A 112,653-nucleotide genomic window follows, 5' to 3' on the forward strand; every position below is an offset into this window, starting at 1 on the left:
TCCGTCAGTTCATGTGGACGACGCTGCTGCCGCTTTTCCTTTAGAGCGCGTTTCGATCTGATTGGATCAGATCGGCGCTCTAAGTTATTATATTTCAAGCATAATCTTATCGATCCTCGTTTCACTCCGGCCGGATTATGCTCTAAGCGCATCACTCGCAAGCCCGAAAACAAAAGCGCCCGGACATTGCCGGGCGCTTTTGTTTTAGACGGATCGAAAAGCTATCGCTTACTTGCCCTTGGCGCGTTCGATAGCTTCCACGATGAACTTGCGTGCGTAATCCTCGTCACCCCAGTCACCGATCTTGACCCACTTGCCGGGCTCCAGATCCTTGTAGTGCTCGAAGAAGTGCGCGATCTGCTTCAGAGTGATCTCCGGCATATCGGTATAGTCGTGGATCTTCTCGTAGCGACGCGTCAGGTGCGGCGACGGAACGGCGATGATCTTTTCATCCTTGCCGGAATTGTCTTCCATGACCAGAACGCCGATCGGGCGAACGTTGATCACGCAGCCAGGAACCAGCGGACGGGTGTTGCAGACGAGAACGTCAATCGGATCGCCATCTTCCGAAAGCGTATGCGGCACGAAACCGTAATTGCCCGGATAGGTCATTGGCGTGTAGAGGAAGCGGTCGACGATGAGGGCGCCGGCCTTCTTGTCCATCTCGTACTTGATCGGCTGGCCGCCGACAGGCACTTCAATGATGACGTTGACGTCTTCAGGAGGATTGGAGCCGATGGAGATGGCATCAATATTCATGATGTGTCCTTTCGTGTCGGGCTCTGATAACGGGTTTCATGGTTGCACGCAAGAAAAACGAAAGTTCTAGAAAACGCGGCGAATTGTCGTTCTCGCAACGCAATTGAACGTGATCAGGCCGTTAACATGCTGTGAGGGTTAGGCGCCGAGCTCGTTCAGTCTTTGAACGGCGGTCGGTGGCATGGGTGGTGGATTGGGATCGCGGCTGGCGGCGACCAGAAATTCGTCACAGGCCGTTTCGGTGGATTCGATAAGTCGCTTCAGGAATTCTTCCTTCGGAAGCCCTGCCGGAATTGGCGGCAGAATACGGGCGCGAATGATTCCGGGATAACGGAGGAATTTGCGGCGCGGCCAGTAAAGGCCTGCATTGTGCGCAATCGGCAAAACCGGCAGATTGAGCGCCTCATAGAGATGAACGATGCCATATTTATAGTGCGGCGGAGCACCCGGCGCCCGGCGCGTTCCTTCCGGATAGATCAGAATCTGGCGGCCTTCCGCAATCGCCTTTTCCGCTCCCTTAGTGATCGAATGCAGCGCCTTGACGCGGGAACCGCGGTCCACCGGGATCATCTGCATCTTCGCGATATACCAGCCGAAAAGCGGAATGCGCATCAGTTCCCGCTTCAGGATCAGCACGGGATCGTCAAGATAGGGAAGGAAAGCATAGGTATCCCAGGCAGACTGGTGCTTTGGCGCGCAGATATAGGCGCCTTCGGGGATGTTCTCCAATCCTTCGACCACATAGTCGGTCCCGGCGATATGCTTCTGGAGCCAGAGATTGACCCTTGCCCACAGCTTCGGCACGATCCACGCCTTCTTGCGGGGCAACAGGAAATAAAAGGGCGTATAGACGATCATCTGAACAAGTGTGCAGATATAGAACGCCGCATTGAACAAGATTGAGCGCAGATAGAGAAGCATCAGTCGGTGGAGACCCTGGCTAAAGCATTTTCGCTCCCGGCTGGCGGTAAACGATCACGCGCGAATTCTGGACTTTCTGCAGAAAGTGACGGCACCGATATATCAGGAAGATCGGCCATTTCCATCAGGAAATCGCAATTCTGCGGCCAGATCAGCTCTCGGTCGTTGCATTTTGCCCTGACTGCGTTCCAAACAGTTCGGTCGCACCCACACGGACAGCAGCGCCCAGATATTTCACATATTCGATGAAGAGCACGCGCAATGTGTCACTTTCGGCAACCCAGCTATGTTCGCGTCGCTCCCCATTCACGACCGGATAGGGAATGAATTCCACATCCTTCATGCGATAGGACATTTCCAAGGTGCTGCGCGGAATATGGTAGTTATTGGTGACCAGGATCACGCGGCGATAATTGTTGGTACGAATCCAGCGTTCGCTTTCGGTCGCATTGCCGATGGTATTGAGTGCCGACCGGTCAAGATCGACACAGCAATCGAAGAGGCTCTGATCCGCATGGGTCGCGCGCTGCAGCGCCTTTTCATTGGTCGCCGGATGAACACCGCTGATCAGAAGCCGCTTCCCTCGTTTGTCTTTCAAAAGATCGACGGCCGCCTGGATTCTTGACTGTCCACCAGTCAGAACGATGATCGCATCGGCAGGCTCCTCGATAGCCGGAGGTTGCATGCTGGTGACTTTTTCACCAAACGCGACGAAGCCGACGAGAAACGCCAGAAGAATAACAAAGAGAACGATGGAAACGGGTTGGAAACGTCTGAACATGCGCATCATGACAGACCATAAGAAATTACCGGACGCAACTGTAAAGGACTGCAGGGAAACGCCGCTCCGATTGCGGCGCCAGACCACATCCCCCGTAGAAAGCCCGTTTGCTGTCTGCCTCTGTGCCACTGCATCGTCACTCGACCGGTGCCCGCCCGATAGCGCTTGCGGGATTCGCGTACCATCTCTTCTTCCATCATAGCCAGCATTGCGGCGAGAAGTCGGAGAAGCGGGCGAAAATCTTGTCCTGAAAGCGCCTGTATCGGAAAAGGTCTTCATTCGGAGCGCACTCCCGGACCATCCATGGTTGCAAGCTGGCGGATCACCGTCAGGCGGCTGGTCAGCATGGTGAGGAAACTGACCAGAATAATGATGACGGCAGCTCCGATGTAGCCGCTGCGCCCGATGGCGAAATTACCGAACATGGCAGCAGCCTGGTCGCCTTCGGGGGTCGCCATATGGCTCGATGCCCACCACGAGAAGATCAGAAATACGAACATTGCCGCCGCTCCGCCGCATAGCGCGCCCTTCAATGCGGTGCGGAAGAAGTGCCATTCGAACTCACGTGCCACGAATTTCGATTCAGCGCCGATAAAATGCAGCACCTCGATAATATGGCCGTTGCCTGACATTGCGCCGCGTGTGGCAAAGATCACGGTCAAAACCGTCGCAGCAATCACGAGCGAGAGAACGGCAGTTCCAACCAGCACCGTCGTGTGAGCCATGGAGACAAGCCTGTCGACCCAGGTGCGATGATCGTCAAAGCTAGCCGCCGGAATGGCACGTGTAATTTCAGCACGCATGGTTTCAAAGTCAGGCGGAGCATTCTCGTCGATCGTGACAACGACAAGACGCGGTACGGGCAGTTCATCGATATTGAGGCCACTGCCGAGCCACGGTTCGAGCAAGCGCGCTGTCGCATCCTTGTCGATGATGCTGGTGCCTTTGACGCCGGCAAAGCCGCGCGCGATCTCGCTCGCCTGAGCCAGAGCCTTTTCCATGTCCTGCCCGTCGACCGGTCGGATCTGGATCGTGGCTTCGCGCGCGATCTGGCTCTGCCAGGCAGCAGCCGAGGCGCGAACGAGCGTCACACCGCCCATCGTCAGACATGCTAGAAAGGTCATGATGGCGATCACGATAACGAGCGCGGTGCCTGTCACGCTGCCGTCGGGCACAATGGGACTCGGTCCCTGACGCTTCCGACGCTTGCCTATGCGAACGAGCAGCATGTCCTGAAGGTCTTCGAAACGGACCCGTATATCATCCAATGCGCGTTGCCAGGTGTTCCTTGCATCAATCATAGATGTCGAGCCGCCCATGTTCGAGGATCATGCGCCGCGCATCGACCTGCTCCATCAGGGAAAGGTCGTGGGTCGCGATAATCACGGCCGTGCCTGAACGGTTCAGCTCCGTGAAAAGGCGCAGGAGACGCTTCGCAAGCGGCGGATCGACATTGCCGGTCGGTTCGTCAGCCAGAAGCAGTTCCGGCTGATCGATGAGCGCGCGAGCAATGGCTGCGCGCTGCTTCTCACCGCCCGAAAGGACCGGCGGCAGCACATTCATTCGGTCTCCGAGCCCAACCCAATGCAGAAGCTCCTCCACTTCGTGACGGTAGGTTGCCTCTTCCTTTCCGCGCACACGCAGCGGCAGCGCCACATTCTCATAGGTGGTCATATGGTCGAGCAGGCGAAAATCCTGAAACACAATGCCAATGCGGCGGCGCAGAAGCGGAATTTCCGCATGATTGAGCCGCGCAACATCCTTGCCAAAAATATTGATAAGGCCGCGCGTCGGCTTCAGCGCCATGAAGAGAAGGCGCATGAGCGAGGTTTTCCCTGCCCCCGACGGGCCGGTCAGAAACTGGAATGAACGCGGCGGAATATGGAAACTGACATCGCGCAGGATCTCAGGACCCATTCCATATCGCAGGCCGACATTCTCGAAACGTATCACCGGGCTGTTTCTCTTCAATTGTCCGCGCGCTGAGGGGCGCACGGATGACATCGATATCAGATCGACCTTTATCCTCTATGGTTAATGTTGCGTTAATTCAGCCCGCGTGAGCTTTAAAAAATGCGTTAACGTGGCTGCGGCCATGAAACATTAACCATTATGAGCCAGTGTGTGGCACCAGTCGAAGGGCGAAAAACGCAAAGGAAGATGACGGCATGATGGCGAAACAACCATCGAAAGCGCAGATGTCGCGCGTGCCTTTGCGCGAAAACCATCGCGCAGCATGGTTTACTTCCGATGCCGGACCGGTCGAGGATGCTGAATTCGAAACCATTGTCCCGGCCTCGCCGTCGCCAGAATCCTTCTCACACAGCATTCCGCAGAAGCCGTTTGCGCCAAGCAAGCTTATGTCCGAAACAAGTCTCCCCAGCGGATGGCCCGGTTTCGGCTATTGGGTTTTCGTCGCTCTTTGCGCGACGACCGCCTTCTGGATAGCGGGCGGATATACACTGCTTGCCGACAAGCCTCCTTCCGTCAGGCAGCCGACCCTGCCACTCATTTCGGCACTTCAGCTAACCGATCTCAAAACCAGCGTTGGAGTACATGATAAAGGCGATGTTCTCAGTGTCGGCGGACGCATACGGAACACCACATCCGAAGAACGCGCCACGCCGCCGTTGATCGTCATGATCACCTACAGCGACGGCAGCAAGCGCGAACGGCGCCTGGCTCCAGGAGAAGCAATGCTGAAACCAGGTGCACATATCGACTTCGAAACAATGCTTCCTGCGCTGCGCGGCACCATCGAGAAAGTCGATGTGCGACTGGCCGCCCCGGCCTGAAGCAGTCCGGCTACTGCCAGCAACCGAGGTTACGCCCTTTGAGATTGTGCGAGTCGATCTCGACCACAAGGCGCGGGTCCTCGCGCAAAAGGACCAATGTCGTGCGCTGCTTGAGATCGATCTTCTCCCAGCCCGCGCATTCCGTCGGCATTGGCGTGCTGTCGATCTTCACCTTTTCGGTCCATGCAGTCGCCGTGCAGCCGGACAAGGCTGCAACAATCGGAACGACTTTGACGGCCTCCAAAACGAGCCTTTGCGTTTTCGTCCCACGATGAGTGTTCAAGGCTGACAACTCCAATCTGCCCCGCGAAATCCCGGCTAAACACTCTTGTATCAGCCAGCGTCGCCCGTTCGACATCTGCGCTTATAACGTGCCGCCGCCCTGCTCCGCAATATGGCTGAGCGGGATCGACGGCTTTAAAAGGTCCGACCGACCAATTCTTACTGTCCACTAGGAACCAATTTAGAAGAGATATAAAAGCAATATCGAATATATGAAGAATAGCTTTTTTATTTACTGAAATGACAGGAAAAATCCACAGAGAACAAAAACCGTCAATAAAGTTAAACATGATTGTCCGAAGAAAAAGACGATTATATGCTTCTTGCTATATGATTCGCATATGACATTTTCACTACACCAACCCTGGGGACTTCCATGCTGAACAAATTGTCGGCTGAATTTTTCGGAACATTCTGGCTTGTTTTCGGCGGTTGCGGCAGCGCAATTCTCGCCGCAGCCTTCCCTGAACTGGGCATCGGCTTTCTCGGCGTCGCCCTCGCCTTCGGTTTGACTGTCCTTACCATGGCCTATGCTGTAGGCGGCATTTCCGGCGGTCATTTCAACCCCGCCGTTTCCTTGGGCCTCATGGTAGCTGGTCGCCTTCCGGCCAAAGACCTGATCCCATACTGGGTTGCACAGGTTCTGGGCGCCATTGCAGCTGCAGCCGTGCTCTTCCTCATCGCATCAGGCAAGGAAGGCTTCTCCGCCGGTGGTCTCGCTTCGAACGGCTATGGCGAACTTTCGCCGGGCGGCTACAGCATGATGGCGGGCCTGCTCATCGAGATAATCCTGACGGCCTTCTTCCTCATCATCATTCTGGGCTCTACCTCGTCGCTGGCTCCGGCTGGCTTTGCCCCGATTGCCATCGGTCTCGGCCTGACCCTGATCCATCTGATTTCGATCCCGGTCACCAATACATCGGTCAACCCGGCCCGTTCGACCGGCGTCGCTCTCTTCGCCGACACGGCAGCACTCAGCCAACTCTGGCTGTTCTGGGTCGCACCGCTTGTCGGCGCGGCTATCGGAGCGATTATCTGGAAAGGCCTGCTCGGCAAGGACTGATCCAGAACGACAGCAATGAAAGGCTGGTTTGAACCGGCCTTTTTGTTTGTGAAGCTGTACCGTCACTGTCTGATACAGCACTCACAAAACCGTTCACAAAAAGTGGTTCCGATCATGGGAAGGATGCTGTAAGTAACATCTATCTTCTTGTTGTTGCGCATTATCCCAAGCAAAGCCGCTTCGCACTTTTGCTGGAAATGCTTTAGATGTTATGAGCAATGTCCCCCTCCACTGATGCTTCTTCTGCGGATCGTTACGCAGCATTCCGGCACTCTGCCTTCAAAAAATACTGGGGCGCCCGTTTCCTGAGCGCATTTGCGGTGCAAATCGTGAGTGTGTCGGTGGGCTGGCAGATCTATGATCTCACCCGTGACGCCTTCAATCTGGGCATGGTCGGACTGGTGCAATTCCTGCCGGCCCTGTTGCTGGTTCTGGTAACCGGCGCTGCTGCCGACCGTTTCGGCAGGCGCTTCATCATGGGCCTGTCGCTCATTCTGGAAAGCGTGGTGACGGCGTTGTTGCTCTGCCTGACCCTTGCAGGTCTGTTCGAGCCCTTGACCGTCTTTGCAGCACTAACTCTTTTTGGTGTCGCACGCGCGTTTCTCGGCCCATCTTCCGCATCGCTGGTCGTCAATCTTGTACCCACGGAGGATTTCGCGAACGCCGTTTCATGGAATTCATCGGCATGGCAGGTAGCGACAATCGTGGGACCGGTTGCAGGTGGCCTGCTCTATGGCATTTCTCCGGTCGCGGCCTATTCCATCGCGACGCTGTTCCTGCTGATCGGCTCCTTCCTGATCTTCTCCATTCCAAAGCCCAAACAGCACACGCTTACCGAGCAGCGCTCGCTGACGAGCATGCTGGCTGGCTTCCGCTACATCTGGAAGGAAAAGATTGTCCTCGGCGCGATTTCGCTCGACCTTTTCGCCGTGCTCCTCGGCGGAACGGTGGCTCTGCTGCCAATCTATGCGCGAGACATTCTCGATCTCGGCCCTTGGGGGCTTGGGCTGCTGCGCTCAGCTCCAGGCATCGGGGCTGTCCTGACTGCCGTCTGGCTTGCCGGACATCCGATCCGCGACCATGCAGGCCGCGTGATGTTCATCTTCGTTGGCCTCTTCGGCCTCTTCAATATTATTTTCGGCGTCTCGACACTGACTTGGCTGTCCGTTGTTGCCCTGGCATTTGCGGGTGCGGCTGACATGATCAGCGTCTATATCCGCGAAACGCTGATGCAGCTTTGGACGCCTGATCACGTGCGCGGTCGCGTCAATGCCGTCAACATGGTCTTTGTCGGAGCATCGAACGAGCTTGGCGAATTCCGTGCCGGTCTGATGGCCGCAGCCATCGGCGCTGTTCCGGCCGTCGTCATTGGCGGATTGGGATCAATCGCCGTTGCGGTCGCTTGGGCGGCCATGTTCCCGCAATTGCGCAAGGCCCGTCACTTGCAAGGACGAGTCTGATCGTTCGAGCTATAGGAGGTCATCAGGAAGCAGATGTGCTACGGCTCGCCTTGTCCATGCGCTCCTGAATGGCATTCCGGTCATCCTGCCGGATGCCGACGAGTTCCGCCACGCGCCACATCACGTCGGCCTCGACTTCGCTCACCTTGCCATCGGCATAGACCATTTCCCACATCAGGCCGATCAGGTCGAGACGTGCCTGATAGTCAAGCTGTCGCTTCAGAACCGATGTGAAATCCGATAAATCTATCGCTTCCTGATCGGCTTTTTCCGCGGCAAGGATCAGCCGTTTCAGGCTATCGCCCTTCAGCCCGTATTTCTGCGACAGCATTGAAGAGAGCTTTTTACGCTCGCTTTCACGCGTTTCACCATCGGCATCCATGATGTGATAAAGCAGTGCAGCGGCAGCCAGTCGTGGATCGTCATTGGAGAATTTTTCATTCCGGTCACGAAAACCGCTGGCCGGGAGTTCTTTTAAAAAATCCAAAAGACGATCGAACATTCACCCTCGCTGCCACATTCACTGCTTGCCGACCGTAAACGCGATTCCGGCATATTTAGTTAGCAACATCGAAGGTAACGGGCTGAATGCGCCACGCAAGGCGGTAAACTGTCTTACACCGCCGTTTACCGCCCGAGAGATGCGCTGCGTTGTTTTTCGGCAACGATTCGCGGAAAGCCTGATCAGAAAAGCTTCAATCCACTCTGCACCTTCTGCGAAGATTTGCTTTCGTCGACACCCGGATCGTCCACCACGAGATGCGCGCGACGGGGTTCCTCGTTCGCATCGTCGTCAGTCACGATAACATCGGCGACTGGCGGTTTCACTTCTTCCGCCTTCTTTACCGGAGTTGCTGGCGACACCTTCATGGGCTCAGCAGCGGGAATAATGACCTCGGCCTCCTCGATATCGCGAACAACCGGCTTGCTCTCGGCTCCCGCGGAAACATCCGCCATTTCGGCCTTGTCCCGCAGCTCTGCCAGAACAATCTGATTGACCGGCTTCGCCTCGACCGGGCCCTTGATTTCGGGCTTTTCCGCTTCAATCGCAGGAGCGAGCGCCACGACGGGAACTTTCCACTCGAAACTGTTGAGGCGTCCCGTGACTGGCGATACAGGTGACCATTGTTCGGAAACATAGCCATCGGCAGTCCATGCAGGATCGCGCGGCGCCTTGACCGCACGCGCCAGCCATTCACGAACCTTGCCCTGATCGCCGGTTTCGGCTTCTTCAATATCGGCAAGCAGCAGATAGGCGCTTTCGCGCGGCGAAGCGCGTAGAACCTGCTCGGCATTGTCGCGAGCAAGGCGATAATCGCCCGCCTCATAAGCAGCGCGCGCCAGTGCAAGACTGCCTTCGGCATTATTGGAGCGCAGCGATACGAGATGCTTTGCACGCTTCAGTCGATCCTGTGCCGTATCGCCGGATCGTGCATAGACATAGGTTGATGCAATGTCCGGATGCGGAAACCGCTTCCAGGCCGCTTCAAGAATTTTCGAGCCTTTCCGCACGTCGCCATCAGCGAAAAGGGCACGCGCAGCAACCATGGCGGCGGGCACCAGATCGGGCGCGAGCTTGTTTGCCTCCAGCGCCAGCGCCTTTGCCTGGGCATGATCGACATCGACGACTGCCATCGCCTTGGCAGTCAACAATGCAGCGCGTTCCTTCTTCACCACATCCTTGCTGTGGGCGAGAGCCTGCTTGCGCGCATCGACAAGCTTCAGCGCTCCATCCCAATCGCCCTCGGCACACAGCTGGCCCATCATGGCCGAAGAGGCCCATTCAAGCTGCGGTGCTTGGCTGACGGCTTCGGCAGCGTAATGGCGGGCGGCATCGCGAGCACCAACACGCTGGGCTTCAATGTAAAGCCCACGCAAGCCGAGCAACCTTGTCTCGGGATCCTCCACCATCGCCTCGAAGCCATTGCGGGCATCTTCCGTGCGGCCTTCCAGCATCGCGGTCTGCGCTTCGAGAAGCTTTATCAGCGGCTCCTGATCGGAACTCAGCAATTTCCCTGCCTGCTTCGTCATGCGGCGCGCCGCTTCCGCATCGCCTGCACCGGCCGCAATTAAACCGGTCGAAAGCGACTGATAGCCACGATCGCGCTTGCGCGCGCGAAAATGCCTGCGCAGCGTATAAGGTGACTGGATAATGCTCTTGATGAGCCACCACAGGATAAGAATGGCCGCGACAATGGCAACGATCCCCGCAACAGCGGTTATCAGAGGCACATTGTAGTGGTTGCCCGCGAAGGTGACATCAAGTTCGCCCGGACGGTCCGCAAGCCATGCAAAGCCGAAACCAAGCGCAGCAACAATGGCGAGATAGAACAGGACACGCAGCATTGGCCTGCCTCCTATTGACCGGAAGAGGCCGGAGCCCCGCCGGTTTCACCCGCCGAAACCTTCGGTTTCAGGCTATCCGCAACAAGGCGCTGCACAAGCGCATCAGCATCCCGTCGCGCCCGCACCTGATCGGCAAATTCCTGTGAGGTGGCCTTGGCATCGGCAGGCAACTGCTCCCATTCGCTAAGCGCACGCTCCAGATCGCCGGATTGGAGGGCAGCTTCCATACGGGCCGTGATCGGTCCGACACCGGTGCCGCTAACATTGCCAGCAACCGGGCGCACGTTTACCAATCCTCTGGCGCTGGCGACAAGCTGATCCCAAATTCCGGCATCGGGAGGCAGTTTGTTCTCCGTCGCGATGATCCGGTTTGCAACGGCACCAAACCAGGCATTCAGGTCGGCAACAGTCGGGACGCCCTTGTCGGCGAGGGTACGGAGCTGTTCGATGGATGCCTCGTCGGGCACCACCGACGCATAAGTATCCAGTTCCGCCTTGAACGAACCGCCGCGATCAATCGCGGTTTTCAGCGCATTCGCCGCTATAAGCGCCGTTGCATCGGGCTGGCGTGAAGTCTGGGTGACCTTTTCCTGCAAGGAGGTCAGTTTCGATTCGAGGGATGAAATCGTGCCGCTGTTTCCCGAAACTCCGGCGGTCGCCTCATCCGCCCGGTTCTGCGCCGCTGAAAGCTTGCTCTCCAGCGCATCCAGCCGCTCTGTCAGAGCGGTGGTATCCACTGCCGCGTCCTGAGCGGCTTCTTTCGGCAAGGCCGCAAATTGCTGCTGAAGATCGGCGAAGGAACCTGCGACCGCCTCTGACTTGATCTCGGCGGCCTGTACGTTCTTTTCCAGCGCTGCAAGCTGCGCGCGGCTCGCATCATCAAGCGGCGCAGGCGTTGGATTGCTCCGCAGATCGGCAATCTGCTGTTCCATATGCGCGAGCTGTTCCGCCGTCACTCTTGTACCCGGAGAGGGAATAACATTGCCCCATTGCAGCGCCAGCAAACCGCCAAGTCCTATAACACCACCGGCAACACCGGCCAGAAGATGTGACACGGTCGCACCGCTCTTTTGCGCAGGCTGCTGGGTTTCAGGTTTCACGCCTGACGTAAAAGGCGGCCTGGCATATGTCGAGTTTTCCGGCGTTTCGGTTTTCACGGTCTTTTCGGCAGTCGCTGCTTCCGGTCTAGGCGATGTGGACTTCGGGGTTTCCGGCTTTGGGTTCTCAGGTTTTGAAAAGCTTCCTACCGGCTCCGCATCGGGCGTCGCTTTCGCCGGTTCGTCAACCCGCTTCACATCCGATGGATCGAGATTGATCGTCACGGGATTGCGGGCCGATTTGGAATGTCGCGGAGTGCCGGGTTTCGCCATGGATCCTCTCGTAAACGCCGATTGGTTGCCTCAGACTCTAACAGATAAAATCGCCAGATGAAGGAAGGTTGCGCCGAAATGAGTCAAAGTTTGGCAAATAGCCGGAAAAGTCCGCCTTCATCCGGGTGGTCTGCAACAAGGGCATTTGCCCGCCAGAGCGGCGGCAACCGGTCGGCCACGCGGACAGAAATGCACAAAAACCGCGTTTTCTCGTCAAAAGGCAGCGTGATTTCACGCATCGCTTCAACAAAGCTCGTCGCAGCAACGCCGGAATAAAGCATGACCGCGACAAAAGGCGCGCCATGAAGCACGTCCAGAAGTGCTGGCGCAGAATAAGGAATCACCTCCGTGTCATAGACATCGGCGACGTGCATATCGAGCTTAGCGGCCCGCATCTCGTCTTCGAACACCGGCTGGCGCACGCGTCCAGCGAGATAAAGAACACGGGATTGTTGGGGAAGATTGCGCCGCATCGTCGCCGCAAGACGAACCGCATCGCCGCCACCATCGATCACCTGACCGAACCCGGCCTTCCGCGCCGCCTGCGCTGTTCCCTGACCCACGGCAAAAAGCGGTAAATCAAGAAACGGCTTCAGCCGTTCCGTGTTCATGTGGTGAAACGCATTTGCGCTCGTCACCGTCAAAGCCGAAAATGGGCCATCGGGCAGAACAAAGGAGAGCGCAACGGTCCGGCTCAGCGGAAGCAGAACCGGCTCATAGCCCCTCGACGCCAGTTTTGCGGCGGTCCCGGAGCTAGCTGGCTGTGGCCGCGTTACCAGAACGCGACCAAGCGATGCAATTTGCGCTGGCCCCGCCAAATCTACTCCCAGCCCTCGAAGAATTGGGGACCGGCCTTCGCGCGCAGATGTTCTGCGGCTTCCGTACCAAGTGCGGCAGCATTCGATGCCGGACCTTCGGTCCTTATCTCGTGCGCTTCAGACCCGTCCGGCTTCAAAATCATGCCGTGAAAGGAAACCGTGTCACCGTTCACTGTTGCAAGACCAGCGATCGGCGTACGGCAGGAGCCGTCTAGCGCGGCCAGAAATGCCCGTTCACAGGCAAGGGCGATACCTGTTTCGCGATGCGCAAGGGGCGCGAGCAGCGCATCGATGCGTGTATCGCCGATACGCGTTTCAATCCCGATGGCGCCCTGCCCCGGCGCAGGCGGAAAGCTTTCCGGATCGGCCAGGTCGGTAATGACATCGCCAAGCCCCAGACGTCGCAATCCCGCACAGGCGAGAAACGTCCCGTCAACTTCTCCGGCTTCCAGCTTGCGCAGGCGGGTATCGACATTGCCCCGAAAAATCACCACTTGAATGTCGGGGCGAAGGCGGCGGATCAAAGCCTGACGGCGCAATGATGACGAACCGACCGTCGCGCCCTGCGGCAGATCGACAAGGCGCGAAGCCGTACGACCGATAAAGGCATCACGCGGATCTTCGCGCTCAAGGAAAATGGAAAGATGAAGACCATCGGGCAGAACCGTCGGCATATCCTTGGTGGAATGGACCGCGAGATCGATTCGTCCCTCCGTCAATGCCTGTTCGATCTCTTCGGTAAAAAGCCCCTTGCCGCCGATTTCGGAAAGTGCGCGATCCTGAATGCGGTCGCCCGCCGTCGACATGGGAATGATTTCGATGGCTTCTTCCGGCAGACCATGCGCCTCCATCAGGTGGCGACGCGTCTCGTAAGCCTGGGCGAGAGCAAGCTTGCTGCCCCGCGTGCCTATCTTCAACGTGCCATTCTTCAAGGATGCTGTTTGCATATTGCGCCGTCCATGGTACCGGATTTTCAACGAATTATGAGACAGGCAGGGTCTAACCGCAAATGCGCATTCTTGGAATAGAAACAAGTTGCGACGAAACAGCCGCCGCAATCGTCGAACGTGACGATCTGGGCCGAGGACGGATTCTGTCCAATGTGGTTCTGAGCCAGATCGCCGAGCATGAACCTTATGGCGGCGTGGTGCCCGAGATTGCCGCACGCGCCCATGTCGAAGCGCTGGACCGGCTGATTGCACGCGCGCTGGACGATGCTGACATGAAACTTGCCGACGTCGATGCGGTGGCAGCCACGGCAGGGCCGGGGCTGATCGGCGGACTGATCGTCGGGCTGATGACCGCCAAGGCGCTGGCCATGGCCGCACAGAAGCCATTTTATGCCGTCAACCATCTGGAAGGCCACGCATTGACGGCGCGTCTGACCGAGGGCCTGCTATTTCCCTATCTGCTGCTGCTCGTTTCCGGCGGTCATACGCAGATGGTGCTGGTACGCGGCATTGGCGACTACGAACGGCTTGGCACAACAATCGACGATGCACTCGGCGAAGCTTTCGACAAGACGGCAAAGCTACTGGGCCTGCCTTATCCAGGTGGCCCGGCAGTCGAACGCATGGCGCATCAGGGCGATCCGAAGCGATTCGCATTGCCAAGACCGTTGAAAGGCGAAGCACGACTCGATTTTTCCTTTTCCGGCCTCAAGACGGCGGTACGCCAGACGGCAACAGAACTGGTTCCATTGTCGGATCAGGACGTGGCCGATATCTGCGCCTCTTTCCAGGCCGCAGTCGCCGACACGCTGTCCGATCGGGTGGGTCGGTCACTTGAACGTTTCAGAAACGAATTTCCCGATTGCGAAACACCGGCGCTTGTCGTTGCTGGCGGGGTCGCGGCCAACAAGACCTTGCGCGCAGCGCTCGAAACGCTTTGCGCCCGGCACGGTTTCAGCTTCGTCGCTCCGCCCCTCGATCTGTGCACCGACAATGCTGCGATGATTGCCTGGGCCGGTGCCGAACGTGCGGCGACCGACGCCCCCGATAGGCTTGATCTTGCACCGCGTTCGCGCTGGCCGCTTGACGAAAAGTCGGCTCCGCTGATCGGAACCGGACGACGTGGGGCCAAGGCATGAGCGGTCGGGATATGAGCGGAAAAACTAGCAAGATCGCCATTCTGGGTGGCGGCGCCTGGGGCACAGCCCTTGCGGCCATGGCATGCAGCAGCGGCCACGATACATGTCTGTATGCCCGTGACGAGGCGATGGTCGAAGCCATCAACCGGACACACCGCAATCCGCGCTATCTAGGCGAAATCGAGCTTCCCGCCGCCATTAATGCAAGCACAGACGCGGTCGCCGTAGTCGAGCGTGCGGATGCCGTTCTGGCCGTCATTCCCGCACAGGCGATGCGCGCCGGGCTTTCGCAACTGAGCAACCTTATTCCGCAAACCGCACCTGTCGTACTCTGCGCGAAAGGGATCGAACGCAGCACCGGACGATTGATGTCGGAAGTTGTGGCCGAAGTTCTGCCGAACCACCGGATCGCTGCACTATCCGGTCCAAGCTTTGCAACAGATGTTGCCCGAGGGCTTCCAACGGCCGTGACTATTGCCTGCGAGGACGCTGTAACCGCCGATCAGCTCGCAGCACTTCTGTCTGGTCCAGCTTTCCGCTGCTATTCGACAACCGATCTTAAAGGGGTCGAAATCGGCGGTGCCCTGAAAAATGTTCTCGCCATCGCCGCCGGTGCTGCCGTCGGGCGCGGTTTCGGCGCAAGCGCTCAGGCTGCTCTCGTCACGCGCGGGTTTGCGGAGCTGCGCCGCATCGGACAGGCCATGGGTGCCAGGCCCGAAACCATCATGGGGCTTTCCGGCCTCGGCGATCTGATGCTGACCTGCTCTTCGTCGCAATCGCGCAATTACTCCTACGGGCTGGCGCTCGGACGTGGCGAGGATCTGATCAATCGCCCGCTTGCCGAAGGTGTGGCGACCGCTCCGATTGCCGCCGAATTATGCCGCAAGCACGCCATCTCCGCACCCATCATCGATGCGACGGGTGCGCTGCTTGACGGCACCATCACCATTGACGAAGCCGTGACGGCTCTGCTCAACCGACCACTCAAGACCGAGGACTAGAGCGTGATCCCGAAAAGTGGGAACCGGTTTTCGGACAAGATCATGCTCGAATGGAAAGGATAATTGACAATGCTTTTTGCTCTTCTGTGCAACGACAAGCCGGACCATCTGCAAGTGCGCCTCGATACGCGCCCTGCACATCTCGACTATCTCAAGGGTCTTGGTGACAGGCTGAAGTTTGCAGGCCCTTTCCTCGGTGAAGATGGCAAGCCGAACGGCAGTCTGGTCGTTGTGGAAGCTGCCGACAAGGCCGCAGCGGAAAAGATCGCTGCCAATGATCCTTATGCATTGGCAGGCCTGTTCGAGAGCGTGACCGTGCGTCCGTGGAACTGGGCGATCAATAATCCCGCCAACGCTTGAGGCTCATGACTGATGGCTTACTGGCTGTTCAAATCCGAACCGTTCAAATGGTCGTGGGAAATGCAGAAAGCCCGTGGCGAAAAAGGCGAGCAGTGGGACGGTGTGCGCAATTATCTGGCGCGCAACAACATGCGCGCCATGAAACTGGGCGACAAAGGCTTCTTCTATCATTCCAATGAAGGGCTGGAAGTCGTCGGCATCGTCGAGGTCTGCGCCCTTTCACATCCTGACAGTACCACGGACGATCCGCGCTGGGACTGCGTGGACATCAGGGCCGTCCGCGACATGCCGAAGCCGGTCACGCTGAAAGACGTTAAGGCCAATCCAAAGCTGGAGAAGATGGCGCTCGTCACCTCAATGCGCCTTTCGGTTCAGCCGGTGACGGAAGACGAATGGATCGAAGTTTGCCGCATGGGCGGAATGGACGCAAAGAGCGCTTTGGCATGAGCATGTCTGTATCCCCAGAACGGCTCCCGCTTTGGGAAGACATACTCTGATGCTCAATCCGGCACATAAAAGCGCGCGCGATTTCATTCTGGCCAATACCAGTCTGCAAGCTCCGCCGCACGTGCCGGAAATTCTTTTGCATCTGGCCGATGAAGCGCACGACCTCTGGCACAAGACAGAGGAAGAACTCGCCACAATCGGCCTGCCACCGCCCTTCTGGGCTTTCGCCTGGGCTGGTGGTCAGGGTGTGGCACGCTATATCCTTGATCATCCCGAAACGGTGAAAGACAAGACGGTACTCGATTTTGCATCCGGTTCCGGCCTTGTCGCCATTGCCGCCATGCAGGCAGGGGCATCAAGCGTGCTGGCGTCGGACATCGACCCCTTCGCGCTTCCGGCCATCGAGATCAATGCATCAGCCAATGGCGTGTCGGTTTTCCCCTCTCTGAACGACTTCATCGAGAAGGACGATGGCTGGGACATAATTCTGGCAGGTGATGTCTTTTATGAAAAGACGCTCGCCGACCGGCTTATTCCATGGTTCATGAAGCTTGCCGAACGCGGCGCGAGCATCATCATCGGCGATCCGGGGCGCGCCTATCTGCCCAAGGACCGGCTGCAGCAGCTTGCCGTCTATACCGTGCCCGTCACCCGCGCCCTTGAAGACGCGGAAGTGAAGCGCACGACCGTATGGGCATTTATTTAAGCAAATTTCTTCGCACCCGCCGCGCAGATGACGACCACCACTGCCGTCGCAACCATCCCCATGCTGACTGGTTCCCCCGCAATACCGGCCGCCAGCATAAGGCCAAAAAAGGGCTGGAGAAGCTGCAACTGGCCCACCGTGGCCGCTCCACCCTGCGCAAGACCGCGATACCAGAAGAAAAAGCCGATCAGCATCGAAAACAGCGAGACATAGCCAAGGCTTATCCAGGCTGGCGTACCGATGCCTGTCCATGTCTCCGGGCGTGTCATGAGACTCAGTGGCAGCATGACCGGCAGCGAAAACACCAGCGCCCAGCAGATAACCTGCCAGCCGCCGAGCCTGCGCGAAAGTTGCGCGCCTTCGGCATAGCCCAGACCGCAGACGATAACGGCAGCGAGCATCAGCACGTCACCCAGAAGCGTGGATTGGCTTCCCTGTCCGTAGGCATAGGAAGCGACGATAAAGCTTCCAACCACTGAAAACAGCCAGAACATTGGGCGCGGATGCTCTCCGCCGCGCAGGACAGCGAAGATTGCCGTGGCGAGCGGAAGCAGTCCTATAAAGACAATCGCATGGGCAGACGTCATGTGCTGGAGGGCAAGCCCTGTCAGAAGCGGAAAGCCGACCACCACGCCGAGCGCCACCACAATCAGTGAGATTGCATCGTTACGACGGGGAAAAGGTTCCCGAAACGCCAGCAACAGCGCCAGTCCCAGCACACCGGCAATCGAAGCGCGCGCCATTGTCAGGAAGGTCGGATCGATATCGATCACCGCCAGCCGCGTTGCCGGTAGCGACCCGGAAAAAATCAATACGCCCAAGAACCCGTTAATCCATCCCGCGGTCTTATTCCCAACATTCTCACGCATTGTGTCTTTTCGGCTTTCTTTAAAATCGTATATGGGTTTGGAAGACAATGCCGCGAAACCGCCCGAATAATCAGAGACAGTTTCCGGACAATTCTGACAAACTGTACTGGTACAAGGAATGGTACAGATGATTTCGACGGGCCTGCTACGCAGCCTTGAAGCTGTAGAAGCCGCTTACGCAAGCGGCGAGATCGAGCGCGGCGATGAAAACGCCACCGCCGACAGGACCCCGCTCGTTGAAAAGGTGATGGGCATTATTCGCGGACGCATCACCGCGATGAGCCTCGCGCCGGGTGCACGACTGCCCTCTATCCGACGCCTTGCCGAAACGATGAACGTCTCGAAATCCACCGTCGTTGAAGCCTATGACAGGCTGGCGGCGGAGGGCATCATCCAGTCGCGGCGCGGAGCAGGCTTCTATGTCTCGGAGCGCGCACGTCAGCCGTTTTCACTCGCCACCAACACACCGCACAAGGAACGCCAGATCGATCCTTTCTGGGTCATGCGACAATCACTAGAGGCAGACGACGCCACACTCAAACCCGGATGCGGTTGGCTGCCCGACGCGTGGCTTCCGCAGGACGCGATCCGTCGGGCGATGCGCATGGTTGCCCGCGACGAGACAAGCAATCTAGCCACCTATGGCGAACCGCTCGGTTTCCGACCGCTACGCCAGCATCTTGCTCACCGGCTCGGCGAACAGGGTGTCGACGTCTCCAGCGGAGAAATACTTCTGGCCGATTCCGGCACCCAGGCCATAGATCTCATCTGCCGTTATCTTCTGCAGCCAGGCGATACCGTTTTGGTCGATGATCCGTGCTATTTCAATTTTCAGGCGGTGCTTCTGACGCATCGTGTAAAACTCGTCGGCGTGCCCTATACCCATACCGGCCCGGACCTCGAAGCCTTTGCAAGAGCGGCCAGCGAACACGCGCCGAAACTCTATATATCCAATGCCGGACTGCATAACCCGACCGGCGGCTCGATGACGCCAGCCACCGCTCACCGCCTGCTGAAGCTTGCCGAAGCGCATGGCGTCACGCTCGTTGAGGACAATATCTTCGGCGACTTCCATCCCTCGCCCGCGCCGCTTCTTGCCGAACTCGACGGGTTCGAGCGCGTCCTGCATATCGGCAGCTTCTCCAAGACGCTGTCCGCTGCCGCCCGCGTCGGCTATATTGCCGGGCGTCGCGACTGGATCGACGGGCTCACCGACCTGAAACTCGCCACCAGCTTCGGCGGCAATGCATTGTCACCGCAAATCGTGCATGCACTTCTGACCGACGGTACCTATCGCCGTCATATCGACAGCTTACGCGCCAAACTGGCCGATGCCATGACGCTGACCGCCAATCGCTTGAAAGCGGAAGGCCTCACGCTGTGGACCGAGCCGCAAGGCGGCATGTTCCTTTGGGCGGAATTGCCGGATGGGCTGGACTCCGGCCAGATTGCCCGGCATGCTCTGGAGAAGGGTGTGCTTCTGGCACCAGGCGATGTCTTCAGCCCATCACGCACAGCAATCGGTTTTCTGCGCTTCAATGTTGCGCAATCGCTGGAACCTTACATTTTCGCAGTGCTGCGCGATGCGATGAGAGAAGCCCGCGCCAAAATCGACGGCTAATAAACTCCCTCAACATTAGCGCTCTCGCATCGAAAACAATTTCAAGCAAAAGAGACACAGTCATCCGGACGGCTGCGGTTATACTCCTGCGACATGTCTTTGGAGGAGACATCGCGCATTTCATCGTCGGCTCGGTGTCGAAAGACATTGCGCCATGACGATCCAGCGCGGGAAGAACGGAGAGAGCAGGCTGGCGATGCGTTCACGCCTGCTGGGAGGGAGTATCATTGAATACGCACCAGTCCGGGGCGGATACGCTTTCGCGTCCCGAAGATGAAAAACTATCTGTAGCTGCCAATCTGGCATATGGCTTTCAGCACGTGCTGACCATGTATGGTGGTATCGTAGCAGTTCCGCTGATTATCGGCCAGGCGGCAGGTCTCAGCCCGACCGAAATCGGCCTGCTGATCACCGCATCGCTTTTTGCCGGCGGCGTCGCGACGGTCCTGCAAACCATTGGCATACCCTTTTTCGGCTGTCAGCTTCCTCTGGTTCAGGGCGTCTCTTTTTCGGGCGTCGCCACCATGGTGGCCATCGTCACGTCAAGCCAAACGGGTGAAGCAGGCTTGCAGGTCGTGCTGGGCGCCGTCATTGCAGCAGCCGTGATCGGCCTCGTCATCACACCGATATTCTCGCGTATCACGCGCTTCTTTCCACCGCTTGTCACCGGCATCGTCATCACCACCATCGGCCTGACACTGATGCCCGTCGCGGCGCGGTGGGCGATGGGCGGAGACAGCAATAGCCCCGAATTCGGCAGCATGGCCAATATCGGTCTTGCAGGCCTTACCCTGGTTATCGTCCTCATTCTCAGCAAGATGGGCAATGCCACGATTTCCCGGCTTTCGATCCTGCTCGCCATGGTCATCGGAACCTTTATTGCGTGGGCGCTCGGCATGACCGATTTTTCGCGGGTAGGCGAAGGTTCGATGGTGGCACTGCCGGAGGTCTTCCATTTCGGCATGCCGGTGTTCAGCCTTGCGGCAACGCTCTCGATGTTCATCGTGATCATGGTCACGCTCGTCGAGACTTCCGCCGATATTCTGGCTGTCGGTGAAATCCTCGGCACCAAAGTGGATTCTCGACGTCTCGCCAATGGCCTGCGCGCGGATATGCTTTCAAGCATCCTGTCGCCAATTGTCGGATCGTTCACGCAGAGCGCTTTCGCGCAGAATGTCGGACTTGTTGCGGTGACGGGTGTGAAAAGCCGCTACGTGGTGGCGACCGGCGGGCTGATCCTTATCACGCTCGGCCTCCTGCCGGTGATGGGTCGGGTGATTGCCTGTGTTCCTCCGGCCATTCTGGGCGGAGCGGGTATCGTCCTGTTCGGCACAGTGGCTGCAAGCGGCATCCGCACGCTCGCCAAAGTGGACTATGAGAACAATATCAATCTCATCATCGTGGCAACCTCGATCGGCTTCGGCATGATCCCGATCGCCGCGCCCCAGTTCTATCACCACTTTCCGACCTGGTTTGAGACCATCTTCCATTCCGGTATCAGTTCGGCAGCGCTGATGGCCATTGCACTCAACCTGATGTTCAATGAAATCAAACTCGGCAACAGCAACCAGATGTCAGTCTTCGCGGAAGGCACAGAACGCATCATCCGCCATCACAACATCTCGGAGCTGCATGACGGAGACTATTTCCTGAACGGCAAGCTCTATGACGCCGACGGCAATGAAGTCAGAATCGTTGCCGCTGCTGCACACTGAGAAGATTACCTTAAGACACGGATCATCGTCCGGTCCGTCAGATGAGGCAGGAGGCGCGCCATATCGGCGCGCCTCAATGCTATGCAGCCTTCGGTCGGCGTATAGCCGGGTCGCGCCAGATGAAAGAATATCGCGCTGCCGCATCCACGACGACGTGGCGCAATGTTCCAGTCCATGACAATGCAGATATCATAAAGGTCATCGCGCCGCCACATATCCTCGTGGCTTGCCGCATAAGGCAGCCTGACGGGGCGGTTGTAATTGGCGTCGGAAGGCGCATCGCACCAGCCGTCCAGACGGCGGACACGCCCGAGCGGCAACCGCGATGACGGCAACAGGCCCTTGTCTCCGCGCCGGTATCCATAGAGCAGCCGCATGGTCGCCAGAGGCGTCGCTCCGTCACCTTCACGCTTGAAAGCGGTGATTCCCCCCTTGCCAAGAGCGCATTCCAGCACCAGATTGCCGGCAACAAGCAAACCGCGAGTCTTGTGGCCCGGTTTGGCCCGCACATCAATGACGCCAATTCCCCGGCTAAATTCGTATCTGGCCAAGCCCCCGCCTCCGTGTCATGCATGTGTAAAACCGTTGTCGGCGAGAGCAAAAACCTGTTTCGCGTTTCGCCGCTTCAACTTGTCTCCATTAAATGTCATAAAACACCAAGAGCCATTTAAATCAAAGAGTAACGAGGACAGGCATGACAGGCCGTACGATACTGATTGTGGACGATGACGAAGATCTCCGTTCTATCCTCGTCGAACAGCTGGAGCTGTGCGAAGAATTCCAGATTCTGCAGGAAGACAATGCCACCAAGGGTATTCAGACTGCGCGAAACGGCATTGTAGATCTCCTGATCATGGATGTCGGCTTGCCGGATATGGATGGACGTGAAGCTGTAAAATTGCTGCGCAAGGGTGGTTTCAAGGCACCGATCATCATGCTCACCGGTCACGATACGGAATCAGATACGATTCTCGGCCTCGAATCGGGCGCCAATGATTACGTCACCAAGCCGTTCAAATTCGCCGTGCTTCTGGCTCGGGTGCGTGCACAGCTGCGCCAGCATGAGCAGAGCGAGGACGCGACCTTCATCGTCGGCCCCTATACGTTCAAGCCCGGCCAGAAGCTGCTCATCGACGAGAAGGGCAGCAAGATCCGTCTCACTGAAAAGGAAGCGGCGATCATCAAGTATCTCTATCGTGCTGGCGACAAGGTTATCGGTCGCGATGTGCTGCTTGAAGAAGTATGGGGCTATAATTCGGGCGTGACCACGCATACGCTGGAAACCCACGTCTATCGTTTGCGCCAGAAAATCGAAAAAGATCCGTCGAATGCGACGCTTCTGGTTACAGAAAGCGGGGGATACAAGCTTGTCCCATGATGGACAGCGCCCGATGCAGGTGTATTGACGATCCATGGCGCTTGATGACGATATTCGTATTCTCGGAACGGTAGGTCTGTTCGAGTCTTTCACGCCCGAACAGCTGCGGTTGCTTGCCTTCGGCGCGGAACGCCTGGTGCTCAGAGCCGGGCGCGAGCTTTTCCGTGAAGGGCAAAGCGCCGACTGCGCCTATATCGTCGTATCGGGCAACATCACCCTGTTTCACGAACAAGACGAAGGGCGGATTGCGATCCGCCCTGTCGGTCCCGGCGCCATGATTGGCGAAATGGCGTTGATCGCACAGACCTCGCGGCTTACCGGTGCGGTCGCCGAAGCGGAAACCGAGGTTATCCGCATAAGCCGCGCAATCTTCCGGCGCATTCTGGAAGAATACCCGGAAGTGGCGGCAGCGCTTCATTCGCATATCAGCCGCAATCTTCTGGAGCTGATCGGCGAAATCGAAAAAGTCGCACCGCGCCTTAATGGCGATTAAAGCGCGATCACCCTTTCCATTCCGATAGCATCGAGAAAAGCCTGATCGTGGCTCACGACGATCAATGCTCCTTCATAGGCATTGAGAGCGGTTTCCAGCGCCTCAATGGAATCAAGATCCAGATGATTTGTCGGTTCATCGAGGATCAGGAGTTCTGGAAGCTCTGTTCCACCAAGAACGCAGGCAAGTGCTGCCCGCAACAATTCGCCTCCGCTCAGACTACCGGCAAGCAGTGAAGCTCCCTCGCCGCGAAACGAAAAACGCGCCAGCGCAGCACGCGCATCATTGTCGTTCGACCCCGGATTGAGACGCCGGTAGTTTTCATAAAGCGTCTGGCCACGATCCATCAGGCTCTTCTGCTGGTCGAACATCGCCACACGCGCCGGGCGCACAACGGTTCCTGTTGCTGGTTGAAGCTCCCCTGTCATCAGCCGCAACAGGCTAGTCTTGCCTGCCCCGTTCGGCCCCGCGACAACCACCCGCTCGGCCCCCACGATCTTCAATGACAGGTCGCGGATTACCGGATAATCGGCTTGCGGCCCGCCCGAGACATCTCGCATATCGAGCATGACGCGACCGGAAGGCGGAACCGCACCAGCCACATTAAAATGCATCGGCTTTACCCGTTCGACCTTTGCCTCCGCCTCCCGCAACTGCTCGTTGACCCGATTGGACTGGCGCTCCGCCAGTGCATCGCCCCGGCCTTTCGACTGTTGCGCACGGTCTTCCCGGGCATCGAGCAATAACTTGCTCATCCCAGCATCGGCGCGCGACGTGCGGCCACGGGCATCGCTGCGCGCCTGTCTTTCAACGGCAGCCTGCGCCTTGTGTTCGGCCTGTTTGACTTCGCGCCGTGCCGTTGCGAGATCGCGCGCTGCTGTCTCACGCTCCTCGGTCTTTTTCCCGTGATAGAAATCCCAATTGCCACCGTAGAACCGCAGCCCGTCGGGCGATAATTCAGCTATCGCATCCATGAACTGCAACAGTTCACGGTCATGGCTGACCACCACGGCTGCACCGCGCCAGGCGGTCAGCAAATCGACGACTGCCAAACGACCGGCACGATCGAGATTATTGGTCGGTTCGTCCAATAAAATGAGATCAGGCCTGCGGAAGATGAGAGCCGCAAGCGCCGCGCGTGTCTGCTGGCCTCCGCTCAAGATTGAAAGGGAGGTATCGGGAGCCATATCAGGCAAACCAAGCTGCTGCAGCGCGTCGGTAAAGCGCTGCGGCAGAAACCAGTCTGCCTCATCCAGATCGCTGTCATTGGCCAAACCCTGTTCGACACGTGCCAGTCTGTCGCAATCTGTGCGCGCATCGAAAAGATCCGCCAGCGTCTGAGTACCATCGCCGCCGACGTTCTGCCGCAAAACACCGATGGTCCCGTTTACGGTCACATTTCCGCTTGTCGGAAGCAGCGCACCACTCATCATGCGCAACAGCGTTGATTTACCCACGCCATTGCGCCCGACCAGACCGATGCGGCCTTCGGCTATGCTGAAATTGATGGATTCGAAGAGAGTACGGCCATCAGCCGTAACGCAGGAAACATCCTGAAGTGTAAGAAGAGCAGACATCGCGAACCATGGAAACGTTGAAAACACTGGTCATTTGAAACAGTGCAATCCGATCCATCGTTCTTCTCTCCTCTTCTAAACCGGCTCTTATATAGGCCTTACGATCCGATCAATCCAGATCAAATGTCGCAATGACTGGCACATGGTCCGATGGGCGGTCCCAACCGCGCGCATCGCGAAGGATTTGCAGACCCTGCATATGCCCTTTAAGATCGGCAGAACCCCAGACGTGATCCAGCCTGCGGCCACGATCCGATTCGGCCCAATCCTTGGCGCGATAGCTCCACCAGGTGAAGATCTTCTGGTCAGCTGGAATAAGCTGCCGCATCAGGTCGCTCCAGCCGCCTTTCACACGCAGGTCTTCAAGCGTCTCGGTTTCGATCGGCGTATGGCTGACGATCTTGAGAAGCTGCTTGTGCGACCAGACATCGTTTTCGAGCGGCGCGATATTGAGATCGCCAACGAGAACGGAGGAATGGCCATCCTGCCGGTCAGCAACGATAGCGCGCATTTCTTCGAGAAAAGCCAGCTTATGCGCAAACTTCGGATTGATCTCGGGGTCCGGCTCATCACCACCCGCCGGAACGTAGAAATTATGAATGCGAAGCTTTTTGCCGCCAGCTTCGACCACCGCGCTCAGATGGCGGCAGTCACCCATGTCGCAGAAACCGATCTTTTCCACGCCCGTCAGAGGACGCCGCGATATTGTTGCAACGCCGTGATAGCCTTTCTGGCCGCTGATCGCGATGTGCTCATAACCGAGCGCGCGGAACCCCTTGGACGGGAACTGATCGTCCGGGCATTTGGTTTCCTGAAGACACAGAACATCCGGCTGATAATCGCGCAAAAACTGCTCGACTAGCGGCATACGCAGACGAACGGAATTGATGTTCCAGGTAGCAACGGAAAAGGCCATGAAGATAGGACTCGCAGCAACGAAAAAGATGCCGCGAACCTAATCATTTATCCGACAAATGCAAACCGGTTGCACATCACAAACTGACGATTACTGGCCTTTGCGTTTCATGGCGATGCGCTGATAGTCGATCTTGAACATATCGTCGGTGAACCGAACGCCGCTGCGCACGTTAAAGATCATCACCGTCGTGTCGAGCTTCTGTGCGTCAGTAATCGTCCACTGCTTCAGCTCATAGGATTTGGGGTCGAACATCATGGTGATTTTCGAATCGCCGAAGACCGACTTGTCGCCCAATACCAGCGTGGTCATGTCCGGCTCCTGCTTCACATTCTGAAGACGGCCACCGCCAAGATCGATCCGGTCTGCCAGAAGCAGCTTCAAGGGTGTTTTCGACAGCGGATAGAGATCCCAGGTATCGAGCTTGCGGTTGTTGATGACAACAGATTCGCCATCCGAAATCACACGGATCGGGGAATTATTGTAGTTGAAACGGATTTTGCCCGGACGTTCGATATAGAAAGTACCACCCGTCTGCTCGCCCTTGGGGCCGAACTGCACGAACTCGCCAGTCATTGTGCGAACCGATGAGAAATGATCGGCGATCTGCTGTGCCGCCGCGCCGCCGCCAGCACCCTGCGCAATCGCGGCGACGGGAGCTATAACCAGCGACGTCATGCCAAGTCCAAGCGCTCCCATTCCCAGCACGGCTGCAAGGCGACCAGCTTTCGCGAATGCGGAGAAACGGGAGAACATCATCGACAAACTTTCTCTTTTCATCATTCTGTTGAACTACGCCGCCAGTTGGGCGCGAGTATGGCGTCCCGCAGTCATACACCCGGCTTAGAAATCATCGTCACCGGTCGGGACGAGAATTTCACGCTTGCCCGCATGGTTGGCCGGACCGACAATGCCTTCATCCTCCATACGTTCGATGATCGAGGCAGCCCTGTTGTAGCCAATTCCAAGACGGCGCTGGATATAGGAGGTCGAAGCCTTCTTGTCACGCAGCACCACGGCGACGGCCTGATCGTACGGATCGTCGGAATCTTCCAGATTGCCGGTTCCAGCCGGGCCGTTACCGCTTTCGTCGTCTTCTTCATCCTCGGTGATCGCATCGAGATATTCCGGTACGCCCTGAAGCTTCAGGTGCTGCACGATGCGTTCCACCTCGTCGTCGCCGACGAATGGTCCGTGCACGCGCTGGATACGACCACCGCCAGCCATGAAGAGCATATCGCCCTGGCCGAGAAGCTGTTCGGCACCCTGCTCGCCCAGAATGGTGCGGCTGTCGATTTTCGACGTCACCTGGAAGGAAATACGGGTCGGGAAGTTGGCCTTGATCGTGCCGGTGATGACGTCCACCGATGGACGCTGCGTCGCCATGATGACATGGATACCGGCCGCACGCGCCATCTGCGCCAGACGCTGTACCGCGCCTTCGATATCCTTGCCTGCGACCATCATCAGGTCGGCCATTTCGTCGATGATGACGACGATATAGGGCATCGGCGCCAGATCGAGCTCTTCCGTCTCGTAGATCGCCTCACCGGTGTTACGGTCGAAGCCGGTCTGCACGGTGCGCGCGATCGGTTCACCTTTCTTCTGCGCCAGACCGACACGCTGGTTGAAGCCATCGATATTGCGCACGCCGACCTTCGACATCTTGCGATAGCGGTCTTCCATTTCACGCACGGTCCATTTGAGCGCGACGACAGCCTTCTTCGGATCGGTCACAACGGGCGTCAGCAGATGCGGAATACCGTCATAGACGGAGAGTTCCAGCATCTTCGGATCGATCATAATCAGGCGGCATTCCTGCGGCGTCATGCGATAAAGCAAGGACAGGATCATTGTGTTGATCGCCACCGACTTACCCGAACCGGTCGTACCGGCAACGAGAACATGTGGCATCTTCGCGATGTCGGCGATGACCGGCTCACCATTGATGGTCTTGCCGAGCGCAAGCGCCAGTTTCGCCTTGGACTGTTCGAAGTCGCGGCTCGCCAGCATTTCGCACAGATAAACCATTTCGCGCTTCGGGTTCGGCAGTTCGATACCGATGGCATTACGGCCCGGAATGACGGCCACACGTGCTGCAATCGCGCTCATAGAGCGGGCGATATCGTCGGCAAGGCCGATGACGCGCGAAGACTTGATACCCGGCGCAGGTTCCAGTTCGTAAAGCGTGACGACCGGGCCAGGCTTAACGTTGATGATTTCACCTCGCACACCGAAATCTTCCAGAACACCTTCCAGCAAACGGGCGTTCTGTTCCAGCGCATCCTTGGAAAGCGCAGGATCGCGCTGGACAAGCTTTGGCTCGGCGAGGAAATGCAGTGATGGCATTTCGAAAACGCCGTTGTCCTTGAGGAAGGACGGCTGTGCCTCGCGTTGGGCGCGTGGACCAGGTTTCGGCGACGGGGCGGCCTGCTCCACGCGGGCCTTGCGGCTCCGCGGCGGCGGCGCATCGTGCCATTCCTGACCGACGAGCGGCGCGCCGTCATCCATATCATCCATATCGAAAGGCGGTTCGTCCTCGGCAGCGGCAGGCGCACCGAAACCGGGTTCACGACGCGGCGCATTGCGTATTTCGGCGTTACGGCGCACCACGCGCATATCGTCGAAATCTTCCGCACGCGGGCGGCGACGGCCAAGCCCGGTCAGGCGCTTGAAATTCGCGGTCGAGGTCAGTGCCAGATGGGTGAGTGCTCCCATAAGCTGGAAACCACTACCGGCTGATGCTTCATCATCTTCGTCATCTGCTGAGAAATCATCTTCCTCCACACTACGACGAGCCGAGGGCTGCGCAGAATTGACGATCCCCGCACCGCGCCCAACGATACCGCTAGCGAAAAGGCAGAGCCAGAAAGCCGGGACTGCGAGGATAAGTGCAATACCCGATGCTATTGCACCTTGCGGAAAACTGCCGAGGAAGAGACCCGGAAACTTGAGGATCATGTCTCCGAAGACGCCACCAAGACCGATCGGCATCGGCCAGCTTTCGGGTACGGCGAAGCAGCTGGCGATGGCTGCGAACAGGAGTGCTGCGCCAAGCCATGCGAAACTGCGTTTGGCTATGCGTCCGATGCCGCCGCGCGTCATCATCAGAAGCGACCACACGGCAAGGGGAAGCAGAGCGGGAACACTCGCCAGGCCGAAAAACTGCATCGCGATGTCAGAGAACACCGCGCCGGGATAACCAAGCGCATTCGTTACCGGATTGTCGGTCGCATGACTGAAGCTCGGATCGGCAACATTCCAAGTCGCCAATGCGCCGACAGCCATGCCGGTGAGCGCCAGAAGGCCCAATCCGAACAGGATATAGAACTGCCTGCGGAAGAGATTGGCCAGTTTCAGCCTGTCTTCCGTAATCCGCTCGTCACGCAGCGGGTATGAGGGCGAATATCCTTGCCGCATATAGCCTGTCCCGAACCGAAAATATTTGCTGGGCCCCAAGCGGAAATGCTCCGGGCACATTGAATCGGTCCGATCCTAGTCGCTGGATGGTTAATTCCCCATTAACCATGCAGGGGGGCGCAAACAAATCCGTTGATGAAATGAAAAAGGCACGGTTTCCCGCGCCTTTTTCCTCTTGAGACAATCCCGCTCTATTGAACGGATTCGCCGTGCAAAGCGATATCGAGGCCTTCGATCTCGGCCTGCTTGCTGGGCCGCAGGCCCATGACAGCCTTGACCACGTAAAGAATGATCGCGGTAGCAATCGCCGTATAGACAATCGTGATGGCAGCGCCAAAGAACTGCTTGCCGATGGTTGCACCTTCCCCGGCCGGGTTGATTGCCGCATCGGCGAAGAGACCGGTCAGCACCGCACCAACGAAGCCGCCAACACCATGGACGCCAAACGCATCGAGCGAATCGTCATAACCAAGCGCATGCTTGATCTTCACGGCCGCCACATAGCAGACCACACCGGCGACGATGCCGATGATGAGCGCACCCATAGGGTTGACGAAGCCGGCGGCAGGCGTAACGGCGACAAGGCCTGCGACGGCGCCTGAAATGATGCCGAGTACGCTTGGCTTGCCAGCAATCGCCCATTCTACGAACATCCAGGCCAGAGCCGCACCGGCGGTCGCAACCTGCGTGTTGAGCATGGCGACACCAGCGAGCGCATTGGCACCAGCAGCGGAACCGGCGTTGAAGCCGAACCAGCCAACCCACAGAAGGGCAGCACCAATGACCGACAGCACGAGATTGTGCGGCGCCATATTGGTATGGCCGTATCCGTCACGCTTGCCGATGATGAGGGCTGCGACCAGACCGGCGACGCCAGCATTGATATGAACAACTGTCCCGCCAGCAAAATCGAGCACGCCATCCGACGCCATGAAGCCACCGCCCCAGACCCAATGCGCGACCGGGATGTAGACGATAAACAGCCAGAGGGTCAGGAAGACCAGCATGGAGGAAAACTTCATGCGCTCGGCAAACGAACCGGCGATGAGTGCGGGCGTGATGACGGCGAAAGTCATCTGGAAGGTGATGAACACATATTCGGGGATGGTTCCCGTCAGCGATTCCATCGTGACGCCGGAGAAGAAGGCCTTGGAAAGGCCGCCTATATAAGAATTGAGCGATCCACCGTCGGTAAAGGCCAGCGAATAGCCTGCAACCATCCACAGAATGGACATGAGGCAGGTGATGGCAAAGCTCTGCATTACCGTGGACAGCACGTTCTTCTTGCGCACCATGCCGCCATAGAACAGTGCGAGACCGGGTATGGTCATCATCAACACAAGCGCGGTTGAAGTCAGCATCCATGCCGTATCGCCCGTATCGAGGGTTGGTGTCGGTGCGGCGTCCTGTGCCATTGCCGTCCCGGCCATGGCGACGAGCGCAGGCAGGGTAGCCAGAAGGGCCGTTTGCTTGTTTCTTCCTGTTATGAGCATCGAATATCTCCGTCGAAGGGCGGCTTCAAACGCGGCTGCGCTGGAAAGACCGGTTCAAACAGAGAGAAACAAAAATCGTGCCAGTTGGCCCCGACAGGAAAATTTACTGCAAATTTTCTGATATTCGGTGCGCCGGATGCGGAAATTCCAGGCCATTGACGAGATGATGCCGCTGCAATTTCGAACCGAATGACACCTTAAGTGATTCATTCGATTCAGGTTTTGCGCCATGGGCATTCCGCCAACCAGCGGCGAAATGCCTTATTTTTAATCGAAGCACTAACCTGCGATTAAAAAATAATCATTTCTTTTCATCGTGGACGCGGATCAACCCTTCCTGCGCGACCGATGCAATCAGCACGCCGTCGCGCGTATAAAGCGCGCCCCGGTTAAAACCGCGCGCGCCGGAGGCACTCGGCGTATCCTGCGTGTAGAGCAGCCAGTCATCAAGCCTGCACGGACGATGAAACCACATGGCGTGATCAAGGCTCGCAACCTGCAGGTCACGGTCGAAAATCGTGCGGCCATGCGGATGCAGGGATGTATCGAGCAGGGTCATGTCGGAGAGATAGGCGAGAATGGCGGCCTGCAGCGCCCGGTCATCCGGCACGATGCCGCGCGCCCTGACCCAGACATGCTGTGCAGGCTCAAGCTTCTCGCGTGAGAAATAATGGGTCAGCGATACAGGCTTGATCTCGATTGGCCGTTCCCGCTCCCAGTATTTGCGCACATTAGGCGGCGCCATATGGAGATATTGCTCCTTGATGTCACGATCACCGACAAGCTGTTCGGGCATTGGCAGCCCTTCCGGCATAGGAAGCTGGTGATTAAGCCCACCCTCATCCACCTGAAACGAGGCCGAAAGGGAGAAAATAGCCTTGCCATGCTGCTTTGCCAAAACGCGCCGCGTACTGAAGCTCGACCCGTCACGGATACGATCCACCTCATAGACAATCGGGATCGCCGGGTCGCCGGGTCGCACGAAATAAGCATGCAGGGAGTGGACGTCCCGTTCAGGCTCGACGGTGCGCTGCGCCGCAATGAGCGCCTGTCCGATCACCTGTCCGCCGAAAACCCGCTGCCAGCCGACCTGCGGACTGTTACCGCGGAACAAATCCACCTCCAGCGTTTCCAGATCAAGGATGGAAAGGAGCTCACGCATTGCGTCGGTTTGAGCATCTGCGGACTTTTCTTGATCAGTCATGGACAGCCTGTCTCCTGCAACCATATATATGCTTTGGTTTCTTGTTTGAGCCGGAGCATTGGAACCTGTCAAGAAGCGCGCGGGAAAAGCTGTATTGGCAGAAGCCCGAATACCTCGCTTCGACAGCTCGCGTTTCGATATGCACCGCGGCAAAATATCGGGTTTCATACGCGACGATATATGCCAAAACACTGCGTGAAAGACGGATTCTGGAAAGGAACGACAATGGCTGGCCAGAAAAATGCGGAAGCCCCACGCAATAACGATGTGGTGATTGCAGGTGGCGGCTATGTCGGGCTCGTTACGGCGGTTGCGATCAAATCGGCGGCGCCGCACCTTTCCGTTACTGTCATCGACGGTGCGCCGGCTGGTGCCTGGAAGAACGACCCGCGTGCATCCTCGATTGCCGCTGCTGCATCGCGCATGCTGGACCAGCTCGGCTGCTGGCGGGAAATCCTCCCCGAAGCCCAGCCCATCACGGAAATGGTCATCACCGATTCGCGTACCTCCGATCCCGTGCGTCCGGTATTCCTCACTTTCGAAGGCGAAGTCGAACCCGGTGAACCCTTTGCCCATATGGTCGAAAACCGCGTCCTCAACACCGCCCTGCACAACAAGGCTGAAGCGCTCGGAATCACCTTCCTTGAAGCCACCAGCGTGGAGAATTTCAACACTCTCCCAGAAGGTGTGGCAGTCACTCTTTCCAATGGAAACGCGCTTGAAACACGCCTGCTGATCGCTGCCGATGGCGCACGCTCCCGCCTGCGCGATCTGGCTGGCATCAAGACGGTCAACTGGGATTACGGCCAGTCCGGCATCGTGTGCAATGTCGCCCATGAACTGCCGCATGACGGTCGCGCCGATGAACACTTTTTGCCAGCCGGTCCATTTGCGATCCTTCCGTTGAAGGGCAATCGCAGTTCCCTGGTCTGGACCGAGCGCACGTCGGATGCCGAACGCCTCATCCGCGAAGACGACTTGGTGTTCGAAGCGGAACTGGAACAGCGCTTCGGTCACCGTCTTGGTGCCCTGCATGTCGAAGGCCCGCGCCGCGCCTTCCCGCTCGGCCTGACGCTGGCGCGCGAATTCGTGAAACCGCGCTTCGTGCTGGTGGGCGACGCGGCGCACCGCATCCATCCGATTGCCGGTCAAGGCCTCAATCTCGGTTTCCGGGATGCTGCCGCAATTGCGGAAGTCGTGGTCGAAACAGACCGGCTCGGCCTCGACATCGGTTCGTTTGCCGCCCTGGAGCGCTACCAGTCCTGGCGTCGCTTCGACACCGTGCAGATGGGGGTGACGACAGATATCCTGACCAAGCTTTTTTCCAACGATAACCCTGCCATCCGTTCGATCCGCGATATTGGTCTGGGGCTCGTCGATCGGGTGCCGACACTGAAATCCTTCTTCATCAAGCAGGCCGCCGGTCTTTCGGGCGATATACCGCGTCTGTTGAAAGGACAGTCCATCTAGTTGGGGCTGATTGCTGGAAGCCGTGGTCAAGCGCCCTATATCGGTAGCGGAAATCCCAACCGAGAGGAGAGCTTCCCATGGACAGAAAAGCAACCGCCATCTGGCAAGGCACGCTGAAGGAAGGCAAAGGCACCCTCAACACGCAAAGCGGTGCGCTGAAAGACCTGCCTTATGATTTCAAGGCTCGTTTTCAGGACGAAAGCGGTCGCTCCGGCACCAATCCGGAAGAACTTCTGGGCGCTGCCCACGCAGGCTGCTTTGCCATGCAGCTTTCAGCACTCCTCACGGAGCACGGAACACCTCCGGAAAAACTGGAAGCAACGGCAGCAGTTACTGTCGGCCCCGCAGCCGGTGGCGGCTTTGAGATCAGCCGCAGCGCGCTGACACTCAACGCAACTATTCCAGGCATCTCGGTCGAAGATTTTGAGGCTCTCGCCAACAAGGCCAAGCAATCCTGCCCTCTCTCGAAAGCACTGGGTGCCATCGAGGTTACGCTGGATGCAAAGCTGGTCTGAGCGAGTTCAAGACACGGAAATGATGAGCGGGCGCAAGCCCGCTTTTTATTCGGGCAGGTGGCAGACTGCTTCGATATTGTGCCCATCCGGGTCGGTCACAAAGGCAGCGTAATAATCAGGATGGTAATCAGTACGCAGGCCCGGTTTACCGTTGTCGGCACCACCCGCGGCAATAGCCGCTTCATAAAAGCGGTCAACCTCGGAGCGGGTTCCCGCTGAAAAAGCGACGTGAAGCACGCCCTCCAGTTTCGCGCCCTTCTGCTTGCCGATCCAGAATTCCGGCTTGCCGTTGCGACCGTAACCCACCCAGTCACCGAACTCCATGGCCCGGCTTATGCCAAGCGGTGCCAATGCCGCATCATAGAAACCCCGCGATTTGGGCATGCTGGAAATGTTGAAACCGATATGATCGAGCATGATTGCCCTGTCTCCGATGGACTTATTCTCCAATCAGATATTGGCGCGGCTATAAAGATCAAGCCTTCTGCGATGGTAACCGGCGCTCAGATCAAAAAAAGGGGAAGGTTTGCACCTTCCCCTCATTCAAATTGATAGCGATGCTGCGATTACACGCGGCGCTCGACCATCATCTTCTTGATTTCCGCAATCGCCTTGGCAGGGTTCAAGCCCTTCGGGCAGGTCTGCGCGCAATTCATGATCGTGTGGCAGCGATAGAGCCGGAACGGGTCCTCGAGATTATCGAGGCGTTCGCCCTTGGCTTCGTCGCGGCTATCGATCAGCCAGCGATAGGCCTGAAGCAGCACGGCAGGGCCGAGATAACGGTCGCCGTTCCACCAGTAGCTCGGGCACGAGGTCGAGCAGCAGGCGCACAGAATGCACTCGTAGAGACCATCGAGTTTCTGACGGTCCTCATGGCTCTGCAGCCACTCCTTCTGCGGCTCCGGCGAAACCGTCTTGAGCCATGGCTCAATGGAACGATGCTGAGCGTAGAAATTGGTGAGGTCCGGCACAAGGTCTTTCACCACCGGCATATGCGGCAGCGGATAAACCTTGATGGCGCCCTTGATGTCGTCCATGCCCTTGGTGCAGGCAAGCGTGTTCGCGCCGTCGATATTCATGGCGCAGGAACCGCAAATGCCTTCACGGCAGGAACGGCGCAGCGTCAGCGTCGGATCGATCTTGTTCTTGATATAGAGCAGACCGTCCAGAACCATCGGACCGCAATCGTCGCGGTCGACATAATAAGTGTCGATGCTTGGATTGGCGTCGTCATCCGGCGACCAGCGATAGATACGGAATTCGGTGACCCGCTTCGCGCCATCGGGGCGCGGCCAGGTCTTGCCCTCTTGGGGGCGCGAATTCTTGGGAAGTGCGAGTTCAACCATTGCTCTTTCCCTTGATTAGTAAACGCGCTTTTTCGGCGCAATCTTGGCGAGGCTGATGCCGCCTTCCTCTTCCGTCGTCAACGGATCGAGATGGACAGGGCGGTAGTCAAGCTTGACCTTGCCATCCGGCGACAGCCAGGACAGGGTGTGCTTGCGCCACACGGCATCGTTGCGATCCGGGAAATCCTCATGCGCATGAGCGCCGCGGCTTTCCTGACGCGCTTCGGCGGAAACAACCGTCGTCAGCGCATTGGCCATCAGGTTTTCCAGCTCAAGCGTTTCAACGAGATCGGAATTCCAGATCATCGAACGGTCGGTGACCTTAATATCCGGCAGTTCATGCCAGAGCTTTTCCATGCGCTCGACACCCTGCTTGAGCGATTCCGACGTGCGGAACACGGCGGCATCTTCCTGCATTGTGCGCTGCATCTTCTCGCGCAGTTCTGCGGTCGGCTGGGAGCCGTTGGCAAAACGCAGGCGGTCGAAGCGTTCCATGATCTTGTCACAGGCGGCGAGGTCCAGGTCAGGGATCTTCGACTTGCGGTCGATGACCTGACCGGCGCGGATTGCAGCCGCACGGCCGAACACGACCAGATCGATCAGCGAGTTGGAACCAAGGCGGTTTGCACCATGCACCGAAGCGCAGCCTGCTTCGCCGACAGCCATCAGGCCCGGCTGTACGCGGTCCGGATCGGCCTCAGTCGGGTTCAGCACTTCGCCCCAATAGTTGGTCGGAATGCCGCCCATATTGTAGTGAACGGTCGGCAGAACCGGGATCGGTTCCTTGGTCACGTCAACGCCTGCGAAAATCTTGGCCGATTCCGAAATACCCGGCAGGCGTTCATGCAGAACAGCCGGATCAAGATGGTCGAGATGCAGGAAGATGTGATCCTTGGCCTTGCCGACGCCGCGACCGGCACGGATTTCCATGGTCATGCAGCGCGAGACGACGTCACGCGAGGCAAGATCCTTGGCAGAAGGCGCGTAACGCTCCATGAAGCGTTCGCCTTCGGAATTGACCAGATAGCCGCCTTCACCGCGTGCGCCTTCAGTAATCAGGCAGCCAGCGCCATAAATACCAGTCGGATGGAACTGCACGAATTCCATGTCCTGCAGTGGCAGGCCGGCACGTGCAACCATGCCGCCACCGTCGCCGGTGCAGGTATGGGCGGACGTTGCCGAGAAATAGGCGCGACCATAACCGCCCGTCGCCAGAACCACCATCTTGGCAGAGAAACGATGGATGGTGCCATCATCGAGGTTCCACGCCACGACGCCGGTGCAGACACCGTCAGTCATGATGAGATCAAGCGCGAAATATTCGATGAAGAACTGCGCATTGTTCTTGAGCGACTGGCCATAGAGCGTATGCAGGATCGCGTGGCCGGTACGGTCGGCAGCAGCGCAGGTGCGCTGAACCGGAGGACCGTCGCCGAAATTCTGCATATGGCCGCCGAACGGGCGCTGATAGATCTTGCCTTCTTCCGTACGCGAGAAAGGCACGCCGTAGTGTTCCAGTTCGTAGACGGCGGCAGGCGCTTCACGCGCCAGATATTCCATCGCATCGGTGTCGCCGAGCCAGTCCGATCCCTTGACGGTATCGTACATATGCCACTGCCAGCTATCCGGGCCCATATTCTTGAGCGAAGCGGCAATGCCGCCCTGTGCGGCAACCGTGTGCGAACGGGTTGGGAAAACCTTGGTGATACAGGCCGTCTTCAGGCCCTGCTCGGCCATGCCGAGCGTTGCGCGCAAGCCTGCGCCACCGGCTCCAACCACCACCACGTCGAACTTGTGATCGACATAGGTATATTTGCTTGCCACAGCGGCGTCAGCCGCGTTGTTTACTGCACTAGCCATCGGGCTATCAACCTCCGAAGCTCAGCTTGATGATCGCAAAGATGCAGGCAAAACCGACCACCGCCGTAAAAAAGGTGTTCAGCATCACCAGCACGACCTTCATGCCTTCGCTATGCGCATAATCTTCAATAATGACCTGCATACCCAGACGCATGTGATAGACGCCGGTCAGAATGAACAGCGCCATCACGATTGCCGTGAAGGGATGCGACAGAGCAGCCCGGACTTCCGCATAGCTTGCGCCATTGAGCGAAATGACCAGACCGATGAAAAACATGACCAGCGGCACAAGAGCGACTGCGCTCAGGCGCTGATACCAGAAATGACCGGTGCCTTCCTTGGCCGATCCCAGACCCCGAACCTTGCCGAGCGGAGTGCGCATATCATTGTTCATACCGTTCATGAAACCAGCTCCCCTTAGCGCACCGAATAGGCAACGACCCAGACGACGATCGTGGCGATGACGGAGAAAACGACGGTCGCCCATGCGATCTTCGAAGCTGTGTGCTTTTCAAGCCCCGCGCCCGTATCCCAGATCAGGTGACGAACGCCACCAGCCAGATGGTGCAGAAGTGCCCAGGTATAGCCGAACAGGATCAGGCGACCGATCCATGACGAGAACAATGCATCGACGATATTGAAGCACTCTTCGCTGACTGCAGCCGAAATCAGCCAGGCTGCCAGCAAAAGGGTGCCGACGTAAAGTGCACCGCCTGTGATGCGATGGACGATAGACATCGTCATCGTAATGACCGGCTTGTAGATGGACAGGTGCGGCGACAAAGGACGCTGACGCGTTACAGTCGGTTGTGTCATGGCTCTGTAGGCTTCCCTGACGTTTCTCTCCGGCCACACCCCGCAGACGAAGATCAGCGAAGCAGCCAGATGGCGGGTTCTCCCGAACCCTCGTTCGATGTCGTCCAAAGCGCAGGGAACCGGACTTTACGATCCCGCGCCGGTACGACCCAATAAAATATGGCTGGGCCGTGGCGTACGGCCCTATGTGGCGCTTTCTACTGCGCTTTTACCATCACGTCAAAGAAGCTTTTTCACGAAAAGACTAACAATTGGTCGCACCTGGGCGACACATTCGCGTGATTGCGGCATTCAAACGATTGAACACCGCAATCCGCAAAAACATGTGTAATTTCATCAACTTTTGAGAAATCGATTAATTGCCGAATCGAATCACATAGCTCGACCAATCGGCAGCCGTAGCGATCTGTTCATAGAGCTTGCGCCCGTCTTCCGGCACGCGCGGCGCGTTGAGCACCAGCTTGGACCAGCTGCGCTCCTCGGCCTTGTCGGCCAGCACGTCGATCAGCGCCTTGGCGATGCCCTTCCCACGATGATCGTGATGTACATAGATATGGTCCACCTGTCCTGCACGCAAGCCTGTCACGGGTTCGGGCAGATCGTAGAAGATCACGAAGCCGACCAGATTTCCGTCAACCCTGGCACCCAGTGTTTCAGCGGCACGATCCTGAAGCAGATGCTCGGCATAAAAATCGTCGGGACGGCGTGGAGCGCCGCGCTTCAGCGCCTGCGCATAGCTTGCCAGCAGCGGTGCGAATTCATGGGCATCACGCAGATGGAGGAGCGCAATATCGACGGCATGATCTTTGGTCATTGGACGTTCCTTGGCGTTTCCAGCTCTTCCGTCTGCGACCTGCGAAGCAGTAGCGCACGGGAAGACCGGTTCGATTTTAGCCAGCACGGATGACAAAGGTAAAGAAAGAGTTAAGATAGTCCTCATTCTCTTTGGGATCATGCGTGATAAGGCTCGATCAACGATGGCAAACCGCAAACGGATGATGCTTGGTCTGATTGTCGTCGGCATTCTTGCGCTGGCCGGTCCCGCGCTTGCCGAGGAAGCTGTGCGCTTCGTCGACGCATCGGGCAATCTTGTCATCCAGATGCCGGATAACGGCGCCAGGATCATCCGGGTCGGCACGGCACAGAAGTCATTTTTGTCTTCGCCGCAACGCATAAAAGTGATTACCGCGCCACGGGATCACGCCGTTGCCTATATCGTTGCCAAGCCCAACAGCAATTGCGAAAGCGCAGTCGTGCTGCGCGGGCGCTCTTTCATGTATGGAATCGACCGCGGGGAAACGCCGGTTCTCGACCATGCGGGCTGCGGCTATCATTAGGATTTGTTCAACGCCCGGCCTTTGCGCGGAATTCCACGATGTTTTCGTCCATCAAAATCGGCAGAGCGCTGCGGACGCAGTTACGTCCACCCTTCTTCGCTTCGTAAAGCGCCCCGTCGGCCCGCTTGTAGAGATCGGAAAACACATCATCGAATTCCATTTCCGCGATGCCGAAGCTCGCGGTGAATTCAATCCCGCCGTTCCTGCCGGAAATATGGACATCGCGGCAGACAAGCCGGGTCTTGTCCGCAAACCGCCATGCGGACTGGATCGTGTTGCCCGGCAGAATGATTGCGAATTCCTCACCGCCTATACGCGCGGCAATCCCGCCCTTGGCATTCGCTGCCTTGCGCAACTCGGCAGAGAAAGCAGCGATGACGCGATCTCCCAAAGCATGACCATGCGTATCATTGATTACCTTGAAGTGGTCGATGTCGCACAGAACAAGTGACAGGGCCTGCCGCATGCGTTTCGATTTTTCGATTGCAGCCTCGGCACGAAACTCTAAGCCGCGCCGGTTGAGCAGCCCCGATAGCTGGTCGGTTTCGGAGCGGATCAGCATATTGGCAATCAACTCCCGCATCAGGCTCAAGAGCAGAAGCAGTCCACCCGCAACAGAAAGAGCGGCACCGATCGACTGCGAGAACATCGCATAGGTCGTATCGATATAGTCTCTGGGTTCAGCTCCCGTCCCTCCCGACAGCATCGCGATGACCGGCTTGAACAGAAAATGGACCGCACTAAAGCCGAACAGCACCGCCATCAACGTATCGATGCCGTTGCGATCCACCCGCAGGATCAGCCAAACCGCAAGCAGCAGGACGAGGAAATAGGGTGCCTGATAAAGCACCATGGCGATCATCTGGCTGCGGGCAATGTCATATATGCCGTAGACCACAGCGAGCGACACAATTGTCAGTAAACCGAGCGCAATCCACGGCACCGGTCGGGCATACATTCGCGCCAGACCGACGACCAGACAGGCCAATGTCAGGTAATAGGTCGAAAAGGCGAGCATATAACCGAGGCGGGGATTGGGAATGGAAGGCATGGCAAGCTCTGTCAGGAAATAGAGCATTGCGAAAATGAAACCGAAGGCGAAGACAGGCGCTGCCGCATTATCCCGCGCATAAACGGCGATGCCGAGAAATGCGAAAGCAAACAGACCGGAAACGGTCATGTTGATCAGGAGGATAAAGTCGGCTCCATTCATCAATGCTCTTCCCCGTGCTGGCTGTCAAAGGCTTCCAAACGCTAAAGCGCCGTGCGTCCTTATGGACGCACAAAGGACGCTCTAAGCCATTGAACCTACGCATCGTGCTTTCTGAAAATCGATTCCGATTTTCAGGCCGATGCTGTAGCCACCCCATGCCTCCTTACAATCAAAGCGTGAAAAAGCTGCTAATATACAGCCAAAGAAAAACCGCCGGGATGAGCCGGCGGTTTGATCTTTCCAGAAGCGTTTTAAAAACACCTCATCTGGTGTGAAACCTTAGTTCCACTCGCGAATGTCGACGAAATGTCCGGCAATGGCAGCGGCGGCGGCCATGGCTGGCGACACAAGATGCGTGCGGCCCTTGAAGCCCTGACGGCCTTCAAAATTGCGGTTCGAGGTCGAAGCGCAACGTTCGCCCGGCTTCAGGCGGTCGTCGTTCATGGCAAGGCACATGGAACAGCCCGGCTCGCGCCAGTCAAAACCGGCTTCGATGAAGATCTTGTCGAGACCTTCAGCTTCCGCCTGTTCCTTCACCAGGCCAGAACCCGGCACGATCATGGCGTTTACGCCAACAGCAACCTTCTTGCCTTCGGCCATGCGCGCAGCGTCGCGCAGATCTTCGATACGGCCATTAGTGCAGGAGCCGATGAAGACGCGATCGATTTTGATATCGGTCATCTTGGTGCCCGGCTTCAGGCCCATATAGTCCAGAGCACGCCACTTCGATGCACGCTTGGTCTCGTCCTTGATCTCGTCCGGATTCGGAACGACGTCGGTGACGAAGACCACGTCTTCCGGCGAGGAACCCCAGGAAACAACCGGAGAAATCTTGGCAGCGTCGAGTTCGACGATCTTGTCGAAATGCGCACCTTCATCCGAATGCAGTGTCTTCCAGTAGGAAATCGCCTGTTCCAGTGCCTCGCCGTTCGGTGCACGAGGCTTGCCCTGCACATAGGCAAAAGTCGTTTCGTCCGGTGCGATCAGGCCTGCGCGAGCGCCACCTTCAATCGACATGTTACAGACCGTCATACGGCCTTCCATCGACAGCGAACGAATGGCATCGCCCGCATATTCGATCACATAGCCGGTGCCACCGGCGGTGCCGATTTCGCCGATGATGGCGAGCGTGATGTCCTTGGCGGTGACGCCCGGAGCCAGTTTACCATTCACACGCACCAGCATGTTCTTGGCCTTTTTCTGGATCAGGGTCTGGGTTGCCAGAACATGCTCCACCTCGGAGGTGCCGATACCGTGCGCCAGCGAGCCGAAAGCACCGTGCGTGGAAGTGTGGCTGTCGCCGCAAACGATCGTCATGCCCGGAAGGGTGAAGCCCTGCTCCGGTCCGACGATATGCACGACGCCCTGACGGCGATCACGTTCGGAATAATATTCAACGTTGAAATCCGCGGCATTCTTGGCCAGAGCCTCGACCTGAATGCGGCTTTCCTCGTTCTTGATACCGTTGATGCGGTCTGGCGAGGTCGGGACATTGTGGTCGACGACGGCCAGCGTCTTTTCAGGATGCCGCACCTTGCGGCCAGCCATGCGCAGGCCTTCAAAAGCCTGCGGGCTCGTCACTTCGTGCACAAGATGGCGATCAATATAAAGGAGGCAGGTTCCGTCTTCCTGCTGATCCACTACATGGTCGTCCCAGATCTTGTCATAAAGTGTACGCGGCGCGCTCATTGCGAGAGGTCCTTTGAATAGTTCTTAACTTTGGCTGTCATATGCACCCGCCGTCACAGTTCGTCAAGAAACTGAAACCGCAACAGGGTGTCGCAGTAACAATCTTGCGAGATATCGGCAGAATTATGCGTTATGTTACGCAGCCCTATGCATTTGGCAAATAAAAAAGGCGACCAAAGGCCGCCTTTTTCAAACAGAGTGCTGTGAAGCTTATTCAGCAGCAGCCTTGGCAGCCTCAGCCTTGGCGGCGGCAGCCTTGTCAGCTTCGCGCTCGGCCTTGGTACGGTTGTCTTTCTTTTCAGCAATACGGGCAGCCTTACCGGTAAGGCCACGAAGGTAGTAAAGCTTCGCGCGACGTACCTTGCCGCGGCGAACGAGTTCAACGCCTTCGACGATCGGCGAGTAAACCGGGAATACGCGCTCTACGCCTTCGCCGTAGGAAATCTTGCGAACGGTGAAGTTTTCGTTGAGGCCAGCGCCGGAACGGGCAATGCAGACGCCTTCATAGGCCTGCACGCGGGTACGCGTGCCTTCGGTAACGCGAACCTGAACGCGAACTGTGTCGCCCGGCTGGAAATCTGGAAGCTTGCGCTTTTCTTCAATCTTTGCTGCCTGTTCGGCTTCAAGCTGACGAATGATATCGGTCATCGTCTGACTCCTTCTGAATTCTTCTCAAACAGTCAGAGCGCTCTACACTTGCCGCCAAGCAACCCTTGGCCCTGCGGCTATGCCTTCAGTTTCAGGCAGGAGCGGTACACCATTTATTGGTTTACGGACGTCTCGGGCTTTGCCCGAACGAGGTATTTCACGTCGGGTTTCCCCGAACTGGCAGGCACATACAGCATCACGCAGGATTTGTCACGCCCTGTCAGAAATTTTCGTAGCCAGCCTCTCGATACTGTGCCACAAATATCGTCAACAATAAAAATATAAATCGTAAACAACTATAAAAGCTGCCGCTTAAATGGGAACACTATGACAATCAAGAATCCATCACCCTCGTTATACAACGAGGATCTGGCACCAGCCGAAGAGCGCAAATGGGGTGCTTTCAGCATTTTCAACGTCTGGACATCGGACGTTCATAGCCTCTGGGGCTATTATCTCGCCGCAAGCCTGTTTCTTCTGTGCGGCAGCTTCTTGAACTTTGTCATAGCCATCGGTGCGGGGTCACTGGTCATCTTCTTCCTGATGAGCCTGGTGGGTAATGCCGGCGTACGAACGGGCGTGCCTTTCCCGGTGCTGGCGCGGGCATCGTTCGGCACGTTCGGAGCCAATTTTCCAGCACTCGTGCGCGGCGTTGTCGCCTGTTTCTGGTATGGCGCACAGACGGCTGCCGCCTCCGGTGCACTCGTCGCATTGCTGATCCGCAACGAGAGTATGCTGTCCTTTCATCAGAACAGCCATCTTCTCGGCCACTCTACCCTTGAAGTCATCTGCTATGTCCTGGTTTGGGCGGCCCAACTTCTCATCATCCAGCGTGGCATGGAAACCGTACGCAAGTTTCAGGATTGGGCCGGCCCGGCCGTCTGGATCATGATGCTTATCCTGGCTGTTTATCTGGTCATTAAAGCCGGCACCTTCTCGTTCGGCAGTGAAATTCCGCGCGATGTACTGCTTGAGAAAACGAGAGATGCGGGTGTCATGGGCGAGCCAGGGTCCTTTGCAGCGCTCGCGGCTGTTGCAGCCACTTGGATCACCTATTTCGCAGCGCTCTATCTGAACTTCTGCGACTTCTCACGTTATGCCAAGGATGAAGCATCCCTGCGGCGCGGCAACCTGTGGGGTCTGCCGATCAATCTTCTGGCCTTCTGCCTCGTCGCCGGCGTCACAACCACTGCGGCCTTCACCGTCTATGACGAAGTCCTGCTTCATCCGGACCAGATTTCGGCAAAGTTCGATAGCTGGTTTCTCGCACTTCTGGCTGCGCTGACCTTTACCGTCGCAACACTCGGCATCAATGTGGTCGCAAATTTCGTTTCTGCGGCCTTCGACTTCTCCAACACATTCCCGCAGAAAGTCTCGTTCAAGCGGGGCGGAGTCATCGCAGCTCTGATCGCTCTGATCCTCTACCCGTTCGCGCCGTGGGAAACCGGTGCAGCGCATTTCGTCAACTTCCTCGGCTCCACCATGGGTCCGATCTTCGGAATCATGATGGTCGACTATTATCTATTGCGTCGCGGACAGTTGAATGTGGCTGATCTTTATCAGGAGAACGGTGAATTCCGGTTCCAGAACGGTTGGCACGTCAAGGCTTTCATCGCTTTTGCAATTGGTGCCTTGTTCTCATCCGTCCTGCCAATGGCCACCAATCTCCTGCCGGCATGGTGGGCAACCTATGGCTGGTTCTTCGGCGTCGGTATTGGCGGCGGCGTCTATTTTGTACTGCGCAGATCGCAGACAGAACTTCGCAAGCCCGCACATCAGCATTCTGCCTGATTATACGAAACGAAAATGCCCGGCATAAGCCGGGCATTTTTCATTTATACCAAGGCGTTGAGAAGCTAACGCATCACGCCTTGAAAAAGTTCAATCGCCACTCGGGCTTAACCAAAATCCAATGGGCTTTACCCGATGGACTTTGGCATTACCGGCCAATCCGGCCAAGATGCGTATCTTGAAAACCTGATCCATATTTGAGACCGAAACCCAAAGCGCGGTCGACACCAATATGCACGGCCCAGATCAGCGCCATGGCGATACAGATCTGCCAGTTCATCGCCCAGCCCAACACCGCCAGAAGCACAACACCGATCCAGCTATGGGCGATATTATAGACCACGGCGCCGGTGCGCGGCCCCTTCATATAGCCGAAGAACGAAAGATCGGGCGCCAGAATGAGTATTGCGAAAAGCCACCAGCTGGCACCGCTGACCCAATAGGCACCCAATGCCAGCAGAGCGAGAGACAGACTTTCGAGCCGCTGGATCAGGTTCATTTTCGTTTGCCCTCGCAATAGGCTTCCCAAAGATCGGGACGCCGTTCCCTCGTGATCCTCTCTGCCTGCTCATGCCGCCATTTATCGATGGCACCATGATTGCCGGAGGTCAGGATTTCGGGAATAGGCCGATCTTCCCAAACCTGCGGACGCGTATAATGCGGATGTTCAAGCAACCCAGTCTCAAAACTTTCCGTCTCGCCGGATTCTCGATTACCCATCACACCCGGTAGAAGCCGCACGATGGCGTCCAACAGAACGATTGCGGCAGTTTCTCCACCCGACAGGATGTAATCGCCGATCGATACTTCTTCGAGATTGCGCGCCTCAATGACACGCTCGTCTACGCCCTCGAAGCGGCCACAGAGAATGATAGCGCCCGGCCCGTCCGCCAGTTCGCGCACGCGCTTCTGCGTCAGCGGCTTTCCGCGCGGGCTCATCAGCAGCACCGGGCGGTGGCCGTTGGCAACCGAATCCAGAGCGCGGGCGATAACGTCCGGCTTCATCACCATGCCTGCTCCGCCGCCAGAGGGCGTATCGTCAACCATACGATGTTTGCCCTCGGCAAAGTCACGAATCTGCACCGCATCGAGCTGCCATTTGCCCTCGCCGAGCGCCTTGCCTGCAAGCGAAGTGCCAAGAGGGCCGGGAAACATTTCAGGATAAAGCGTCAGCACCGATGCATGAAAGAAGCTGGCCTCATCATCGGGCTTCGAAACTTCGGTCATGACTTCTTCGGCTTTTTCTTTTCGTTCTGCGGACGTTCGTCCTCATCGTCGGCGATCAATCCGGCGGCATAGGGCTCGACCAGCAAAGTGCCCTTGTCCAGATCGATTTCCGGTACTGCTGCTTCCGTGAAAGGAATAAGCATCGGGCGCTTGCCCTTTTCGCTGAGCTCGATGAGGTCACCGCCGCCGAAATCGAACAGGGCGCTCACCACGCCATAGGTCTTGCCTTCGGCATCCACCGCCAGCAGGCCTATCAGGTCGGTCTGGAAGAACTCGTCTTCATCCAGTTCGTCGTCCGGCAGTTGTGAACGATCGATGAAAAGTTCGACACCGTTCAGTGCCTCGGCGGCATTGCGGTCATTGATGCCTTTGAAACGCACGACCACGACAGTCTTTGCAGGGCGGGCTTCCAGAACCTCGTAGCTCTTGCCCTGTTCGTCATAGAGCAGGCCGTATTCGGCGATGGCCAGCGGATCGCCGGTAAAAGTCTTTACGCGCACTTCGCCGCGCGTGCCATGGGCGGCACCGATAACGGCGAGCTGGATCGGGTTTTCTGGACGCGGCATTGCCAACCTTGTTTCTGCTGCTTGGATAGGACTATTTTTCGTTCCATAGCCCTTTCGTCAGCTCAATTCACCTCAATTCGTAAGAATAGTGCTTTTCGCCTCGCGGACAACCAGCCGGTAACCTATCGCTGGCAAACTGCCCTTCCATCCAGAGTGAACGACCGGCTTGATTATGACGACGAACAGCGAATTTCTGATCCCTGCCCGCGCCGACCTTGCAGCGGCACGTGAAGAATGGCTGAAGACGCTGAAAGATGCGCGCCGCCTGTCGGAAAATACGCTTGAAGCCTACGAGCGCGATACGCGCCAGTTTCTCAATTTTCTGACCGGTCATCTGGGGGAACCGCCTTCACTAAAGGATGTCGGCAATCTGCGCATTGCCGATCTGCGTTCCTTTCTGGCCAGCCGTCGCAATGAAGGTGTTGGAGCCAGGACGCTGGGGCGCGGTCTTGCCGGGGTGCGCTCGCTTCTGCGCCATCTGGAAAAACGCGGTCTTGCCAATGCGGCAGGCGCAAGCGCCATGCGCGCGCCGCGCCAGCCGAAATCATTGCCGAAACCGCTGACCGCCGAAGATGCCCGGCGCGTGGTTGCAGCCGATGGTCAAATGGCAGAGGAACCATGGATCGCGGCGCGCAATGCCGCAGTCCTGACCTTGCTCTATGGTTGCGGCCTGCGCATATCGGAAGCGCTCGGCCTGATGGGCGATGCACTATCCGACGGCACTGCTCGTTCCATCACCATCACGGGCAAGGGCAACAAAGCGCGCCTTGTGCCGTTGCTGCCCATCGTGCATCGCGCCGTTGCGCAATATCGAGCGCTTTGTCCGTTCGATCTTTCCGCCGACAAGCCGCTTTTTCGTGGTGCCAAGGGCGGCGTGCTGCATGCTGCGATCATCCAGCGCGAAATGCAGAAACTACGTGCTGGTCTCGGCCTGCCGGACAGCGCGACGCCGCATGCGCTGCGCCATTCCTTCGCCACCCACCTTCTGGGGCGGGGCGGCGATCTCAGAACGATCCAGGAGTTGCTTGGCCATGCAAGCCTCTCGACCACACAGGTCTATACCGGCGTGGACACCGAGCGGCTCTTGGAAGTCTATGACAAAGCTCACCCCCGGGCTTAACCGGCTTGAGAAGTCGCTGGCATCGGCAAAAACCACCCCTATATTACTCTCATGAAAAAGCTGCTTCTCGTTCTTCTCTATGCCTGCCTGGCAGGCGCAACTTTCGCCCGCGCCGACGATGCGCCCGCTGCTTGCGCCGTGCACGGCGTCAATCTCATCGACGGGCTGGAGACCAAGGACCCGGCAAGCTGGAAGGAATTGCAGCGCGAAGCTGACGCTGTGCCCAATCGCAGAGGGCTTCTCTGGAAGATCGACAAAGACGGCGTCGCTCCGTCCTACCTCTTCGGCACGATCCATCTTTCCGATCCGCGCGTCCTGACATTGCCAAAAGCTGCCGACGAAGCCTATCGTTCAGCGAACACCGTCGTCATCGAAACGACGGATATTCTGGACTCGAAGGCTTTCCTGCGTCTCAAGCTCGAACAACCCGACCTGCTGCTCTTCACTGACGGCAGCACCCTGAAGTCGCATATTCCACCCGAGCGTCGCGAGGAAATCGAACAGAAGCTGGCAGAACGCGGTATCGTTCTCGATGCAGTTGCGAAAATGAAGCCGTGGGTGCTGACCAGCCTGCTCGCACTTCCAAAATGCGAGCGGGAGCGCAAAGGCGAAGGCGAGAAATCGCTTGATGAACGGCTGGCTCTCGATGCGCAGGCCGAGGGCCGCAATGTATTGGGGCTGGAAAGCGCTGCAGAGCAACTGGTGGCGATGAACCGGATGCCGCTTGACTTCCATCTCCGCAATCTCGTGGCTACCGTCGACTATGGTGATAAGGTCGAGGATGCCATGGAAACCACGACTGCGCTCTACCTCAAGGGCGAGATTGGTCTAATCATGCCGTCGCTCCGGAAAATCGTTCCAGACAGCCTTTCCGAAGAGGACTACGAGCTATTTCTGAAATATCTCATTTCTGACCGCAATCAGGTCATGGCGGATCGTGCCGTCCCGATCATCGACAAGGGAAACACCTTTATTGCTGCTGGTGCACTGCATCTGCCGGGCAAGGACGGTATAATCGAATTGCTACGTGCAAAAGGTTATCGGGTGACCCCGCTATAGAAGTATATGCCTGAATATTTCTAACCGGCTTTCAGATCGGTGATGCTGTTTTCAATTGCGGTAATATTGAGTTCGAGTTCGGCAATCTGTCTCAGTATGGATTTTCCCGGCAGCGCTTCTTCCCTGGCCGCTTCATCCAGAAGCTTGAACTGTTCATCGCGCAAAAGCGATGAGAGCTTTTCGAAGCGCTCGATGGTTTTCAGATTTTCTTTCGACGGCATTAAGTCGTTCCTCAAATTTCAGCGTCGTTTCTGACCGCTTGCAACAATAAGCTTTATCAGTGCTTTACAGTGATAAAGCCTGAATAGCCAGTTGATCGATCACAAATCCGATCAGCAGACCACTTCCATGATTGAATATACATATCGATATGCAGTTTCGCTCGGGTTAACGACACCTTCGCGGAACACCTCTGCCCAGCTACTAATCCCTTTTCCTTCTTATATTAGAGTTTTTGGAACTACTGGGACTTTCTCGCATTAATATACACCGGGTTTGTTATCGCAACGCAGGACAAAGCACATCAGAAGTGGTCGGAGCACGAATTGGCTCATAAATGACCGCTGATACCCGGCAACTGTCGCTTCCCAACTATCACCTTGATGATGGAAGGGACCACTGGAGGAACCCGTTATGGTTGATCCCCTTGATCCGCGAAACAGTGATCCCCGCACGACGACTGATCCGCGCCTGTCGGACCCGTCTGGCCAGTCGGGAATGCCGACGCCTCCACCCCAACGCGGCGGAAGCGGCTATCTGCTCGGCGCAGTGCTTTTGGCAGCGATCATTATCCTCGCTTACTTCTTCTACCGGAATGGCAGTGGAACGGATACTGCGGCTCCGCCTCCCCCGCCACCGGCGACGCAGAGCGAGCCTGCAACACCGGCTCCAGCTCCGGCTAACCCGCCAGCGCAGAATTAAACATCAAAAAAGCAACGGTGTTAGGCGTCAAGCACCGTTGCGTTGGCGTCTCGCATTCTAGCATTTAGGATGATGATCATTTTACGCATGACGGCGACAAGTGCGACCTTTCCGGGCTTTCCTTGCTGCTTGAGACGCGTGAAGAATGCCTTCATGTCGGGATCGAAACGAATGGCAGGCAGCGCTGCGACGTAAAGCGCGTCGCGCAGATGTCTTCTACCACCTGCAATCATGCGCTTGCCGCGCATCAGACCACTATCGCGATTAAGCGGCGCAACGCCAACCAGCTTGGCAATTTGTCCTTTGTCAGTATGCCCCAGTTCCGGCAGGTCGGCCAGGATGAAGCATGCCGTTCGTAGGCCGATCCCCTTGAGCGACATCAAAACCTCGGCCTTCCGGCCCAACTCTGCATCCGCTTTCAGGCAAGCCGTCATTTCATCCACGATAGCCTGACGCTGATCGAGCAGGAAACGCAGGCTTTCCTCGATCCAGACTTTCGTTCGCCCGGTCAACTTCTCCCGGCGATTTTTCTCCTGCACGATCATGTGCGACAATTGTCTGTAACGACTGACAAAATCCGCCAGAGCCCGCTCCTGAGAAGAGCGTTGTGGCAGAATTCTTGTTTCCATGCGCCTTGCATAATCGGCAAGAATGAAGGCGTCGATCCTGTCGGTCTTGGAGAGTTGGCCACAGGCACGTGCAAACTGCCTGATCTGCTTCGCATTGACCTTGGCGACAGGCAATCGCGCGGCCTGCAAGGCGGCAACGACAAGGCGCTCGTAACCGCCGGTCGGTTCGAGAACCAGACGTTCAATATCGTCCACAGTTGCGAGAAAGGCGAGAAAACTGGCAATGCCTGCTGCCGTATTTTGATAGGTCACTGTCTGGCCATCCGGCAGAACGCAGGCATCCAAAGACGATTTTGATATGTCGATGCCGACAAAACGGCTAGTATAAGACATGAGGCTGGTCTCCCTTATACACGAGCGCGAAGCTCCCTCAACGGTGCGACAAGACCTCAAAAGCTGCAAAGGGTTCTGCTTTTTTACGAACGAAAGTTCACGCCCCGATGGGCTCAACCGCTTTGCAGCAGCCATTGCGGTGTTGCATTCACCACAATGACATAGAGGCCGGAACGAAGTTTAACGTTCCGGCCTCAAATGTATAAGCCCCGCTTTTGCGGGGCTTTTTATAGTCACATGGTTGCAACCGATTACATATGGATCGGCTTGGCAAAGGTTGCCAGAGCGGATTCACGCACGGCTTCCGACATGGTCGGATGGGCGTGGCAGGTGCGGGCCAGGTCTTCAGACGAACCGCCGAACTCCATCAGAACAGCCAGTTCGTGGATCATTTCGCCGGCATTGTAGCCGAGGATATGCGCGCCCAGAACGCGGTCAGTCGCCTTGTCGGCAAGGATCTTCACGAAACCATCGGTGTGCAGCATGGCACGTGCACGACCATTGGCCGTGAACGGGAACTTGCCAACTTTGTATTCAATGCCAGCGGCCTTCAGTTCTTCCTCGGTCTTGCCGACGGAAGCGACTTCCGGCTGCGTGTAGACGACGCTCGGGATAACGTCGAAATTCACGTGACCGGCCTGGCCGGCGATGATTTCGGCAACAGCAATGCCTTCGTCTTCAGCCTTGTGCGCCAGCATCGGGCCCTGAACCACGTCGCCGATGGCATAGATGCCTTCGACATTGGTGCGCCAATGGTCGTCGATCGCAACGCGGCCGCGATCATCGACATTCACGCCGGCTTCCTGAAGGCCAAGGCCGTCCGTATAAGGACGACGACCAGTCGCGATCAGAACCGCATCGGCTTCAAGCGTTTCAGCCGCGCCACCCTTCACCGGTTCGAACGTCACCTTCGCGCCCTTGCCTGCCTTATCCACGCCGGTCACCTTTGCGCCGAGTTTGAAGGCAATACCCTGCTTTTCGAGCAGGCGCTGGAACTGCTTCGACACTTCGCCATCCATGGGTCCAAGCACCTTGTCGAGATATTCAACGACCGTGACCTTCGCACCAAGACGCGCCCAGACGGAACCGAGTTCCAGACCGATCACGCCGCCGCCGACAACGATCAGGCTGCCTGGAACCTTGTCGAAGGAAAGCGCGCCGGTTGAGGAAACGATGACCTTCTCGTCAATATCGACCTTCACGCCCGGAATGCCCGCGACATCGGAACCGGTGGCAATGATGATGTTCTTTGCCTCGATCTCCTCGACCTTGCCGTCTTCGGCGGTCACGGAAACCTTGCCCTTGCCGACGATCTTGCCAGTGCCGATGAAGGCCGTGATCTTGTTCTTCTTGAACAGGAATTCGACGCCCGTGACGTTGGCCTTCACGGTCGTGTCCTTGTGCGCCAGCATCTTTCCCAGATTGAGCTTCGGCGTCACTTCCACGCCGAGCGTATCGAAGGAGTGACCGGCTTCGGCAAATACCTCCGACGCATGCAGAAGCGCCTTGGAGGGAATGCAGCCGATATTCAGGCAGGTGCCACCGAAGGTCTTGCGCTTCTCCACAACAGCAACGGAAAGACCAAGCTGTGCAGCCTTGATCGCGGCGACATAACCGCCGGGGCCGGTACCGATGACAACCACATCGTATGACATTGAACTATCCTTCTTCAGTCTGTCCTGAACGTTTTTCGAACGCCCCGTCCATCCGGGCCCGTTCCTTCATTCGAAATTATTCACATATAATCAGCGCCTGCGGGCTACCGATCATTCCTCGTCTGGTGAGCATCCCTGAAAGCGGAATGCTTCCCACTGAAGCGGCTTTTCGGGTTTTGCCGCTCCAAAATCATAACCATCCAGCGCCGTCACCAGATCGGGCAGCAGGATCGCCTGGGCGGCCGGTTCGTCCGCCTTGGGCAGAACGTCAGCTTCCGCACCTTCCTTCAGCGCATAGATGACACTCTGCCAGATGCTGCAATCATCGAGATCTTCTGGGTTGGAACCATCGCCCTTGCAGTTGAAGGTCAGCAACGCATAGGGACGCGCCACGCCTTCTTCCGGCCAGATCACCATGCCGCTAAGCTTGAAGTCGGGCTTGTCATTGGCCGTGATGGTGAATTCATTCGTCGGCGCCGGTGACATTTTCAGGTCGTTCGGCTGCTCCGGACGAAAGGTCAGCGTATAGGCATCGTCGCGATCACGATAAATCGCCCGGTTCTGGGTGCAGGCAGCCTGAACCGCAGTCGAGAACACGGTGAGCGCAAGCACCGAAACGGCGGCAGTCCTGAAAAGCTTGTTTGCAGCGTGCATCTGTCGGTTCTCCCTGAATGTTCCGGTTGAGTGTTTCCGGCAGCGAATCGAGATTCAGCCAAACTGAACCTGTTGCTTTTTACATAGCCTTTTCGGTGGCAAGTTTAAGCCCCAGCGCGATGAAGACAACACCGCTGGTCCGATCGATCCATTTCGAGGCGCGCGAGAAAGCCGCACGCATCTTCGGCGTCGTCATAAAAAGGCTGACACCAACGAACCATGAGATCAGCGCGGTCGCCATCACAACGCCATAGCCAAGCTTAACCTCGGTCGGCGTATGAGCATGAACGACCGTCGAAAAAATCGACAGAAAGAAGAACACTGCTTTCGGATTGAGCGCATTGGCCGCAAAACCGAGTCCGAACGCCTTGGCGAAGCTCTGCGGCTTGCGCGGTTCCTTCGATGCCATTTCCACATCGATCTTTGTCGCTCCAGCGCGCAACGCCTTGATGCCGATATAGACCAGATAGGCCACACCGCACCATTTGACGATATTGAACAGATAGATCGACTTGGAAATGATGAGCCCGAGACCCAAAACCGTATAGGTGACATGCATCATCAGGGCGGCGCCGATGCCGAAGCTCGTGATGATCGCCTCGCGACGGCCATGCAGCAGCGATTGCCGGATAACCATGGCGAGATCGGCGCCAGGGGAAACGATGGCAAAGACGAAAATCGCCATCAGGGATGCAAGTTCGAACAGATAGGGATGCATCGCGTTTCCTTCATTGCGCGTGTCTCACGCGCAGGCTGTCATCACAGAACCAGAGCCAGAAGCATGATACCGAGCCCCACCAGACTAATGAGCCAGACGAAGGAACGGAAATAGGGAATGCCCGCCAGATAAAGCGGGATATAGACGATGCGGCCGAAAAGCCAGAGCCACGCCCCGAGAATACCCCATCCGGACGGATCGCCTTTCAGCACGAGCGCCAGAGCCAGACCGATGAAAGCCGGATAGGTCTCGCGGAAATTGGCGGAGGCCCGCTCCGCGCGACCGGCAAACTTGCCGGAGGGTTTCAAGCCCTCGTCGCGCGGACCGGCATTCCATTGAGAGCCGAGTTCCTTTGTTGCCGCAAAGCCCTGCAGGAGGATATGGACCACCAGCAGGACAACGCTCAAGCCGACCAGCGGCAGAAACGGGGATGCGGAGAAGATGCCCGGCTCCATCGTTCGTCCTTAGAGATCGAGAACCAGACGTTCCGGATCTTCCAGGCTTTCCTTGACGCGCACGAGGAAGGTCACGGCTTCCTTGCCATCCACGATACGGTGATCGTAGGACAGGGCAAGATACATCATCGGGCGGATCACGATCTGACCACCGACGACAACCGGACGTTCCTGGATCTTGTGCATGCCGAGGATACCCGACTGCGGAGCGTTCAGGATTGGCGACGACATCAGCGAACCGTACACGCCGCCATTGGTGATGGTGAACGTGCCGCCCTGCATGTCAGCGACCGAAAGCGTACCGTCACGCGCTGCCTTGGCAAGACGTCCCAGTTCCTTTTCAACGCCAGCAATCGAAAGCTGGTCGGCATCACGGATGACCGGAACCACAAGGCCCTTGTCCGTACCGACGGCCATGCCAACATGGGCAAAGTTCTTGTAGATGATGTCAGTGCCGTCGATCTCGGCGTTAACAGCCGGGATTTCCTTCAGCGCATGGGTCACGGCCTTGGTGAAGAAGCCCATGAAGCCGAGCTTCACGCCATGCTTCTTCTCGAAGACGTCCTTGTACTTGGTGCGCAGTTCCATGACCGCAGACATGTCGACTTCATTATAGGTCGTCAGCATGGCGGCGGTGTTCTGGGCATCCTTCAGACGCTTGGCAATCGTCTGGCGCAGACGGGTCATCTTCACACGTTCTTCGCGAGAAGCGTCGTCAGCCGACGATACCGGACGGGCAGCAGCCGGTGCGGCAGCAGCCGGAGTAGCAGAAACACCCCCAGAAACACCCTTGGCGATGGCGTCGAGCACGTCACCCTTCAGCACTTGACCGCGCTTGCCGGAACCGTCCACCTGGTCGGCGGAGAGGTTGTTTTCAGCCAGCAGCTTGGAGGCTGCAGGAGCAGGCTGCATAGCCGGGCCCGACGAAGCCGAGGCGACAGGTGCTGCAGCCGGTGCGGCAGCAGGCTTGGCTTCTTCCTTCTTCGCAGCAGGGGCCGCAGCGACGGCAGAGCCATCGGTGGAAATCTGGCCGAGAAGCGCATTGACCTCGACCGTATCGCCTTCCTTGGCCGTGATTTCAGCCAGAACGCCAGCAGCAGCAGCCGGAACTTCCACTGTCACCTTGTCGGTTTCCAGTTCCACCAGCGGTTCGTCGACAGCGATGACATCGCCGACCTTCTTGAACCATTTTCCGATGGTTGCCTCAGTAACGGACTCCCCAAGCGTGGGAACGCGAATTTCGGTGGCCATGGTTTCTTCTTCCGTTGATCTTCAAACTTTAGATTCTGTGTTCAATTCAGGTTGGAGCAGTTCCGAAAACCGCTCCAAAACTCTAACCCGGATCAGTTACCGAGCGCATCCTCAAGGAAAGCGGCGAGCTGCGCAAGATGCTTCGACATCAGACCCGTTGCAGGCGATGCTGCGGCCGGACGGCCCGCATAGCGCACGCGCTGATGCTTGGCGTCGATATGAGCCAGCACCCATTCCAGATACGGGTCGATGAACGACCATGCACCCATGTTCTTCGGCTCTTCCTGGCACCAGACCATTTCCGCATGGCGGAAGCGTGACAGCTCATTGATGAGTGCCTTGGCCGGGAACGGGTAAAGCTGTTCGACACGCAGCAGGTAGACGTCATCGATACCGCGCTTTTCGCGTTCTTCGTAGAGGTCGTAATAGACCTTGCCCGAGCAAAGCACGACGCGACGGATCTTTGCATCCTTCTGGAGCTTGATGCCTTCGTCCTTGTTGTACTGCGCATCGTCCCACAGAAGGCGGTGGAACGAGGATTCGCCCGACATTTCGTTAAGGGTCGAAATGGCACGCTTGTGACGCAGAAGCGATTTCGGCGTCATCATGATGAGCGGCTTGCGGAAGTCGCGCTTCATCTGGCGGCGCAGAATATGGAAGTAGTTAGCCGGCGTCGTGACGTTTGCCACCTGCATGTTGTCTTCCGCGCAGAGCTGGAGATAACGTTCCAGACGAGCCGACGAATGTTCCGGACCCTGACCTTCATAGCCGTGTGGCAGAAGACAGACGAGACCGGACATGCGCAGCCACTTGCGTTCGCCCGAAGAGATGAACTGGTCAAACACAACCTGTGCACCGTTGGCGAAATCGCCGAACTGGGCTTCCCACAGAACCAGAGCGCGCGGGTCGGACAGCGAATAGCCATACTCGTAGCCGAGAACAGCTTCTTCCGAGAGCATCGAGTTGATGACCTCGTAAATCGCCTGGCCCTTCTGGATATTGTTGAGCGGGATGTAGCGATTCTGGGTTTCCTGATCGTAGAGAACCGTATGACGCTGCGAGAAGGTACCGCGTTCGACATCCTGACCCGAGAAACGGATCGGGTTGCCTTCGGCGACCAGCGAACCGAAAGCAAGCGCTTCCGCTGTCGCCCAGTCAATGCCTTCGCCGGTTTCGATCATCTTGGCACGGTTGTCGAGGAAACGCTGGATCGTGCGATGGACCTGGAAGTCCTTCGGCACTTCAACCAGCTTCTTGCCGATTTCCTTGAGCGTCTTCATTGGCACGGCAGTCTTGCCGCGACGCTGTTCGTCGGCATTGTCGGTGGTGCGCAGGCCAGCCCACGCGCCATCCAGCCAGTCGGCCTTGTTCGGCTTGTAGCTCTGTCCAGCGTCGAATTCGGTTTCCAGATTATCACGCCACTGCGCTTTCATCTGGTCGATTTCTTCCTGCTTGATCAGGCCTTCAGCAATCAGCTTGTCGCTGTAAAGCTGAACCGTGGTCTTGTGCGCACGAATCGCCTTGTACATCAGCGGCTGGGTGAAGGACGGCTCGTCGCCTTCATTGTGACCGAAGCGGCGATAGCAGAACATGTCGATGACCACCGGCTTGTGGAAGGTCATGCGGAATTCGGTTGCTACCTTGGCGGCAAACACCACGGCTTCCGGATCGTCGCCATTGACGTGGAAGATCGGCGCTTCGATCATCTTTGCCACATCCGATGGATACGGCGACGAACGCGAGAAGGCCGGATTGGTGGTGAAACCGATCTGGTTGTTGATGATGAAGTGAACCGTACCGGCAACGCGATGGCCTTTCAGGCCCGAAAGACCGAGACACTCGGCCACGACACCCTGACCGGCAAAGGCAGCATCGCCATGCAGGAGCAGCGGCAGAACCTTGGCGCGCGTTGCGAGCGGAACCATGTCGTCGCGGGTGCGACCGGCCAGCAGATCCTGCTTGGCGCGGGCCTTGCCCATCACGACCGGGTTGACGATTTCCAGATGCGACGGGTTGGCGGTCAGCGACAGGTGAACCTTGTTGCCGTCGAATTCACGATCCGACGAAGCGCCCAGATGGTACTTCACGTCGCCCGAGCCTTCCACGTCGTCCGGCGCATAGGAGCCGCCCTTGAATTCGTGGAAGATGGCGCGATGCGGCTTGCCCATGACCTGGCTAAGCACGTTCAGACGGCCACGGTGGGCCATGCCGAAGATGATTTCCTTGACGCCCATGGCGCCGCCGCGCTTGACGATCTGCTCAAGGGCCGGAATCAGCGATTCACCGCCATCGAGGCCGAAACGCTTGGTGCCCTTGTACTTGACGTCGATGAACTGCTCGAAGCCTTCCGCTTCGATCAGCTTCGACAGGATGGCCTTCTTGCCTTCCGGCGTGAAAGCAACTTTTTTGTCCGGACCTTCAATGCGTTCCTGAATCCAGGCCTTTTCAGCCGGATCGGAGATATGCATGAATTCGACGCCGATCGTGCCGCAATAGGTACGCTTCAGGATGTCGAGCATTTCCGGCACGGTCGCATATTCGAGGCCGAGCACGTTGTCGATGAAGATCTTGCGGTTGTAGTCGGCAGGCGTGAAACCGTAATTTTCCGGCTCCAGCTCGTTATAGTCGTTCGGCTTTTCGGAGAGACCGAGCGGATCGAGATTGGCGTGCAGATGGCCACGCATGCGGTAGGCGCGGATCATCATGATGGCGCGAACGCTGTCGCGTGCAGCCTGCGTGATCTCTTCACTGGTAAGGGCTGCGCCGGTCGCACCCTTCGCTTCGCCCTTTGCAGCCTTGCCTTTCAGCTTGTCGGTGACATGCTTTTCGACTTCAGCCCAGTTGCCGTCGAGCGCGGAAATCAGTTCACCATTGGCTGCAATCGGCCAGTTCTTCCTGGTCCAGGACGCGCCTTCGGCGTTCTTCTTCACATCGTCGGCATTATCGCCCAGCTTCGCGAAGAAATCGCGCCACTGCGGATCGACCGAATTCGGATCGTCCTCATATTTGGCGTACAGCTCCTCGATATAGTCGGCATTGCCGCCATAGAGGAATGAGGTAAGGGCGAAAACGTCGTTGGCTTGTTCTTGCCTTGCCATAGCCTATCCGGAGCAGTGCTCCGTCTCCTTGTCAGTGGCTCATCTTGCGCGGGCCGGAAGTTCGAAACTTCATCCCTCACGCCGCCGGGGAGGAACCGCTACAGACCCCGGCATGACTAAACTCTACGCGTCGGAACGGATATCCGTCCCTCTAAACCGGATCGTATGACCCGCCGTTATGCTAAACCCGGCAGCGGCTTTCGCCGCCGCCGGGATATTCAGACCGATACGCGGTCTCAGCCCTTGAGGACTTCGACCAGCGTCTTGCCGAGCTGCGCCGGCGACGGCGACACGCGAATGCCAGCCGATTCCATGGCGGCAATCTTGTCTTCCGCACCGCCCTTGCCACCGGAGATCACGGCGCCAGCATGGCCCATGGTGCGTCCGGCAGGAGCCGTACGGCCAGCGATGAAGCCGACCATCGGCTTCTTGCGACCGCGCTTGGCTTCGTCCTTGAGGAACTGGGCCGCATCTTCTTCAGCCGAACCGCCGATTTCACCGATCATGACGATCGACTTGGTTTCGTCGTCGGCCAGGAACATTTCCAGGACATCGATGAACTCGGTGCCCTTGACCGGATCGCCGCCGATACCGACAGCGGTGGTCTGGCCGAGGCCCTCGTTCGAGGTCTGGAACACAGCTTCATAGGTAAGCGTGCCGGAGCGGGAAACAACACCCACCGAACCCTTCTTGAAGATATTGCCCGGCATGATGCCGATCTTGCACTCTTCAGGGGTCAGGATGCCAGGGCAGTTCGGCCCGAGCAGGCGCGACTTCGAGCGTTCCAGACGCTCCTTGACGCGAACCATGTCCATGACCGGAATGCCTTCGGTGATGCAGACGATGAAGGGGATTTCAGCTTCAATCGCTTCGATGATCGCATCGGCGGCGCCTGCTGGCGGAACGTAGATCACGGATGCGTCAGCACCGGTGCGTTCCTTGCCTTCGGCAACGGTTGCGAAGATCGGAAGCTTTTCGCCCTTGGAGCCTTCCCAGGTTTCGCCACCCTTCTTCGGATGGATACCGCCGACCATCTGCGTGCCGTAGTAAGCAAGCGCCTGTTCGGTGTGGAAGGTACCGGTCTTGCCGGTCAGGCCCTGTACGAGAACCTTGGTGTCCTTGTTGACGAGAATGGACATGCCTTAATTCCCCTTCACTGCAGCGACGATCTTCTGCGCCGCATCGTCGAGATCGTCGGCCGAAATGACGTTCAGGCCGCTCTCGTTGATGATCTTCTTGCCGAGTTCGACATTGGTGCCTTCGAGACGGACAACCAGAGGAACCTTGAGGCCGACTTCCTTGACTGCAGCGATCACGCCTTCAGCAATGACGTCGCACTTCATGATGCCGCCGAAGATGTTGACCAGAATGCCCTGGACAGCCGGGTCAGCGGTGATGATTTTGAACGCAGCCGTCACCTTCTCCTTGGAAGCGCCACCACCAACGTCGAGGAAGTTGGCAGGTTCTGCGCCATAAAGCTTGATGATGTCCATCGTTGCCATGGCAAGGCCCGCGCCGTTGACCATGCAGCCGATATTGCCGTCGAGAGCGACGTAAGCGAGGTCGTATTTGGAAGCTTCGATCTCTTTTTCGTCTTCTTCCGACAGGTCGCGCAGTTCCTGAATGTCAGGATGACGGAACAGCGCATTGCCGTCGAACGATACCTTGGCATCGAGAACGCGCACGCGGCCGTCGGTCATGACAATCAGCGGGTTGATCTCGAGAAGGCTCATGTCCTTTTCGGTGAACGCCTTGTAGAGGATCGGGAACAGCTTGACGCCGTCTTCGCGAGCCTGACCTTCAAGCTTCAGCGCATCGGCGAGCTTGCTGGCGTCTTCGTCCGTCACGCCCTTGGCCGGATCGATGGCAACGGTGACGATCTTTTCAGGGGTTTCTTCGGCAACGGCTTCGATGTCCATGCCGCCTTCGGTCGAAACGACGAAAGCCGGACGGCCAACGGTGCGGTCGATCAGTATCGAGAGATAAAGCTCACGATCGATGTCGGCGCCGTCTTCGATATAGAGACGGTTGACCTGCTTGCCTGCAGGACCGGTCTGCTTGGTGACGAGCGTGTTGCCGAGCATTTCCTTCGCATTGGCAACCACTTCCTCGACAGACTTGGCGAGGCGCACGCCGCCCTTTGCATCGGCTGGCAGTTCCTTGAACTTGCCCTTGCCGCGTCCGCCAGCATGGATCTGGCTCTTGACGACATAAAGCGGCCCGGGAAGCGTCTTTGCCCATTCTTCCGCCTGTTCGACGGAATAGACAGCCACACCATTGGCGATCGGAGCGCCGTAGGTGTGAAGCAGGCGCTTGGCCTGGTATTCGTGAATATTCATCTGGTTGTCCTCTGCGGATTCCCGGTCCGTTGCATATTGGGATTGAACGGAACCGGTACGGATTGACAGCCGGAAAAGGCCGGAGCCGCCCGCAGGCGACAATCCGGCCTTGTCTGGAATTTTACTTCAGCGACGGAGCGATGCCGATGCAGGCTTCGCAAAGACCGGCGACAGATGCCACCGACTTGTCGAACTCGGCCTTTTCGTTCTTGTCGAGATCAATTTCAATGATGCGCTCGACGCCATTGGCGCCGATGACGGTCGGCACGCCGACATACATGTCCTTGACGCCGTACTGGCCAGAAAGCTGGGCAGCGACCGGCAGGACGCGCTTCTTGTCCTTGAGGTAGGATTCAGCCATCTGGATGGCCGAGGCAGCCGGAGCGTAGAAAGCCGAACCGGTCTTGAGCAGGCCGACGATTTCGGCGCCGCCGTCACGGGTGCGCTGGATGATCTTGTCGAGCTTTTCCTGGCTGGTCCAGCCCATCTTGACGAGGTCTGGCAGCGGGATACCGGCAACGGTCGAGTAACGGGCCAGCGGAACCATGCTGTCGCCGTGGCCGCCCAGCACGAATGCCGTGACGTCTTCAACCGAAACGTTGAATTCTTCCGAGAGGAAATAACGGAAACGGGCGCTGTCGAGAACGCCAGCCATGCCGACAACCTTGTGCGCCGGAAGACCGGAGAACTTCTGCAGCGCCCAGACCATGGCGTCCAGCGGGTTGGTGATGCAGATGACGAAAGCCTCAGGAGCATATTTCTTGATGCCCGCGCCAACCTGTTCCATCACCTTGAGGTTGATGCCCAGAAGGTCGTCGCGGCTCATGCCCGGCTTGCGCGGCACGCCTGCGGTCACGATGACAACGTCTGCGCCTTCGATTGCTGCGTAGTCGTTGGCGCCGGTGTATTTCGCATCAAAACCGTCAACCGGAGAAGATTCAGCGATATCCAGTCCCTTACCCTGCGGGGTGCCTTCCGCAATGTCGAAAAGGACGACGTCGCCGAGTTCCTTCAGACCAGCAAGATGGGCGAGCGTGCCGCCGATCATGCCGGAGCCGATGAGGGCAATCTTGTTGCGTGCCATGATTGTTTCTTTCCTCACTTTTGATCCAGAAACGCATCAAGCCATCCGGAATCCTCGCCGGAAACGCTCAAGCGTTGGAACTGCGAGATAGGACTCTTTGGCGATAAACTCAACTCATTATTTTGCGACTAATGTTTTCAATCGGTTAGAATTAATGGTTCTTACGTAAACGTAAGATAATTTGTCAATATCAAGGCAAAACCACCCTCTCCTACCACCGCGAACCATCCCCGGCGAAGCGGTGACGGAGCGACTGGCAAGCTGCCAATTCCAACAACGTTGTGCACCTGTTCAAAACCGGCCCCGATTTAAAACTGATGCAGTATCGAAAGTCCGGCACGAAAGTGCCACACCTTCCGCATGAATTGCGCGAGCAACATAGCCCACCGGGCTTATAAGTCCAGTCTGTGGCAGTCTGATGATAGGGCAGTTGATGTGCAGGCTGTTTATCCGGCCTTGCCGGGTGGCTCGGCCAGATAATCCGCGCTCTGCATCTCGAAGAGACGGGAAGCGGTGCGGTCGAACTCGAAGGCCTCCGTACCCTTGCTGGCAAGATAGAGCTTTTCCGGCTGGGCTTCTGCGGAAATGAATACCCGCGCGTGGTGATCGTAGAGCACGTCGATCAGCAGAATGAAGCGTTTGGCCTCATTGCGGCGCGAATAGTCCAGCACCGGAACATCATCGATGAACAAGGTCGGATAATGCTTCACGATGGCAATATAGTCCGAGGCACCAAGCGGCTTCGAACAGAGCGCATCGAAAGTGAAGCGCGCCGCGCCGTGCACGGCACGGGCGACCTCGATGTCGCGTCCTTTAATGCGGATGACGTCGGACTTTTCATGCGCGCCGTCCTTTTGCGCCGCCCAGGCCGCATCCATGCGCTTGGCCGTTTCAGGACCAAGTGGCGACAGATAGACCGGCTGGCGGTCGAGTTTCTCCAGACGGTAATCGGTGCGCGAATCGAGGTTGATCACATCGACATGCTGCTTGAGAATATCAATGAAGGGCAGGAAGAGCTGCCGGTTCAGCCCATCGCGATAAAGATTGTCCGGCGCGACGTTGGATGTCGCCACCAGAACCACGCCACGGGCGAACAAGGCGCTGAACAGGCGCGACAGGATCATCGCATCGGCAATATCGGTCACGGTGAATTCGTCGAAACACAGCACCCAGGCCTGCTGGCTCAAGGCATCTGCAACCGGCGGGATCGGGTCGTCCTGCTTGGTCTCGCCACGTTTATGCGCCTGACGATGCGCATAGATACGCTCGTGCACATCGGCCATGAAATCGTTGAAATGCGCGCGGCGCTTGCGTTCCACCGGCAGAAGCGAAAAGAACATGTCCATCAGCATGGTCTTGCCGCGCCCGACCTCGCCGTGCACGTAAAGCCCCTTGATGATGCTCGTTGCTTCCTTGCGCTTGCCAAACAGCCAGCCGAGCGCGCTCGACTTGCGTGACAGGCGTTTGGTGCAGATTTCCTCGATCAGCCGGTCATAACGGACGGTGAGTTCGAGTTGAGCGGGATCGGCTTCCACATCGCCCGCCACGACCATCGCATCGTAATGCTCGCAGACGGAGGGGAAGGCTTTCAGATTACCGTCGAAAGACATGATTACGTCCGTTCAACCTTTCAATTGCAAAAACGGCGGACCATCTCGCGATGATCCGCCTGTCTTTAGAGCGCATCCCGAAAAGTGTGAAACGGTTTTCGGGCAAGATGCGCGGCAAACAAAACAATTGGAGCACCGATCTGATTCAATCAGATCGGTGCTCCAAGCGAAAGAATGTCTTAGCGCGAAAGCGAAACGGCCTGCCCGCCGGAAGTCTGTCCGTCGAAGCGGCTCTGTCCCGAAGAATAGAGCGAAGCGACGGTGCCGCCATTCGCATCATAGAGAACGAGCTGCTTGCCGTTGACAGCCCAGGAAGCGAGATTGCCGAGTTCACCCGGGCAACGCAGCGGACCTGCGCGGTAGCCCTGACCATACTTGGTCTGCGGCGTCGCGATCTTGCAGCTCTGGCCGCCAAGCGATGCGTTCCAGACACCGGCGACAGAGCCTGGCGTCAGATCGGGCGCGGATGCCGGCGGCAGGCTTGCAACCTGTGTGCCGGGCTGTGCATTCGGATCCGTGGTCGGAGCCGTCGGAAACTGTGAAGCATTGGGAGAATTGAGGTTGCCCTTCTGCACCGAGCCTGCCGGAGCCGCATTCACGGGTGGCGGTGGCGGTGGTGGCGAAACCGTATCGAGATTGCCAAACCGGGAGTTCTGGCACCCAGCCAGAACAATGCCAGCCGCCGCGAGGCTGAGCAGACTTGCTTTCGAAATTCCCATCTGGTTCTCCATTTCCGCATTTCTCATCTGGGGTGGGGATGCCCCGGACTTCCTACCGAAGCCCTGCAATGTGACAATATTGGACCGATAAAATGGCTATATGGTTAAAAAAGCAACACCGGCACCTGTCATTTTTACCCTTCAAACTCTTCAAGAATGCTTGAAACCGCTTAATAATCTTGAAACTGGGACAGGAAGGCCACAGTTTCTCCGATATTGGCACCTGTTCTGCGGGAAAGCCTGCGCCGCAACTTTTCGCAATCTGACGCGGGTACTGGCAATTTGCGGGCTTTTCCGCCATATAGACGCTAATTGTCCCATAGGCTTTATCGACCAAAGCCGCAGGAAAACGGAACCACGATAGTTATGGCCACCAAGGCAGCCTTCGCCAAGATGAACGGGCTCGGCAATCAGATCATCGTTGCCGACATGCGCGGCCGCGCGGATCGGATTACGCCTGAAGCCGCGATCCGTCTTGCGGCCGACAGCGAAACCGCCTTCGATCAGATCATGGCGATCCATGACCCGCGCACAGCGGGAACCGACAACTATATCGCCATCATCAATTGCGATGGCACGGAAGCGCAGGCTTGCGGCAACGGCACACGCTGCGTCGTGCAGGCGCTGGCCGCAGAGACCGGCAAGCAGGATTTCACGTTTGAAACCCGCGCCGGAATTCTGACCGCGACCGAACACGAGGACGGCCTGATTTCAGTCGATATGGGCAAGCCGCGCTTCGACTGGCAGGACATTCCACTTGCCGAAGAATTTCGCGATACGCGCATGATCGAACTGCAGGTCGGCCCCATCGACGCGCCGGTGCTGCATTCACCATCGGTCGCATCCATGGGCAACCCGCATGCCATCTTCTGGGTCGAACGCGATGTCTGGTCCTATGAGCTGGAGAAGTTCGGACCACTTCTGGAGCATCATCCGATCTTTCCTGAGCGCGCCAATATCTCGATTGCCCATGTCACCTCGCCCGAGACGATCGACCTGCGTACATGGGAGCGCGGCGCGGGCCTCACCCGCGCCTGTGGTTCCGCCGCCTGCGCCGCCGCCGTTTCGGCAGCGCGCACACGCCGCACCGGGCGCACCGTCACCGTCAATGTTCCTGGTGGCCCGCTCAGGATCGAATGGCGCGACGACGATCATGTCATGATGACCGGCCCCGCCGAATGGGAGTTCTCAGGCACTTTCGATCCTGCAACCGGCGAATGGAGCCGCGACGCCCAGAATGACAAGCCAACTGACAGGGGTGCAGCCTGATGTCGGTGGAAGTCGTAACATTCGGATGCCGCCTCAATACCTATGAATCAGAGGTGATGAAACGCGAAGCCGATGCCGCCGGGCTTGGCGAATTGAAGGATGGCGCGATCATCTTCAACACGTGCGCCGTGACGGCGGAAGCCGTGCGCCAGGCGCGTCAGGCGATCCGCAAGGCCCGCCGTGAAAACCCGGAAGCGCGCATCATCGTCACCGGCTGTGCTGCGCAAACCGAAGCGGACAATTTTGCCGCCATGGACGAAGTCGACCTCATTCTCGGCAATGAGGAAAAACTGAAATCCAATTCCTACCGGATGCTGCCGGATTTCGGCGTCAACCAGTTCGAGAAGGTTCGCGTCAACGACATTATGGAAGTGCGCGAAACCGCGAGCCATATGGTCGATGCCATCGAAGGCCGCGCGCGTGCCTTCGTGCAGGTGCAGAACGGCTGCGATCATCGCTGCACCTTCTGCATCATTCCTTATGGTCGTGGTAATTCCCGCTCCGTTCCGATGGGCGCGGTGGTGGATCAGGTCAAGCGCCTCGTCGGTAACGGTTATGCCGAAGTGGTGCTGACCGGCGTGGACATGACCTCCTACGGTCCCGATCTGCCGGGAAGCCTGCGTCTCGGCAAGCTGGTGAAGACTGTTCTCACTCAGGTGCCGGATTTGCAGCGCCTGCGTCTTTCCTCCATCGATTCCATCGAGGCCGATGACGATCTGATGGATGCGATTGCCAATGAAAAGCGCCTGATGCCGCATCTGCACCTGTCGCTACAGGCGGGCGATGACATGATTCTCAAGCGCATGAAGCGCCGCCACTTACGCGACGATTCGATCCGCTTCTGCGAAACGGTGCGTTCTCTGCGTCCCGACATCGTCTTCGGCGCGGACATCATTGCCGGTTTCCCGACCGAAACTGAAGAGATGTTCGCAAACTCGTTGAAAATCGTCGAGGAATGCGGACTGTCCCACCTGCACGTCTTCCCCTACAGTGCACGCGAAGGCACTCCCGCCGCCCGCATGCCGCAGGTGCGGCGCGAAATCGTCAAGGAACGTGCGGCGCGTTTGCGTGCCGTTGGCGACCATGCTTATGAAAAGCACCTCGCTTCTCTCAACGGCACTGCGCAGTGCCTTCTGGTCGAGAGGGAAGGGATTGCGCGCACGGAAGGCTTTACGCTGGCATCGGTGGACGGTGGCGCACCGGGCGAAATCATCGAACGTATCGTGACAGGCCATGACGGTGAAAAACTCCTCACCCGTCAGGCAGAGCCGCAAGCGGCTTAAAGCTTAAGGGCACCAGATTTCATGGCAATGGGTTTCATCAAGAAAATGTTCTCCTTCGGCAAGAAGGAGGTCGAGGAAAAACCGGTCGAACAACCGGCTCCCGATGCCGTGGAAACGGCTTTGGAAACACAGCTTCCTGAAAATGCCGAAGCGCCCAAAGAAACCGAAAATGCCGTCGTTGAAGTGGTCATTTCCGAACCGGAAGTGCCGGTGATCGCCAACAAGCCTGAGCCGATTGAAGAGCCTGCGACAGAAACGGTTGAGGAAGAAAAGACTGAACCGGAGCATCCGGTTGCCGAGATCGAAATCCCGATTGAACAGCCTCCGGTGATGGAACCAATCGCGGTCGAAGCACCTGCGCCAGAGCCTGTTGTCGAGCCTGAGCCGGAACCTGCTGTCGAACTCGAACAGTCCGATGTCGCGAAAACTCCTGATGAACCAGTGGTAGAGGAAGCGGTCGAACCCGCACCTCAGCCAGAGCCGGTGAAGCCCAAGAAGGTCAAGGTCGCCAAGGCCGTCGAGGAACATAAGGAAGAAGCGCCGGTTGAGGCAGCGCCTGAGCCAAAGCTGTCCTGGTTCGAGCGACTGCGTCGCGGCCTGCTCCGTTCATCGAATTCATTGAGCGAATCCATCGGCGGCATTTTCACCAAGCGCAAGCTCGATGATGACACGCTGCAGGATCTCGAAGACGTGCTGATCCAGGCCGATCTCGGGCTTGAGACCGCCATGCGCGTGACCGATGCGCTTGCGTCGGGTCGCTACGGCAAGGACGTGACGGGCGAGGAAGTACGCACCATCATGGGCGCGGAAATCGAAAAGGTTCTAGGCCCGGTGGCAAAGCCGCTGGAGCTTGACCTGTCGCACAAGCCGCATGTCATCCTCGTGGTCGGCGTCAACGGCACCGGCAAGACCACCACCATCGGCAAGCTTGCCGCAAAGCTTACCGCCGGCGGCCTCAAGGTCATGCTGGCGGCAGGCGACACATTCCGCGCAGCAGCCATCGAGCAGTTGCACATCTGGGGCGAACGCACCGGTTCGCTGGTCGTGTCCTCCAAGCTCGGCGCCGATGCGGCAGGGCTTGCCTATGATGCATGGGAAAAGGCCAAGGAAGCGGGCAGTGACGTTCTCATCATCGATACGGCAGGACGGTTGCAGAACAAGGCCGAACTGATGGACGAGCTTGCCAAGATCGTGCGCGTTCTGGGCAAGCATGATCCGGAAGCGCCGCATACCGTTTTGCAGACACTCGATGCCACCACCGGCCAGAACGCCCTTAATCAGGTCGAAATCTTCAAGAATATTGCCGGTGTCAACGGCCTGGTCATGACCAAGCTTGACGGCACGGCACGGGGCGGCATTCTTGTCGCCATCTCGGCCAAGCATAAACTGCCGATCTATTTCATCGGCGTCGGCGAAGGTGTCGACGATCTGGAACCCTTTGCGGCCAAGGATTTTGCCCGCGCCATCGCAGGAGTTGCCTGATGGAGCATCCCGTTTTCGAACGCGATCCGTCACAGAAAAGCGAAGCCGAACGCCGGGAAGTCCCGCCGCTGCTCAAGCTGGCGCTGGAGCTGGGGCCGCTTCTTGTCTTCTTCTTTGCCAATGCGCGCGGCGAAATGCTGATCGAGCGTTTTCCGGTGCTGGCGTCTATCGGCGCACCGATCTTTCTGGCAACGGCGCTATTCATGGGCGCAACCGTAATCGCGCTCGCCATTTCATGGACAATGACGCGCACCCTGCCCATCATGCCGCTTGTCTCCGGCATCGTCGTGCTGGTGTTCGGGGCGCTGACGCTCTGGCTCCATAACGACACCTTCATCAAGATGAAGCCGACTATCGTCAACACGCTGTTCGGTGCGATCCTGCTCGGCGGCCTCTTCTTCGGCAAGTCCCTGCTCGGCTATGTGTTTGATTCGGCCTTCCGTCTCGATGCCGAAGGCTGGCGAAAGCTGACGCTGCGCTGGGGTCTTTTCTTTATTTTCCTCGCCGTGGTCAACGAGGTTGTCTGGCGGAATTTCTCAACCGATGCCTGGGTATCGTTCAAGGTGTGGGGCATTATGCCCATCACCATTGTCTTCACGCTTTTACAAATGCCGCTTATCCAGAAGCATTCGCTGACGGAAGACAACAAGACCGCATCGTAATACCAAAGCCTGATCAGTGAAACTCATCAAGCTTTGGTCAGCCCGTGCGGCGATTGAGCATTTTCAAGGCGTGATGCGTCAGCATCTCAGCGCCTTGGCATAACAGGAGGAAGGACGCCATGAACAGCATCGCACCACGGCTTGAAATCGAACAGTTCATCTGCCGCAGCGACAATTACGGCGTCCTCATCCACGATCCCCAAAGTGCACTGACAGCATCCATCGATGCGCCTGATGCAGCGGCAATAGAAGCGGCGCTGAAGCGACGCGGCTGGACGCTCGATTTTATCTTCACCACGCACCACCATCTCGATCACGTCGAGGGCAACGAAGCGTTGAAAGCGAAATACGGGGTCAGCATCATCGGCCCCAAGGCCGAAGAAGCAAAGATTCCCGGTATCGACCGGACCGTGAAGGACGGCGACGAATTCACCTTCGGTCTCTTCCGCGTCAAGACCATCGCAACGCCAGGTCATACAGCGGGCGAAGTGTCCTATTATCTTCCCGATGCGAAAGCCGTCTTCACGGGCGATACGCTGTTCGCGCTCGGCTGCGGACGGCTTTTCGAGGGAACGCCGCTCACCATGTTTCAGTCATTGCAGAAGCTGGTTGCGCTTCCCGGCGACACGGCGGTCTATTGCGGCCATGAATATACGGAAAGCAATGCCCGATTTGCGCTCACCATCGACCCGGCCAATTCCGCCCTCAAGGAGCGCGCCGCCGAGATTGCAAGGCTTCGTGCCGCCGATCGCATGACATTGCCGTCAAGCATCGCGCTTGAAATGGCGACAAATCCCTTCCTGCGCTGGCATGATGCAGGCATTCGCAGCCGCCTCGGCCTGCAGGATGCACCCGACGAAGCCGTGTTTGCCGAAATCCGCAAGCGCAAGGATATGTTCTGACATATGCTATTGCTATTTGAGAGCGCGAATCGTTCCACAGTTCGAGGATAGAAGAATGACGGTGTTTTCCCGTTTCAAGATTGCAGGCTGCGCCGTTTTCCTCGGCCTTTCCCTTATCGCCCTGCCCGTTTCCACCGGCGTCGCGTTTGCCGACGATCTGCTTGATGTCGCGCCGAAGCAGACGCCTGCCGAAATCAACAATTTCAAGCTGAGCGAAGATTTCCTGTCGCGCATGGAAAAAGTGCAGGAACAGCTAGGCGGCATGGAACTTTCAGCGACCGAAGAGGAAGGACAGGATGCCACGCCTTCCTTCGACAAGATGGTGAAGAGCGTCGAATCCCGCCCGCAAGTGGTTGAAGTGCTCAAGGCCCAGAACATTACACCGCACGATTATATTCTCGGCTATTTCGCCCTGATGAGCAGCCTTGCCGCCGCAGACGCCGAGAGTGAACCGCAGCTCGTCGACGAATTGAAGGATATCAATCCCGAACATCTCGCCTTCGGCAAGCAATATAGCGAGCGCATCCGCGTTCTGATCGGCGAGTAAATTTTCGGGCGATTGCCCCAGCTCCTCATCTTGAGGAGGTATCCTGAGCTCGCGAAGGATACCATCTCGAAAGATTGGAGATGGGAACTAATGGAGCCGTCCCTCGCCCTTCGAGACACGGCCCTCGATTTCTCGGGCCGCTCCTCAGCATGAGGGAGGGAGCGCGGCAATTAGTTTATCGCGCCGGTTGCCGCAAAAGCCGCAAAGCATTGAGCGTCACGAGAACGGTTGCGCCTGTATCGGCCAGAATCGCGGGCCAGAGGCCGGTGATACCCAGAACGGTGGTCACCAGAAAGACAGCCTTCAATCCGAGCGCTATGGCAATATTCTGATGGATATTGCGCATGGTTCGCTTGGAAAGATCGACCATTTCCGCCACATCGCCAACCCGCCCGTGCAGGACAGCGGCGTCGGCCGTCTCCAGCGCCACGTCAGTACCGCCACCCATGGCGATGCCGACATCGGCGGCAGCCAGTGCCGGTGCATCGTTGATGCCATCGCCGATCTTGGCGACGATCAGACCGTCGTTACGCAACTCGCCGACGATGCGCTGCTTGTCTTCCGGCAGAAGCTCGGCCTGCACCTCAATACCAAGGTCGTGACCAATTGCTTCCGCGGTACGACGATTATCACCCGTCAGCATGACGGTGCGAATATTGGCAGCTTTCAGTTCCTGCAAACCGGCAATGGCATCGGCGCGCGGTTCATCACGCATGGCGATTGCACCGGCAATCTTGCCATTGGCGACAAGGACAGAAACGGTCTTGCCTTCGTCGTTGCAGGCGGCAATACGGCTCGCCAGCGCATCCGGAATGGCCGCAATATCATTGGCTGCGCGGCGCGACCCCAGAAACAGGTCCATTTCACCAACCGTCCCTGAAACACCCTTGCCGCCATGGGCCTTGCCCTGCGTGATGACGGACAGTTTCAGGTTACGCTGTTCTGCAGCACCGACAATCGCCAGCGCCAACGGATGGCTTGAACCTGCATCCAGGGACGCAGCAAGACGCAGCACTTCATCTTCGGGCAGGTCGCCTGCAAGAACATCTGTCACCTGCGGCTTGCCTTCGGTCAGCGTGCCGGTCTTGTCGAAGCAGGCCGCCGTGATCTTGCCGATGGTTTCCAGCACTGCCCCGCCCTTCATGAGAAGGCCGCGCCGTGCGCCTGACGAGAGAGCCGCAGCAATGGCAGCAGGTGTGGATATGACCAGCGCGCAGGGGCAACCAATCAGAAGGATCGCAAGCCCCTTGTAGACCCATTCATTCCAGTCGCCACCCGCAAGAAGCGGCGGCAGAATGGCGACGAGTGCGGCCACAACCACGACGCCCGGCGTGTAATAGGTCGAGAAACGATTGATGAAACGTTCCGTCGGCGCCTTGGCTTCCTGCGCTTCCTCGACCAGCCGCACAACACGGGCGATGGTGTTGTCCTGCGCCGCAGCCGTAACCCGGACCCGCAACACGCCGTCGCCGTTGATCGTGCCCGCAAAAACCGCATCGCCTTCAGCCTTCCCGACCGGCGTGCTTTCACCGGTAACCGGCGCTTCATCGACAGCGCTCTCGCCCGTCAGGATTTCGCCGTCCGCAGGCATACGGTCGCCCGGACGCACGGAGATCACATCGCCGACCGCCAGGCTGTCGGCGGCAACTTCGGTGGTCGCTCCGTTTTTCTCAAGAAAAGCTGTCTTCGGCACCAGCATGGTCAGGGATTGAATGCTGGCGCGCGCCTTTCCGGCGGCAACGCCTTCCAGAAGCTCACCGACCAGAAACAGAAACACGACGGCTGCCGCTTCCTCGGTCGCGCCGATGAACATCGCGCCCACAGCAGCAATTGTCATCAGCATCTCGATGGAAAATGGCGTGCCATTGATCGCCGCCATATAGGCACGCCTAGCAATCGGCACGAGGCCGATCAGCATTGCGGCCGTAAAAGCCCAAAGCGCGAGGGGCGGATAAAGATGTCCGACAATATAGGCCGCGACCAGCCCGCCGCCACAGGCCAGCATCATCTGGCCCTTTTTTGAACGCCACCAGGACAGCGGCTTTGTTGGCGCGGTCGCCTTTGGTGTAGAACCGGCACCGGGGGCAGCGGTTTCGGCAAGCGCGGTCCTGTAGCCCAGCGCCGTCACCTTTCCGGCAATTTCGTCGCTCTTTGCCGTTCCATCATGATTGACGGTCATCGCACCATTGGTCACTGAGACGGACACATCTGTCACGCCCGAAAGGCGACGCACGGCAGTATCGATCTTGGCCGCGCAGGATGCACAATCCATACCATCGACCTGAAAGCGGAAACTGTTGGCCGTTACAGCAATAGCCTTGTCATGGGCTTCATGATCATGATCGTGGTGGTCGTGATGACCACCGCACGCCGCATGGTCGTGGTCGTGGTCGTGGTCGTGGTCGTGGTGAGAATGATCGTGCGAATGCTCTCGCTTCGCGACTGCTTTTTCCTCGATGAGCGGTTCGACGCCATAGCCGAGGCTGCGTACCTTGCTTGCGACTTTGTCGAGATCGCCCGTTCCATCATGGCTGACAGTCATCGTGCCTGCCGTGACAGAGACGGACACATCCTCGATACCGCGCACCCGCCGCACGGCAGTATCGATCTTGGCTGCGCAGGATGCGCAATCCATACCGTCGATGCGAAAGCGAATCTGGTTCAATGTTTCACTCATGATCTGCCCTTTTCAGGATCGCTCTTGAATTGTCTTGAGCAAGGTCTACATCCTCTAGTGACTAGAGGAGCAAGCGGAAAATGATCATGAATGTATCGATCGGCGAAGCATCGAAAGCGAGCGGCGTCAAAGTGCCGACGATTCGCTATTACGAGCAGATCGGCCTCTTGCCCTCACCACCGCGCAGCGACGGCAATCGCCGCCTCTATGACGGGCAGGATGTCCAACGGCTGCTTTTCATCCGTCACGCACGCGATCTGGGTTTTGAGGTGGATGCCATCCGCACTCTACTTGATCTTCAGGATAATCCCGACCAGTCCTGTGCGGCAGCCGACGCCATTGCACGCGCACGCTTGAGCGATGTCGAACATCGCATCGCAAAACTGCTGTCACTGAAAACGGAATTGCAGCGCATGCTGGAATGCACCGCCCATGGCCGCATCGACCAGTGCCGCGTGATCGAAATCCTCGGCAACCATGAGGAATGCGTGCATCCGAAGCATTGAATTCTGACCGCCGGTCAGTTGACCTTGGAAAAACGGGTGGCTTGGATCTTGAGTGTGCCGATCTGCGTCCCGATTCGGGCCACGACGGGCGCATAGATGCCCGAATTGCCAAGCGATGCGAAGGAAATCGTCATCCGGCTGCGATTGCTCAGATAATCGATAGCCTTCTTGCCCTTCTGATATCCCGAAATCGGAACAAACTTTGCAGAGCAGATGACCGATTCGCCGGTGAAGCCATCGGTCGTAAACGATTCGGTGCCGTTGAAGGAAAGCTTGATCTCCGCGCGGGTCTGCCCGTCAAACACGCTCAGCGAACGGTCGCAGACTGCCCGACCGTTCTTTGCAGGTATCATGAGCGCGCTCAGCGGATCGCTGACATTGAGAAGGTCCTGCGGCGATGTTTCCACCCATGGATCGCGCTTTTTCACCGGAGGCTGGTTTTCTGCCGAGACGACATTGCCATTGGCAAAGCGGATCGTGGTGCTCTTGTTCTTGCGGCCATGCTTGTAAGCGAGATCGAAGCTCTTCGGCACGACCTTGCCGCTGACAGTGCTGCCGGTAACGTGCACGGTGCCGTCCGTATTGTCGAACACCCGCGCCAGACCGGAAGTCAAAAAGCGGCCGTTGAGGTTGTAATTTGCGCCATTAACCGTGGTTTCCATGGCGGACTTTGCAATCGAAAGCCCGAAAATGGAAATATCGTATTCGGTTCGATAAAGATCATTGGCCCTGGCCGGTCCGCCTGCAATCATTGATCCCGCAAAGATCAGGCCCGCGAAGGCCAACACACCACCATGCGCCAGCCGGTGCCAGACGGGCTTCAACTTATGCGACGGTTCGATCATGCGCGCATTCCTTTCGCTAAAGCACGTCGTGGAAAAGGGGGAGCGTTTTCCGATAAAGACATGCGTAAAGACAAAAACTCAAAGCAAATTCGCTTTATCCAATCTTGCGACTTGTTTTCGCCTGGTCGTCCCCTGATGGTTTTCAACCACATTGGAACGCCACAAAGTTGCGTGGGATTCTTCGATACAGTATCTGTGTAAGCCAAGCAAAACTGGCGAAGTTATGATCGCAAGCTTTCGTGAAGACCGTGCGAAAGCCGGAAAACCGCGTCTTTGCGCGATGGATACGGAATCTCACTTGACTGCAACGGCTGCTGTCACTATAGAAACGCGACTTTCCCAATAGGCCGCCTGTCCGAGATCGCGCGCCAGCAGCATCAAACTGCGTTGATTGCTTGAATTCGGACATTCGGGTCGGGGCCTGAAAAGAACGTAATTGAAGGTGAGACCAAAATGTCCCGCGCTTGTGAATTGACCGGCAAGTCGGTCCAGTACGGCAACAATGTCAGCCACGCGAACAACAAGACGCGTCGCCGCTTTCTGCCGAACCTCTGCAATGTTACGCTGATGTCCGAAACGCTCGGCCAGAGCTATCGCCTGCGCGTTTCCGCCAACGCTCTGCGTTCGGTTGAACATCGCGGCGGTCTTGATGCGTTTCTCGTCAAGTCTGACGACAAGGAACTCTCGCAGCGCGCTCGCCTGCTGAAGCGTCAGATCGCAAAGAAGCAGGCTGAAGCGGCAGTTGCTGCCTAAGTTTCCGGCCAAAAATTTCGACAAAAAAGGCCGGCTTCTGTCGGCCTTTTTTGCTGGTTCCATCACCCAGGATAAAAAAATGTCAATCGAGACACCTTCTTACTCCCGGCTTATGCCTGCGATACTGGCAATGTGCGTGGCGGTTGCCGCGTCGAATATACTTGTCCAGTATCCGTTCCAGCATTTCGGCCTTGGTGAAGTGCTCACCTACGGCGCCTTTACCTATCCCATCGCCTTTCTGGTCAACGACCTGACGAATCGCCGCTTCGGCCCTGCCGCCGCGCGCAAGGTCGTTTATGCCGGGTTCGTGCTTGGCGTCATCATGTCGGTCTGGCTCGCGACCCCGCGCATCGCCATTGCCTCCGGTTCTGCCTTCCTTCTCGCGCAGCTGATGGACATCACCGTTTTCGACCGCCTGCGTCGCAAGACCTGGTGGAAAGCCCCCTTTGCGGCTGCCATGTTCGGCTCTGTGCTCGATACGATCCTGTTCTTCTCGATTGCCTTCGCAGCCGGTTTCGCCTGGATCGACAAGCTGACCGGCATGCCCGATTCGTCCCTTGCCGAACCGGCATCCTTCCTCGGCCTCGGCGTGCCGCTATGGGCGTCGCTGGCTTTCGGCGACTTCTTCGTGAAGGTCATCATGGGAACGCTGATGCTGATTCCCTATGGTGCCATCCTGGCTGTCTTTGCCCCGACGCTTTACGCGCCAAACCGGACAAACGCCGGCTGATACCATTTCCAGAAATCACGAACTGTTGAAGGCAACGGAAACAGGTTTTCCGCAATAAATACGTCTTATATGAACCGATATTCGATCGACCGCAGGTTTCGCCTGCGGTCTTTCTTTATCGAGACGGGTATCTATATCACGTGAAGAAAGCAAGAATCGCTTGAATTTGTTCGAGCACCAGCTTTCACGTTCCAACGTGACGATATTTATATTTAGATTAGGATTGATTAGATGTCTTTTAACAAGGAAAAGCTTCCGCTCGTAATCGTCACTGGTGCTAGTTCGGGCATTGGCCTTGCCACTGCAAAAATGCTTGCACAACGTGGTCACCCGCTGCTGCTTCTGGCACGCCGGCTGGACGCGATGGAAAAGCTCAACCTGCCGAACACGCTCTGCAAATCGGTTGACGTTACTGACCGCAAGGCACTTTTGGCCGCCGTTCAGGAAGCCGAAGCAAAGTTTGGTCCCGCCGACGCTATCGTCAACAATGCCGGTGTGATGTTGCTCGGCGAAGTAACCAGACAGAACCCGGATGAGTGGGACCGGATGCTGGAAGTAAACGTCAAGGGCCTCCTTAATGGCATTCACGCCGTGGCTGGCGGGATGGTCGCGCGCAAGCACGGAACCATCATCAACATCAGTTCGGTGGCTGGCCGCAAGACCTTCGCCAATCATGTTGCCTATGTCGGCACCAAGTTCGCCGTGCATGGCATGTCGGAAAATCTGCGCGAGGAACTTTCCCCGCACAATGTCCGTGTCGTGACGATTGCGCCCGGTGCCGTGGAAACCGAACTTCTGAGCCATACCAGCGACGCCGGTATCAAGGCCGGTTACGAAGAATGGAAAAAGGAAATGGGCGCGCCTGTGCTTTCGTCCGACGATGTGGCTCGCGCCATTCTCTATGCCTATGAACAGCCACAGGGCGTCTGCATACGCGAAATCGTTCTGGCTGCAACCAAACAGCAGGCATGAAAAAAGGGCGCTTCAGGCGCCCTTTTCTTTGACCGATATTCTATCGTCGACCGGCTCGCCGTCTGCCCTTGCCCGATGCCGCAGCACCCTGCTCCTCGAACAGCGATGCAAGCTGCTCCGTCATGGCGCCAGCCAGCTCTTCCGCGTCGACGATGGTGACGGCACGCTGATAATAGCGCGTGACATCATGGCCGATGCCGATTGCAATCAGTTCCACCGGCGAGCGCGTTTCGATTTCCTCGATCACGGCGCGCAGGTGACGCTCGAGATAGTTGCCGGGATTGACGGAAAGCGTCGAGTCGTCGACCGGCGCGCCATCCGAAATCATCATCAGGATCTTGCGCTGTTCAGGACGCGCCAGCAGCCGCTGATGCGCCCAGATCAGCGCCTCGCCGTCGATGTTTTCCTTGAGCAGGCCTTCGCGCATCATCAGGCCGAGATTGCGCCGTGAACGACGCCAAGGCGCATCGGCGCTCTTGTAGACGATGTGGCGCAGATCATTGAGGCGCCCCGGATTGGCAGGCTTGCCACGTCCAAGCCACGCTTCGCGCGACTGACCGCCCTTCCACGCCTTGGTGGTGAAGCCCAGAATTTCCACCTTCACGCCGCAACGCTCCAGCGTGCGAGCCAGAATATCCGCGCAGGTCGCGGCAACCGTGATCGGACGACCGCGCATGGAGCCGGAATTGTCCAGCACCAGCGTCACGACCGTATCGCGGAAATCCGTATCGCGCTCCTGCTTGTAGGAAAGCGGCTGCGTCGGATCGATGACGATACGCACCAGACGGGCCGAATCGAGATAGCCCTCTTCCAGATCGAAATCCCAGGAACGATTCTGCTGCGCCATCAGGCGGCGCTGAAGGCGATTGGCCAGACGACCCACCACACCCTGCAGATTGGCAAGCTGCTTGTCGAGGAAGCCGCGCAGACGGTCGAGTTCCGCCTCGTCGCAAAGATCGGTCGCCTCGACCTCTTCGTCGAACTCGCGCGTGAAGACCTTGTAGTCGACATGCTCGGCAAAATTGGCGAAAGGCTGGTTCGGACGACGCGTATCACCCGGCGTTTCCGCGTCGATATCATCGCTGTCGTCCATGTCGTCGGCAGAAGCATCGGCGGCATCCATTTCGCCCTGCTCGCCCTCATCGCTCGAACTGTCGGATTCCTCGCTTTCAGCGGAATCGGAACCTTCCTGGCTCTCGTCGCCGCCTTCCTCGTTCTCGTCGGAATCAGGCGTCTGCTCGTCGTTCTGCTCTTCCTCGTCGCTCGGTTCTTCCTGCGACAGCTCTTCCGCCATATCCATGGAGGCGAGCATGTCACGCACCGTGCGCGCAAAAGCCTGCTGGTCTTCGAGATCGTCGCCAAGCCGTGCGATATCGGCGGCAGCCTTCTGCTCGATCCAGTCGCGCCACAGTTCCAGCACCTGTCCGGCTTCCGCAGGTGCGGCCCGTCCGGTCAGTTTTTCACGCAGCAGAAGCGACACAGCTTCCTCGAGCGGCGCGTCTTCCTTGGCGGTCACGGCAGAGAAATTGGCTTTCGAATATTTGTCCGCAAGCATGGTGGAAAGATTATCCGCCATGCCGGCCATGGCGCGGGCGCCGATGGCTTCCACGCGCGCCTGCTCTACAGCATCGTAAATAGCACGCGCCTGCTTTCCTTCCGGGGCAAGTGCCGCGTGAATGCGCGGATTGTGACGCGCCTGACGGAGCGCCATGGAATCACCGAGGCCGCGTGTGACGGCGATATCGTGCGCAGTCGGGCGCTTCGGCAGGTCGGGAAGACGGGCGCGATTGGCGCTCAAGGCCGGACGGTCGTTGGTGAACGCCACTTCCAGCTCGTGCTCGCCGGAAATGGCGCGGACGCAAGCCGTTAGAGCGCGCTTGAACGGTTCGGAATCCACCGGTCCCGGTTTACGCTCGCGCGAATTATCGCCTATTCCTGACTTCTGGCCCGACATATGCCTATCCTGACTTCGCTTTCAAGCAAGGGCGAAGCTCATCGCCCCCGCATCAGACAGTGCACTGCCGCCGGATATGATCAGGCGGCAGGCTTCTTCCGCATCAAGCGAGAACGATATTGGCTGCCGATTCCGGCAGTTCAACGCCGAAAGCGCGCTGATAGAACTCGGCCACGATCGGGCGTTCCAGTTCGTCGCACTTGTTGAGGAAGGTCAGGCGGAAGGCAAAGCCGACATCGTTGAAGATCGCGGCATTTTCGGACCAGGTGATGACCGTACGCGGGCTCATGACGGTCGAAAGATCGCCATTGATGAAGGCCTGACGGGTCATGTCGGCCACGCGCACCATCTTGTTCACGATCTCACGGCCTTCGGCATTCTGATAATGCTTGGCCTTGGCAAGAACGATGTTCACTTCATTGTCGTGCGGCAGATAGTTCAGCGTCGTCACGATGGACCAACGATCCATCTGCGCCTGGTTGATCTGCTGGGTGCCGTGATAAAGGCCGGTCGTATCGCCGAGGCCAACGGTGTTGGCGGTCGCGAACAGGCGGAAGGCCGGATGCGGACGGATGACGCGGCTCTGGTCGAGGAGCGTCAGGCGGCCGGAGGATTCCAGAACGCGCTGGATAACGAACATCACGTCCGGACGACCGGCATCATATTCGTCGAACACCAGCGCCACATTGTGCTGATAGGCCCAGGGAAGAATACCGTCCTTGAATTCGGTGACCTGCACGCCATCCTTCACGACGATGGCATCCTTGCCGACGAGATCGATACGGCTGACATGGCTGTCGAGGTTGACGCGGACGCAAGGCCAGTTGAGGCGGGCTGCGACCTGCTCGATGTGGGTCGACTTGCCGGTGCCGTGATAACCGGAAACCATCACACGACGGTTATAGGCAAAGCCTGCAAGGATCGCGAGCGTCGTCTGACGGTCGAAAAGATAATCCGGATCAAGCTCCGGCACATAGGAATCGCCTGCCGCATAGGCTGGCACCGTCATGTCGGAATCGATTCCGAACACTTCGCGCACCGAAACCGTCGTATCCGGCAAATTGGCTATATCCCGCTCAACCTTGTTCATCATGCCTCCAGAGCGGCAGGCAGCGACCGGCCGCGAATTAATACCGGCAAGCTACCGACCGGCAACTTTCACCCGTGGGCATGTTTTTCCGGCGAGCCGGACGGTATGCCCCTTCCGTAATTCGTTGCGGGCATCCGTGCTTGCGCCCGCGCAATTGCGCGGCAGAAGAATGTCCGTCGGAGTTGTAGCGACAACTCCCATAGTCAGCCTGTCAGGCCCAAACAGGCTTTAGCAAAAACCTGCCTGCTTGAGCAATTGATAAGCCTGAATAACGTCGCGAAATCTTTCTTCCGATCCGCGATCACCACCATTTGCATCCGGATGGTGCTGCTTTACCAGCTCTTTATAACGCGCCTTGATCTTATCGCCAGTCGAATTTGGTTCAAGACCGAGCGTCGCCAGCGCCTTTATTTCCAGCGTACGCGGCTTGCGCTGCGCTTTCTGGCCCGGCGCATGTCCCTTGGCTTCCTTGAAAAGGTTGAAGGGATCGCGGATGCGGTTGTGATAGGAGGCCGAACCGGAACGCATCTTCGCCATGTCCGGCGACGTGCGCGGCTTGGCGGTAGAGTTCGCTGTCGTCGACCAGGTCGGGCGATGGCCCGTGATCGCATCCTTCTGGAATTTCGCGATGTCGCCATCGGACAGGCCAGAGAAGTAATTGAAATTCTTGTTATATTCCCGCACGTGATCAACACAGAAGCGGAAATATTCGCCTTCGCGCATGCGTCCGACAGGCGCGCGGTGCGTGCCTGGCTTGTCACATCCGTCCCACTGGCAGCAAGGCCCCGAAGCCTTCGCTTCCGCGGTCTTCTTGGGCTTGATACGGATACTGTCGAAAAATTTTGAGTTCGTTGTCATCGAATCGAATTATGCGGATTATCAGTTGCTGAACAAGAATTGACATTTCGTCCGGTCTGGCTTTGAGCCATTTTAACTGGGCGAAATTTTGAAGCAGGTTGCTTTCCTGTGCGGATTTGCCCCACCTTTTGCTGCCGAAGCAACGTTATATGAGGCACAGCGTCTATATGGGGAGAAGTGGTCCAAATGTCCATTCACAATAGCAAACAAAGCGCGATGGAAGCGAAACTGACCACGGCTTTCGCTCCCGAACGGCTTGAAGTCATTAATGAAAGCCACCTCCACGCCGGACATCACCACGAGGAGCGCGGCCATCATGAGGTCTATGACGGTACCGGCGAAACACATTTCCGCATCCGCATCGTTGCCGACGCCTTTGCCAAGATGAGTCGCATCGAGCGTCACCGCGCCATCAATGCCCTTTTGAAGGACGAGCTCGATAGCGGCGTCCATGCGTTGGCGCTTGAACCTTCAGCCCCCGGCGAAGCGACGCGGCGCTGAACCGGGTCGAAGTCATGAATCTCAAAACATGCAAGGCGCCCTTTCGGGCGCCTTTGCTGTATGGAATAGATAGACCGAACTTTGCGGAGAAAAGAAATCCCAGTATAGAATCTAGTGCAAGTACGAATAGACCAAGATTTTATATCTCTGTTTATAAAGCATTTCGCAGGCGAAATTCTCCGTAGTTTTCGTATCAGAACATAAACCATCATTAACAGACGAAATACGCCCGTATATGGACTTATATATGCAGTACATTCATATAAAAACCTATCTTATCAATAATTTCAACTGAAATATTTTAAGTAACCATTGGTTGCATCCAATCTATATTAGAAGAAATTGATATTGAAACCTTTTTATTATTATTATCATTACTTGATATTAAATATTAGGCTACACGCATTAAATGCGAAAACGCAAAGCAACTCAGACTGCGGCTTTCGTGAGAAAGCTGCTTTCATCCAAGATTAAAATGTTCAGAAACAAGGATTTAGGTGAAAATCTGCTGCCGCGAAGCTGTCAGCGGGGCAAAGCCGCGACAATCGGGGCCGGCTTTCCATCAGCATCGAGCGGTACGATGCGCAACCGCGTCAGACGGTTCTTTTCCTTCTTGAGCACGGAAAAGCGTTTCCCGTAAAAGGTGAAGGCCTGCTTCACTTCCGGAATGGTCTGGGTCTCATGAATGACCAGACCGGCAATCGTGGTGGCCTCCTCATCGGGTAAAGACCAGTCAAGGGCACGGTTGATATCGCGAATCGGCAGCGAGCCGTCGACGATCACCGAACCGTCCGGCTGCAGGCGAACGCCCTGGATTTCGATATCGTGCTCGTCGGCAATATCGCCGACGATTTCTTCCAGAATATCCTCAAGCGTCACCAAGCCTTGCACGTCGCCATATTCATCGACAACGATGGCGATGTGCGCCTTGCGGCGGAGAAAAGCGTCGAGCTGGTCCTGCAATGTTGTCGTGTCGGGCACAAACCACGGCTTGCGCGAGACTTTCATGATGTCAATGCGCGTAAAATCATTGTCGACGTCATAAAGGGCGCGCAACAAATCCTTGGTGTGGATGATGCCGACAATATTGTCGATATCATCGCGCCAGAGCGGCATGCGCGTATGCGGACTTGCAAGAATATCGCGCACGATTTCGTCTGCCGGAGCATCCGCATTGACAGTGCCCATCGAGGTCCGGTGCACCATCACGTCGCTGACTTCCAGTTCCTTGAGGTCAAGCAGGCCACCCAACTGATCGCGATCTTCCTTGATGAGCGACTTGTCGCGATGCAGCACCTCGACCGCGCCGCGCAGTTCTTCCTGCGGGCTCAGCATGGAGCGACCAGCGGCAAGATTGATGCCGCAAACCTTGAGAATCACACGCACGATCCAGTTCACGGCAGCGGAAACCGGCCCAAGGATCAGCACCACCAGCGACACGCTGCGCGCAACGGCCAGCGAAAACCGGTCCGGTCCCGAAATTGCCCATGACTTCGGCAGCACTTCCGCAAAGATCACCAGAATGACCGTCATTGCCAGCGTGGCATAGGCGACGCCCGCATCGCCGAACAGGTTGAGGAAAATGCTGGTGGCAATCGAGGACGCCAGAATATTGGCGAGGTTGTTGCCGATCAGAAGTACACCGATCAGCCGGTCTCGTCGCCCGATAAGACGCTGGACGACGCCTGCACGCTCGTCGCCATTGTGCTCGAGCGTGAGCATACGGGCACGCGACGCTGCCGTCAGCGCTGTTTCGGAACCTGAAAAGAAACCGGAAAGAATGACACAGAGCAGGATGATGCCGCACATAACCCAAAGCTCGAAAGTCATTCGCCCTGTCCTCTTATGGCAGGGCGCTAGGATGCTGACGCATCACGCCCTGAAGTTGCTCAATCGCCGCACTGGCTTAACCAAGTCTCAATGAGTCAAACTTACCGAGACTGGCATTATTTCGTTTCCAGACGGTCTTTCAAGAATTCCAGCACTGCTGCCGGCGGCACGTCCTTGGCAATAAAGGACTGCCCGATGCCACGCGTCAGGATGAAGGTGAGCGCACCGCGCGCCACTTTCTTGTCCTGCGCAATATAATCCATCAGTTTTTCCGCCGGTGGCAATCCGCCCGGCACATCCGACAGCCGGTAAGGCAGGCCGACGGCCTTCAGATGCGCTTCGACACGCTCCGCATCTTCGACGCCACTGAGATTCATCTTGACCGAAAACCGATGCGCCAGCGCCATGCCGATAGCGACACCTTCGCCATGCACGAGACGGCTCGAATCATAGCCGGTCGCAGTTTCCAGCGCATGGCCGAACGTATGACCGAGATTGAGCAGCGCACGGTCGCCGGTTTCGCGCTCGTCGCGCGCAACGACAGCAGCCTTGCAACGGCAGGATTCGGCGATGGCTTGCGTGCGTGCCGCGCCGCCGGAGAAAACCTCCCGCCAGTTCTGCTCCAGCCATTCGAAGAAGTCCGGGCGGTCGATCAGGCCATATTTCGCAACTTCGGCATAACCGGCCCGGAACTCACGCGGGCTCAGCGTGTCGAGAACTTCCGTATCGGCCAGAACCAGCTGCGGCTGATAGAACACGCCGACGAGGTTCTTGCCATGGGCGGTGTTGATCCCGGTCTTGCCACCGACCGAGGAATCCACCTGCGACAGGAGCGAGGTCGGCATCTGCACGAAATTCATGCCGCGCCGCACGATACCGGCGACAAAGCCCGAAAGATCGCCAACCACACCGCCGCCGAACGCCACGACCGCATCGCCACGCTCCAGGCGCGCCGCCAGCACGGCATTGGTGACGATTTCAAGTGTACTGAAGGATTTGGACTTCTCACCCGGCGTAACAATCACCGGCGTAACATCGATACCGGCCTTGGCGAAGCTTGCTGTCAGACGCTCGAGATGCGCCTTGGCGACATTTTCGTCTGTCACCACCGCTACACGCACGCCTTTCAGACGCCTTGCCACTTCCTCGCCCGCACGATCAACCAGCCCCTTGCCGATCAGAATGTCGTAGGAGCGGTCGCCAAGCGACACGGGAACAGTCGTAACATCCTGGGCGGTGGAAGGCGCGTTCATGCGTAGTCTCCAATATCATGCGGCTAGAGCGCATCCCGAAAAGTGCGAAGCGGTTTTCGGACAAGATGCGCGTAAAAGCAAAAACTAGAGCATTTCCAATGACTCATGCAAAGCAGGAAATGCTCTGGGAAATCGGCGGTTCTTTCTACCGAACAGCCATCAAGCCTCTAAACCTTCGAGATGACCGGCCAGAACATCGAGCAGTTCGGCAGCGATCACTTCCTTCTTGTCGTCACGGGTCATGAGCTGGAGATCGGCCAGCGCATAGACGGGATAACGCTCGTTCATCAGCCGCAGCATAACACCGCGCGGATCGCTGTTTTTCAGCAGCGGACGGTTCTGGCGGCGCGATACGCGCTCCATCAGAATATCGATTTCCGCATTAAGCCAGATGGAAACGCCTGCACGACCGATTGCCGCGCGTGTTTCGGCGTTCATATAGGCTCCGCCGCCGGTTGCCAGAACCATCGGCCCGTCTTCGAGCAGGCGCATGATGACGCGACGTTCGAGATCACGGAACTCGACCTCGCCATAAGCTTCGAACAATTCAGGAATGCTCATCCGGGAAACCGCTTCGATCTCCGTATCGGCATCGCGAAACGGCAGGCCAAGCAAGGCCGCTGCTTTACGTCCGACGGTCGATTTCCCAGCTCCCATCAGCCCAACAAGCACCACGACTTTCGAACCGAGAAGTTCGCGGATCAGCTCCGCTTTCTCATGTAGATTATTTTGTTTTGTCGTGCTGCTCATTGTCCTCGTCCATTTGTTCCGGTTCTACATGAAAAACAGGGCGACGTCAATTGCTTTGATTGGTTTTCAAGGCACGCACAGCCGCAAGCATGGCTTTTTTGCCTGATTGCACGCTCGCTCCCTCTTTCATTTTCCCCTCCTTGCTTTCGTCCCCCTCTCCTTGCTTTCGTCTCAATGCCACAGCATAAAAGATGAATGCCTACGCTGACGCGCCTCGTCCTCTTTCTCGCCCTTGTTGCCGCCATCGTTTATGGCGCGATGTATGCGCTTGCCAATTTCGTTGAACCAGACACACGCGAGATCACCGTCGATATACCGGCTTCGAAACTGAAACCGGTGACGATTGCGCCTCCGTCAGCCCCCGCAGCCGAGCCTGCCGCGGCAGAAGCTGCCGCTACGGCGCCCCAATTGCCCCAATCGTCACAGACCCCGCAGGAGTGACGATGCGCGTATCGCTGGCGATCGAGAATTTTCTGGAAATGATGAGCGCCGAACGGGGTGCTGCGGAAAACACGCTCGAATCCTACCGACGCGATCTCTCCGCTGTGGCAGAGGCACTGGCGGCCCGAGGCGTCAATCTTGTCGAAGCCGGACCCGACCATATTCGCAGCGTCATTGATGTCATGGCAACGGAAGGTTTTGCCGCGACATCGCAGGCCAGGCGTTTGTCGGCACTGCGCCAGTTTTTTCGCTTTCTCTATTCGGAAGGCTATCGGCAGGATGATCCGACCGGCACGGTCGATGCGCCCAAGAAGCAAAAGCCGCTGCCGAAGATCATGAGTGTCGAAAACGTCACGCGGCTTCTCGACCGCGCAGTGCTCGAAGCCGGTGAAGCTGTCGAACCAGCTGAACGGATCAAGGCCTTGCGCCTTCATGCGCTTCTCGAAACGCTCTATGCGACAGGGCTTCGCGTCTCGGAACTTGTCGGCCTGCCCGTCACCGTCGCGCGCACCGATCACCGCTTTCTGCTGGTGCGCGGCAAGGGCTCCAAGGAACGCGTGGTTCCGCTTTCACCCAAGGCCCGCGAAGCTTTGCAGCGCTTTCTCGCCTTGCGGGATTCGCTGCCCGGCAGCGATGACAATCCCTGGCTGTTTCCGGCTTTTTCTGAAAGCGGACATCTGGCGCGCCAGGTTTTTGCTCGCGAACTGAAGGGGCTTGCCGCACGGGCAGGATTGTCGGTCGCCGCCATTTCACCGCACGTGCTTCGTCATGCCTTTGCCAGCCATCTGCTGCAAAACGGCGCCGATCTGCGCACCGTGCAGCAATTGCTCGGCCACGCCGATATTTCCACCACGCAAATTTATACCCATGTGCTGGAGGAAAGACTGCATAAGCTTGTGAGCGAACATCATCCGCTTGCCGATTAGGCTCTGTCCGGTTATGAGAAAATCGAAAATTTGCAAGATGAGCCAGTAGTGAATATGTAAAGCGCCGTAAAACAGCCTTTTTCAGGCTCGCAATAGCGCTAATCCCTTTGGAAAAAGCACGAACAGTCAGGCCCGATGTACAACTATCTCGACTTTGAAAAACCCGTCGCCGACCTTGAAGGCCAGATTCTTGAGCTGAAAAAGCTCGCGCAGGAGCAAGGCAGCGTCGAGATGAGCGACGAGATTCGTCGCCTCGAGAAGCGTTCGGCCGATGCGCTGAAGGACATCTATCGCAAGCTGACGCCATGGCAGAAGGCACAGATCGCCCGCCACCCGGACCGTCCGCACTGCCTGGAATATATTGATCGGCTGTTCACCGAATTCACCCCGCTTGCCGGTGATCGTAAATTCGCCAATGACGAAGCCATCCAGGCCGGTTTCGGTCGCTTCAACGGTCAGGCTGTTGCGATCATCGGGCAGGAAAAGGGCTCCGACACCAAGACCCGCCTGAAGCACAATTTCGGCTCCGCGCGCCCGGAAGGCTATCGCAAGGCCGTCCGCATCATGGAAATGGCCGACCGCTTCCAGCTGCCGCTCATCACCTTCGTCGATACTGCAGGCGCCTATCCGGGTGTCAGCGCCGAGGAACGCGGTCAGGCCGAAGCCATTGCCCGTTCGACGGCAGAGTGCCTGCGGCTGCGCGTTCCTGTCATCTCGATCATCATCGGTGAAGGCGGCTCCGGTGGCGCCATCGCTATCGCCGTTGCAAACCGCGTCTATATGCTTGAGCATTCGATCTATTCGGTGATCTCGCCCGAAGGCGCTGCCTCGATCCTCTGGCATGATTCGACCCGCGCCAAGGATGCCGCCTCCAACATGCGCATCACCGCGCAGGATCTGTTCGATCTCAAGATCATCGACGGTATCATTCCTGAGCCTTTGGGCGGCGCCCATCGCGGCAAGGAAGCCGTCATCGATGCGGCTGGCGACATCATCACCGCGTCGCTGCGCTCGATGAAGGATATCGATGGCGAAACGCTGAAGCAGGAACGCCGCCAGAAGTTCCTCGAAATCGGCCGCAACATCTGATTTCGCCCAGAATTGGAGCGCATCCCGAAAAGTATAATGCGGTTTTCGGATCAAGATGCACGATTCAAAACAAAAGAAGACTCATCCGGGAGGCCTCGTGCCTCCCGGATTTGCATCATGCTGCAAATTCGGCCATATTGCCGACGCGCTGGATTTCAAAGCATGTCGCGGAAAAGTGGAAACCGGTTTTCCGGAACCGACATGCTCCAGAAAATAAACAGCTAAAGCGCATCGCAAAGATATGATAGAACGCGACGCGCTTTAGCTATCTGAGCAAGGATTTATAAACGATACCGTAAGGTTTCAGTTTTAAAATTCGACGTTCAGGAAATTGGCTTTTGCTCATAAAGTCTCTGGCGTAGCTCTAACAGACTCGATGCGACATGAAGATCAGAACCGCAATTCTAGGCTCCGTAATGGCAACCGCGCTTCTCGCGGGCTGTCAGGGTTCGTCCGTATCCGATCTGAGCCTCCGGGCCGAGAAACCGCTTCCCGAGAAAGTCGTTGCCAAGATGAAGGCGAAGGGCATGACCCGTACCTCGCCGATCATGGTGCGCATTTTCAAGGAGGAAGGCACTCTCGAGGTCTGGAAGCAGAAGAACAACGGCAAGTACGACCAGATTGCGTCCTACGAAATCTGCAAGTGGTCGGGCAAGCTCGGGCCGAAATATATCGAGGGTGACCGTCAGGCGCCGGAAGGTTTCTACAACGTCCGCCCCGCCCAGATGAACCCGAATTCGAGCTATTATCTCTCGTTCAATATCGGCTTCCCCAACGCTTATGACCGCGCCAATGGACGCACAGGCCAGCACCTGATGGTGCACGGCGCATGTTCGTCGTCGGGCTGCTATTCGATGACCGACGAACAGGTCGCCGAGATTTATGCCTTCGGTCGCGACGCCTTCAAAGGCGGCCAGCGCGACTTCCAGATTCAGGCGTTTCCGTTCCGTATGACCGCTGCCAACATGGCGCGCTACAAGAGCGATCCGAATTATTCCTTCTGGAAAATGCTGAAGCAGGGTTACGACGCTTTCGAGGTCACCAAGGTGCCGCCGAAGGTTGATGTCTGCGAAAAGCGCTATGTGTTCAACGTTGCGACGCCGGACGGCCAGCCTCTGTCCGCAACGGACGCCTGCCCGCCATCGGTTGGCGGCGAGGCCATGTCCTATGCGTCTTACGAAAAGACCTACCAGTCGGCATTCAGCGCCAGCCAGAAGGCACCGGCACCGTCCATTCAGGGCATTGCCGAAGCCAAGCTGGTCTCCGCCTGGAGCGCTGCGCGCGCACGCGGTGAAAAGGTAACGCGGGAACCGCCGTCACTCACCGCTTCTTCCGCTGAAAAGGCAGGCGCACCGGACATTCGCCCGGCAATGCCAGCCGTACAGCCGACGGCCATTGCGGCGACGCCGCAACCGGCTCCTGTTCCGGCTCAGCCCGCAACACAGACCGCAGCCGTGCCCGCACCGCAGTCAAACCCGGTTACAGCGCAGGCTGCTGCCCCTCAGGTTTCATCGCAAGTCTCGCCGATGACGACGGCCAGCACGGTGGCTCAGAATGTCGAGCAACCGGCACCTGTCGCGGCCCCCGAACCGAAAAAGCCATGGTGGAAGATCATCGGGAACTGATGACTTTGCAGGATGACATTCCTGTCTATGATCTGAGGGGGCTTAAATGCCCCCTTCCGGTTTTGAAAACCCGCAATCGTCTGGAAAAAATGCCCAGCGAAGCGCTGCTCTGGGTGGAAACGACCGATCCGCTGTCAGGCATCGACGTCCCGCATTTCTGCGCGCAGGAAGGCCACGCCCTCCTCACGCAGGAGCGTCAAGGGACGTTGCATCGCTTCCTTATTCGCAGGAAGTGAGTATCAGCTCCGGGGCGAAAAACCCGGAATAGCCAGCGGATTTTCGGTCAGCGCGACACGATCGGGCCTGTCCAGCGCAGGACGCCCCAAAAACGCATCGAACAGCTCCCGCACATAGGTTTCCGGCAGATCCTTCACGATCATCACCAGAAGCGTTTCCCGCTTATCCTGCGGCCAATGCGGGAGGCGTGCAGGCGGATGGAAAATCTTCTGCACGCCATGAATGACAACCGGACGATCCGGGTCTTCGGCAATCTGCACGATGCCCTTTACCCGCAGCAGCTTCTCGCCATGCGTCGAACGCAGAAGATCGAGGAACATGTCGAAGGTGGATAGCGGGATCGGCGCATCGTGACGAAGCGAAAAGGACCGGATCGCATCGTCATGGTGATGATGATGCGCGTGACCATGATGGTGATCGTGGTGGTGGTCGTGATCGCAATCCGGCCCGCAGACATGGTCATGCCCATCGGAATGCCCGTGATGGGAATGGTCATGATGCTCGTCCTCATAGGCTTCCGCCTTGAGCCAGCGCTGCACGTCTGCCGATTTCGTTTCCGGATTATAAAGGCCGCATTCGAAAAGCGCCGCATAGCCGGTGCGCTTTTCACCAGCTTCCAGAATATCGGCACCGGGATTGAGCGCATGGAGGCGCGCCTTGAGTGCCGCCAGTCCGGCCTGCGCTTCCGGAAGATCGGTTTTGGTCAGCACGATGCGGTCGGCCATAGCGGCCTGCTTGACGGCTTCCGCGTGATTGTCGAGCGTCGCCATGCCGTTGACGGCATCCACGGTCGCCAGAACACCATCGAGCCTGAAAGCCTGCATGAGCACCGGATGCCCCATGATCGAATGCAGCACCGGCGCCGGATCGGCAAGCCCGGTGGTTTCGATAATGACGCGCTTCAGCGTCTTGATGCGCCCGGTCTGGAGGCGGTCGATCAGATCTGCCAGCGTATCCACCAGTTCGCCGCGCACCGTGCAGCACAGGCAGCCGTCGGACAGCTCGATCACGCCTTCGCTCGCCTGCTCGACCAGCAGGTGATCGATGCCGACTTCGCCGAACTCATTGATGATGACCGCCGTATCGTTCAGCGCCGGATCTTTCAGAAGCCGGTTGAGAAGCGTCGTTTTGCCTGAACCGAGAAAACCGGTCAGCACGGAAACGGGAATGGGATTTCGCATATCAGTTGATGGCCGTTGTCTTCACGCCTGCTGCCCGCTGCGGGCGCGGCATCGGCACCGGAATCTGCGAAATGTCGAGCTGGCTCGGACGGGTCGTCGGACCCGGCTCGGAAACCAAACCAACCCTAACCGGAACCGGGTCGCGATCCATGGCATGGATATAGGGCGAATTGATTTTCAGCTTGCCTTCGACATCGCGTCCGTCCCAGCGATCGGCCATGGCCTGCTGGCTGCAGATCGCCTTGCGCATGTCGACGGCCTGATTGAGATTACCGCCAGCCGCCGGACGCAAGGTCGCCAGCGTCGCGCCACCACCGGCACTTGCGCGGAACGCATCGGTCATTAGCTGTGCAGCCTGAACCGCACGCGCTTCCTGCCGATCGGCACCGAGAATGATTGCCAGCACAGTTCGGCCATTGCGCGTGGCCGAACTTGCAAGGTTGAAGCCGGATGCGCAGACGAAACCGGTCTTCATCCCATCCGCACCGTCATAGCGACCGAGCAGGATGTTGTAATTGGCCTGAACCTTCTTGCCTGCACCCGGATCGATCGCCTCGGTCGCGAAATAATGCGCATATTGCGGAAATTCGCGGCGAAGCTGCACGGCCAGAACCGCGAGGTCGCGCGCCGTGGTGTAGTTGTTGGGGTTGTGCAGGCCGTTCGGATTGGCAAAATGCGAGCCGACCATGCCGATACGCTGGGCTTCCTCATTCATGCGCTGCACGAAACCGGATTCCGTTCCACCCACGGCTTCGGCAACGGCAACGGCAACGTCATTGGCCGACTTCACCAGCATGATCTTCAACGCCGTATCGAGCGTCATGATCGATCCCGGCTTGTAGCCCATCTTGCTCGGCGGCTCCTTGGCGGCGTTGACCGTCATGCGTACCGGAGAATCCAGCGTCATCTGGCCTGACTGAAGCGCACGGAATGCCACATAGGCCGTCATCATCTTGGTCAGGGAAGCGGGATACCAGCGCTGAAAAGCTTCCTGCTGCTGGTAGACCTTGCCGGTTGCGACATCCACTGCAATCGAGGGATTAGCCGCAGCTGACGCCAGCGCGGTAGCGGACATGCCAGCAGCGACAAACCAGATTTTCAATGATTTCGACATCATTCCGTAGTTCCAATCGAAATAGCCTGCAACTTCTGCGGGTTCGAATTGCGCTCTAGAGCATTTCCAGCAAAAATGCGAAGCGGTTTTGCGTCGGATAATGCATAAAAACATAGAGGTAGAGCCGTTCCAGTGACTCTGTATCAACTGGAACCGCTCTGATGGGAGATTAACGCTTTCTTTATCTATGCCATGTGGCGATGAAAAGGCAAACAGGGATTGCCCGCTTTCACCGAAACGTCATATCCTGTTTTCTTCAAATCATGCCCAATCCGGGGAGCCCTCAGAAAATGCCAGTGTTGAATCGTGCCGTTGAAACGCAAGCGGAAATTGCCGCATGGCGGCGAAAACTGCACCAGAATCCTGAACTTCTCTATGACGTGCACGAAACTGCAAAATTTGTCGAAGACAAGCTGAAATCCTTCGGTTGTGATCTCGTGGAAACAGGCGTCGGGCGCACCGGCGTCGTCGGCATCATCAAGGGACGTCACGGCGACGGCCCGGCCATCGGCCTGCGCGCCGACATGGACGCCCTGCCGATTACTGAAACCAGCGGCGTCGAATGGGCCTCGCAAAATCCCGGCAAGGCGCATTCCTGCGGCCATGACGGTCACACATCCATGCTGCTCGGCGCAGCGCAATATCTCGCAGAGACCCGCAATTTCCGCGGTTCGGTCGCGCTTCTGTTCCAGCCTGCCGAAGAGGGCGGCGCCGGTGGCCTCGCCATGGTCGAGGACGGCGTGATGGACCGTTTCAACATTTCGGAAGTCTATGGCGTCCACAACATGCCGGGCCTGCCGGTAGGCCAATTCGCGATGCGAAAAGGCCCGATCATGGCCGCAACCGATGAATTCGACCTTTTCATTACCGGGCGCGGCGGCCACGCAGCGCAGCCGCATCGCACCATCGATCCGATCCTGGCCGGTTCCCAGCTGATGATTGCCCTTCAGGGCATCGTGTCGCGCAATGCCGATCCGCTCGATTCGCTTGTGATCTCGGTGACGAAGTTCATTGCGGGCGAGGCTTATAATGTGATCCCGGAAAAGGCGACGCTGTCGGGCACGGTGCGCACCTTGAAGAAGGAAACCCGCGCCTTTGCCGAACGCCGTATCCGTGAAGCTGCCGCCGGTATAGCAGCCGCCACCGGCGCGGAAATCACCGTGCGCTACAAGAACAATTATCCGGTCACCTACAACCACGATGCGCAGACGGAGTTTGCCGCCCGTGTCGCCAGCGCCGTGGCGGGCGAAGGCAAGGTGGACGAGAGCGTCGAGCCGATGATGGCGGCGGAAGATTTTTCCTACATGCTGGAAGCGCGCCCCGGCGCCTATATCTTCCTCGGCAATGGCGACACGCCCGGCCTTCACCACCCGGCCTATGACTTCAACGACGATGCCATTCCCTATGGGGTCAGCTACTTTGTGGCGGTAGCGGAAACGGCGCTCGCCGCCTGATGCCTGAATAAATCCGCCTGCCCCGCTTTTTGCGGGGTTGGCGACCGGCATGAAAAACAGTATGTGTCTGGAAGCATTCGCAATGCCGGAATCACCGGTGAATGCTTATCGGTCGGTCCCGTAGCTCAGTAGGATAGAGCGACAGATTCCTAATCTGTAGGTCACAGGTTCGATTCCTGTCGGGATCACCACCGAAATTAGCTTGTGAGCCAACCCGATTCCCAAAACAAGGCTAACTGCCTTGCTTCTTCAAATCGGTCATTCTAAGAAGCGCCATGATTTCATTGACTTGGTGGCAAATCATAATTGCCTTGCTGGTGATCTATTGGCCGATAACGATGCTCGGTGCCGCAGCTATTGTTGCGACAGGCTTTTTGGCCACCAAAAGCACGGCATGGCGGGCAACCTGGACAATTGTGGCTCTGTTTTTATCATCGCCGGTCTGGTGGTTCTTCCTGTTTGTCTGAGCTGTCTATACGCCCGTCACGATCTGGAACCATCACCACCACTACCCCTCATAAGGCCAGTTGGCCTGCGAGAAGACACCGCCATCGATCCAGATCGTCTGGCCGGTCACAAAACGCGCCGCATCGGAAGCAAAGAACAAGACCGGGCCGGAAATGTCCTCGGCCGTTCCTACCCTGCGTAGCGGCGTGATGCTCGCCCAGGTGCCCGCATAATCGGGCTGCTCTTCTGCTGTGCGTTCATTGAGGATCGCACCGGGGGCCACACAATTCACCCGGATGCCGTGCGGCCCGAGCTCCACCGCCGAAGCCTTGGTGAACTGCTCTATCCCGCCCTTCGACGCCGTGTAGGAAACCAGTTTCGGAAAGGCGAGCTTGTTGCAGCCTGATCCGATATTGACGATGGCACCGCCCTTATCTGCCTCCACCATGCGCTTTGCGGCAGCCTGCGTGTTGAGGAAACAGCCTTTCAGATTGGTGCGGATGACGTCGTCCCAGCCATCCTCGGAAAGCTCCAGCAAGGGTGCCCAGGCCTGGATGCCGGCATTGTTGACCAGCACGTCGGGCGCATCACCGAACCAGTCACAGACCTCATCGAAGAAGGCTTCGACCTCGACGCGCCTTCCGACATCGCAGCCAAGCCCCAGCGCCTGACCGCCCGCCTCCTCAATGGCTTCCACGAGCGATTGTGCAGCTTCGTCATCGTGCTTGTAGCTGAAGGCCACCGTGTAGCCCGCTTCGGCAAAAGCAGAAACAAGATGCCTTCCGATGCCTGTGCTCCCACCCGTGACGACTACAAATTCACCCATGCCAAAACCCTCCCGGAAGTATTCCCGGTCACGAATTTAATCGGTTTTCAGCGATGGTAAACCGGCAAAAAACAAAATAGCTTCCGTATGGGTGCGTCCCGAAAAGTGTGAAACGCCTACGCAGGGAAATTAGTCCACTGGACTGATTTCTAATCCTGCTTCGATCAGAAAAGATGCGCGTCAAAACAAATATTTAGTACGAGGAGAGAAAATGAATCCTGACATCAAGGAAGCCAATGGCGCGTGTCACTGCGGGACCGTGCGTTTTCGCGTCAAACTATCCAATGGCCTGCATACAGCACGGCGCTGCACCTGCTCCTATTGCCGGATGCGCGGGGCTGTCGCTGTTTCCGCAGAACTGGACGAGCTGGACGTGTTTGAAGGGAAAGATGCGCTGACGCTCTACCAGTTCAATACCGGTACAGCGAAACATTATTTCTGCTCGAAATGCGGGATTTACACCTTCCACCAGCGCCGTTCCAATCCGAGCCAGTTCGGCGTGAATGCCGCTTGTCTGGAGGGCGTATCACCATTCGATTTTGCGGTCGTTGAAGTGAATGACGGAATCAATCATCCCGCCGATCATCCTGAAAGGAAAAATTCCGATATTGTTGGTTATTTATATTATAAAGCGCTAAATAATAGTAGCAACAAATTCAAAATAATACTTATATTTCGCCATTAATAGAACATATAATTCAAAATAATGAATATTGTCATCTATATTTTATGGAGATATATTTTGAAAGCAAATTATTGCATGGCACTCGCCGTTATTCTTTCTTCTTTTGGACTGACGCAAACAAGCTATGCTCAGACAGCATCCAATGATGTTATGATCATCGCGACTCCGACCACGCAATCTGCGACGACGAACGGCGAAAAGGTCTTCTTCAGCCAGACCTTTGACATTGCCGTTGCCAATACGGGGGAAGCTGACATCAATCTCGACGATGTTTGCTTCATCGCCCATGGTGATACGGGGAAAACCTTCAACACTGATACGATCGATGAAAAGCTGGCATCCGGCACACTGAAACCGGGAGAGCAGGTGAAGGGCTTTGTCGCCTTCGCTACATCAGACAAATCTGTCTACGACGCACGAATTGTGAAAGCGTCAAAAGACTGCAAGTGAAGCCGTCACAGGAGCGCAACAACTTCGTCGGAAATCCGGCGAAGTTGTTCGTCAGCCGGGACGATATTTCTTGTTTCTCTCCCATGAAAACAGAACTGGCGGCAGCGGATCGAAGCCGCGAATAATATCTGCGCCCTTTTCGCCGACCATGATGGTCGGCGCATTGGTGTTGCAGGACGGAACGCGCGGCATGATCGAGCTGTCGCAAACCCGCAGACCTTCAAGACCGCGCACTTTCAGATCGAGATCGACAACGGCCATCGCATCGGTTCCCATCTTGCAGGTGCCGACCGGATGATGATCGGTCTTGGCATTGGCGCAGGCATAATCGAACAGATCATCGTCACTGATGACCTTCGAGCCTGGCAGGCGCTCGGCCATGACATAGGGCTTCAATGCGTCCTGCTGCATGATTTCGCGCGCGATCTTCAGGCCTTCGAGCGACATTTTGCGATCATGCGGATCGCTCCAGTAATTGGGATCGATCAAGGGGGCCGTTGACGGATCATTGGAAGAAAGCCGCACCGTCCCGCGCGAACGCGGATGCAAATAGGCGGAATTGAGCGTCACGCCTGCATTCTTGAGCTTCTCGACGCCAGCTTCAATGCCCGAACCAAGCCCCAGATGGAACTGGATATCCGGCGAGCGGGCATCCGGATCAGCATACCAGAAGCCGCCGGTTTCAAAGAGGCTGGACGCCACCGGACCAGAGCGCAGAAAGATATATTGCAGGCCCGCGCCAAGCGTGCGGTGGAGCTTTGCGATGCCATCATAAGTGTGATCGCCTGTGCATTCGGCAATGACAAACAGATCAAGGTGATCCTGCATGTTTTCGCCCACACCCGGCAGATCATGCTTCACACTCACGCCAGCTTCCTTAAGATGATCAGCCGGGCCGATACCCGATTGCAGCAGAAGCTTCGGTGAACCGATGGCGCCGGACGAGACAATCACCTCGCGGTTGGCGCGCAAGACCTCGCCGTTCATCAGTGTTACGCCGGTAACTAGGGTCTTTTCCAGATCGATATTGCGCACTGGCGCATTGATGCGGATCGTCAGGTTCTGGCGATCCCTGATCGGCGCAAGATAGGCAAGGGATGCCGACGAGCGGCGTTGGTTGCGTTGGGTAAGCTGATAAAAGCCAACACCTGCCTGCTCACGACCATTGAAATCCGGATTATACGGAATACCGAGTTCTTGACCCGCGCGGATATAGGCATCGCAGATTGGCAGCGGCGCAGAAGGCATCGAAACGCCAAGCGGCCCGCCATAGGAATGAAAATCATCGTTGAAGCGCTGATTGTCTTCGGCGCGTTTGAAATAGGGCAACACATGGCGATAGTCCCAGCCGGTGCAGCCGTCGTCGCCAGCCCATAGATCATAATCGGCGGCATTGCCGCGTGTATAAATCTGCGCATTGATGCTGGAGCCGCCGCCGATGACTTTCGCCTGTGTATAGCGCAGCACACGGTTTTTGAGGTGCTTCTGCGGAACGGTTTCCCACCCCCAGCTCGCTACACCCTTGGTCATCTTTACAAACCCGGCAGGCATGTGAAACAGCGGGTTCCAGTCGCTGCCACCTGCCTCCAGCAACAGCACTTTTATCGATGCATCTTCGCTCAGACGATTGGCGAGAACGCAACCGGCAGGACCGCCACCGACAATGATATAATCGTAATCCATCATGCCGTTCCTAAAGCTTTGCAATCGACAGGCCGCCATCGGCATTGATCGCCGAGCCCGTCGCAAAAATGAAATCGCCACCGGCAAGTCCGGCCACAATCGCGCCGACATCGCCCGCCTCTCCCCAGCGCTTCATCGGCACCAGACCGGCTTCGATCAGCCCGTCATAACGCTCGGCAACTTTGGCCGTCATATCGGTGCGTATGATGCCGGGACGGACCTCGAACACGCCGATCCGCGCTTCGGCGAGACGCAGAGCAAGCCCCTGCACGAAGGCTGTCAGACCCGCTTTGCTGATGCAGTAATCAAGCCGCTCCGGCGAAGTCATCACCGACGAAACCGAACTGATCGTCACAATGCTGCGTGGAAAACGCACTTCGGTTGCAGCCAGCATGACCTTCACCACGGCCTGCGTGAAAAACACCGTGCCGCGCAGATTCACATCCATGATCATGTCGAAGTTTTCGGGCTTCAGCCCAAGGAAATCGCCGCGCTCGACCGAGCCCATACCCGCATTATTGACCAGACAATCGATACCGCCGAATTCTTTCAGCACTGCGGCCACGGTTGCCGCATGCATTCCAACGGCGGCGAGATCGCTTTCAAAAAAAGCCACTTTTCCGCCAAGACTGCGCAATTCATGGATGACGGCTTCGTCACGCTCGCGGTCGGTAATCGCCAGATCGAAACCCTTGGCGGCCAGCGTGCGGGCAATGCCAAGCCCGATCCCGCGCCGCCCGCCGGTTACCAGCGCCAAAGGTCTTTGACGGTTCATGCCAGCACCTCCCGGTTCAAATGGTCCGCCACGCGCAGCGCCTGGGCTGCAATGGTCAGCGCCGGATTGACCGCCGCCGATGTCGGCAGGAACGACGCATCGACCACATGGAGATTGGGATGATCATAAGCGCGGCACCAAGGATCGAGCGGCGCTGTCGCCGGATCGTTGCCGATGCGCACAGTTCCGCATTGATGCGACGGGGTGCGCCGGTCGAAAGCGCGCGACAGCACGACCGGAAAGCCCGCCTGCCGGAGCGCTGATTTGAGCTTTTCGACCAGCATCAGATGCGCCTTCCAGTTACTGCGCACCCAATGCAGAATGATGCGGTCACCATCCACGCTCACACGACTTTCCGGCGACGGCAGATCCTCGCTCATCGCGTAAAAATCAATCGTATGCCCGGCAATGCGGTTCAAAAGCCATTCGGACACACGCGGCATATTGGATTTCAGGATCGCGCCCGACACCCGCCCCAGCAATTGCACATTGCCAAGCGGTGGTCCGCCTGCCCCGTCAGACAGATAGTAATCGTTGAAGCCAAAAGTCTTCTGGTAGATGCTGTCATTGCGATAGCGCGGATCGAAGGCGATCACAGCGCTGGAATTATGGTTCATGAAATTGCGACCGACCTGATCCGAACGGTTCGCCAGTCCTGAACGCAGCAACAGCGCTGCCGACTGTACAGCGCCCGCAGAAACAACAACCAGCTTGGGACGCAGGACCAGCACTTCGCCGTTCTTCACATAATGAACGGCTGTAATGGTTTTGCCGTCGGGCCCGGTTTCCAGCCGCGTTACCCGCGCCGCGGTTTCAAGCCTGACATTTGGATGTTTGAGCGCAAGTGCTAACGGACAGGTTTCCGCATCCATCTTGCCGTCATTGCTGTTGGGATGCGCGTCCCACGGCGTTTTGGCCTTCGCCAGCCAGCGCTCAATATCAACACCCAATGGCAAGGAAGCCGGATGCAGCCCCGCCTTCTTCAGCCGCGCACGCAAATCGGCAATCGGACGTTCATCGCGGATGGCCGGATAGGAATAGGGCTTTGAATGATAGGGTTCTGTCGGGTCATCGCCCAACTCACCGCGCACCTGAAAAAGCTCTTCCGCCTTGCAATACCACGGCTCAAGCTCGTCATAGGCAAAGGACCATGCCGGAGACACGCCTTCAAGATGCGCAAGCTCATCAAAATCCTCGCGCCGATAGCGCACCAGCACTGCGCCATAGAATTTGGAATTGCCGCCGACATTGTAATAATTGCCGGGATTGAAAGGCGTGCCATCGGTCTCGTACCAGAACTCCTTCGGGCGAAAGAAACCCTGTTGGAAAATAGCGCGCGGGTCGCGGTTTTCCGGCCTGTCCGGCAAATGCTCCCCTGCCTCAAGAATAAGAATGTCCGCACCTGATGCGCTCAGACCGGCGGCCATTGTTGCGCCGCCGATACCTGATCCGATGATGACGATATCCGGCTGTCCTCCCAAAGCCGTCACTCCCTACTTAGCCTGCGGCATCCACCAGCCAGTGCGCGCACCGATATGCATGTTGAGCGTCTTCGTTTCGGTATAATCCTCCACCGCATGCCGGCCCAGTTCGCGACCCAGACCCGACTGGCGATAACCGCCAAAAGGCAGTTCTGGTGTGCCGTCCATGAAGGTGTTCATCCAGACCGTACCGGCGCGCACCTTGCGCCCGATGCTCATGCAGGTATCGAAATCACGGCTCCACACGCCTGCTGACAAGCCATAATCCACTGCATTGGCAATTGAGATCGCCTCATCCACCGTATCAAAGGACAGAACCGACAGAACCGGCCCGAACACTTCTTCACGCGCCACGGCCATGTCGGCTTTCACGCCTGCAATGATGGTCGGTCCCATATATTGGCCAAGGCCGAGATCCAGAACATCGCCGCCATGTGCAATTGCGGCACCCGCCTTTTTGGCCTGATCGACATAGGCCCCAACCTTTGTCAGATGCTGTGGCGTGATAATCGCTCCCACCTGCGTACTGACATCGAGCGGATCGCCAACGATCACCTTTTTCGACAAATCAGCCACGCGCCCGACAATCTCATCGACAATCGAACGATGCACGATGAGGCGCGAACCGGCATTGCAGCATTCGCCCGCATTGAACCATGCGCCGAACACAGCGGCATCGATGAAGGCATCCATATCCGCATCCGGGAACAGGATTTGCGGGTTCTTGCCGCCAAGTTCCAGCGACACTTTCTTCAGCGTTTGCGCAGCATTGGCCATGGTGAGCTTGCCCACGCCTGTGGAGCCGGTGAACGACACCATGTCCACATCTGGATGTGTGCTCATATGCTGGCCAACATCAGAGCCCGTTCCGGTGATGATGTTGACAACACCGTCCGGCACGCCTGCTTCGGCCAGAATTTCGCCGAGTAACAATGTCGATCCGGATGTGAGTTCCGAAGGCTTTACGACCGCCGTGCAGCCCGCGGCCAAAGCAAATGGCAGCTTCTGACCCACGATCAGGAACGGGAAATTCCACGGCGTAATGATTGAAACGACGCCAATCGCCTCGCGCAGCACGACACCCAGAGTGCCATCACCCAGCGTATTATAGCTTTCACCATGCAGATCACGCGCGAGTGCTGCCGCATAGCGCCAGATATCGACTGAGCCGGCAATTTCGCCGCGCACCTGAGAAATTGGTTTGCCGGCTTCAATCGCGTCGAGATAGGCAAGCTCTTCGGCTCGTGCTTCAATCAGATCGGCGGCTTTCAGCAAAATCAGCGAACGCTGTGATGCCGTTTTCGATGACCAGCGCCCATCGTCAAAAGCCCTGCGAGCGTTTGCAACCGCCAGCTCCACATCGGCCTTGTTGCCCGCCGGATAGCGGCTCACCGTGACGCCGTGGCCGGGTGCCACGCGTTCAATAGTCTCGCCGCTTTGACTGCCAACCCATTTGCCATCGATCAGCATCGAGAATTCGCGGACTTCCAGCCCGGTCAACGGCTGCGGCTTTACGACTACGCTCATCACCATTTTCCTTCAAAATTTGCTTCGCGCTTTTCGGTAAACGAGCGCACGCCTTCTTTCAGATCGCCGGTCTTGGCGACAAGGATGGACCCCAGCGCCTCGACTGCCGTGCCATTGTCCTCGCCATTGGCGACGGACAGCATCAATTTGGAAATTTCCAGCGCAGCCGGTCCGCGCTTGGCCACCCGCGCCGCGTAGTCCTGCGCCGCCTGCAAGGCTGTGCCCGTCTCGACAACGGCATCCACAATTCCATGCGACAGCGCTTCCTCGGCCGTGAACATTTCACCGCCCAACACCATGCGGCGCACAATCTGCGCACCAAAACGACGCACAAGACGCTGTGTGCCCGACCAGCCGGGGATCATACCAAGCGATGTTTCGGGCAGGCCGATTTTTGCCTGTCGCTCAACAATGCGAATATCGGCGGCACCTGCCAGTTCCAGCCCGCCACCCAAAGCATGACCGTTCATTGCTGCGATCAGCGGCACACGCAAAGTCGCAAGCCGCTCGAACACGCGATGACCGTAGCGCACCCAGGCATGGCCGAACTCTGCCGGTTCCATGCCGCCCCAAGCCCTGATATCACCGCCTGCGGAAAAAGCCTTGCCCTCACCGGTCAGGATCGCAACGCGCACGCTGCACTCCGCTTCCACCCGATCACAGGCCGCAGACAATTCCTGCAACAGCTCGATATCAAACGCATTGAGCTTTTCGGGCCGCTTGATGGTCATGACCGCAATATGGTTCTCGGTCGTGATTTCTATCCGTTGAGCCATTTACGCCTCCAGCTTTCGCGCAGGCTTTTGCGGCAATTCAAGCCCGATCGGCTCGTCACGGAACAGTGCCTCATCCATCAGTTTAAGCTGATCCGAAACAATCAGCGGAAACTCAGCTTGATCGAGAATATGCGTCTGCAAATCCACACCCGGCGCAATCTCGGTGAGCACAATCCCTTCTGGCGTGAGCTTCAAAACCGCGCGTTCGGTGACATAGGTAATATCCTGCCTCTGCTCGACCCCGCGCGGACCGGAGAAGGTAACATGTTCAACCTCATTAACGAGCTTTTTGAGCTTACCTTCCTTCTCGATCACCAGCTTGCCGTCAGCGACCGACAATTTCGCCCCTGCATTGAACATGCCGGAGAAGACGATCTTCTTGGCCCTTGCAGTAATATCGACAAAACCGCCAGCACCAGCAGTCACATGCGGACGGAATGACAGCTTCGACACATTGACCGAGCCGTCGCGTCCGATCTCAAGGAAGGACAGAAGCGAGGCCTCGAAGCCCGCCCCCTGAAAATAGGTGAACTGATAGGGTGACGGCATATAAGCGTCAGCATTCGACGCGCAGCCAAAGGCAAAGTCGAGAAGCGGCACACCGCCAACTGCACCCTGCTCAATCACCCAGGTCACTGCACCATGCAGCCCTTCTTCCAACAGAATGCGCGGTACATTGGCAGAAATACCAAAGCCCAAATTGACCGCACTACCCGTTTGCAACTCCTGCGCGACACGCCGGGCAATCGCCTTTTGAATATTGAATTCGGCCAAGCGGAACGTATCGAGCGGACGGAAAATCTCGCCGGAAATTGCCGGATCATAATGCGTCTGCGTGGTCTGTTTTTGGTCGGGATCAACGACGATATAGTCAACCAGAACGCCCGGCACGCGCACATCATGCGGTTTCAGCGTACCTTCCTTGGCGATGCGCTTCACCTGCGCAATGACGATGCCGCCATTGTTGCGCGCAGCCAGCGCCTGATCGAGACCGCCAAGATAAGCACCCTCATGTTCATAGGTGAGATTGCCGCGTTCATCGGCAGTGGTGGCGCGGATGATCGTCACATGCGGCACGATATTGGGAAAATAGAGCCAGTCCTCGCCTTCAAAACTGACGTGTTTAACAACTGGCTCCTCACGCGCCTTGTCGTTCATTGCCGACCCCTGACGCTTGGGATCAACGAAAGTATCAAGCCCCACTTTGGTCAGCACGCCGGGGCGCTTGGCAGCAGCCTCGCGATGCATATCGAACAGAATGCCCGACGGGATATTATAGGCCGGGATTTCGTTATTGGTAATCATCTGCCAGATCAGCGGCGGCTCTGCGCTCGATGGTCCCGACGGATAGGAACCGCCGATGATCTTCTTGAGAAGCCCCTTCTTGGCAATGTAATCGACACCCTTGATCCCGCTCATATCGCCCGCAGCAATCGGATGCAGGGTGGTAATATTCTTCGGATGACCGGTTACATCAAACCGCTCGCCAATGGCTTTCAGCATCATATCCGGACAGCCGAGACCGCTCGACGAGGAGACCGAAACGACAGCGTTGTCGGGTATAAGTGCTGCTGCTTCCGCAAATGAAATATGTTTGCTCATAATTTTCAAAGTTCCGAATGAACAGCGGTTGCCTTACCGGTCTTTGCAGCCTCAAGCACGGCAAGCCCGGTCGCCAGCGACCAGATGCCATCCTCCAGAGTTGCGGAAGGCTGGCCTTTGCCTTCGATGGCATTATGGAAAGCCTGCAAGGCGGTTTCGTAGAGATTCTTCTGGTCGAGCGGCAATTCGTGCTCGCCGTCCTTGTCACGCAGAATGACGGTTCCCACCGGCTTTTGCGTCATGACATTGCGTGCAATGAGCGAGCCTTCGCTGCCATGCACTTCAAAGCCGGTTTCTGCATATTTGGTCGTGAACGCATCATGGAACTGGGCAATCGCGCCGGATGGGAAGCGTAAAACGCCCATCACGCCATCTTCCAGTCCTGCGCCACTGAGGCCCCCTTGCTGGCTGAAAGACACCGCTTCGACCGGGTTTTCACCCAGCACAAAGCGCAATGTATCGGCATCATGCACGGTAATATCGAGGATGACCCCGCCGCCCGCATCAGGGCGTTCAATGCGCCAGCCTTGCAAATGCGGCGGCAGATAAACCGCATGAAAAACCCGCGCGGCAAGCACCTTGCCGATCTTGCCCTTGGCAATGGCATCACGCATGGCGCGATGGCTTGCAGCATTGCGCAGGTGATGGTTTGTGCCTGCCACAACGCCCGCTTCGCGCACGGCTTTCAGCATCTGGTGCGCGTCGCCAATCGTCAGCGCCAGCGGCTTTTCGCAGAGGATATGCTTAGCCGCTTTGGCGGCTGCAATTGCCTGATCGCGGTGCAGTTCATTGGTGGTGGAGATATAGACAGCGTCGATTTCAGGATCACCTAGCAGCGCATCAAGGCTTGTCACCGAGCGGGCAATCCCGTTCTCACGGGCATAGGTTTCGCCACGCGCAGCATTGGTGCTGTAGACGGAAACGACTTCGCCGCCAGTGGCGCGAATGGCTCCGATCACCCACTCTTTTGCAATGGTGCTTGCGCCTATAAGGCCCCACTTTGCCATGCGTTTTTCTCCTCCTTTTTGGATTGCGCGCCGCAACTTGCCCGCACCGCAAGACGCACCGACAAGCGCTGCGCCTCCGCCTCCACCCGTTCCGAATTGATCTGTTTCAGCAAAAGCTGCGCCGCACGCTCTCCCAAACCTTGCGGATCGACAGCCACAGTCGTCAGTGCCGGAACAGCGGTCTTCGCTTCGATCACATCGTCAAAGCCGACGACGCCGAAATTGCGGCCCGGCTCAAGATTTGCCGCGCGCAAACCATCGCAGACCCCGAAAGCCACAGCATCATTGAAACACACCGCTGCCGTCGGCTTCATGCCTGCCCGCAGCATATGTTCAAGGGCCTCCACACCGCCTGCGCGCGAAGGAGGAGAGGTGAAGACCAGCGCATCATCAAAGGCGATACCGGCCTGCTCAAGACCCACGCGATAGCCGGAAACGCGCTCAGTAAATACCGCCGTGTCCGCATAGCCGCCCATGAAGGCGATGTTCCTGTGGCCAAGACCGACCAGATGTTCAACGGCCTTCGCGACCCCACCACGATTATCGGACAAAATGGACGAAACACCGGAACCCGGCACATCGCGCACCATCTGCACAACCGGCAGGCCACTTTTTGCCAATGGTTTCAGATCACTAGCCTCGGTACCCCGCGCCGGCGAAACGATCAGCCCGGCAATGCCATGCTCCCGCATTGACGCAATCACTTCGCGCTGTCGGTCGATGCTTTCCGCCGTATTGGCAAGAAACTGCACATAACCTGCCGATTGCATGACGCGATCAACACCCACGGCAAGCTCGGCAAAAAAACTGTTGGTAAGATCATTGACCACAAGGCCAATGATTTTCGACTTCGCCTGGCGGAGATTGGCCGCCGAACGGTTATAGACATAACCGAGTTTCTCGATTGCCTCCTGCACCTTGGCGCGGGTTTCGGCATGAACCAGCGGACTGTCACGCAGCACAAGCGAGACGGTCGATTTCGACACGCCAGCCTCGCGCGCAATGTCGATAACGGTGACGCTGTTCTTGCTCATACCCTGCTCCGGTTTCGATTATTGATTTAATTGGAACGTTCCAATGCTGTCAAGAGCTGAGACAGGAACAGCGATTTGCCTTCACTTTGCCACAATTGAAAGCCCTTTTTCAGTACATACTTTTACAGAAGTGCGCATTTCATACTCGAGAGCGCTGAAATCACATTTTTGCCTTAATTTTTGACCGGATTGCCATTTGGAACGTTCTAAATTAACAATCAGATATTAAAGCGGAGGAACGATACAGGCATGAGCAACCATCAAGTGACATTGCCGGATGGCAACGGAAGCCTGAGTTCCTACACGATGATCGGGACGCCAACCCCGCGCCCGGCAAGCCCGCCGCAGTTCAATCGCATCGCCTATGCGGCAGCGCATGTAGTTTCCGATCCACTGAAAGATGCCCACCCATGGAACGACCCGGCCATAGACTGGGACGCGACAATGGCCTTCCGTCATCATCTGTGGGGCCTCGGCTTCAAGATCGCCGAAGCGATGGATACGTCGCAGCGCGGCATGGGTCTGAACTGGGCGGGCGCGCAGGAACTGATCCGCCGTTCACTCGCAGAAAGCAGGACCGTGGCAGGCGCTGATCTTGCCTCTGGCGCTGGCACAGATCATCTCGATCCAGCAGAGGCAAAAAGCCTTGATGACGTGATCAAGGCTTATGAGACACAGGCCGGTTTCATCGAGAAACATGGCGGTCGTTTTATCCTGATGGCAAGCCGCGCGCTGGCCCGCATAGCCAGGTCACCTGACGATTACGTAAGGGTCTATGGCCGGATTCTCGCCCAGGCCCGGGAAAAGGTCGTGCTGCACTGGCTGGGCGATATGTTCGATCCGCAGCTTGAAGGCTATTGGGGTTCGAAAAATTTCGACAATGCGCTTGATACGGTGATCGGCATCATCGAAGCCAATCGCGACAAGGTGGAAGGCATCAAGATTTCATTGCTGGAAGAGCGTTATGAAATCGCATTGCGCAACCGCCTGCCGGACGGCGTTCTCTGTTTCACGGGGGACGATTTCAACTATGCGCCGCTGATCGAAGGCGACGGAAACAAGCATAGCCATGCCCTGCTCGGCATTTTCGATGCGGTCGCACCGCAAGCGTCCAGCGCGCTTGCGGCACTGGCAGCTGGCGACAATGCCCGCTTCCGCGCGATCATCGAGCCGACCGTGCCGCTATCGCGAAAAATCTTTGAAGCACCGACGCAATATTACAAGGCGGGCGTCGTGTTCCTCGCCTGGCTCAACGGTCACCAGAACCATTTCACCATGCCAGCCGGAATGCAGTCGGCACGCGGCATTTTGCACTACGCCGACATTTTCCGCCTTGCCGATCGGGCCAATGTGCTCGACCAGCCAGACCTCGCCATCCGCCGCATGAAGCAGCTTCTGGCGATTTACGGCATGGAATAAAAACAGGCGGTGGCCTGTTTCTGCGCATATCTTTATCCCGAAACCGGTTTCCACTTTCAGGAGACATGCTTGCACCGCCTGTCTTCAAGAGTACTCAGCGCCAGCCAAGTGCTGGCGCAACATGCTTGAGGATCGACTCGATTACATGCGCGTTGTAGTTGACACCAAGCTGGTTCGGCACCGTGAGAAGCAGCGTATCGGCTTCGGCAATCGCTTCATCCTTTTCGAGTTGCTCGATGAGCTTATCCGGTTCAGCCGCATAAGACCGACCAAAGACCGCCCGCAGATCTTCCTCGATATAGCCGATGGAGTCCTGCTCGTTGCTTCCGCCACCAAAATAGGCCCGGTCGCGATCATCAACCAGCGCGAAGATGCTGCGGCTCACTGAAACACGCGGTTCACGCATATGCCCGGCTTCTTTCCAGGCTTCACGATAGGCGCGGATCTGCTTGGCCTGCTGGATATGCAAAGGCTCACCTGACTCGTCCTTCTTCAGGGTCGAGCTTTGCAAATTCATGCCGAGCTTTGCCGCCCAGATGGCTGTCGCATCCGAGGCAGCACCCCACCAGATACGATCCCGAAGACCTTCCGAATGTGGCTCAATGCGCAGCAGACCGGGAGGATTCGGAAACATCGGGCGCGGGTTTGGCTGGGCAAAGCCCTGTCCCTTCAACGCTTCGAAGAACACCTCGCCATGCTGGCGGCCCATATCGGCATCGGTCTTGCCCTCTTCCGGCGCGTAGCCGAAATAGCGCCAGCCATCGATCACCTGTTCAGGCGAGCCACGGCTGATGCCAAGCTGCAGGCGCCCCTTGGAGATCAAATCAGCGGCACTTGCATCTTCGACCATATAGAACGGATTTTCATACCGCATGTCGATGACAGCGGTGCCGATCTCGATCTTGCTCGTCTTGGCGCCAATGGCTGCGAGCAGCGGAAACGGCGAAGCGAGCTGGCGCGCAAAATGGTGCACGCGGAAATAGGCGCCATCCGCGCCCAGCTCCTCGGCGGCAACAGCAAGGTCTATCGATTGCAGAAGCGCGTCGCTGGCGGAACGGGTTCCCGATTGCGGCGACGGCGACCAGTGGCCGAAGGAAAGAAAGCCGATTTTCTTCATGATGATGTTCCCTGATTGCGGGCAAAAGATTGGTTCCTGTCCAATATGGCGGCGCGGCGCCGGATTGGAAGGGCGCTGAACACTGACACAGTGTTCAGCGTTCGGTGCCTGCGGCTTTCGCGCATTCCATATGGGCGCTTCCTTCGGATACGTTGACAGTCTATCCGGACCCGATTAAGCCTCAAATCTGGCGGATAAACCTTCAATCTGAGGTTATTGGAGAAAAGGTGTTTGCCGATAAGCAACGCACCAAAACAGGGGAGATTTTCATGCGTTCTATGCTTCTGGCCTTGCTGGCCGCAACGGCCATTGCCGCTACAGCACAGGCAAAAGACGTCACCGTCGTCGTAACCGCCATTGTTGAACATCCGGCCCTCGACGCCGCACGCGACGGTGTGAAGGATGCGTTGGCCGAAGCTGGCTACAAGGAAGGCGAAAACCTCAAATTCGTCTATCAGTCCGCACAGGGCAACCCGGCAACCGCCGCGCAGATCGCCCGCCAGTTCGTCGGCGAAGCTCCAGATGTGATAGTTCCGATCTCCACGCCGTCGGCACAGGCTGTCGTTTCGGCCACCCGCGATATTCCGGTCGTCTTCACCGCCGTTTCAGATCCGGTCGGCGCGCAGCTCGTCAAGGACATGACGAAGCCCGGCGGCAACGTGACCGGCCTTTCCGATATGTCGCCAGTGGTAGAGCATATCAAGCTCATCAAGGAAGTGATGCCGAACATCAAGAAGCTCGGCTATCTCTACAATTCCGGCGAAACCAATTCCGTGTCGCTTCTGGCCGCACTGAAGGAAGCCGCTTCCGCCGAAGGCATCGAAATCGTTGAATCGGCAGCCACCAAGTCGGCTGAAGTCCAGGGCGCAGCCCGTGCCCTCGTCGGCCGTGCCGATGCCATGTATGTTCCGACCGACAACACCATCGTTTCGGCTCTGGAAAGCGCCGTCGGCGTTGCCGAGGAAAGCAAGCTGCCGCTCTTCACCGCCGATACGGACTCAGTCAAGCGTGGTGCACTGGCTGCACTCGGCTTCAACTATTACGATGTCGGCAAGCAGACCGGCGCTGTCGTAGTGAAGATTCTCAAGGGTGAAAAGCCGGGCGATATTCCAGTCGACATCGCCAAGGGCACAGATCTCGTCATCAATCTCGGCGCTGCCAAGAAGATGGGCGTCGAATTCCCGCAGGCCGTTATCGACCGCGCGACCAGCAAGATCGACTGATCGGCTTACATATTGTAACTGGAAAAGGGCGGGATGAACTCCCGCCCTTTTCTTTGGAACCTCTTTCCAACATCTGAGCTTTTAATATGCCTGCTATTCGCATCCTCCCCGCTGACGACAACACCAATGGCTGGAGCAAAATATTGCCGGCCCGCACACCACATGCGGCGCTCAAAGGCGATATCAAGGCCGACTGGATTGTGCTCGGTACGGGCTATGCGGGTGTGGCAGCCGCGCGACGTCTGGCCGAGAACCGTCCCAGCGACCGAATTGCACTGATCGATGCGCAGGAAGTCGGAAAAGGCACGTCAGGCCGGGCTGCAGGCTTTGCCATCGATCTGCCGCACAATGTCAGCTCTTCGATGGAGGAACTGGCCAAGTCGCACAGCTACCGTGCCCTGGCGCGTGCCGCCATTGATCATCTGAAACAGCAGATCGACCAGCATGGCATCGACTGCGACTGGCGACAGGATGGAAAATTTCACGCTGCGATTTCCGATCAGGGTATGCGCGAGGTTCTCGAACCCACGGTCAAAGAGCTGGAACGCCTCAAGGAGCCCTTCGACTGGCTTGAAGGTGATGCTCTGGCCAAACGGCTCGGGACAAGCCATTTCAAGGCTGCCATCTTCACCTATGGTACTTCGCTTCTGAATCCGGCTGCCCTGGTACGTGGCCTCGCCGACAGCCTGCCCGACAATGTCACGCTTTACGAAAACTCCGCTGTCACCAAAATCGATTACGGCCAGCGCATCCACATCACGACGGCAAAGGGCAGTATTGAGGCTCCTGCCATGATCCTGACGGTCAATGGCTTTGGTGAGCAGTTCGGCTTTTTCAGACGAAAGCTCCTGAACTTTGCAGCCCATGCCAGCCTGAGCCGCCGGCTTACGGACGAGGAATACAGGGCCATCGGCGAAATCGCCCCATGGGGCCTGACACCTGCCAACTCCTTTTCCGGCATCACCATGCGCCTGACGTCTGACCAGCGCATTCTGGTGCGGCAGAACGTGCATTTCTGCCCGTCGCTCCGCCAGTCGGATGCGCGCCGTGAAACAGTCAGGCGCGAGCACAAGCGGCTGTTCGATGAGCGTTTCCCGATGTTGCCCGATGTGGATATGGAGCACACTTGGACGGGCTTCATTTGCCTGTCACGCAATGGCGCACCGGGGTTCGGACAGATTGCGAAGAATGTTTTCACGTCACTCTGCCAGAATGGCGTCGGCATCACAAAAGGAACCATTGGCGGCATACTTGCCGCCGACATGGCCTGCGATATCGACAATCCGCTGATCGACGACATGCTGAAGCTCGGCAGTCCGACAGAACTGCCTCCACGGCCTTTCCTCGACATTGGTGTGCGTGCGCGATTTGCCTGGGAGCTGTGGCGTGCGCGCGGCGAAGTGTGACCGAAATCAACTTAGCCGAATGTTGTAGAAGGCCCACAGAATGGTGCTTTTTGGCGCATTTATAGCGATAATGCTTGCGTGCAGCCGCTTTTTGCGTTGTATCCCGAAAACGATATGACAAGAACAACCGTAATCAGTACGGCAAATATAATTTGGAGTGAATTTTGCAACCAGCTGGAGCAAATTCACTTCGGGCATAAAACCGGGGAAATGTTTCAGGTGACAGGCTCACCGGAAGCGAACTCAGAACAAAACCGGTCGTGACTGAAGCTGGCTGCGTGGAATGGCCGGGATTTCCGGTTTCCACAATGCCGATGATCGACGCCGCACTGAAGCGGCGCTCTTTCATTTTGGTCGCGGCGAGAAACAAGGAATGACATTGTGAGTCAGATCGCCTTCTGGGGTGCGGTCGAATTGGGCCTCGTCTTCGCATTTGTAGCCATCGGCGTCTATCTGGCGTTCCGCGTCCTCGATTTCCCCGATCTGACGGTTGATGGTTCGTTTCCGCTGGGCGCTGCCGTAACCGGCGTGCTGATCCTTGCAGGCATGAATGCCTGGCTGGCTGCTGCCATCGCCATGGTTGCCGGTGCTGCCGCCGGGCTTGTGACCGCGACGCTGAATGTGCGTTTCAAGATCCTCAATCTTCTCGCATCCATCTTGACCATGATCGCGCTGTTCTCCGTCAATCTGCGCGTGATGGGGCGTCCCAATATCGCGCTCATCAATCAGGACACCATGCTGACGCCGTTCTTCGGTCACGGCATTCCCGAATATTATGTACGTCCGCTGTTCCTCTTCGTTCTGGTCGCCATCGCGGTGTTTGTCGTCTGGCGCTTTCTGGAAAGTGATATGGGTCTTGCCATGCGCGCGACCGGCGCCAATCCGAGAATGGCGCGCGCGCAAGGCGTTCGCACCGACCGGCAGATCTATCTCGGCATGGCGCTTTCAAACGCACTGGTGGCTCTCGGCGGCTCGCTCTTCGCACAGACAAACGGCTTTGCCGATGTGACCTCCGGCGTGGGCACCATCGTGGTTGGCCTTGCAGCGGTTATCATCGGTGAGACCCTGCTGCGCAGCCGCTTCATTCTGGTGATCCTGATTGGCTGTGTGCTTGGCTCGATCATTTATCGTATCGCCATCCAGCTAGCGCTTTCGAACGGCGACGTTATTGGCCTGCAGGCGTCCGATCTCAACATCGCGACCGCCCTTCTCGTCACCTTCGCCCTGATTTTGCCGCGCCTGCGTCGCGGAGGAGCATCCGCATGATCGAACTTTCCAATCTCGATGTTGTGTTCGGTCGCGGCACTCCGCTCGAAAAGCAGGTCCTGAACAAGATCAATCTGACCATGGACAAGGGTTCCTTCGTCACGGTGATCGGGTCGAATGGTGCTGGCAAATCGACGATGCTTGGCGTTCTTGCAGGCGATGTGATCCCGACCGCTGGCAAGGTCGTCATCAGCGGCAAGGACGTGACGCGCAAGCCGACCGCCGAGCGGGCTGGTCTCGTCGCCCGCGTGTTTCAGGACCCCCTGGCAGGCAGTTGCGGTACGCTGTCGATTGAGGAAAACCTTGCGCTCGCCGCTTCACGCGGCAAGACGCGCGGGCTCACCCACGCGCTCAACGCCAACCGCCGTGCGTGGTTTCGCGAGCGCGTTGCAAGCCTCAATCTGGGGCTGGAAAACCGTATGCAGGACCGCATGGAGCTTCTCTCCGGTGGCCAGCGCCAGGCCCTGTCGCTTATCATGGCAACGCTTTCCGGTTCGGAAGTCCTGTTGCTTGACGAACATACCGCAGCGCTTGATCCCGGCATGGCCGAATTCGTCATGGAACTGACACGGACGCTGATTGCCGAGAACAAGCTGACCGCCCTGATGGTCACCCACTCCATGCGGCAGGCGCTCGATTATGGCGACCGCACGATCATGCTGCATGGCGGCAAAATCCTGCTCGACGTGACCGGCGACAAGCGCAAGACGCTGGGTGTCGAAGACCTTATCGAAATGTTCCGCAAGGTGCGCGGCCAGACGCTCGACGACGATGCGCTGCTGATCGAATAGGTTTTGCAAACAGCTTTGTTTCACAGCCGTCGTTCAGTTTGAGCGGCGGCTGTTTTGTTTGAAGGCGAATTGCGTTAGTGAAATTCTATGGCGCAGAAGAAAGCACACGAAGTCGATAGTTTTCTGGCAAGACCGACGAGCTCGTTCCCGGTCGTGCTTCTCTATGGCCCCGACAAGGGACTGGTGAGCGAACGTGCGCG

At 57.4% G+C, this 112,653-nt stretch carries 111 protein-coding genes and 1 tRNA gene (2 of these 112 cut by a window edge); 47 read left to right on the top strand and 65 right to left on the bottom strand.

What is annotated here, in order from left to right:
* A protein-coding gene (locus tag MKS82_RS12680) for a YggT family protein (RefSeq protein WP_061344492.1) crosses the window boundary here: on the top strand, window positions 1-44 show its 3' end. Its footprint begins 247 nt before the window's first position; 44 of the gene's 291 nt are visible here — the last part of the coding sequence; its start codon lies beyond the left edge, outside the window; the stop codon is at window positions 42-44.
* Between the two features lie 184 nt (window positions 45-228).
* Here MKS82_RS12680 and ppa read toward each other — a convergent pair whose 3' ends face one another.
* From ppa to ftsE, 5 genes are all read right to left on the bottom strand, one after another.
* Entirely contained in the window at window positions 229-759 is a 531-nt protein-coding gene (gene ppa / locus MKS82_RS12685) for an inorganic diphosphatase (RefSeq protein WP_010657539.1), read from the bottom strand.
* A 138-nt stretch (window positions 760-897) separates the two neighbouring features.
* Complete coding sequence (locus tag MKS82_RS12690) at window positions 898-1,680, bottom strand: lysophospholipid acyltransferase family protein (protein WP_109988576.1); 783 nt, start codon at window positions 1,678-1,680, stop codon at window positions 898-900.
* A 151-nt stretch (window positions 1,681-1,831) separates the two neighbouring features.
* A complete protein-coding gene (locus MKS82_RS12695) occupies window positions 1,832-2,740 on the bottom strand; it encodes a YdcF family protein (RefSeq protein ID WP_109988577.1) in 909 nt (302 codons plus the stop codon).
* Window positions 2,737-3,762 (bottom strand): cell division protein FtsX, encoded by a 1,026-nt coding sequence (locus MKS82_RS12700; protein WP_240578906.1) that lies wholly within the window; start codon window positions 3,760-3,762, stop codon window positions 2,737-2,739. The genes MKS82_RS12695 and MKS82_RS12700 overlap by 4 nt, the downstream gene beginning before the upstream one ends.
* Window positions 3,755-4,378: a cell division ATP-binding protein FtsE gene (ftsE, locus tag MKS82_RS12705; protein WP_029375806.1), complete on the bottom strand. Its 624-nt coding sequence runs from the start codon at window positions 4,376-4,378 to the stop codon at window positions 3,755-3,757. Before ftsE ends, MKS82_RS12700 begins: the two co-directional genes overlap by 8 nt.
* Before the next feature lie 251 nt (window positions 4,379-4,629).
* Between ftsE and MKS82_RS12710 the strand changes: the two genes are divergently transcribed.
* The gene (locus MKS82_RS12710; RefSeq protein WP_181394311.1) at window positions 4,630-5,256 is read left to right on the top strand and encodes a hypothetical protein; all 627 of its coding nucleotides are present in this window, start codon (window positions 4,630-4,632) and stop codon (window positions 5,254-5,256) included.
* A 10-nt stretch (window positions 5,257-5,266) separates the two neighbouring features.
* Here the strand turns inward: MKS82_RS12710 and MKS82_RS12715 are convergent, their stop codons facing one another.
* Window positions 5,267-5,539 (bottom strand): hypothetical protein, encoded by a 273-nt coding sequence (locus tag MKS82_RS12715; protein ID WP_109988580.1) that lies wholly within the window; start codon window positions 5,537-5,539, stop codon window positions 5,267-5,269.
* Between the two features lie 375 nt (window positions 5,540-5,914).
* On the opposite strand from MKS82_RS12715, the gene aqpZ reads away from it, so the two are divergent.
* Both aqpZ and MKS82_RS12725 read left to right on the top strand, forming a co-directional pair.
* On the top strand, window positions 5,915-6,601 hold the full coding sequence (gene aqpZ / locus MKS82_RS12720; RefSeq protein ID WP_109988581.1) for an aquaporin Z: 687 nt from the start codon (window positions 5,915-5,917) through the stop codon (window positions 6,599-6,601).
* Window positions 6,602-6,819: 218 nt separating this feature from the next.
* Window positions 6,820-8,061 carry an MFS transporter gene (locus tag MKS82_RS12725; protein WP_109988582.1) on the top strand — a complete coding sequence of 414 codons (1,242 nt, stop codon included), beginning with the start codon at window positions 6,820-6,822 and terminating at the stop codon, window positions 8,059-8,061.
* Between the two features lie 22 nt (window positions 8,062-8,083).
* Here MKS82_RS12725 and MKS82_RS12730 read toward each other — a convergent pair whose 3' ends face one another.
* The 5 genes from MKS82_RS12730 to hemC all read right to left on the bottom strand — a co-directional run bounded on the left by MKS82_RS12730 (window position 8,084) and on the right by hemC (window position 13,542).
* Window positions 8,084-8,563, bottom strand: a complete 480-nt coding sequence (locus MKS82_RS12730; RefSeq protein WP_109988583.1) for a tellurite resistance TerB family protein — start codon at window positions 8,561-8,563, stop codon at window positions 8,084-8,086.
* A gap of 182 nt (window positions 8,564-8,745) precedes the next feature.
* The gene (locus MKS82_RS12735; protein ID WP_109988584.1) at window positions 8,746-10,407 is read right to left on the bottom strand and encodes a heme biosynthesis protein HemY; all 1,662 of its coding nucleotides are present in this window, start codon (window positions 10,405-10,407) and stop codon (window positions 8,746-8,748) included.
* 11 nt (window positions 10,408-10,418) lie between these two features.
* Window positions 10,419-11,777 carry a COG4223 family protein gene (locus tag MKS82_RS12740; protein WP_109988585.1) on the bottom strand — a complete coding sequence of 453 codons (1,359 nt, stop codon included), beginning with the start codon at window positions 11,775-11,777 and terminating at the stop codon, window positions 10,419-10,421.
* Window positions 11,778-11,860: 83 nt separating this feature from the next.
* Window positions 11,861-12,595: a uroporphyrinogen-III synthase gene (locus MKS82_RS12745; protein WP_109988586.1), complete on the bottom strand. Its 735-nt coding sequence runs from the start codon at window positions 12,593-12,595 to the stop codon at window positions 11,861-11,863.
* Window positions 12,596-12,597: 2 nt separating this feature from the next.
* Window positions 12,598-13,542, bottom strand: coding sequence for a hydroxymethylbilane synthase (gene hemC, locus MKS82_RS12750; protein ID WP_109988587.1), 945 nt, complete (start codon window positions 13,540-13,542; stop codon window positions 12,598-12,600).
* Between the two features lie 62 nt (window positions 13,543-13,604).
* On the opposite strand from hemC, the gene tsaD reads away from it, so the two are divergent.
* The 5 genes from tsaD to MKS82_RS12775 all read left to right on the top strand — a co-directional run bounded on the left by tsaD (window position 13,605) and on the right by MKS82_RS12775 (window position 17,198).
* Window positions 13,605-14,684 carry a tRNA (adenosine(37)-N6)-threonylcarbamoyltransferase complex transferase subunit TsaD gene (gene tsaD / locus MKS82_RS12755; RefSeq protein ID WP_109988588.1) on the top strand — a complete coding sequence of 360 codons (1,080 nt, stop codon included), beginning with the start codon at window positions 13,605-13,607 and terminating at the stop codon, window positions 14,682-14,684.
* An 11-nt stretch (window positions 14,685-14,695) separates the two neighbouring features.
* The gene (locus MKS82_RS12760) at window positions 14,696-15,685 is read left to right on the top strand and encodes an NAD(P)H-dependent glycerol-3-phosphate dehydrogenase (protein ID WP_240578907.1); all 990 of its coding nucleotides are present in this window, start codon (window positions 14,696-14,698) and stop codon (window positions 15,683-15,685) included.
* A 69-nt stretch (window positions 15,686-15,754) separates the two neighbouring features.
* Window positions 15,755-16,045, top strand: a complete 291-nt coding sequence (locus MKS82_RS12765; protein WP_109988589.1) for a YciI-like protein — start codon at window positions 15,755-15,757, stop codon at window positions 16,043-16,045.
* Window positions 16,046-16,057: 12 nt separating this feature from the next.
* Window positions 16,058-16,492: an EVE domain-containing protein gene (locus tag MKS82_RS12770; RefSeq protein WP_109988590.1), complete on the top strand. Its 435-nt coding sequence runs from the start codon at window positions 16,058-16,060 to the stop codon at window positions 16,490-16,492.
* 49 nt (window positions 16,493-16,541) lie between these two features.
* Window positions 16,542-17,198 (top strand): class I SAM-dependent methyltransferase, encoded by a 657-nt coding sequence (locus tag MKS82_RS12775; RefSeq protein WP_109988591.1) that lies wholly within the window; start codon window positions 16,542-16,544, stop codon window positions 17,196-17,198.
* On the opposite strand, the gene MKS82_RS12780 is transcribed toward MKS82_RS12775, so the two are convergent.
* Entirely contained in the window at window positions 17,195-18,067 is an 873-nt protein-coding gene (locus MKS82_RS12780; RefSeq protein WP_240578908.1) for a DMT family transporter, read from the bottom strand. The genes MKS82_RS12775 and MKS82_RS12780 overlap by 4 nt on opposite strands.
* A 127-nt stretch (window positions 18,068-18,194) precedes the next feature.
* Between MKS82_RS12780 and MKS82_RS12785 the strand changes: the two genes are divergently transcribed.
* Both MKS82_RS12785 and MKS82_RS12790 read left to right on the top strand, forming a co-directional pair.
* Complete coding sequence (locus MKS82_RS12785; protein ID WP_109988593.1) at window positions 18,195-19,688, top strand: aminotransferase-like domain-containing protein; 1,494 nt, start codon at window positions 18,195-18,197, stop codon at window positions 19,686-19,688.
* Window positions 19,689-19,915: 227 nt separating this feature from the next.
* A complete protein-coding gene (locus MKS82_RS12790; RefSeq protein ID WP_176036578.1) occupies window positions 19,916-21,403 on the top strand; it encodes a nucleobase:cation symporter-2 family protein in 1,488 nt (495 codons plus the stop codon).
* A gap of 5 nt (window positions 21,404-21,408) precedes the next feature.
* On the opposite strand, the gene MKS82_RS12795 is transcribed toward MKS82_RS12790, so the two are convergent.
* Entirely contained in the window at window positions 21,409-21,954 is a 546-nt protein-coding gene (locus tag MKS82_RS12795) for a L,D-transpeptidase family protein (RefSeq protein ID WP_109988595.1), read from the bottom strand.
* 143 nt (window positions 21,955-22,097) lie between these two features.
* On the opposite strand from MKS82_RS12795, the gene MKS82_RS12800 reads away from it, so the two are divergent.
* Both MKS82_RS12800 and MKS82_RS12805 read left to right on the top strand, forming a co-directional pair.
* Window positions 22,098-22,781, top strand: coding sequence for a response regulator transcription factor (locus tag MKS82_RS12800; protein WP_109988596.1), 684 nt, complete (start codon window positions 22,098-22,100; stop codon window positions 22,779-22,781).
* A gap of 34 nt (window positions 22,782-22,815) precedes the next feature.
* A complete protein-coding gene (locus MKS82_RS12805) occupies window positions 22,816-23,274 on the top strand; it encodes a cyclic nucleotide-binding domain-containing protein (RefSeq protein WP_109988597.1) in 459 nt (152 codons plus the stop codon).
* Here the strand turns inward: MKS82_RS12805 and MKS82_RS12810 are convergent.
* From MKS82_RS12810 to tesB, 6 genes are all read right to left on the bottom strand, one after another.
* On the bottom strand, window positions 23,271-24,851 hold the full coding sequence (locus tag MKS82_RS12810; RefSeq protein WP_109988598.1) for an ABC-F family ATP-binding cassette domain-containing protein: 1,581 nt from the start codon (window positions 24,849-24,851) through the stop codon (window positions 23,271-23,273). The two genes, MKS82_RS12805 and MKS82_RS12810, sit on opposite strands and share 4 nt — an antisense overlap.
* A 109-nt stretch (window positions 24,852-24,960) precedes the next feature.
* A complete protein-coding gene (gene xth / locus MKS82_RS12815) occupies window positions 24,961-25,767 on the bottom strand; it encodes an exodeoxyribonuclease III (protein ID WP_109988599.1) in 807 nt (268 codons plus the stop codon).
* 90 nt (window positions 25,768-25,857) lie between these two features.
* Entirely contained in the window at window positions 25,858-26,526 is a 669-nt protein-coding gene (locus MKS82_RS12820) for an outer membrane lipoprotein carrier protein LolA (RefSeq protein WP_176036575.1), read from the bottom strand.
* An 84-nt stretch (window positions 26,527-26,610) separates the two neighbouring features.
* Window positions 26,611-29,187, bottom strand: coding sequence for a DNA translocase FtsK (locus MKS82_RS12825; protein ID WP_240578909.1), 2,577 nt, complete (start codon window positions 29,185-29,187; stop codon window positions 26,611-26,613).
* 191 nt (window positions 29,188-29,378) lie between these two features.
* Window positions 29,379-30,680: an ammonium transporter gene (locus MKS82_RS12830; protein WP_109988602.1), complete on the bottom strand. Its 1,302-nt coding sequence runs from the start codon at window positions 30,678-30,680 to the stop codon at window positions 29,379-29,381.
* A gap of 301 nt (window positions 30,681-30,981) precedes the next feature.
* A complete protein-coding gene (tesB, locus tag MKS82_RS12835; protein WP_240578910.1) occupies window positions 30,982-31,884 on the bottom strand; it encodes an acyl-CoA thioesterase II in 903 nt (300 codons plus the stop codon).
* Between the two features lie 225 nt (window positions 31,885-32,109).
* Here tesB and MKS82_RS12840 point away from each other — a divergent pair, with 225 nt between their 5' ends.
* Entirely contained in the window at window positions 32,110-33,354 is a 1,245-nt protein-coding gene (locus MKS82_RS12840) for a ubiquinone biosynthesis hydroxylase (RefSeq protein ID WP_109988606.1), read from the top strand.
* Window positions 33,355-33,431: 77 nt separating this feature from the next.
* Window positions 33,432-33,869 (top strand): OsmC family protein, encoded by a 438-nt coding sequence (locus MKS82_RS12845; RefSeq protein ID WP_061344520.1) that lies wholly within the window; start codon window positions 33,432-33,434, stop codon window positions 33,867-33,869.
* 45 nt (window positions 33,870-33,914) lie between these two features.
* Here the strand turns inward: MKS82_RS12845 and MKS82_RS12850 are convergent, their stop codons facing one another.
* The 6 genes from MKS82_RS12850 to MKS82_RS12875 form a co-directional block, all read right to left on the bottom strand.
* Complete coding sequence (locus MKS82_RS12850) at window positions 33,915-34,286, bottom strand: VOC family protein (protein ID WP_109988607.1); 372 nt, start codon at window positions 34,284-34,286, stop codon at window positions 33,915-33,917.
* Between the two features lie 149 nt (window positions 34,287-34,435).
* Window positions 34,436-35,215, bottom strand: coding sequence for a succinate dehydrogenase iron-sulfur subunit (locus tag MKS82_RS12855; RefSeq protein WP_010657572.1), 780 nt, complete (start codon window positions 35,213-35,215; stop codon window positions 34,436-34,438).
* A gap of 15 nt (window positions 35,216-35,230) precedes the next feature.
* Window positions 35,231-37,075: a succinate dehydrogenase flavoprotein subunit gene (gene sdhA, locus MKS82_RS12860; RefSeq protein WP_061344522.1), complete on the bottom strand. Its 1,845-nt coding sequence runs from the start codon at window positions 37,073-37,075 to the stop codon at window positions 35,231-35,233.
* A 7-nt stretch (window positions 37,076-37,082) separates the two neighbouring features.
* Window positions 37,083-37,478: a succinate dehydrogenase, hydrophobic membrane anchor protein gene (sdhD, locus tag MKS82_RS12865; RefSeq protein WP_109988608.1), complete on the bottom strand. Its 396-nt coding sequence runs from the start codon at window positions 37,476-37,478 to the stop codon at window positions 37,083-37,085.
* 14 nt (window positions 37,479-37,492) lie between these two features.
* Window positions 37,493-37,891, bottom strand: a complete 399-nt coding sequence (sdhC, locus tag MKS82_RS12870) for a succinate dehydrogenase, cytochrome b556 subunit (RefSeq protein ID WP_109988609.1) — start codon at window positions 37,889-37,891, stop codon at window positions 37,493-37,495.
* Between the two features lie 355 nt (window positions 37,892-38,246).
* The gene (locus tag MKS82_RS12875) at window positions 38,247-38,705 is read right to left on the bottom strand and encodes a GNAT family N-acetyltransferase (RefSeq protein WP_006470954.1); all 459 of its coding nucleotides are present in this window, start codon (window positions 38,703-38,705) and stop codon (window positions 38,247-38,249) included.
* 163 nt (window positions 38,706-38,868) lie between these two features.
* Here MKS82_RS12875 and MKS82_RS12880 point away from each other — a divergent pair, with 163 nt between their 5' ends.
* Window positions 38,869-39,228, top strand: a complete 360-nt coding sequence (locus MKS82_RS12880) for a hypothetical protein (protein ID WP_109988610.1) — start codon at window positions 38,869-38,871, stop codon at window positions 39,226-39,228.
* A gap of 7 nt (window positions 39,229-39,235) precedes the next feature.
* On the opposite strand, the gene MKS82_RS12885 is transcribed toward MKS82_RS12880, so the two are convergent.
* The 3 genes from MKS82_RS12885 to rplS form a co-directional block, all read right to left on the bottom strand.
* Window positions 39,236-40,441, bottom strand: coding sequence for a GGDEF domain-containing protein (locus MKS82_RS12885; RefSeq protein ID WP_109988611.1), 1,206 nt, complete (start codon window positions 40,439-40,441; stop codon window positions 39,236-39,238).
* Between the two features lie 279 nt (window positions 40,442-40,720).
* Window positions 40,721-42,130: a 3-isopropylmalate dehydratase large subunit gene (gene leuC / locus MKS82_RS12890; protein ID WP_109988612.1), complete on the bottom strand. Its 1,410-nt coding sequence runs from the start codon at window positions 42,128-42,130 to the stop codon at window positions 40,721-40,723.
* 210 nt (window positions 42,131-42,340) lie between these two features.
* Window positions 42,341-42,778, bottom strand: a complete 438-nt coding sequence (rplS, locus tag MKS82_RS12895; RefSeq protein WP_006467977.1) for a 50S ribosomal protein L19 — start codon at window positions 42,776-42,778, stop codon at window positions 42,341-42,343.
* A gap of 327 nt (window positions 42,779-43,105) precedes the next feature.
* On the opposite strand from rplS, the gene MKS82_RS12900 reads away from it, so the two are divergent.
* The gene (locus tag MKS82_RS12900) at window positions 43,106-44,569 is read left to right on the top strand and encodes an NCS1 family nucleobase:cation symporter-1 (protein WP_109988613.1); all 1,464 of its coding nucleotides are present in this window, start codon (window positions 43,106-43,108) and stop codon (window positions 44,567-44,569) included.
* A 148-nt stretch (window positions 44,570-44,717) separates the two neighbouring features.
* Here MKS82_RS12900 and MKS82_RS12905 read toward each other — a convergent pair whose 3' ends face one another.
* From MKS82_RS12905 to rimM, 3 genes are read right to left on the bottom strand one after another with little or no spacing between them, the layout of a single operon-like run.
* Window positions 44,718-45,068, bottom strand: a complete 351-nt coding sequence (locus MKS82_RS12905; RefSeq protein WP_109988614.1) for a DUF4260 domain-containing protein — start codon at window positions 45,066-45,068, stop codon at window positions 44,718-44,720.
* Window positions 45,065-45,796 (bottom strand): tRNA (guanosine(37)-N1)-methyltransferase TrmD, encoded by a 732-nt coding sequence (gene trmD / locus MKS82_RS12910; RefSeq protein WP_109988615.1) that lies wholly within the window; start codon window positions 45,794-45,796, stop codon window positions 45,065-45,067. The genes MKS82_RS12905 and trmD overlap by 4 nt, the downstream gene beginning before the upstream one ends.
* On the bottom strand, window positions 45,793-46,362 hold the full coding sequence (gene rimM / locus MKS82_RS12915; RefSeq protein WP_109988616.1) for a ribosome maturation factor RimM: 570 nt from the start codon (window positions 46,360-46,362) through the stop codon (window positions 45,793-45,795). The genes trmD and rimM overlap by 4 nt, the downstream gene beginning before the upstream one ends.
* 172 nt (window positions 46,363-46,534) lie before the next feature.
* On the opposite strand from rimM, the gene MKS82_RS12920 reads away from it, so the two are divergent.
* The gene (locus MKS82_RS12920; protein ID WP_109988617.1) at window positions 46,535-47,482 is read left to right on the top strand and encodes a tyrosine recombinase XerC; all 948 of its coding nucleotides are present in this window, start codon (window positions 46,535-46,537) and stop codon (window positions 47,480-47,482) included.
* A gap of 51 nt (window positions 47,483-47,533) precedes the next feature.
* Window positions 47,534-48,541 carry a TraB/GumN family protein gene (locus MKS82_RS12925; protein ID WP_109988618.1) on the top strand — a complete coding sequence of 336 codons (1,008 nt, stop codon included), beginning with the start codon at window positions 47,534-47,536 and terminating at the stop codon, window positions 48,539-48,541.
* A gap of 20 nt (window positions 48,542-48,561) precedes the next feature.
* Here the strand turns inward: MKS82_RS12925 and MKS82_RS12930 are convergent, their stop codons facing one another.
* Entirely contained in the window at window positions 48,562-48,762 is a 201-nt protein-coding gene (locus tag MKS82_RS12930; protein ID WP_006470960.1) for a hypothetical protein, read from the bottom strand.
* Window positions 48,763-49,174: 412 nt separating this feature from the next.
* Between MKS82_RS12930 and MKS82_RS12935 the strand changes: the two genes are divergently transcribed.
* Window positions 49,175-49,462, top strand: coding sequence for a hypothetical protein (locus MKS82_RS12935; protein WP_109988619.1), 288 nt, complete (start codon window positions 49,175-49,177; stop codon window positions 49,460-49,462).
* A gap of 20 nt (window positions 49,463-49,482) precedes the next feature.
* On the opposite strand, the gene MKS82_RS12940 is transcribed toward MKS82_RS12935, so the two are convergent.
* From MKS82_RS12940 to MKS82_RS12995, 12 genes are all read right to left on the bottom strand, one after another.
* Window positions 49,483-50,424, bottom strand: coding sequence for an IS110 family transposase (locus MKS82_RS12940; RefSeq protein WP_024897869.1), 942 nt, complete (start codon window positions 50,422-50,424; stop codon window positions 49,483-49,485).
* A gap of 251 nt (window positions 50,425-50,675) precedes the next feature.
* Window positions 50,676-52,079, bottom strand: coding sequence for a dihydrolipoyl dehydrogenase (gene lpdA, locus MKS82_RS12945; RefSeq protein ID WP_109986945.1), 1,404 nt, complete (start codon window positions 52,077-52,079; stop codon window positions 50,676-50,678).
* 111 nt (window positions 52,080-52,190) lie between these two features.
* Window positions 52,191-52,733: a hypothetical protein gene (locus MKS82_RS12950; protein ID WP_109986946.1), complete on the bottom strand. Its 543-nt coding sequence runs from the start codon at window positions 52,731-52,733 to the stop codon at window positions 52,191-52,193.
* Between the two features lie 79 nt (window positions 52,734-52,812).
* On the bottom strand, window positions 52,813-53,451 hold the full coding sequence (locus tag MKS82_RS12955; RefSeq protein WP_109986947.1) for a LysE family translocator: 639 nt from the start codon (window positions 53,449-53,451) through the stop codon (window positions 52,813-52,815).
* Between the two features lie 41 nt (window positions 53,452-53,492).
* Window positions 53,493-53,906, bottom strand: coding sequence for an MAPEG family protein (locus MKS82_RS12960; protein ID WP_109986948.1), 414 nt, complete (start codon window positions 53,904-53,906; stop codon window positions 53,493-53,495).
* 9 nt (window positions 53,907-53,915) lie between these two features.
* Window positions 53,916-55,157, bottom strand: a complete 1,242-nt coding sequence (gene odhB / locus MKS82_RS12965) for a 2-oxoglutarate dehydrogenase complex dihydrolipoyllysine-residue succinyltransferase (RefSeq protein WP_240578911.1) — start codon at window positions 55,155-55,157, stop codon at window positions 53,916-53,918.
* Between the two features lie 92 nt (window positions 55,158-55,249).
* A complete protein-coding gene (locus MKS82_RS12970) occupies window positions 55,250-58,255 on the bottom strand; it encodes a 2-oxoglutarate dehydrogenase E1 component (RefSeq protein ID WP_240578912.1) in 3,006 nt (1,001 codons plus the stop codon).
* A gap of 236 nt (window positions 58,256-58,491) precedes the next feature.
* Window positions 58,492-59,394: a succinate--CoA ligase subunit alpha gene (gene sucD / locus MKS82_RS12975; RefSeq protein WP_109986951.1), complete on the bottom strand. Its 903-nt coding sequence runs from the start codon at window positions 59,392-59,394 to the stop codon at window positions 58,492-58,494.
* A gap of 3 nt (window positions 59,395-59,397) precedes the next feature.
* Window positions 59,398-60,594 carry an ADP-forming succinate--CoA ligase subunit beta gene (sucC, locus tag MKS82_RS12980; RefSeq protein ID WP_010657594.1) on the bottom strand — a complete coding sequence of 399 codons (1,197 nt, stop codon included), beginning with the start codon at window positions 60,592-60,594 and terminating at the stop codon, window positions 59,398-59,400.
* 121 nt (window positions 60,595-60,715) lie between these two features.
* Window positions 60,716-61,678, bottom strand: coding sequence for a malate dehydrogenase (gene mdh / locus MKS82_RS12985; RefSeq protein WP_109986952.1), 963 nt, complete (start codon window positions 61,676-61,678; stop codon window positions 60,716-60,718).
* 446 nt (window positions 61,679-62,124) lie between these two features.
* Entirely contained in the window at window positions 62,125-63,288 is a 1,164-nt protein-coding gene (gene zapE / locus MKS82_RS12990) for a cell division protein ZapE (protein WP_109986953.1), read from the bottom strand.
* Between the two features lie 179 nt (window positions 63,289-63,467).
* Complete coding sequence (locus tag MKS82_RS12995) at window positions 63,468-64,007, bottom strand: protease inhibitor Inh/omp19 family protein (RefSeq protein ID WP_109986954.1); 540 nt, start codon at window positions 64,005-64,007, stop codon at window positions 63,468-63,470.
* Between the two features lie 366 nt (window positions 64,008-64,373).
* Between MKS82_RS12995 and dapF the strand changes: the two genes are divergently transcribed.
* From dapF to MKS82_RS13025, 6 genes are all read left to right on the top strand, one after another.
* Complete coding sequence (gene dapF / locus MKS82_RS13000) at window positions 64,374-65,276, top strand: diaminopimelate epimerase (protein ID WP_109986955.1); 903 nt, start codon at window positions 64,374-64,376, stop codon at window positions 65,274-65,276.
* Window positions 65,276-66,559 (top strand): tRNA (N(6)-L-threonylcarbamoyladenosine(37)-C(2))-methylthiotransferase MtaB, encoded by a 1,284-nt coding sequence (gene mtaB, locus MKS82_RS13005; protein WP_240578913.1) that lies wholly within the window; start codon window positions 65,276-65,278, stop codon window positions 66,557-66,559. Before dapF ends, mtaB begins: the two co-directional genes overlap by 1 nt.
* A gap of 21 nt (window positions 66,560-66,580) precedes the next feature.
* The gene (gene ftsY, locus MKS82_RS13010) at window positions 66,581-68,041 is read left to right on the top strand and encodes a signal recognition particle-docking protein FtsY (RefSeq protein WP_109986957.1); all 1,461 of its coding nucleotides are present in this window, start codon (window positions 66,581-66,583) and stop codon (window positions 68,039-68,041) included.
* Window positions 68,041-68,703: a septation protein A gene (locus MKS82_RS13015; protein ID WP_012091125.1), complete on the top strand. Its 663-nt coding sequence runs from the start codon at window positions 68,041-68,043 to the stop codon at window positions 68,701-68,703. Before ftsY ends, MKS82_RS13015 begins: the two co-directional genes overlap by 1 nt.
* Window positions 68,704-68,822: 119 nt before the next feature.
* A complete protein-coding gene (gene gloB / locus MKS82_RS13020; protein WP_109986958.1) occupies window positions 68,823-69,605 on the top strand; it encodes a hydroxyacylglutathione hydrolase in 783 nt (260 codons plus the stop codon).
* A gap of 55 nt (window positions 69,606-69,660) precedes the next feature.
* On the top strand, window positions 69,661-70,152 hold the full coding sequence (locus MKS82_RS13025; protein WP_109986959.1) for a hypothetical protein: 492 nt from the start codon (window positions 69,661-69,663) through the stop codon (window positions 70,150-70,152).
* Between the two features lie 175 nt (window positions 70,153-70,327).
* On the opposite strand, the gene MKS82_RS13030 is transcribed toward MKS82_RS13025, so the two are convergent.
* On the bottom strand, window positions 70,328-72,829 hold the full coding sequence (locus MKS82_RS13030) for a heavy metal translocating P-type ATPase (protein WP_109986960.1): 2,502 nt from the start codon (window positions 72,827-72,829) through the stop codon (window positions 70,328-70,330).
* Window positions 72,830-72,909: 80 nt separating this feature from the next.
* Between MKS82_RS13030 and MKS82_RS13035 the strand changes: the two genes are divergently transcribed.
* Window positions 72,910-73,335, top strand: coding sequence for a MerR family transcriptional regulator (locus tag MKS82_RS13035; RefSeq protein WP_109986961.1), 426 nt, complete (start codon window positions 72,910-72,912; stop codon window positions 73,333-73,335).
* A gap of 14 nt (window positions 73,336-73,349) precedes the next feature.
* Here MKS82_RS13035 and MKS82_RS13040 read toward each other — a convergent pair whose 3' ends face one another.
* Window positions 73,350-74,180, bottom strand: coding sequence for a DUF3108 domain-containing protein (locus MKS82_RS13040; RefSeq protein WP_109986962.1), 831 nt, complete (start codon window positions 74,178-74,180; stop codon window positions 73,350-73,352).
* Between the two features lie 453 nt (window positions 74,181-74,633).
* Here MKS82_RS13040 and rpmB point away from each other — a divergent pair, with 453 nt between their 5' ends.
* The 3 genes from rpmB to MKS82_RS13055 all read left to right on the top strand — a co-directional run bounded on the left by rpmB (window position 74,634) and on the right by MKS82_RS13055 (window position 76,635).
* Complete coding sequence (gene rpmB / locus MKS82_RS13045) at window positions 74,634-74,933, top strand: 50S ribosomal protein L28 (protein WP_010657607.1); 300 nt, start codon at window positions 74,634-74,636, stop codon at window positions 74,931-74,933.
* A 79-nt stretch (window positions 74,934-75,012) separates the two neighbouring features.
* Window positions 75,013-75,663, top strand: coding sequence for a queuosine precursor transporter (locus MKS82_RS13050; RefSeq protein ID WP_029929650.1), 651 nt, complete (start codon window positions 75,013-75,015; stop codon window positions 75,661-75,663).
* Window positions 75,664-75,894: 231 nt separating this feature from the next.
* A complete protein-coding gene (locus MKS82_RS13055; RefSeq protein ID WP_109986963.1) occupies window positions 75,895-76,635 on the top strand; it encodes an SDR family oxidoreductase in 741 nt (246 codons plus the stop codon).
* 40 nt (window positions 76,636-76,675) lie between these two features.
* Here the strand turns inward: MKS82_RS13055 and cobT are convergent, their stop codons facing one another.
* The 4 genes from cobT to MKS82_RS29665 all read right to left on the bottom strand — a co-directional run bounded on the left by cobT (window position 76,676) and on the right by MKS82_RS29665 (window position 80,731).
* Window positions 76,676-78,589: a cobaltochelatase subunit CobT gene (cobT, locus tag MKS82_RS13060; protein ID WP_109986964.1), complete on the bottom strand. Its 1,914-nt coding sequence runs from the start codon at window positions 78,587-78,589 to the stop codon at window positions 76,676-76,678.
* 103 nt (window positions 78,590-78,692) lie between these two features.
* On the bottom strand, window positions 78,693-79,679 hold the full coding sequence (gene cobS / locus MKS82_RS13065; protein WP_061344554.1) for a cobaltochelatase subunit CobS: 987 nt from the start codon (window positions 79,677-79,679) through the stop codon (window positions 78,693-78,695).
* Between the two features lie 228 nt (window positions 79,680-79,907).
* The gene (locus tag MKS82_RS13070) at window positions 79,908-80,537 is read right to left on the bottom strand and encodes a J domain-containing protein (protein ID WP_109986965.1); all 630 of its coding nucleotides are present in this window, start codon (window positions 80,535-80,537) and stop codon (window positions 79,908-79,910) included.
* Window positions 80,534-80,731, bottom strand: a complete 198-nt coding sequence (locus tag MKS82_RS29665) for a hypothetical protein (RefSeq protein WP_109987167.1) — start codon at window positions 80,729-80,731, stop codon at window positions 80,534-80,536. Before MKS82_RS29665 ends, MKS82_RS13070 begins: the two co-directional genes overlap by 4 nt.
* Here MKS82_RS29665 and MKS82_RS13075 point away from each other — a divergent pair.
* Entirely contained in the window at window positions 80,724-81,038 is a 315-nt protein-coding gene (locus MKS82_RS13075) for a BolA family protein (protein ID WP_109986966.1), read from the top strand. The genes MKS82_RS29665 and MKS82_RS13075 overlap by 8 nt on opposite strands.
* 522 nt (window positions 81,039-81,560) lie before the next feature.
* Here the strand turns inward: MKS82_RS13075 and MKS82_RS13080 are convergent.
* The 3 genes from MKS82_RS13080 to MKS82_RS13090 all read right to left on the bottom strand — a co-directional run bounded on the left by MKS82_RS13080 (window position 81,561) and on the right by MKS82_RS13090 (window position 84,871).
* On the bottom strand, window positions 81,561-82,868 hold the full coding sequence (locus MKS82_RS13080; RefSeq protein ID WP_109986967.1) for an HlyC/CorC family transporter: 1,308 nt from the start codon (window positions 82,866-82,868) through the stop codon (window positions 81,561-81,563).
* Window positions 82,869-82,984: 116 nt separating this feature from the next.
* On the bottom strand, window positions 82,985-84,121 hold the full coding sequence (gene aroB, locus MKS82_RS13085) for a 3-dehydroquinate synthase (RefSeq protein WP_109986968.1): 1,137 nt from the start codon (window positions 84,119-84,121) through the stop codon (window positions 82,985-82,987).
* A gap of 159 nt (window positions 84,122-84,280) precedes the next feature.
* Window positions 84,281-84,871, bottom strand: a complete 591-nt coding sequence (locus tag MKS82_RS13090; protein ID WP_061344559.1) for a shikimate kinase — start codon at window positions 84,869-84,871, stop codon at window positions 84,281-84,283.
* Window positions 84,872-85,066: 195 nt separating this feature from the next.
* Between MKS82_RS13090 and MKS82_RS13095 the strand changes: the two genes are divergently transcribed.
* The 5 genes from MKS82_RS13095 to MKS82_RS13115 all read left to right on the top strand — a co-directional run bounded on the left by MKS82_RS13095 (window position 85,067) and on the right by MKS82_RS13115 (window position 89,188).
* Window positions 85,067-85,312, top strand: a complete 246-nt coding sequence (locus MKS82_RS13095; RefSeq protein ID WP_109986970.1) for a hypothetical protein — start codon at window positions 85,067-85,069, stop codon at window positions 85,310-85,312.
* 2 nt (window positions 85,313-85,314) lie between these two features.
* Window positions 85,315-86,238, top strand: a complete 924-nt coding sequence (gene xerD, locus MKS82_RS13100) for a site-specific tyrosine recombinase XerD (protein ID WP_109986971.1) — start codon at window positions 85,315-85,317, stop codon at window positions 86,236-86,238.
* Between the two features lie 135 nt (window positions 86,239-86,373).
* Window positions 86,374-87,327 carry an acetyl-CoA carboxylase carboxyltransferase subunit alpha gene (locus MKS82_RS13105; RefSeq protein ID WP_109986972.1) on the top strand — a complete coding sequence of 318 codons (954 nt, stop codon included), beginning with the start codon at window positions 86,374-86,376 and terminating at the stop codon, window positions 87,325-87,327.
* A 383-nt stretch (window positions 87,328-87,710) separates the two neighbouring features.
* Entirely contained in the window at window positions 87,711-88,952 is a 1,242-nt protein-coding gene (locus MKS82_RS13110) for a L,D-transpeptidase family protein (RefSeq protein WP_109986973.1), read from the top strand.
* Window positions 88,931-89,188: a sulfurtransferase TusA family protein gene (locus tag MKS82_RS13115; protein WP_240579030.1), complete on the top strand. Its 258-nt coding sequence runs from the start codon at window positions 88,931-88,933 to the stop codon at window positions 89,186-89,188. Before MKS82_RS13110 ends, MKS82_RS13115 begins: the two co-directional genes overlap by 22 nt.
* Before the next feature lie 3 nt (window positions 89,189-89,191).
* Here the strand turns inward: MKS82_RS13115 and MKS82_RS13120 are convergent, their stop codons facing one another.
* Together MKS82_RS13120 and MKS82_RS13125 are read right to left on the bottom strand one after the other, a co-directional pair.
* Window positions 89,192-90,370, bottom strand: coding sequence for a CobW family GTP-binding protein (locus MKS82_RS13120; protein ID WP_109986975.1), 1,179 nt, complete (start codon window positions 90,368-90,370; stop codon window positions 89,192-89,194).
* Window position 90,371: 1 nt separating this feature from the next.
* Window positions 90,372-91,487, bottom strand: coding sequence for a D-alanyl-D-alanine carboxypeptidase family protein (locus MKS82_RS13125; protein WP_109986976.1), 1,116 nt, complete (start codon window positions 91,485-91,487; stop codon window positions 90,372-90,374).
* A gap of 287 nt (window positions 91,488-91,774) precedes the next feature.
* Here MKS82_RS13125 and MKS82_RS13130 point away from each other — a divergent pair, with 287 nt between their 5' ends.
* From MKS82_RS13130 to MKS82_RS13140, 3 genes are all read left to right on the top strand, one after another.
* A complete protein-coding gene (locus MKS82_RS13130) occupies window positions 91,775-92,938 on the top strand; it encodes a M20 aminoacylase family protein (protein ID WP_109986977.1) in 1,164 nt (387 codons plus the stop codon).
* Between the two features lie 114 nt (window positions 92,939-93,052).
* Window positions 93,053-93,129: transfer RNA gene (locus tag MKS82_RS13135), tRNA-Arg, on the top strand.
* 84 nt (window positions 93,130-93,213) lie between these two features.
* Entirely contained in the window at window positions 93,214-93,405 is a 192-nt protein-coding gene (locus MKS82_RS13140) for a hypothetical protein (protein WP_109986978.1), read from the top strand.
* Window positions 93,406-93,446: 41 nt separating this feature from the next.
* Here the strand turns inward: MKS82_RS13140 and MKS82_RS13145 are convergent, their stop codons facing one another.
* The gene (locus tag MKS82_RS13145) at window positions 93,447-94,211 is read right to left on the bottom strand and encodes an SDR family NAD(P)-dependent oxidoreductase (protein ID WP_109986979.1); all 765 of its coding nucleotides are present in this window, start codon (window positions 94,209-94,211) and stop codon (window positions 93,447-93,449) included.
* 211 nt (window positions 94,212-94,422) lie between these two features.
* On the opposite strand from MKS82_RS13145, the gene MKS82_RS13150 reads away from it, so the two are divergent.
* Together MKS82_RS13150 and MKS82_RS13155 are read left to right on the top strand one after the other, a co-directional pair.
* Window positions 94,423-94,896, top strand: coding sequence for a GFA family protein (locus tag MKS82_RS13150; protein ID WP_109986980.1), 474 nt, complete (start codon window positions 94,423-94,425; stop codon window positions 94,894-94,896).
* A gap of 75 nt (window positions 94,897-94,971) precedes the next feature.
* A complete protein-coding gene (locus MKS82_RS13155) occupies window positions 94,972-95,346 on the top strand; it encodes a DUF4354 family protein (RefSeq protein WP_240579031.1) in 375 nt (124 codons plus the stop codon).
* Between the two features lie 51 nt (window positions 95,347-95,397).
* Here the strand turns inward: MKS82_RS13155 and MKS82_RS13160 are convergent, their stop codons facing one another.
* Genes MKS82_RS13160 through MKS82_RS13195 form a run of 8 tightly spaced genes read right to left on the bottom strand, consistent with a single transcriptional unit; the run spans window position 95,398 to window position 105,231 of the window.
* Window positions 95,398-97,029 carry a GMC family oxidoreductase gene (locus tag MKS82_RS13160; RefSeq protein ID WP_109986981.1) on the bottom strand — a complete coding sequence of 544 codons (1,632 nt, stop codon included), beginning with the start codon at window positions 97,027-97,029 and terminating at the stop codon, window positions 95,398-95,400.
* A 10-nt stretch (window positions 97,030-97,039) separates the two neighbouring features.
* Window positions 97,040-97,804: a 3-ketoacyl-ACP reductase gene (locus tag MKS82_RS13165; protein ID WP_109986982.1), complete on the bottom strand. Its 765-nt coding sequence runs from the start codon at window positions 97,802-97,804 to the stop codon at window positions 97,040-97,042.
* The gene (locus MKS82_RS13170; protein WP_109986983.1) at window positions 97,801-99,285 is read right to left on the bottom strand and encodes a GMC oxidoreductase; all 1,485 of its coding nucleotides are present in this window, start codon (window positions 99,283-99,285) and stop codon (window positions 97,801-97,803) included. The genes MKS82_RS13165 and MKS82_RS13170 overlap by 4 nt, the downstream gene beginning before the upstream one ends.
* 12 nt (window positions 99,286-99,297) lie before the next feature.
* Complete coding sequence (locus MKS82_RS13175; protein ID WP_109986984.1) at window positions 99,298-100,818, bottom strand: aldehyde dehydrogenase family protein; 1,521 nt, start codon at window positions 100,816-100,818, stop codon at window positions 99,298-99,300.
* The gene (locus MKS82_RS13180; RefSeq protein WP_109986985.1) at window positions 100,812-101,588 is read right to left on the bottom strand and encodes an enoyl-CoA hydratase/isomerase family protein; all 777 of its coding nucleotides are present in this window, start codon (window positions 101,586-101,588) and stop codon (window positions 100,812-100,814) included. The genes MKS82_RS13175 and MKS82_RS13180 overlap by 7 nt, the downstream gene beginning before the upstream one ends.
* Window positions 101,589-103,190, bottom strand: coding sequence for an acyl CoA:acetate/3-ketoacid CoA transferase (locus MKS82_RS13185; protein WP_109986986.1), 1,602 nt, complete (start codon window positions 103,188-103,190; stop codon window positions 101,589-101,591). It lies immediately after the preceding gene.
* 5 nt (window positions 103,191-103,195) lie between these two features.
* On the bottom strand, window positions 103,196-104,197 hold the full coding sequence (locus MKS82_RS13190) for a Gfo/Idh/MocA family protein (protein ID WP_109986987.1): 1,002 nt from the start codon (window positions 104,195-104,197) through the stop codon (window positions 103,196-103,198).
* On the bottom strand, window positions 104,176-105,231 hold the full coding sequence (locus tag MKS82_RS13195) for a LacI family DNA-binding transcriptional regulator (RefSeq protein WP_109986988.1): 1,056 nt from the start codon (window positions 105,229-105,231) through the stop codon (window positions 104,176-104,178). The genes MKS82_RS13190 and MKS82_RS13195 overlap by 22 nt, the downstream gene beginning before the upstream one ends.
* 249 nt (window positions 105,232-105,480) lie before the next feature.
* On the opposite strand from MKS82_RS13195, the gene MKS82_RS13200 reads away from it, so the two are divergent.
* Window positions 105,481-106,650, top strand: a complete 1,170-nt coding sequence (locus MKS82_RS13200) for a dihydrodipicolinate synthase family protein (protein ID WP_109986989.1) — start codon at window positions 105,481-105,483, stop codon at window positions 106,648-106,650.
* A gap of 94 nt (window positions 106,651-106,744) precedes the next feature.
* On the opposite strand, the gene MKS82_RS13205 is transcribed toward MKS82_RS13200, so the two are convergent.
* Entirely contained in the window at window positions 106,745-107,767 is a 1,023-nt protein-coding gene (locus MKS82_RS13205) for an LLM class flavin-dependent oxidoreductase (protein WP_109986990.1), read from the bottom strand.
* A gap of 269 nt (window positions 107,768-108,036) precedes the next feature.
* On the opposite strand from MKS82_RS13205, the gene MKS82_RS13210 reads away from it, so the two are divergent.
* The 5 genes from MKS82_RS13210 to holA form a co-directional block, all read left to right on the top strand.
* Window positions 108,037-108,990, top strand: a complete 954-nt coding sequence (locus tag MKS82_RS13210; RefSeq protein ID WP_109987169.1) for an ABC transporter substrate-binding protein — start codon at window positions 108,037-108,039, stop codon at window positions 108,988-108,990.
* Window positions 108,991-109,076: 86 nt separating this feature from the next.
* The gene (locus tag MKS82_RS13215) at window positions 109,077-110,396 is read left to right on the top strand and encodes an NAD(P)/FAD-dependent oxidoreductase (RefSeq protein WP_109986991.1); all 1,320 of its coding nucleotides are present in this window, start codon (window positions 109,077-109,079) and stop codon (window positions 110,394-110,396) included.
* 381 nt (window positions 110,397-110,777) lie between these two features.
* Window positions 110,778-111,662, top strand: coding sequence for an ABC transporter permease (locus MKS82_RS13220; protein WP_061344582.1), 885 nt, complete (start codon window positions 110,778-110,780; stop codon window positions 111,660-111,662).
* Window positions 111,659-112,453 (top strand): ABC transporter ATP-binding protein, encoded by a 795-nt coding sequence (locus tag MKS82_RS13225; protein WP_061344583.1) that lies wholly within the window; start codon window positions 111,659-111,661, stop codon window positions 112,451-112,453. The genes MKS82_RS13220 and MKS82_RS13225 overlap by 4 nt, the downstream gene beginning before the upstream one ends.
* Window positions 112,454-112,540: 87 nt before the next feature.
* On the top strand, window positions 112,541-112,653 hold the 5' portion of the coding sequence (holA, locus tag MKS82_RS13230) for a DNA polymerase III subunit delta (protein WP_109986992.1). The gene runs 931 nt beyond the window's last position; the window shows 113 of its 1,044 coding nt (coding positions 1-113); it begins with the start codon at window positions 112,541-112,543; the stop codon falls past the right edge of the window.

The organism is Ochrobactrum sp. A-1, from assembly GCF_022488005.1.
Taxonomy (GTDB): Bacteria; Pseudomonadota; Alphaproteobacteria; order Rhizobiales; family Rhizobiaceae; genus Brucella.

Excerpts from the sequence above, each read along its gene's own strand:
- ppa (WP_010657539.1), bottom strand. The coding sequence starts at position 759 with ATGAATATTGATGCCATCTCCATCGGCTCCAATCCTCCTGAAGACGTC.
- MKS82_RS12690 (WP_109988576.1), bottom strand. The coding sequence starts at position 1,680 with ATGCTTCTCTATCTGCGCTCAATCTTGTTCAATGCGGCGTTCTATATC.
- MKS82_RS12695 (WP_109988577.1), bottom strand. The coding sequence starts at position 2,740 with ATGAAGACCTTTTCCGATACAGGCGCTTTCAGGACAAGATTTTCGCCC.
- MKS82_RS12700 (WP_240578906.1), bottom strand. The coding sequence starts at position 3,762 with ATGATTGATGCAAGGAACACCTGGCAACGCGCATTGGATGATATACGG.
- ftsE (WP_029375806.1), bottom strand. The coding sequence starts at position 4,378 with ATGGGTCCTGAGATCCTGCGCGATGTCAGTTTCCATATTCCGCCGCGT.
- MKS82_RS12710 (WP_181394311.1), top strand. The coding sequence starts at position 4,630 with ATGATGGCGAAACAACCATCGAAAGCGCAGATGTCGCGCGTGCCTTTG.
- aqpZ (WP_109988581.1), top strand. The coding sequence starts at position 5,915 with ATGCTGAACAAATTGTCGGCTGAATTTTTCGGAACATTCTGGCTTGTT.
- MKS82_RS12725 (WP_109988582.1), top strand. The coding sequence starts at position 6,820 with ATGTCCCCCTCCACTGATGCTTCTTCTGCGGATCGTTACGCAGCATTC.
- MKS82_RS12730 (WP_109988583.1), bottom strand. The coding sequence starts at position 8,563 with ATGTTCGATCGTCTTTTGGATTTTTTAAAAGAACTCCCGGCCAGCGGT.
- MKS82_RS12735 (WP_109988584.1), bottom strand. The coding sequence starts at position 10,407 with ATGCTGCGTGTCCTGTTCTATCTCGCCATTGTTGCTGCGCTTGGTTTC.
- MKS82_RS12740 (WP_109988585.1), bottom strand. The coding sequence starts at position 11,777 with ATGGCGAAACCCGGCACTCCGCGACATTCCAAATCGGCCCGCAATCCC.
- hemC (WP_109988587.1), bottom strand. The coding sequence starts at position 13,542 with ATGCAAACAGCATCCTTGAAGAATGGCACGTTGAAGATAGGCACGCGG.
- tsaD (WP_109988588.1), top strand. The coding sequence starts at position 13,605 with ATGCGCATTCTTGGAATAGAAACAAGTTGCGACGAAACAGCCGCCGCA.
- MKS82_RS12760 (WP_240578907.1), top strand. The coding sequence starts at position 14,696 with ATGAGCGGAAAAACTAGCAAGATCGCCATTCTGGGTGGCGGCGCCTGG.
- MKS82_RS12765 (WP_109988589.1), top strand. The coding sequence starts at position 15,755 with ATGCTTTTTGCTCTTCTGTGCAACGACAAGCCGGACCATCTGCAAGTG.
- MKS82_RS12770 (WP_109988590.1), top strand. The coding sequence starts at position 16,058 with ATGGCTTACTGGCTGTTCAAATCCGAACCGTTCAAATGGTCGTGGGAA.
- MKS82_RS12775 (WP_109988591.1), top strand. The coding sequence starts at position 16,542 with ATGCTCAATCCGGCACATAAAAGCGCGCGCGATTTCATTCTGGCCAAT.
- MKS82_RS12780 (WP_240578908.1), bottom strand. The coding sequence starts at position 18,067 with ATGCGTGAGAATGTTGGGAATAAGACCGCGGGATGGATTAACGGGTTC.
- MKS82_RS12785 (WP_109988593.1), top strand. The coding sequence starts at position 18,195 with ATGATTTCGACGGGCCTGCTACGCAGCCTTGAAGCTGTAGAAGCCGCT.
- MKS82_RS12800 (WP_109988596.1), top strand. The coding sequence starts at position 22,098 with ATGACAGGCCGTACGATACTGATTGTGGACGATGACGAAGATCTCCGT.
- MKS82_RS12805 (WP_109988597.1), top strand. The coding sequence starts at position 22,816 with ATGGCGCTTGATGACGATATTCGTATTCTCGGAACGGTAGGTCTGTTC.
- MKS82_RS12810 (WP_109988598.1), bottom strand. The coding sequence starts at position 24,851 with ATGTCTGCTCTTCTTACACTTCAGGATGTTTCCTGCGTTACGGCTGAT.
- xth (WP_109988599.1), bottom strand. The coding sequence starts at position 25,767 with ATGGCCTTTTCCGTTGCTACCTGGAACATCAATTCCGTTCGTCTGCGT.
- MKS82_RS12820 (WP_176036575.1), bottom strand. The coding sequence starts at position 26,526 with ATGATGTTCTCCCGTTTCTCCGCATTCGCGAAAGCTGGTCGCCTTGCA.
- MKS82_RS12825 (WP_240578909.1), bottom strand. The coding sequence starts at position 29,187 with ATGCGGCAAGGATATTCGCCCTCATACCCGCTGCGTGACGAGCGGATT.
- MKS82_RS12830 (WP_109988602.1), bottom strand. The coding sequence starts at position 30,680 with ATGCTCATAACAGGAAGAAACAAGCAAACGGCCCTTCTGGCTACCCTG.
- tesB (WP_240578910.1), bottom strand. The coding sequence starts at position 31,884 with ATGACTGATCAAGAAAAGTCCGCAGATGCTCAAACCGACGCAATGCGT.
- MKS82_RS12840 (WP_109988606.1), top strand. The coding sequence starts at position 32,110 with ATGGCTGGCCAGAAAAATGCGGAAGCCCCACGCAATAACGATGTGGTG.
- MKS82_RS12845 (WP_061344520.1), top strand. The coding sequence starts at position 33,432 with ATGGACAGAAAAGCAACCGCCATCTGGCAAGGCACGCTGAAGGAAGGC.
- MKS82_RS12850 (WP_109988607.1), bottom strand. The coding sequence starts at position 34,286 with ATGCTCGATCATATCGGTTTCAACATTTCCAGCATGCCCAAATCGCGG.
- MKS82_RS12855 (WP_010657572.1), bottom strand. The coding sequence starts at position 35,215 with ATGGTTGAACTCGCACTTCCCAAGAATTCGCGCCCCCAAGAGGGCAAG.
- sdhA (WP_061344522.1), bottom strand. The coding sequence starts at position 37,075 with ATGGCTAGTGCAGTAAACAACGCGGCTGACGCCGCTGTGGCAAGCAAA.
- sdhD (WP_109988608.1), bottom strand. The coding sequence starts at position 37,478 with ATGAACGGTATGAACAATGATATGCGCACTCCGCTCGGCAAGGTTCGG.
- sdhC (WP_109988609.1), bottom strand. The coding sequence starts at position 37,891 with ATGACACAACCGACTGTAACGCGTCAGCGTCCTTTGTCGCCGCACCTG.
- MKS82_RS12875 (WP_006470954.1), bottom strand. The coding sequence starts at position 38,705 with ATGACCAAAGATCATGCCGTCGATATTGCGCTCCTCCATCTGCGTGAT.
- MKS82_RS12880 (WP_109988610.1), top strand. The coding sequence starts at position 38,869 with ATGGCAAACCGCAAACGGATGATGCTTGGTCTGATTGTCGTCGGCATT.
- MKS82_RS12885 (WP_109988611.1), bottom strand. The coding sequence starts at position 40,441 with ATGAATGGAGCCGACTTTATCCTCCTGATCAACATGACCGTTTCCGGT.
- leuC (WP_109988612.1), bottom strand. The coding sequence starts at position 42,130 with ATGAGCGCGCCGCGTACACTTTATGACAAGATCTGGGACGACCATGTA.
- rplS (WP_006467977.1), bottom strand. The coding sequence starts at position 42,778 with ATGACCGATATCATTCGTCAGCTTGAAGCCGAACAGGCAGCAAAGATT.
- MKS82_RS12900 (WP_109988613.1), top strand. The coding sequence starts at position 43,106 with ATGACAATCAAGAATCCATCACCCTCGTTATACAACGAGGATCTGGCA.
- MKS82_RS12905 (WP_109988614.1), bottom strand. The coding sequence starts at position 45,068 with ATGAACCTGATCCAGCGGCTCGAAAGTCTGTCTCTCGCTCTGCTGGCA.
- trmD (WP_109988615.1), bottom strand. The coding sequence starts at position 45,796 with ATGACCGAAGTTTCGAAGCCCGATGATGAGGCCAGCTTCTTTCATGCA.
- rimM (WP_109988616.1), bottom strand. The coding sequence starts at position 46,362 with ATGCCGCGTCCAGAAAACCCGATCCAGCTCGCCGTTATCGGTGCCGCC.
- MKS82_RS12920 (WP_109988617.1), top strand. The coding sequence starts at position 46,535 with ATGACGACGAACAGCGAATTTCTGATCCCTGCCCGCGCCGACCTTGCA.
- MKS82_RS12925 (WP_109988618.1), top strand. The coding sequence starts at position 47,534 with ATGAAAAAGCTGCTTCTCGTTCTTCTCTATGCCTGCCTGGCAGGCGCA.
- MKS82_RS12930 (WP_006470960.1), bottom strand. The coding sequence starts at position 48,762 with ATGCCGTCGAAAGAAAATCTGAAAACCATCGAGCGCTTCGAAAAGCTC.
- MKS82_RS12935 (WP_109988619.1), top strand. The coding sequence starts at position 49,175 with ATGGTTGATCCCCTTGATCCGCGAAACAGTGATCCCCGCACGACGACT.
- MKS82_RS12940 (WP_024897869.1), bottom strand. The coding sequence starts at position 50,424 with ATGTCTTATACTAGCCGTTTTGTCGGCATCGACATATCAAAATCGTCT.
- lpdA (WP_109986945.1), bottom strand. The coding sequence starts at position 52,079 with ATGTCATACGATGTGGTTGTCATCGGTACCGGCCCCGGCGGTTATGTC.
- MKS82_RS12950 (WP_109986946.1), bottom strand. The coding sequence starts at position 52,733 with ATGCACGCTGCAAACAAGCTTTTCAGGACTGCCGCCGTTTCGGTGCTT.
- MKS82_RS12955 (WP_109986947.1), bottom strand. The coding sequence starts at position 53,451 with ATGCATCCCTATCTGTTCGAACTTGCATCCCTGATGGCGATTTTCGTC.
- MKS82_RS12960 (WP_109986948.1), bottom strand. The coding sequence starts at position 53,906 with ATGGAGCCGGGCATCTTCTCCGCATCCCCGTTTCTGCCGCTGGTCGGC.
- odhB (WP_240578911.1), bottom strand. The coding sequence starts at position 55,157 with ATGGCCACCGAAATTCGCGTTCCCACGCTTGGGGAGTCCGTTACTGAG.
- MKS82_RS12970 (WP_240578912.1), bottom strand. The coding sequence starts at position 58,255 with ATGGCAAGGCAAGAACAAGCCAACGACGTTTTCGCCCTTACCTCATTC.
- sucD (WP_109986951.1), bottom strand. The coding sequence starts at position 59,394 with ATGTCCATTCTCGTCAACAAGGACACCAAGGTTCTCGTACAGGGCCTG.
- sucC (WP_010657594.1), bottom strand. The coding sequence starts at position 60,594 with ATGAATATTCACGAATACCAGGCCAAGCGCCTGCTTCACACCTACGGC.
- mdh (WP_109986952.1), bottom strand. The coding sequence starts at position 61,678 with ATGGCACGCAACAAGATTGCCCTCATCGGCTCCGGCATGATCGGCGGC.
- zapE (WP_109986953.1), bottom strand. The coding sequence starts at position 63,288 with ATGTCTTTCGACGGTAATCTGAAAGCCTTCCCCTCCGTCTGCGAGCAT.
- MKS82_RS12995 (WP_109986954.1), bottom strand. The coding sequence starts at position 64,007 with ATGGGAATTTCGAAAGCAAGTCTGCTCAGCCTCGCGGCGGCTGGCATT.
- dapF (WP_109986955.1), top strand. The coding sequence starts at position 64,374 with ATGGCCACCAAGGCAGCCTTCGCCAAGATGAACGGGCTCGGCAATCAG.
- mtaB (WP_240578913.1), top strand. The coding sequence starts at position 65,276 with ATGTCGGTGGAAGTCGTAACATTCGGATGCCGCCTCAATACCTATGAA.
- ftsY (WP_109986957.1), top strand. The coding sequence starts at position 66,581 with ATGGCAATGGGTTTCATCAAGAAAATGTTCTCCTTCGGCAAGAAGGAG.
- MKS82_RS13015 (WP_012091125.1), top strand. The coding sequence starts at position 68,041 with ATGGAGCATCCCGTTTTCGAACGCGATCCGTCACAGAAAAGCGAAGCC.
- gloB (WP_109986958.1), top strand. The coding sequence starts at position 68,823 with ATGAACAGCATCGCACCACGGCTTGAAATCGAACAGTTCATCTGCCGC.
- MKS82_RS13025 (WP_109986959.1), top strand. The coding sequence starts at position 69,661 with ATGACGGTGTTTTCCCGTTTCAAGATTGCAGGCTGCGCCGTTTTCCTC.
- MKS82_RS13030 (WP_109986960.1), bottom strand. The coding sequence starts at position 72,829 with ATGAGTGAAACATTGAACCAGATTCGCTTTCGCATCGACGGTATGGAT.
- MKS82_RS13035 (WP_109986961.1), top strand. The coding sequence starts at position 72,910 with ATGATCATGAATGTATCGATCGGCGAAGCATCGAAAGCGAGCGGCGTC.
- MKS82_RS13040 (WP_109986962.1), bottom strand. The coding sequence starts at position 74,180 with ATGATCGAACCGTCGCATAAGTTGAAGCCCGTCTGGCACCGGCTGGCG.
- rpmB (WP_010657607.1), top strand. The coding sequence starts at position 74,634 with ATGTCCCGCGCTTGTGAATTGACCGGCAAGTCGGTCCAGTACGGCAAC.
- MKS82_RS13050 (WP_029929650.1), top strand. The coding sequence starts at position 75,013 with ATGTCAATCGAGACACCTTCTTACTCCCGGCTTATGCCTGCGATACTG.
- MKS82_RS13055 (WP_109986963.1), top strand. The coding sequence starts at position 75,895 with ATGTCTTTTAACAAGGAAAAGCTTCCGCTCGTAATCGTCACTGGTGCT.
- cobT (WP_109986964.1), bottom strand. The coding sequence starts at position 78,589 with ATGTCGGGCCAGAAGTCAGGAATAGGCGATAATTCGCGCGAGCGTAAA.
- cobS (WP_061344554.1), bottom strand. The coding sequence starts at position 79,679 with ATGAACAAGGTTGAGCGGGATATAGCCAATTTGCCGGATACGACGGTT.
- MKS82_RS13070 (WP_109986965.1), bottom strand. The coding sequence starts at position 80,537 with ATGACAACGAACTCAAAATTTTTCGACAGTATCCGTATCAAGCCCAAG.
- MKS82_RS13075 (WP_109986966.1), top strand. The coding sequence starts at position 80,724 with ATGTCCATTCACAATAGCAAACAAAGCGCGATGGAAGCGAAACTGACC.
- MKS82_RS29665 (WP_109987167.1), bottom strand. The coding sequence starts at position 80,731 with ATGGACATTTGGACCACTTCTCCCCATATAGACGCTGTGCCTCATATA.
- MKS82_RS13080 (WP_109986967.1), bottom strand. The coding sequence starts at position 82,868 with ATGACTTTCGAGCTTTGGGTTATGTGCGGCATCATCCTGCTCTGTGTC.
- aroB (WP_109986968.1), bottom strand. The coding sequence starts at position 84,121 with ATGAACGCGCCTTCCACCGCCCAGGATGTTACGACTGTTCCCGTGTCG.
- MKS82_RS13090 (WP_061344559.1), bottom strand. The coding sequence starts at position 84,871 with ATGAGCAGCACGACAAAACAAAATAATCTACATGAGAAAGCGGAGCTG.
- MKS82_RS13095 (WP_109986970.1), top strand. The coding sequence starts at position 85,067 with ATGCCTACGCTGACGCGCCTCGTCCTCTTTCTCGCCCTTGTTGCCGCC.
- xerD (WP_109986971.1), top strand. The coding sequence starts at position 85,315 with ATGCGCGTATCGCTGGCGATCGAGAATTTTCTGGAAATGATGAGCGCC.
- MKS82_RS13105 (WP_109986972.1), top strand. The coding sequence starts at position 86,374 with ATGTACAACTATCTCGACTTTGAAAAACCCGTCGCCGACCTTGAAGGC.
- MKS82_RS13110 (WP_109986973.1), top strand. The coding sequence starts at position 87,711 with ATGAAGATCAGAACCGCAATTCTAGGCTCCGTAATGGCAACCGCGCTT.
- MKS82_RS13120 (WP_109986975.1), bottom strand. The coding sequence starts at position 90,370 with ATGCGAAATCCCATTCCCGTTTCCGTGCTGACCGGTTTTCTCGGTTCA.
- MKS82_RS13125 (WP_109986976.1), bottom strand. The coding sequence starts at position 91,487 with ATGATGTCGAAATCATTGAAAATCTGGTTTGTCGCTGCTGGCATGTCC.
- MKS82_RS13130 (WP_109986977.1), top strand. The coding sequence starts at position 91,775 with ATGCCAGTGTTGAATCGTGCCGTTGAAACGCAAGCGGAAATTGCCGCA.
- MKS82_RS13140 (WP_109986978.1), top strand. The coding sequence starts at position 93,214 with ATGATTTCATTGACTTGGTGGCAAATCATAATTGCCTTGCTGGTGATC.
- MKS82_RS13145 (WP_109986979.1), bottom strand. The coding sequence starts at position 94,211 with ATGGGTGAATTTGTAGTCGTCACGGGTGGGAGCACAGGCATCGGAAGG.
- MKS82_RS13150 (WP_109986980.1), top strand. The coding sequence starts at position 94,423 with ATGAATCCTGACATCAAGGAAGCCAATGGCGCGTGTCACTGCGGGACC.
- MKS82_RS13155 (WP_240579031.1), top strand. The coding sequence starts at position 94,972 with ATGGCACTCGCCGTTATTCTTTCTTCTTTTGGACTGACGCAAACAAGC.
- MKS82_RS13160 (WP_109986981.1), bottom strand. The coding sequence starts at position 97,029 with ATGGATTACGATTATATCATTGTCGGTGGCGGTCCTGCCGGTTGCGTT.
- MKS82_RS13165 (WP_109986982.1), bottom strand. The coding sequence starts at position 97,804 with ATGAACCGTCAAAGACCTTTGGCGCTGGTAACCGGCGGGCGGCGCGGG.
- MKS82_RS13175 (WP_109986984.1), bottom strand. The coding sequence starts at position 100,818 with ATGGTGATGAGCGTAGTCGTAAAGCCGCAGCCGTTGACCGGGCTGGAA.
- MKS82_RS13180 (WP_109986985.1), bottom strand. The coding sequence starts at position 101,588 with ATGGCTCAACGGATAGAAATCACGACCGAGAACCATATTGCGGTCATG.
- MKS82_RS13185 (WP_109986986.1), bottom strand. The coding sequence starts at position 103,190 with ATGAGCAAACATATTTCATTTGCGGAAGCAGCAGCACTTATACCCGAC.
- MKS82_RS13190 (WP_109986987.1), bottom strand. The coding sequence starts at position 104,197 with ATGGCAAAGTGGGGCCTTATAGGCGCAAGCACCATTGCAAAAGAGTGG.
- MKS82_RS13195 (WP_109986988.1), bottom strand. The coding sequence starts at position 105,231 with ATGAGCAAGAACAGCGTCACCGTTATCGACATTGCGCGCGAGGCTGGC.
- MKS82_RS13200 (WP_109986989.1), top strand. The coding sequence starts at position 105,481 with ATGAGCAACCATCAAGTGACATTGCCGGATGGCAACGGAAGCCTGAGT.
- MKS82_RS13205 (WP_109986990.1), bottom strand. The coding sequence starts at position 107,767 with ATGAAGAAAATCGGCTTTCTTTCCTTCGGCCACTGGTCGCCGTCGCCG.
- MKS82_RS13210 (WP_109987169.1), top strand. The coding sequence starts at position 108,037 with ATGCGTTCTATGCTTCTGGCCTTGCTGGCCGCAACGGCCATTGCCGCT.
- MKS82_RS13215 (WP_109986991.1), top strand. The coding sequence starts at position 109,077 with ATGCCTGCTATTCGCATCCTCCCCGCTGACGACAACACCAATGGCTGG.
- MKS82_RS13225 (WP_061344583.1), top strand. The coding sequence starts at position 111,659 with ATGATCGAACTTTCCAATCTCGATGTTGTGTTCGGTCGCGGCACTCCG.